The sequence below is a fragment of the Anoxybacillus sp. FSL W8-0382 genome (assembly GCF_038003845.1).
GTDB lineage: Bacteria > Bacillota > Bacilli > Bacillales > Anoxybacillaceae > Anoxybacillus > Anoxybacillus flavithermus_G.
Genome location: NZ_JBBOPX010000001.1, coordinates 853,700 through 969,042, shown reverse-complemented (window position 1 = coordinate 969,042; position 115,343 = coordinate 853,700). Strand labels below are relative to the sequence as shown.

Annotated in this window: 121 protein-coding genes, 1 tRNA gene, 4 pseudogenes and 2 CRISPR repeat arrays (2 of these 128 running past the window's edge); of the genes and pseudogenes, 26 read left to right on the top strand and 100 right to left on the bottom strand. The window is 40.8% G+C overall.

Features of this window, described 5'->3' with window-relative positions; genetic code table 11:
- The 5 genes from NSS60_RS05070 to NSS60_RS05050 form a co-directional block, all read right to left on the bottom strand.
- Positions 1–909, bottom strand: partial view of an L-lactate dehydrogenase gene (locus tag NSS60_RS05070; RefSeq protein ID WP_004889519.1) — the 5' portion only. 42 nt of this gene lie to the left of the window's left edge; the window shows 909 of its 951 coding nt (coding positions 1–909); the start codon lies at positions 907–909; its stop codon lies beyond the left edge, outside the window.
- Between the two features lie 160 nt (positions 910–1,069).
- The gene (locus NSS60_RS05065) at positions 1,070–1,639 is read right to left on the bottom strand and encodes a 5-formyltetrahydrofolate cyclo-ligase (protein WP_004889518.1); all 570 of its coding nucleotides are present in this window, start codon (positions 1,637–1,639) and stop codon (positions 1,070–1,072) included.
- 54 nt (positions 1,640–1,693) lie between these two features.
- Positions 1,694–1,843, bottom strand: coding sequence for a 50S ribosomal protein L33 (gene rpmG / locus NSS60_RS05060; protein ID WP_004889517.1), 150 nt, complete (start codon positions 1,841–1,843; stop codon positions 1,694–1,696).
- An 80-nt stretch (positions 1,844–1,923) separates the two neighbouring features.
- Positions 1,924–3,264: a hypothetical protein gene (locus NSS60_RS05055; protein WP_231106994.1), complete on the bottom strand. Its 1,341-nt coding sequence runs from the start codon at positions 3,262–3,264 to the stop codon at positions 1,924–1,926.
- Positions 3,265–3,392: 128 nt separating this feature from the next.
- A complete protein-coding gene (locus tag NSS60_RS05050; protein ID WP_230456169.1) occupies positions 3,393–4,304 on the bottom strand; it encodes a sugar phosphate nucleotidyltransferase in 912 nt (303 codons plus the stop codon).
- A gap of 145 nt (positions 4,305–4,449) precedes the next feature.
- On the opposite strand from NSS60_RS05050, the gene NSS60_RS05045 reads away from it, so the two are divergent.
- The 3 genes from NSS60_RS05045 to NSS60_RS05035 are packed head-to-tail and all read left to right on the top strand — an operon-like array spanning position 4,450 to position 5,178.
- Complete coding sequence (locus tag NSS60_RS05045) at positions 4,450–4,767, top strand: hypothetical protein (protein WP_035018537.1); 318 nt, start codon at positions 4,450–4,452, stop codon at positions 4,765–4,767.
- Complete coding sequence (locus NSS60_RS05040; RefSeq protein ID WP_340720692.1) at positions 4,764–4,943, top strand: hypothetical protein; 180 nt, start codon at positions 4,764–4,766, stop codon at positions 4,941–4,943. The genes NSS60_RS05045 and NSS60_RS05040 overlap by 4 nt, the downstream gene beginning before the upstream one ends.
- Entirely contained in the window at positions 4,888–5,178 is a 291-nt protein-coding gene (locus NSS60_RS05035) for an endolytic transglycosylase MltG (RefSeq protein ID WP_340720691.1), read from the top strand. The genes NSS60_RS05040 and NSS60_RS05035 overlap by 56 nt, the downstream gene beginning before the upstream one ends.
- A gap of 29 nt (positions 5,179–5,207) precedes the next feature.
- Here the strand turns inward: NSS60_RS05035 and phoU are convergent, their stop codons facing one another.
- The 9 genes from phoU to NSS60_RS04990 all read right to left on the bottom strand — a co-directional run bounded on the left by phoU (position 5,208) and on the right by NSS60_RS04990 (position 14,127).
- Entirely contained in the window at positions 5,208–5,867 is a 660-nt protein-coding gene (phoU, locus tag NSS60_RS05030; RefSeq protein ID WP_340720690.1) for a phosphate signaling complex protein PhoU, read from the bottom strand.
- Positions 5,868–5,925: 58 nt separating this feature from the next.
- Complete coding sequence (gene pstB, locus NSS60_RS05025) at positions 5,926–6,738, bottom strand: phosphate ABC transporter ATP-binding protein PstB (protein WP_004889513.1); 813 nt, start codon at positions 6,736–6,738, stop codon at positions 5,926–5,928.
- A 26-nt stretch (positions 6,739–6,764) separates the two neighbouring features.
- Positions 6,765–7,646, bottom strand: a complete 882-nt coding sequence (pstA, locus tag NSS60_RS05020) for a phosphate ABC transporter permease PstA (RefSeq protein ID WP_004889512.1) — start codon at positions 7,644–7,646, stop codon at positions 6,765–6,767.
- A 2-nt stretch (positions 7,647–7,648) separates the two neighbouring features.
- A complete protein-coding gene (gene pstC, locus NSS60_RS05015) occupies positions 7,649–8,599 on the bottom strand; it encodes a phosphate ABC transporter permease subunit PstC (protein ID WP_004889511.1) in 951 nt (316 codons plus the stop codon).
- Positions 8,600–8,674: 75 nt separating this feature from the next.
- The gene (locus tag NSS60_RS05010; RefSeq protein ID WP_004889510.1) at positions 8,675–9,637 is read right to left on the bottom strand and encodes a PstS family phosphate ABC transporter substrate-binding protein; all 963 of its coding nucleotides are present in this window, start codon (positions 9,635–9,637) and stop codon (positions 8,675–8,677) included.
- A gap of 114 nt (positions 9,638–9,751) precedes the next feature.
- Complete coding sequence (locus NSS60_RS05005) at positions 9,752–11,905, bottom strand: peptidoglycan D,D-transpeptidase FtsI family protein (protein WP_004889509.1); 2,154 nt, start codon at positions 11,903–11,905, stop codon at positions 9,752–9,754.
- A gap of 61 nt (positions 11,906–11,966) precedes the next feature.
- Complete coding sequence (locus tag NSS60_RS05000) at positions 11,967–13,181, bottom strand: MFS transporter (protein WP_004889508.1); 1,215 nt, start codon at positions 13,179–13,181, stop codon at positions 11,967–11,969.
- A gap of 92 nt (positions 13,182–13,273) precedes the next feature.
- Positions 13,274–13,882, bottom strand: a complete 609-nt coding sequence (gene sodA / locus NSS60_RS04995; RefSeq protein WP_004889507.1) for a superoxide dismutase SodA — start codon at positions 13,880–13,882, stop codon at positions 13,274–13,276.
- Between the two features lie 171 nt (positions 13,883–14,053).
- Positions 14,054–14,127, bottom strand: a tRNA-Ile gene (locus NSS60_RS04990).
- 95 nt (positions 14,128–14,222) lie between these two features.
- Here NSS60_RS04990 and NSS60_RS04985 point away from each other — a divergent pair.
- The 4 genes from NSS60_RS04985 to ispG all read left to right on the top strand — a co-directional run bounded on the left by NSS60_RS04985 (position 14,223) and on the right by ispG (position 16,655).
- Positions 14,223–14,507 carry a DUF1189 family protein gene (locus tag NSS60_RS04985; protein WP_340720689.1) on the top strand — a complete coding sequence of 95 codons (285 nt, stop codon included), beginning with the start codon at positions 14,223–14,225 and terminating at the stop codon, positions 14,505–14,507.
- 16 nt (positions 14,508–14,523) lie between these two features.
- Positions 14,524–15,027 (top strand): DUF1189 domain-containing protein, encoded by a 504-nt coding sequence (locus tag NSS60_RS04980; RefSeq protein WP_232467190.1) that lies wholly within the window; start codon positions 14,524–14,526, stop codon positions 15,025–15,027.
- A gap of 142 nt (positions 15,028–15,169) precedes the next feature.
- Positions 15,170–15,481, top strand: coding sequence for a type IV pilus assembly protein FimV (locus NSS60_RS04975; protein WP_004889503.1), 312 nt, complete (start codon positions 15,170–15,172; stop codon positions 15,479–15,481).
- Positions 15,482–15,560: 79 nt separating this feature from the next.
- On the top strand, positions 15,561–16,655 hold the full coding sequence (gene ispG, locus NSS60_RS04970; RefSeq protein ID WP_004889502.1) for a flavodoxin-dependent (E)-4-hydroxy-3-methylbut-2-enyl-diphosphate synthase: 1,095 nt from the start codon (positions 15,561–15,563) through the stop codon (positions 16,653–16,655).
- Positions 16,656–16,676: 21 nt separating this feature from the next.
- Here the strand turns inward: ispG and NSS60_RS04965 are convergent, their stop codons facing one another.
- Positions 16,677–17,009, bottom strand: a complete 333-nt coding sequence (locus NSS60_RS04965; RefSeq protein ID WP_004889501.1) for a hypothetical protein — start codon at positions 17,007–17,009, stop codon at positions 16,677–16,679.
- 130 nt (positions 17,010–17,139) lie between these two features.
- Here NSS60_RS04965 and NSS60_RS04960 point away from each other — a divergent pair, with 130 nt between their 5' ends.
- Positions 17,140–17,715, top strand: coding sequence for a 5' nucleotidase, NT5C type (locus NSS60_RS04960; protein WP_004889499.1), 576 nt, complete (start codon positions 17,140–17,142; stop codon positions 17,713–17,715).
- 2 nt (positions 17,716–17,717) lie between these two features.
- Here the strand turns inward: NSS60_RS04960 and NSS60_RS04955 are convergent, their stop codons facing one another.
- The 4 genes from NSS60_RS04955 to NSS60_RS04940 are packed head-to-tail and all read right to left on the bottom strand — an operon-like array spanning position 17,718 to position 20,705.
- Entirely contained in the window at positions 17,718–18,143 is a 426-nt protein-coding gene (locus NSS60_RS04955) for a Fur family transcriptional regulator (RefSeq protein WP_004889498.1), read from the bottom strand.
- Between the two features lie 6 nt (positions 18,144–18,149).
- Complete coding sequence (locus tag NSS60_RS04950) at positions 18,150–18,983, bottom strand: metal ABC transporter permease (RefSeq protein WP_004889497.1); 834 nt, start codon at positions 18,981–18,983, stop codon at positions 18,150–18,152.
- A gap of 14 nt (positions 18,984–18,997) precedes the next feature.
- Entirely contained in the window at positions 18,998–19,753 is a 756-nt protein-coding gene (locus NSS60_RS04945) for a metal ABC transporter ATP-binding protein (protein ID WP_004889496.1), read from the bottom strand.
- Positions 19,754–19,811: 58 nt separating this feature from the next.
- Positions 19,812–20,705 (bottom strand): YitT family protein, encoded by an 894-nt coding sequence (locus NSS60_RS04940; protein WP_035018536.1) that lies wholly within the window; start codon positions 20,703–20,705, stop codon positions 19,812–19,814.
- A gap of 67 nt (positions 20,706–20,772) precedes the next feature.
- On the opposite strand from NSS60_RS04940, the gene NSS60_RS04935 reads away from it, so the two are divergent.
- Positions 20,773–21,027: a DUF2624 domain-containing protein gene (locus tag NSS60_RS04935; RefSeq protein ID WP_004889494.1), complete on the top strand. Its 255-nt coding sequence runs from the start codon at positions 20,773–20,775 to the stop codon at positions 21,025–21,027.
- A gap of 22 nt (positions 21,028–21,049) precedes the next feature.
- Here NSS60_RS04935 and NSS60_RS04930 read toward each other — a convergent pair whose 3' ends face one another.
- Together NSS60_RS04930 and NSS60_RS04925 are read right to left on the bottom strand one after the other, a co-directional pair.
- The gene (locus NSS60_RS04930; protein ID WP_004889493.1) at positions 21,050–21,937 is read right to left on the bottom strand and encodes a deoxyribonuclease IV; all 888 of its coding nucleotides are present in this window, start codon (positions 21,935–21,937) and stop codon (positions 21,050–21,052) included.
- Between the two features lie 13 nt (positions 21,938–21,950).
- The gene (locus tag NSS60_RS04925; RefSeq protein WP_340720688.1) at positions 21,951–23,231 is read right to left on the bottom strand and encodes a DEAD/DEAH box helicase; all 1,281 of its coding nucleotides are present in this window, start codon (positions 23,229–23,231) and stop codon (positions 21,951–21,953) included.
- Positions 23,232–23,381: 150 nt separating this feature from the next.
- On the opposite strand from NSS60_RS04925, the gene vrrA reads away from it, so the two are divergent.
- Both vrrA and NSS60_RS04915 read left to right on the top strand, forming a co-directional pair.
- Entirely contained in the window at positions 23,382–23,843 is a 462-nt protein-coding gene (vrrA, locus tag NSS60_RS04920) for a VrrA/YqfQ family protein (RefSeq protein WP_340720687.1), read from the top strand.
- Between the two features lie 67 nt (positions 23,844–23,910).
- Positions 23,911–24,858, top strand: a complete 948-nt coding sequence (locus tag NSS60_RS04915) for a 4-hydroxy-3-methylbut-2-enyl diphosphate reductase (protein ID WP_004889489.1) — start codon at positions 23,911–23,913, stop codon at positions 24,856–24,858.
- 9 nt (positions 24,859–24,867) lie between these two features.
- On the opposite strand, the gene NSS60_RS04910 is transcribed toward NSS60_RS04915, so the two are convergent.
- From NSS60_RS04910 to gpr, 33 genes are all read right to left on the bottom strand, one after another.
- Positions 24,868–25,986: a Nif3-like dinuclear metal center hexameric protein gene (locus NSS60_RS04910; RefSeq protein ID WP_004889488.1), complete on the bottom strand. Its 1,119-nt coding sequence runs from the start codon at positions 25,984–25,986 to the stop codon at positions 24,868–24,870.
- Positions 25,983–26,687, bottom strand: coding sequence for a tRNA (adenine(22)-N(1))-methyltransferase (locus tag NSS60_RS04905; protein WP_004889487.1), 705 nt, complete (start codon positions 26,685–26,687; stop codon positions 25,983–25,985). Before NSS60_RS04905 ends, NSS60_RS04910 begins: the two co-directional genes overlap by 4 nt.
- A 91-nt stretch (positions 26,688–26,778) precedes the next feature.
- Positions 26,779–27,141 (bottom strand): cytochrome c550, encoded by a 363-nt coding sequence (cccA, locus tag NSS60_RS04900; protein ID WP_004889486.1) that lies wholly within the window; start codon positions 27,139–27,141, stop codon positions 26,779–26,781.
- Positions 27,142–27,250: 109 nt separating this feature from the next.
- On the bottom strand, positions 27,251–27,784 hold the full coding sequence (locus NSS60_RS04895; protein WP_004889485.1) for a hypothetical protein: 534 nt from the start codon (positions 27,782–27,784) through the stop codon (positions 27,251–27,253).
- A gap of 74 nt (positions 27,785–27,858) precedes the next feature.
- Complete coding sequence (gene rpoD / locus NSS60_RS04890; protein ID WP_004889483.1) at positions 27,859–28,977, bottom strand: RNA polymerase sigma factor RpoD; 1,119 nt, start codon at positions 28,975–28,977, stop codon at positions 27,859–27,861.
- The gene (dnaG, locus tag NSS60_RS04885; RefSeq protein ID WP_004889482.1) at positions 28,970–30,784 is read right to left on the bottom strand and encodes a DNA primase; all 1,815 of its coding nucleotides are present in this window, start codon (positions 30,782–30,784) and stop codon (positions 28,970–28,972) included. The genes rpoD and dnaG overlap by 8 nt, the downstream gene beginning before the upstream one ends.
- Positions 30,785–31,079: 295 nt before the next feature.
- A complete protein-coding gene (locus tag NSS60_RS04880; protein WP_004889481.1) occupies positions 31,080–31,886 on the bottom strand; it encodes a pyruvate, water dikinase regulatory protein in 807 nt (268 codons plus the stop codon).
- A gap of 12 nt (positions 31,887–31,898) precedes the next feature.
- Positions 31,899–32,528: a helix-turn-helix transcriptional regulator gene (locus tag NSS60_RS04875; RefSeq protein WP_192949096.1), complete on the bottom strand. Its 630-nt coding sequence runs from the start codon at positions 32,526–32,528 to the stop codon at positions 31,899–31,901.
- A gap of 91 nt (positions 32,529–32,619) precedes the next feature.
- On the bottom strand, positions 32,620–33,381 hold the full coding sequence (gene recO, locus NSS60_RS04870) for a DNA repair protein RecO (RefSeq protein WP_004889478.1): 762 nt from the start codon (positions 33,379–33,381) through the stop codon (positions 32,620–32,622).
- Between the two features lie 19 nt (positions 33,382–33,400).
- Positions 33,401–33,544 carry a YqzL family protein gene (locus NSS60_RS04865; RefSeq protein WP_004889477.1) on the bottom strand — a complete coding sequence of 48 codons (144 nt, stop codon included), beginning with the start codon at positions 33,542–33,544 and terminating at the stop codon, positions 33,401–33,403.
- A gap of 99 nt (positions 33,545–33,643) precedes the next feature.
- Positions 33,644–34,552 (bottom strand): GTPase Era, encoded by a 909-nt coding sequence (gene era / locus NSS60_RS04860; protein ID WP_004889476.1) that lies wholly within the window; start codon positions 34,550–34,552, stop codon positions 33,644–33,646.
- Between the two features lie 67 nt (positions 34,553–34,619).
- The gene (locus NSS60_RS04855) at positions 34,620–35,006 is read right to left on the bottom strand and encodes a diacylglycerol kinase family protein (RefSeq protein WP_004889475.1); all 387 of its coding nucleotides are present in this window, start codon (positions 35,004–35,006) and stop codon (positions 34,620–34,622) included.
- 6 nt (positions 35,007–35,012) lie between these two features.
- A complete protein-coding gene (ybeY, locus tag NSS60_RS04850; protein ID WP_004889474.1) occupies positions 35,013–35,480 on the bottom strand; it encodes an rRNA maturation RNase YbeY in 468 nt (155 codons plus the stop codon).
- Positions 35,481–35,536: 56 nt separating this feature from the next.
- Positions 35,537–36,499: a PhoH family protein gene (locus NSS60_RS04845; protein WP_004889471.1), complete on the bottom strand. Its 963-nt coding sequence runs from the start codon at positions 36,497–36,499 to the stop codon at positions 35,537–35,539.
- Between the two features lie 3 nt (positions 36,500–36,502).
- Complete coding sequence (gene yqfD, locus NSS60_RS04840) at positions 36,503–37,687, bottom strand: sporulation protein YqfD (protein ID WP_004889470.1); 1,185 nt, start codon at positions 37,685–37,687, stop codon at positions 36,503–36,505.
- Between the two features lie 11 nt (positions 37,688–37,698).
- A complete protein-coding gene (yqfC, locus tag NSS60_RS04835; RefSeq protein ID WP_004889469.1) occupies positions 37,699–37,983 on the bottom strand; it encodes a sporulation protein YqfC in 285 nt (94 codons plus the stop codon).
- A gap of 53 nt (positions 37,984–38,036) precedes the next feature.
- The gene (locus tag NSS60_RS04830; RefSeq protein ID WP_004889468.1) at positions 38,037–38,375 is read right to left on the bottom strand and encodes a hypothetical protein; all 339 of its coding nucleotides are present in this window, start codon (positions 38,373–38,375) and stop codon (positions 38,037–38,039) included.
- A 7-nt stretch (positions 38,376–38,382) separates the two neighbouring features.
- Positions 38,383–39,372 (bottom strand): flotillin-like protein FloA, encoded by a 990-nt coding sequence (floA, locus tag NSS60_RS04825; RefSeq protein WP_004889466.1) that lies wholly within the window; start codon positions 39,370–39,372, stop codon positions 38,383–38,385.
- Complete coding sequence (locus NSS60_RS04820) at positions 39,369–40,031, bottom strand: NfeD family protein (protein WP_128356577.1); 663 nt, start codon at positions 40,029–40,031, stop codon at positions 39,369–39,371. The genes floA and NSS60_RS04820 overlap by 4 nt, the downstream gene beginning before the upstream one ends.
- 87 nt (positions 40,032–40,118) lie before the next feature.
- Positions 40,119–40,562 (bottom strand): GatB/YqeY domain-containing protein, encoded by a 444-nt coding sequence (locus NSS60_RS04815; protein WP_004889461.1) that lies wholly within the window; start codon positions 40,560–40,562, stop codon positions 40,119–40,121.
- A gap of 14 nt (positions 40,563–40,576) precedes the next feature.
- On the bottom strand, positions 40,577–40,750 hold the full coding sequence (gene rpsU / locus NSS60_RS04810) for a 30S ribosomal protein S21 (RefSeq protein WP_003393897.1): 174 nt from the start codon (positions 40,748–40,750) through the stop codon (positions 40,577–40,579).
- A 100-nt stretch (positions 40,751–40,850) separates the two neighbouring features.
- Positions 40,851–42,203 carry a tRNA (N(6)-L-threonylcarbamoyladenosine(37)-C(2))-methylthiotransferase MtaB gene (gene mtaB / locus NSS60_RS04805; protein WP_004889459.1) on the bottom strand — a complete coding sequence of 451 codons (1,353 nt, stop codon included), beginning with the start codon at positions 42,201–42,203 and terminating at the stop codon, positions 40,851–40,853.
- A gap of 10 nt (positions 42,204–42,213) precedes the next feature.
- Positions 42,214–42,963 (bottom strand): 16S rRNA (uracil(1498)-N(3))-methyltransferase, encoded by a 750-nt coding sequence (locus NSS60_RS04800; protein WP_035018535.1) that lies wholly within the window; start codon positions 42,961–42,963, stop codon positions 42,214–42,216.
- 14 nt (positions 42,964–42,977) lie between these two features.
- Positions 42,978–43,916 (bottom strand): 50S ribosomal protein L11 methyltransferase, encoded by a 939-nt coding sequence (gene prmA / locus NSS60_RS04795; RefSeq protein WP_004889457.1) that lies wholly within the window; start codon positions 43,914–43,916, stop codon positions 42,978–42,980.
- Between the two features lie 23 nt (positions 43,917–43,939).
- A complete protein-coding gene (gene dnaJ, locus NSS60_RS04790; RefSeq protein ID WP_004889456.1) occupies positions 43,940–45,061 on the bottom strand; it encodes a molecular chaperone DnaJ in 1,122 nt (373 codons plus the stop codon).
- Positions 45,062–45,193: 132 nt separating this feature from the next.
- Positions 45,194–47,011, bottom strand: coding sequence for a molecular chaperone DnaK (dnaK, locus tag NSS60_RS04785; protein ID WP_004889455.1), 1,818 nt, complete (start codon positions 47,009–47,011; stop codon positions 45,194–45,196).
- A gap of 14 nt (positions 47,012–47,025) precedes the next feature.
- Positions 47,026–47,607, bottom strand: coding sequence for a nucleotide exchange factor GrpE (grpE, locus tag NSS60_RS04780; protein ID WP_004889454.1), 582 nt, complete (start codon positions 47,605–47,607; stop codon positions 47,026–47,028).
- 66 nt (positions 47,608–47,673) lie between these two features.
- Positions 47,674–48,708 (bottom strand): heat-inducible transcriptional repressor HrcA, encoded by a 1,035-nt coding sequence (gene hrcA / locus NSS60_RS04775; protein ID WP_064214128.1) that lies wholly within the window; start codon positions 48,706–48,708, stop codon positions 47,674–47,676.
- Between the two features lie 77 nt (positions 48,709–48,785).
- Positions 48,786–49,928 carry a radical SAM family heme chaperone HemW gene (gene hemW, locus NSS60_RS04770; RefSeq protein WP_004889451.1) on the bottom strand — a complete coding sequence of 381 codons (1,143 nt, stop codon included), beginning with the start codon at positions 49,926–49,928 and terminating at the stop codon, positions 48,786–48,788.
- A 47-nt stretch (positions 49,929–49,975) separates the two neighbouring features.
- On the bottom strand, positions 49,976–51,802 hold the full coding sequence (gene lepA / locus NSS60_RS04765; RefSeq protein WP_004889450.1) for a translation elongation factor 4: 1,827 nt from the start codon (positions 51,800–51,802) through the stop codon (positions 49,976–49,978).
- A 93-nt stretch (positions 51,803–51,895) separates the two neighbouring features.
- Positions 51,896–52,201, bottom strand: coding sequence for a YqxA family protein (locus NSS60_RS04760; protein WP_004889449.1), 306 nt, complete (start codon positions 52,199–52,201; stop codon positions 51,896–51,898).
- Between the two features lie 9 nt (positions 52,202–52,210).
- Positions 52,211–53,371, bottom strand: coding sequence for a stage II sporulation protein P (gene spoIIP / locus NSS60_RS04755; protein ID WP_192948284.1), 1,161 nt, complete (start codon positions 53,369–53,371; stop codon positions 52,211–52,213).
- Between the two features lie 74 nt (positions 53,372–53,445).
- Positions 53,446–54,549 carry a GPR endopeptidase gene (gene gpr / locus NSS60_RS04750; protein WP_004889446.1) on the bottom strand — a complete coding sequence of 368 codons (1,104 nt, stop codon included), beginning with the start codon at positions 54,547–54,549 and terminating at the stop codon, positions 53,446–53,448.
- Between the two features lie 191 nt (positions 54,550–54,740).
- Between gpr and rpsT the strand changes: the two genes are divergently transcribed.
- The gene (rpsT, locus tag NSS60_RS04745) at positions 54,741–55,007 is read left to right on the top strand and encodes a 30S ribosomal protein S20 (RefSeq protein ID WP_004889444.1); all 267 of its coding nucleotides are present in this window, start codon (positions 54,741–54,743) and stop codon (positions 55,005–55,007) included.
- A 56-nt stretch (positions 55,008–55,063) separates the two neighbouring features.
- Positions 55,064–55,255, top strand: a complete 192-nt coding sequence (locus NSS60_RS04740) for a cyclic nucleotide-binding domain-containing protein (protein WP_035018533.1) — start codon at positions 55,064–55,066, stop codon at positions 55,253–55,255.
- Between the two features lie 9 nt (positions 55,256–55,264).
- Here the strand turns inward: NSS60_RS04740 and holA are convergent, their stop codons facing one another.
- Complete coding sequence (gene holA, locus NSS60_RS04735; protein WP_004889442.1) at positions 55,265–56,245, bottom strand: DNA polymerase III subunit delta; 981 nt, start codon at positions 56,243–56,245, stop codon at positions 55,265–55,267.
- Between the two features lie 239 nt (positions 56,246–56,484).
- Here holA and NSS60_RS04730 point away from each other — a divergent pair, with 239 nt between their 5' ends.
- On the top strand, positions 56,485–56,619 hold the full coding sequence (locus NSS60_RS04730; RefSeq protein ID WP_003393868.1) for a YqzM family protein: 135 nt from the start codon (positions 56,485–56,487) through the stop codon (positions 56,617–56,619).
- Between the two features lie 48 nt (positions 56,620–56,667).
- Here NSS60_RS04730 and NSS60_RS04725 read toward each other — a convergent pair whose 3' ends face one another.
- Genes NSS60_RS04725 through NSS60_RS04715 form a run of 3 tightly spaced genes read right to left on the bottom strand, consistent with a single transcriptional unit; the run spans position 56,668 to position 60,027 of the window.
- Complete coding sequence (locus NSS60_RS04725; protein ID WP_332455416.1) at positions 56,668–58,881, bottom strand: DNA internalization-related competence protein ComEC/Rec2; 2,214 nt, start codon at positions 58,879–58,881, stop codon at positions 56,668–56,670.
- Positions 58,882–58,926: 45 nt separating this feature from the next.
- Entirely contained in the window at positions 58,927–59,394 is a 468-nt protein-coding gene (locus NSS60_RS04720; protein WP_004889439.1) for a ComE operon protein 2, read from the bottom strand.
- A 45-nt stretch (positions 59,395–59,439) separates the two neighbouring features.
- A complete protein-coding gene (locus NSS60_RS04715; protein WP_088223194.1) occupies positions 59,440–60,027 on the bottom strand; it encodes a helix-hairpin-helix domain-containing protein in 588 nt (195 codons plus the stop codon).
- 76 nt (positions 60,028–60,103) lie between these two features.
- Between NSS60_RS04715 and comER the strand changes: the two genes are divergently transcribed.
- A complete protein-coding gene (gene comER, locus NSS60_RS04710; RefSeq protein WP_064221258.1) occupies positions 60,104–60,934 on the top strand; it encodes a late competence protein ComER in 831 nt (276 codons plus the stop codon).
- A gap of 60 nt (positions 60,935–60,994) precedes the next feature.
- On the opposite strand, the gene NSS60_RS04705 is transcribed toward comER, so the two are convergent.
- Genes NSS60_RS04705 through NSS60_RS04670 form a run of 8 tightly spaced genes read right to left on the bottom strand, consistent with a single transcriptional unit; the run spans position 60,995 to position 65,979 of the window.
- Positions 60,995–61,735: a class I SAM-dependent DNA methyltransferase gene (locus tag NSS60_RS04705; protein ID WP_004889434.1), complete on the bottom strand. Its 741-nt coding sequence runs from the start codon at positions 61,733–61,735 to the stop codon at positions 60,995–60,997.
- Positions 61,732–62,088 (bottom strand): ribosome silencing factor, encoded by a 357-nt coding sequence (gene rsfS / locus NSS60_RS04700; protein ID WP_064214131.1) that lies wholly within the window; start codon positions 62,086–62,088, stop codon positions 61,732–61,734. The genes NSS60_RS04705 and rsfS overlap by 4 nt, the downstream gene beginning before the upstream one ends.
- On the bottom strand, positions 62,085–62,660 hold the full coding sequence (gene yqeK / locus NSS60_RS04695) for a bis(5'-nucleosyl)-tetraphosphatase (symmetrical) YqeK (RefSeq protein WP_064214132.1): 576 nt from the start codon (positions 62,658–62,660) through the stop codon (positions 62,085–62,087). The genes rsfS and yqeK overlap by 4 nt, the downstream gene beginning before the upstream one ends.
- Positions 62,650–63,216, bottom strand: coding sequence for a nicotinate-nucleotide adenylyltransferase (locus NSS60_RS04690; RefSeq protein WP_064214133.1), 567 nt, complete (start codon positions 63,214–63,216; stop codon positions 62,650–62,652). The genes yqeK and NSS60_RS04690 overlap by 11 nt, the downstream gene beginning before the upstream one ends.
- A 10-nt stretch (positions 63,217–63,226) precedes the next feature.
- Positions 63,227–63,520 carry a ribosome assembly RNA-binding protein YhbY gene (gene yhbY, locus NSS60_RS04685; RefSeq protein WP_064214134.1) on the bottom strand — a complete coding sequence of 98 codons (294 nt, stop codon included), beginning with the start codon at positions 63,518–63,520 and terminating at the stop codon, positions 63,227–63,229.
- Positions 63,514–64,341: a shikimate dehydrogenase gene (gene aroE, locus NSS60_RS04680; RefSeq protein ID WP_064214135.1), complete on the bottom strand. Its 828-nt coding sequence runs from the start codon at positions 64,339–64,341 to the stop codon at positions 63,514–63,516. Before aroE ends, yhbY begins: the two co-directional genes overlap by 7 nt.
- 16 nt (positions 64,342–64,357) lie before the next feature.
- A complete protein-coding gene (yqeH, locus tag NSS60_RS04675) occupies positions 64,358–65,461 on the bottom strand; it encodes a ribosome biogenesis GTPase YqeH (protein WP_004889426.1) in 1,104 nt (367 codons plus the stop codon).
- A 5-nt stretch (positions 65,462–65,466) separates the two neighbouring features.
- Entirely contained in the window at positions 65,467–65,979 is a 513-nt protein-coding gene (locus tag NSS60_RS04670; RefSeq protein WP_004889424.1) for a YqeG family HAD IIIA-type phosphatase, read from the bottom strand.
- Between the two features lie 281 nt (positions 65,980–66,260).
- Between NSS60_RS04670 and NSS60_RS04665 the strand changes: the two genes are divergently transcribed.
- Complete coding sequence (locus tag NSS60_RS04665; RefSeq protein ID WP_035018531.1) at positions 66,261–66,401, top strand: sporulation histidine kinase inhibitor Sda; 141 nt, start codon at positions 66,261–66,263, stop codon at positions 66,399–66,401.
- A 10-nt stretch (positions 66,402–66,411) separates the two neighbouring features.
- On the opposite strand, the gene NSS60_RS04660 is transcribed toward NSS60_RS04665, so the two are convergent.
- Entirely contained in the window at positions 66,412–67,209 is a 798-nt protein-coding gene (locus NSS60_RS04660; RefSeq protein WP_004889420.1) for a phosphatidylserine decarboxylase, read from the bottom strand.
- A gap of 124 nt (positions 67,210–67,333) precedes the next feature.
- On the opposite strand from NSS60_RS04660, the gene pssA reads away from it, so the two are divergent.
- The 5 genes and pseudogenes from pssA to NSS60_RS04635 form a co-directional block, all read left to right on the top strand.
- Positions 67,334–67,873, top strand: coding sequence for a CDP-diacylglycerol--serine O-phosphatidyltransferase (gene pssA / locus NSS60_RS04655; RefSeq protein WP_004889418.1), 540 nt, complete (start codon positions 67,334–67,336; stop codon positions 67,871–67,873).
- A 116-nt stretch (positions 67,874–67,989) separates the two neighbouring features.
- Positions 67,990–68,790, top strand: coding sequence for a flagellar motor stator protein MotA (motA, locus tag NSS60_RS04650; RefSeq protein ID WP_004889417.1), 801 nt, complete (start codon positions 67,990–67,992; stop codon positions 68,788–68,790).
- Positions 68,774–69,112 (top strand): annotated as a pseudogene (locus tag NSS60_RS04645) (flagellar motor protein MotB); the annotation flags it as partial. The gene motA and the pseudogene NSS60_RS04645, both read left to right, overlap by 17 nt.
- Before the next feature lie 91 nt (positions 69,113–69,203).
- Positions 69,204–70,652 (top strand): IS66 family transposase, encoded by a 1,449-nt coding sequence (tnpC, locus tag NSS60_RS04640; protein WP_088223283.1) that lies wholly within the window; start codon positions 69,204–69,206, stop codon positions 70,650–70,652.
- A 72-nt stretch (positions 70,653–70,724) separates the two neighbouring features.
- Positions 70,725–71,150: pseudogene (locus tag NSS60_RS04635) on the top strand (OmpA family protein); the annotation flags it as partial.
- A 28-nt stretch (positions 71,151–71,178) separates the two neighbouring features.
- Here the strand turns inward: NSS60_RS04635 and NSS60_RS04630 are convergent.
- Positions 71,179–72,495, bottom strand: a complete 1,317-nt coding sequence (locus NSS60_RS04630) for a TrkH family potassium uptake protein (RefSeq protein WP_340720948.1) — start codon at positions 72,493–72,495, stop codon at positions 71,179–71,181.
- Between the two features lie 175 nt (positions 72,496–72,670).
- Between NSS60_RS04630 and sigK (NSS60_RS04625) the strand changes: the two genes are divergently transcribed.
- Entirely contained in the window at positions 72,671–73,384 is a 714-nt protein-coding gene (gene sigK, locus NSS60_RS04625) for an RNA polymerase sporulation sigma factor SigK (protein ID WP_004889414.1), read from the top strand.
- Between the two features lie 35 nt (positions 73,385–73,419).
- Here sigK (NSS60_RS04625) and NSS60_RS04620 read toward each other — a convergent pair whose 3' ends face one another.
- The 4 genes from NSS60_RS04620 to NSS60_RS04605 form a co-directional block, all read right to left on the bottom strand.
- Positions 73,420–73,674: a hypothetical protein gene (locus NSS60_RS04620; protein WP_230456167.1), complete on the bottom strand. Its 255-nt coding sequence runs from the start codon at positions 73,672–73,674 to the stop codon at positions 73,420–73,422.
- Positions 73,643–74,041 (bottom strand): hypothetical protein, encoded by a 399-nt coding sequence (locus NSS60_RS04615; protein ID WP_230456166.1) that lies wholly within the window; start codon positions 74,039–74,041, stop codon positions 73,643–73,645. Before NSS60_RS04615 ends, NSS60_RS04620 begins: the two co-directional genes overlap by 32 nt.
- Positions 74,042–74,141: 100 nt before the next feature.
- Complete coding sequence (locus tag NSS60_RS04610) at positions 74,142–74,753, bottom strand: lecithin retinol acyltransferase family protein (protein WP_004889411.1); 612 nt, start codon at positions 74,751–74,753, stop codon at positions 74,142–74,144.
- A gap of 232 nt (positions 74,754–74,985) precedes the next feature.
- Positions 74,986–76,359 (bottom strand): IS1380 family transposase, encoded by a 1,374-nt coding sequence (locus NSS60_RS04605; protein WP_340720684.1) that lies wholly within the window; start codon positions 76,357–76,359, stop codon positions 74,986–74,988.
- Positions 76,360–77,040: 681 nt separating this feature from the next.
- Between NSS60_RS04605 and NSS60_RS04600 the strand changes: the two genes are divergently transcribed.
- Together NSS60_RS04600 and sigK (NSS60_RS04595) are read left to right on the top strand one after the other, a co-directional pair.
- Complete coding sequence (locus NSS60_RS04600) at positions 77,041–77,415, top strand: hypothetical protein (RefSeq protein ID WP_051035046.1); 375 nt, start codon at positions 77,041–77,043, stop codon at positions 77,413–77,415.
- A gap of 208 nt (positions 77,416–77,623) precedes the next feature.
- A pseudogene (gene sigK / locus NSS60_RS04595) lies at positions 77,624–78,160 on the top strand (RNA polymerase sporulation sigma factor SigK).
- Between the two features lie 183 nt (positions 78,161–78,343).
- Here the strand turns inward: sigK (NSS60_RS04595) and NSS60_RS04590 are convergent.
- Positions 78,344–78,448, bottom strand: a complete 105-nt coding sequence (locus NSS60_RS04590; RefSeq protein WP_035018529.1) for a putative holin-like toxin — start codon at positions 78,446–78,448, stop codon at positions 78,344–78,346.
- A 239-nt stretch (positions 78,449–78,687) separates the two neighbouring features.
- Positions 78,688–79,137 carry an Lrp/AsnC family transcriptional regulator gene (locus NSS60_RS04585; protein WP_340720683.1) on the bottom strand — a complete coding sequence of 150 codons (450 nt, stop codon included), beginning with the start codon at positions 79,135–79,137 and terminating at the stop codon, positions 78,688–78,690.
- 164 nt (positions 79,138–79,301) lie between these two features.
- Here NSS60_RS04585 and NSS60_RS04580 point away from each other — a divergent pair, with 164 nt between their 5' ends.
- Positions 79,302–79,937, top strand: coding sequence for a YitT family protein (locus NSS60_RS04580; protein WP_035018528.1), 636 nt, complete (start codon positions 79,302–79,304; stop codon positions 79,935–79,937).
- Positions 79,938–80,717: 780 nt separating this feature from the next.
- Here NSS60_RS04580 and NSS60_RS04575 read toward each other — a convergent pair.
- The 3 genes and pseudogenes from NSS60_RS04575 to NSS60_RS04565 all read right to left on the bottom strand — a co-directional run.
- Positions 80,718–81,779: an IS4 family transposase gene (locus NSS60_RS04575; RefSeq protein WP_445290608.1), complete on the bottom strand. Its 1,062-nt coding sequence runs from the start codon at positions 81,777–81,779 to the stop codon at positions 80,718–80,720.
- A 137-nt stretch (positions 81,780–81,916) separates the two neighbouring features.
- Positions 81,917–83,290 carry an IS1380 family transposase gene (locus tag NSS60_RS04570; RefSeq protein ID WP_088223330.1) on the bottom strand — a complete coding sequence of 458 codons (1,374 nt, stop codon included), beginning with the start codon at positions 83,288–83,290 and terminating at the stop codon, positions 81,917–81,919.
- Positions 83,291–83,383: 93 nt separating this feature from the next.
- A pseudogene (locus NSS60_RS04565) lies at positions 83,384–83,515 on the bottom strand (DUF4372 domain-containing protein); the annotation flags it as partial.
- Positions 83,516–83,869: 354 nt separating this feature from the next.
- Here NSS60_RS04565 and NSS60_RS04560 point away from each other — a divergent pair.
- Entirely contained in the window at positions 83,870–84,646 is a 777-nt protein-coding gene (locus NSS60_RS04560; RefSeq protein ID WP_004889397.1) for a restriction endonuclease, read from the top strand.
- A 44-nt stretch (positions 84,647–84,690) separates the two neighbouring features.
- Here the strand turns inward: NSS60_RS04560 and NSS60_RS04555 are convergent, their stop codons facing one another.
- From NSS60_RS04555 to NSS60_RS04445, 23 genes are all read right to left on the bottom strand, one after another.
- Positions 84,691–84,963 (bottom strand): hypothetical protein, encoded by a 273-nt coding sequence (locus NSS60_RS04555; protein ID WP_004889395.1) that lies wholly within the window; start codon positions 84,961–84,963, stop codon positions 84,691–84,693.
- 61 nt (positions 84,964–85,024) lie between these two features.
- The gene (locus tag NSS60_RS04550) at positions 85,025–87,988 is read right to left on the bottom strand and encodes a type I restriction endonuclease subunit R (RefSeq protein WP_340720682.1); all 2,964 of its coding nucleotides are present in this window, start codon (positions 87,986–87,988) and stop codon (positions 85,025–85,027) included.
- A gap of 12 nt (positions 87,989–88,000) precedes the next feature.
- Entirely contained in the window at positions 88,001–89,332 is a 1,332-nt protein-coding gene (locus NSS60_RS04545) for a restriction endonuclease subunit S (RefSeq protein ID WP_340720681.1), read from the bottom strand.
- On the bottom strand, positions 89,329–91,344 hold the full coding sequence (locus tag NSS60_RS04540) for a type I restriction-modification system subunit M (protein WP_340720680.1): 2,016 nt from the start codon (positions 91,342–91,344) through the stop codon (positions 89,329–89,331). The genes NSS60_RS04545 and NSS60_RS04540 overlap by 4 nt, the downstream gene beginning before the upstream one ends.
- Before the next feature lie 287 nt (positions 91,345–91,631).
- Positions 91,632–92,407: direct repeats of the CRISPR family, unit length 30 nt; unit sequence GTTTCAATTCCTCATAGGTACGATACAAAC.
- A gap of 182 nt (positions 92,408–92,589) precedes the next feature.
- A complete protein-coding gene (gene cas6 / locus NSS60_RS04535) occupies positions 92,590–93,339 on the bottom strand; it encodes a CRISPR-associated endoribonuclease Cas6 (protein WP_004889388.1) in 750 nt (249 codons plus the stop codon).
- 14 nt (positions 93,340–93,353) lie between these two features.
- Positions 93,354–93,617, bottom strand: a complete 264-nt coding sequence (gene cas2 / locus NSS60_RS04530; protein ID WP_035019157.1) for a CRISPR-associated endonuclease Cas2 — start codon at positions 93,615–93,617, stop codon at positions 93,354–93,356.
- Positions 93,618–93,626: 9 nt separating this feature from the next.
- A complete protein-coding gene (gene cas1b / locus NSS60_RS04525) occupies positions 93,627–94,628 on the bottom strand; it encodes a type I-B CRISPR-associated endonuclease Cas1b (RefSeq protein WP_004889384.1) in 1,002 nt (333 codons plus the stop codon).
- 1 nt (position 94,629) lies between these two features.
- Positions 94,630–95,127, bottom strand: a complete 498-nt coding sequence (gene cas4 / locus NSS60_RS04520; protein WP_004889383.1) for a CRISPR-associated protein Cas4 — start codon at positions 95,125–95,127, stop codon at positions 94,630–94,632.
- Positions 95,128–95,157: 30 nt separating this feature from the next.
- Complete coding sequence (gene cas3 / locus NSS60_RS04515; protein ID WP_004889381.1) at positions 95,158–97,497, bottom strand: CRISPR-associated helicase Cas3'; 2,340 nt, start codon at positions 97,495–97,497, stop codon at positions 95,158–95,160.
- Positions 97,485–98,171 carry a CRISPR-associated protein Cas5 gene (gene cas5 / locus NSS60_RS04510; protein ID WP_035018527.1) on the bottom strand — a complete coding sequence of 229 codons (687 nt, stop codon included), beginning with the start codon at positions 98,169–98,171 and terminating at the stop codon, positions 97,485–97,487. The genes cas3 and cas5 overlap by 13 nt, the downstream gene beginning before the upstream one ends.
- A gap of 13 nt (positions 98,172–98,184) precedes the next feature.
- The gene (locus tag NSS60_RS04505) at positions 98,185–99,156 is read right to left on the bottom strand and encodes a CRISPR-associated protein (protein ID WP_004889379.1); all 972 of its coding nucleotides are present in this window, start codon (positions 99,154–99,156) and stop codon (positions 98,185–98,187) included.
- Positions 99,157–99,168: 12 nt separating this feature from the next.
- Entirely contained in the window at positions 99,169–101,184 is a 2,016-nt protein-coding gene (locus NSS60_RS04500; protein WP_004889377.1) for a hypothetical protein, read from the bottom strand.
- A 212-nt stretch (positions 101,185–101,396) separates the two neighbouring features.
- Positions 101,397–103,522: direct repeats of the CRISPR family, unit length 30 nt; unit sequence GTTTCAATTCCTCATAGGTACGATACAAAC.
- Positions 103,523–103,719: 197 nt separating this feature from the next.
- Positions 103,720–104,232: a hypothetical protein gene (locus tag NSS60_RS04495; protein WP_064214009.1), complete on the bottom strand. Its 513-nt coding sequence runs from the start codon at positions 104,230–104,232 to the stop codon at positions 103,720–103,722.
- Positions 104,195–105,499 (bottom strand): tetratricopeptide repeat protein, encoded by a 1,305-nt coding sequence (locus NSS60_RS04490; protein ID WP_004889364.1) that lies wholly within the window; start codon positions 105,497–105,499, stop codon positions 104,195–104,197. The genes NSS60_RS04495 and NSS60_RS04490 overlap by 38 nt, the downstream gene beginning before the upstream one ends.
- Before the next feature lie 26 nt (positions 105,500–105,525).
- A complete protein-coding gene (dprA, locus tag NSS60_RS04485; RefSeq protein ID WP_004889362.1) occupies positions 105,526–106,509 on the bottom strand; it encodes a DNA-processing protein DprA in 984 nt (327 codons plus the stop codon).
- A 21-nt stretch (positions 106,510–106,530) separates the two neighbouring features.
- Positions 106,531–108,021, bottom strand: a complete 1,491-nt coding sequence (locus tag NSS60_RS04480; protein ID WP_004889361.1) for an HAD-IA family hydrolase — start codon at positions 108,019–108,021, stop codon at positions 106,531–106,533.
- A gap of 104 nt (positions 108,022–108,125) precedes the next feature.
- Positions 108,126–109,268, bottom strand: a complete 1,143-nt coding sequence (gene cmr6 / locus NSS60_RS04475; protein ID WP_004889359.1) for a type III-B CRISPR module RAMP protein Cmr6 — start codon at positions 109,266–109,268, stop codon at positions 108,126–108,128.
- A 4-nt stretch (positions 109,269–109,272) separates the two neighbouring features.
- On the bottom strand, positions 109,273–109,653 hold the full coding sequence (cmr5, locus tag NSS60_RS04470) for a type III-B CRISPR module-associated protein Cmr5 (protein WP_004889358.1): 381 nt from the start codon (positions 109,651–109,653) through the stop codon (positions 109,273–109,275).
- Positions 109,654–109,658: 5 nt separating this feature from the next.
- A complete protein-coding gene (gene cmr4 / locus NSS60_RS04465; RefSeq protein ID WP_004889356.1) occupies positions 109,659–110,546 on the bottom strand; it encodes a type III-B CRISPR module RAMP protein Cmr4 in 888 nt (295 codons plus the stop codon).
- 1 nt (position 110,547) lies between these two features.
- Positions 110,548–111,672 (bottom strand): type III-B CRISPR module-associated protein Cmr3, encoded by a 1,125-nt coding sequence (gene cmr3, locus NSS60_RS04460; RefSeq protein WP_035018521.1) that lies wholly within the window; start codon positions 111,670–111,672, stop codon positions 110,548–110,550.
- On the bottom strand, positions 111,669–113,273 hold the full coding sequence (gene cas10, locus NSS60_RS04455; protein WP_004889353.1) for a type III-B CRISPR-associated protein Cas10/Cmr2: 1,605 nt from the start codon (positions 113,271–113,273) through the stop codon (positions 111,669–111,671). The genes cmr3 and cas10 overlap by 4 nt, the downstream gene beginning before the upstream one ends.
- Entirely contained in the window at positions 113,270–114,172 is a 903-nt protein-coding gene (gene cmr1 / locus NSS60_RS04450; protein ID WP_340720679.1) for a type III-B CRISPR module RAMP protein Cmr1, read from the bottom strand. The genes cas10 and cmr1 overlap by 4 nt, the downstream gene beginning before the upstream one ends.
- Positions 114,173–114,183: 11 nt before the next feature.
- On the bottom strand, positions 114,184–115,343 hold the 3' portion of the coding sequence (locus NSS60_RS04445) for a CRISPR-associated protein (RefSeq protein ID WP_445290615.1). Its footprint extends 52 nt past the window's final position; only the last 1,160 of its 1,212 coding nucleotides appear in the window; its start codon lies off the right edge, out of view; its stop codon occupies positions 114,184–114,186.

Genomic DNA, 115,343 nt, shown 5'->3' with positions numbered 1-115,343 from the left:
TGCAGAATGAGTAAATTTTTCTTTTTCCTCCTCGTTCAATTGTAGTTCAACAACTTCACGAATACCGTTGCGATTTACGATTGCTGGTACGCCAATGTACATATCATTTTGGCCATATTGGCCTTCTAAGTAAGCTGAAACAGTAAGAACGCTGTTTTCATTTTGTAAAATCGCTTTTGTTAAACGAACAAGTCCCATGGCAATGCCGTAATATGTTGCACCTTTTCGCTCAATAATTTGATACGCTGCATCGCGTACATTCACAAAAATGTTATCTAAATCTTCTTGTTTATATTGTGGCTTTTCTTTCATCATATCGGCAATTGGACGGCAACCGATGAATGCATGGCTCCAAACAGGCAACTCCGTATCACCATGTTCCCCAATAATATAAGCATGTACGTTGCGCGTATCCACATCGAAATATTCACCTAACAAATAGCGGAAGCGAGCTGTGTCTAAAATCGTTCCTGAACCGATCACGCGCTCTTTTGGCAATCCTGAAAACTTCCATGTAGCGTATGTTAAAATGTCAACCGGATTTGTGGCGACGAGAAAAATACCGTTAAATCCGCTTGCCATCACTTGATCGATAATATTTTTGAAAATTTTCGTGTTTTTCTCAACCAAATCTAATCGTGTTTCTCCTGGTTTTTGATTCGCTCCCGCAGTTAACACAACGAGATCAGCATCTTTGCAATCTTCGTAATTGCCAAACCAAATTTTCATTGGGGATGGCGCAAACGGCATGCCGTGATTTAAGTCCATCGCGTCTCCTTCCGATTTTTCTTTATTAATATCAATCAAAACGAGCTCTTCTGTCACCCCTTGATTTAAAAGCGCAAACGCATAACTTGAACCAACAAAACCTGTTCCAACTAAAACAACACGTTTTACTTTATCTGACATATTTCTTCCACCTTTCGTATATATCATTTTACAATCTGTGCGTTGTTTATCTGTTTCACACTTACATTGTACACTGTTTCACAAAGTTTATAAAGCATGAATTATTAACATTTTGTTATTTTTTTCTCCTGTACAACATGAAAGCGCTCATGCTGTTTTATTATTCGTTTTCACAAACAACAATTCCTTCGTTTGTAATAATCATTTGGACAGGGATGTCATGCTGTTCAACCGGCAACGTAGAGACGATTTGACAATCATATGCAAGGGAAATTGTGTCGTTTGGAAAATCAACTAAATATCGATCATAATATCCCCCACCATAGCCAAGGCGATATCCTTTACGAACAAAAGCAAGACCTGGAACAAATAGGAGCTCGATTTCATCTTTTTGCACTTCTCTCGTTTCTTCCACAATCGGTTCATATAAATCGAAAAAAGAGCGTCCCGTTTCTTGAAACGAACGAATTTCGCGAAACGTCATTTGTTTTGTTGTTACATCGCATTTTGGAATGGCAACTTTTTTCCCTTCTTGCCATGCTCGTTCAATGATACATTTTGTATCGATTTCGATTTGTCGTGAGATCGTAATACCGATCACTTGTGCCGTTTGCCAAAGATGTTGCTGAAATAATATGTCGTGAATGATTGTTTCTTTTTTCTTGCGTTCTTCTTTTGTCATATGTAAGAGACGTTGTTTTATTTGTTGCCGCAATTGTTTCTTATTCATTAACCTTCCCCCTCTTTCATAAAAAAATAAGCAGCAGGAAAAAAATCCTACTGCTTACTTCGTTTCACGATGAACTGTTGCTTTTTTGTCTCGTGGGCAATATTTTTTCAATTCGAGGCGCTCTGGGTTATTGCGCTTATTTTTTGTTGAAATATAGTTGCGTTCGCCGCATTCTGTGCATGCTAACGTAATATTTACACGCATCGTTCTTTCCCTCCAAACAAAAGTATTGTAATCATACCTTTCCATCATATCATTTTTCTTAAACAATTTCCATATGAATTTTATACGTTTTGATATTGCCGAATTTTCTTTATATAGTATTTCGTATATTCTTTTGCTTTTTGAGCATTTGCTGCTTGTGAATAAATCGTTAACGTTGGTTCATCTACTTTCGGTAAAATGAGTGTCCATGCTCCATCTTCATGATATACTTTCATGCCATCTGTAAAATCTACATGCTTGTCATACGATTCTTCTAACAATTTACGCATAACAGCCGCCCGTTCATCCCATGGGCAATGAACATCACGGCATGATAAATGAATAGTCGGAATAGACGACACAATGGTACGAAGGGAACAACGTTCAATCGCTAACAAGTGTAATAGTTGTATGCACGCGTATAATCCATCCAAATAAAAATGAAACGGTTCATGATGAGCAAGAAGCAAGTCTCGTCTCGTATCTTTGACATAAATCATTTCGCCATGCAAACGTTCTGCTAGCGTATGCAAAACGGACGGCGCCCAAGAAGGAACGGCTACTTTTTTCGTTTCGCTAAATAAAAGAGATGTGAGCACATGCAACGAGATCATTTCTTCTTTCGTCAACACAACTCCTTGCCCATCAAACATTCGAAAACGTTCCCCTGAATAGTCAAACACGATAGCAAATTGGGCTTGTTCTTGCTCGATTAGTTTCCGAATGTGTTCATCATCACGCTCTTTTGTCCAAACAACATCTACAGCGAACAACAGAAGTGTGCGTTCAATGATATGCTTCAATAAAGGAGAACTAGCGACGACAACTTTCCATCGCTCCGATGAAGAAAAAGAAATCGCTTGACGCAATGCTCGAATATACATTTCATCGTTCTCTTTTTGTTTCATTGCTTCACCCATTTGCATCGCTGACATATGATGTTCATGTTCCATTCGTTGTTCAATCGCGCGTTCCATCGTGCAATCAATGGGAAATCCTTGTTCATCGTGTATGTCAATAACTACTTCATCATGTTCGTTCAACGTCACAAATACGCCACCACGATATTGTTTATGAGAAAGAATATAACGAAAAGCAGGCAAATATCCCCCCTCATATACATTTGTGTGCATACCGTACATATGCAAACATTGAGTAAACAACGATCCAAGCGCCTGGGACAACGGGTGATTGTCAAAGCCAATTAATATGTGACTTCCTTTTTCATGTAGACTGCTATATGCTGAAGCCAACTGTGTAATAAATATCGGATGAGCATCAACATGAGCGCGCATGCTGATCCCATTTTGGCGAAACAATACGTTTGGGCGTTGTTCACCCCATACAATTGAACCTTTCACTTTCGTTTTTTCTGCAATTGTTTTATTCGGCCAAATTTTAGCCGCATGTTGCACTTTCACTTTATTTTTTAATTTGCATTTTGCCCCAATGACCGCATAATCAAATATTTCATTTTTTTACCGATATACACATCATTTGCTACAACTGCTCCCCGTAATTCACTATGTTCATCAATATAAACATTGGATCAAACAATCGATCGCTTTAACGATGCGTATTTACTAATAACTGAACGTGAGCCAACCACCGTATATGGTCCGAGTGTTGCATAGGCATCAATGCGCACATCGTCCCCAATAAGAATCGGTCCTTCTAACTTTACCTCTTGTGCAATGTTCACTCGCTCACCGATCCATACATCAGGAGCTATTTCTTTGTAATGAGAAGAAACGAGACGTTGATTTAGTAAATCAACATGTGTTTGATGATATTGTTCAATGATACCAATATCAGACCAATATCCATCCGCCTCATATCCGTATATTGGGTACTCTTGTTGAATGAGATGTGAAAAAATATGTTGACTAAAATCGTAAGGTGGATGTTCAGGCATATAATTAAAAATCGCTGGATCGCAAATGTAAATGCCTGTATTGACTAAATCGCTACACACTTCATTCCATTTTGGTTTTTCTACAAAATGAATCACTTTTCCGTTTCGATCTGTCACAATTCCACCGTATGAAAGAGGAGTCGCTTCGTGGTGCATAAGAACGGTAACTAATGCTTGTTTGGAAAAATGGAAATTGATTGCCTGCTGCAAATGAATTGTCGTCAACGTATCTGCACTAATAACAACAAACGTATCGTCTAAAAAAGACTGAGCATGTTTTACGCTCCCTGCCGTTCCAAGGGGCGTCGTCTCTTCAAAGTAATGAAGATGTACACCGAATCGACGTCCATCACCAAAATATTCAATAATTTCATCACTTAAATATTGAACGGTTACAGCAATATCCGTAATTCCGTGATGTTTTAACCATTCAATACTATACTCCATCACAGGTTTATTCATAATCGGTACGATCGGTTTCGGAACATGACAAGTTAACGGACGTAACCGTGTTCCTCTTCCCCCTGCCATAATGACCGCTTTCACAACATATCCCCCCCCAAGTGAAAGCACACTTTGTTCCATCATATCATGACAATACTATGCGGACAATATACGAAAATTGTCGATTTGACATGAAAATGATGCATGATCGCTACATTCCTATGTATAATAAAGTGGGGTGACAAACATGATCGAATATACATTGATTGGACTCATTTCTTTTGCAATCATACTATTGCTTATTTCTTTCTTTCAAAAAGATCGTGTAAAAGAGGTAGAAGAACAAGTAGAGCAACTCACATTATCGACGATGCAACAATTGTACGAAATAAAAAAGCGAGTTAAAGCGCTTGAAGAAGAGCTGCTTGTCGGAATGGAGTTGTTTTCAACTGAAGAACAAATATGGCATCTACATAAGCAAGGTTGGACAAAAGAACAAATTGCCCGCAAACTCAACATGCCGATAGATGAAGTAAATATTGTGATCGCGAGGAATGAACGATGAAAAGAACAACACGTGCATTTGCGGCTGGAATGTTGTTTGCCACAACGATACTTGCTATCGTTCATTACACGAATGACAAGCAGTATACTACCATCAGCGAACAGCAGTATGAACAAATCGTTGCTGAACGAAATGAACTCGCTGAAAAACTCGAAAAACAAAAAAAAAGAAATTGAAAAAACAACACCATCTCAAAAAGAAAAAGTGTACATTTATACGTTAACAATTGCCAAAGGAGAGGCAAGTCGCGACGTTGCTAACCGACTTGAACAAGCGCACATTATTGATGATGCTCAATCATTTTTAACATACCTCGATACCCACCAATTAACGCGTGCGCTACGCCCTGGAACGTATGTTGTTACAAGTGACATGTCATATGAACAAATCACAAAAAAAATCACAAAATAAGGATGTCCGCTGTTGGACATCCTTTTCATTTAGTCGTTTAAATCGTAATGTTTTCCCTTTACTAAATAAAATACGTTCTCAGCGATGTTTGTCGCGTGATCTGCAATGCGTTCAATGTAGCGAGCCGTAAATGATAGTTGCGTAATTTGTGACATCGCATCTGGATGTGCTTTTGTGCGCTCGAGCAATTCCCGAATCGTTTCGCCGTACAAACGATCAACTTCATCGTCCATGTCAGCCACTTTTTTCGCCGTAACGACATCTTCTTCATAATATGCCTTTAATGTTAATGAAAGCATATTTACAGCAATTTCATGCATTTTTTCTAACTTATTTAACGAGATGACAAACGGCTGTTCACCGATTCGAATGGCTGATTTTGCAATATTGACTGCAAAGTCCGCCATGCGCTCGACATCTGTTGCGATTTTAATTGCGACAATAATTCGGCGTAAATCAATTGCGACCGGTTGTTGCTTCGCAATTAATAAAATGGCAAAGTCGTTAATCTCTTCGTCAAGCAAATCTATTTTTGCATCATTTTCAAGCACTTGTAATGCTAAATCGTTATTTTTTGTTTTTAACGCTTCAAATGATTGAGTTAACGCGATTTCTGCAAGACTTCCGAGCTGCAATAATTGGTCGCGCAACGTTTGTAAATCGTAATCAAATTTTTCACGTACAGCCATATTCACTCCCCCTTTTTATCATTTTGAAAAAATCGTGCGAGCGTACCCGCACGATTTTTTATCCGAATCGACCTGTAATGTAATCTTCTGTTCGTTTATCGTCTGGATTGGAGAATAACTTATCTGTATCGCTATACTCGATCACTTCACCGTTTAAGAAAAAGGCTGTTTTATCAGAAATACGAGCAGCTTGTTGCATGTTATGTGTAACGATAATAATGCTGTAATTTTTCTTTAACTCCTGTACAAGTTCTTCTACTTTTAATGTAGAAATTGGGTCAAGCGCAGATGTTGGTTCATCCATTAAAATGACATCTGGTTCAATCGCTAAACAGCGCGCAATACATAAACGTTGTTGTTGTCCGCCCGATAATCCGTATGCGTTCGTATGCAAACGATCCTTTACTTCGTCCCAAATCGCTGCACCGCGCAAACTTTTTTCAACGATTTCATCTAAAATTTTCTTGTCGCGAATGCCGTGAATGCGCGGGCCGTATGCAACGTTGTCATAAATCGATTTCGGGAACGGATTCGGCTTTTGGAATACCATGCCGACTTGTGTACGCAATTCTTCCACACGATACGATTTATCAAAAATATTGCGACCGCGATACGTAATTTCTCCAGATGTACATACATTCGGTACAAGTTCAATCATTCGGTTTAACGTTTTAATATATGTCGATTTTCCACAACCTGACGGACCGATAATTGCTGTTACTTCATTTTCATAAATATCTAAGTCAATATTTTTTAACGCATGATGTTCGCCGTACCATAAGTTTAAGTTTTTTGTCCGATACACAACATTTCTTTCTCTTTGTTCTTCAGACTGTTTATTTTTACGTTCTTTCACAACTGTTAGTTCCATTAATAAGTTCCCCTTTCAACGCGCAATTAATAACGTTTTTGAAACTTGTTGCGAATGAAAATAGCAATCGAGTTCATAAAGATTAACACAACGAGCAATACAACGATTCCAGCTGCTGCTACATGTTGAAAGTCAGCTTGTGGGCGTGACGTCCAGTTGTAAATTTGCATCGGCATAACAGTAAATGTATCAAGAATACCACGTGGCAAATGAGCTAAAAACGTCGGAATACCTAAAACGACAAGCGGTGCTGTTTCACCGATTGCACGGGATAAAGCTAAAATGCTGCCTGTCAAAATACCAGGAATCGCAGCTGGGAGAACGATGCGATAAATCGTTTGCCATTTTGTTGCTCCCATACCATACGATGCTTCCCGCAATTGATTTGGCACGGCGCGAATCGCCTCTTGTGCCGCAACGACGATGACAGGTAAAACGAGCAAGCTCATCGTTAATCCTGCAGCCATAATGCTACGACCCAAATTAAGTTCACGAACGAAAATCGTCAAACCGAGCAAACCGAATACGATAGATGGAACACCAGCTAAGTTCGAGATGTTCGTTTGAATAAAATCTGTAAAGCGATTTTTTTTCGCATATTCCTCTAAATAAATTGCTGTTCCGACTCCAAGAATGAGCGAAACAGGCGCAACGATGACCATAAGCCATAATGAGCCGACCAATCCCGCTTTAATTCCTGCGTTTTCTGGCCGACGAGATGGAAAGTTATTTAAAAAGTCGATATTTAGCCAGCCAATTGCTTGAGTGAATATCCGATATAGAAGGACGACGAGAACAATTAATCCAAATAACGTAGCTAGAAAAAATAAAAATTTTAACACGTTGTTGCGCAACAGGCGACCGTTCATATGTTGAACGACACGTTGTTTATCAATTAATTTTTCCATGATTAATACTCCTCCCTAAAGCGACGAGAAATGTATTGCGCGAGTAAGTTCATGGCTAATGTGAACACGAATAACGTCATCCCGACCGCATAAATGCTGTAATAAACTGTTGTTCCATATCCAGCATCTCCCGTTGTCACTTGAACAATGTATGCTGTTAACGTTTGAATCGATTTTGTCACATCAAACGTAAGGACTGGAGACGAACCACCCGCTACTGCTACAATCATCGTCTCACCGACAGCACGAGAAATCGCCAGCATAAACGATGCCGCAATACCTGACGTCGCTGCGGGAAGGACGACTTTTAATGCCACTTCTAACTTTGTTGATCCGAGACCGAGCGCTCCTTCACGAATGGAGTTTGGTACGGAACTCATTGCATCTTCAGATAAAGAAGCAACCATTGGAATAATCATAATTCCCATGACAATTCCTGGGCTTAACGCGTTAAAAATCCCGAGATCTGGAATGATCTTTTGTAAAAGAGGTGTGACGAACGTTAATGCGAAAAATCCGTACACAATCGTTGGAATTCCCGCCAACACTTCTAATGTCGGTTTTAATACTTTTCTTGTTTTTTCAGACGCATACTCACTCAAGTAAATCGCTGAAGCTAAACCGATTGGAATCGCAACAATCATCGCAATCGCTGTTGTTAACAGCGTTCCTGTAACAAGTGGTGCAATACCAAACGAGCCCGTTTTTTCATCCCACGGAAGCCATTCTTTGCTCGTTAAAAATTCAACAATAGACACTCGTTCAAAGAAAATAAACGTTTCAAATAACAATGTAAATAAAATACCGATTGTCGTTAAAATAGAAATTGTTGCTGTCAATAGTAACAATTTTGGCATTAACCATTCAACAAACTGTTGTCCGCTTTGTTTTTTCTTATTTTCTTTAATCATTTCACGGACGGAATATGAACGATTCCCATCTGTCATCGCCATAATGTGAAAACCCCTTTCCAAATTCATGGCAAGATGAGAAGCGACTGTGGTGTCGCTTCTCATCTTTACGTTTCGTTATTTCAATCCTTCAAGCTTTTTCAATTGCTCATCATATTTTTCTTGTGGAAGCGCTACATATCCAACTTCTTCAGCAAACTCCGCACCGTTCTCTAATAAAAATTTCGCAAAATCATATACGTGAGATTTTTCTTTTAATGATTTTGTATTCGCATAGACAAATAACGGGCGAGAAAGTGGTGCATATTCGCCACTTTGAATTGTTTCATGCGTCGGTTCTACTGGACCGTTTCCGTTATCAATTGGTACAGCTCTCAACTTATCTTTATTTTCAGTGTAGTATGCAAATCCGAAGTAACCGAGAGCGTTTTTGTCGCCCGCAATTCCTTGAACAAGGACGTTATCATCTTCAGATAATTGCGCTGTTTTGTTTAACGGTTGTCCATCTAAAATGACTTCATCGAAATAATCAAATGTACCAGAGTCATGTCCTGGCGAGAACAATTTAATTTCTTCATTTGGCCACTCTGGGCGAATGTCTGACCATTTTACTTTGTCATCACCGCTTACTGCACCTGATGTGAAAATTTTCTTTAGCTCATCGACTGTTAAATAATCGACCCAGTCGTTATCTTTATGCACTAAAATAGAAAGTCCATCGAATGCAATTTTGAACTCTTCAAATTGAATGCCGTTTTGTTCAGCAGCTTTCTTTTCTTCATCTTTAATTGGACGAGAAGCGCTTGAAAAGTCTGTTTCCCCTTTTGTAAACTTTTCAAATCCGCCACCTGTTCCGGACAAACCAACAGATACTTGTACATCTGGTTTTTCACCCGCATACGCTTCAGCGGCTGCTTCTAAAATTGGGTAAACTGTCGATGATCCATCAACAACAACGTTACCGCTTGATGCTTCTCCACCATTTTCGCCGCCTTGTTGAGCGCCACCGCCACAAGCAGTTGTAAATGCTAATACAGCGCTTGTCATTCCTGCGAGTGCAAACCATTTGTTTTTCTTCATCTTTTGATTTCCCCCTACTTTTTTCATTAATTTTTGTCCCACGAGTTATAGAATAATGGAAACGTATTAAATTCGTTTTAAACGAATGTTAAGCTTTTGTAAATTCGCTTTCTTCTATCTTTCCATTGTTTGTTCATCATTATTCAACGGTTCAGTAGGGGACTGCTCATTTGATTGACGCTGCGCTTTTAAGTCGAAATATGCATCTAAAATTTTTCTTCCGATGTAGTTATTAATCGGATAATGGTTTCGCGGATTTTGATATACCCACGGCACGACGACAGCAAATGCAACTTCTGGGTTGTTGTAAGGTGCGAAACCAACTAGCGTCAAATTGGTCGTTTGTGTCATTCGTTTCGATTTGATTGGTCCATCATAAAATGCCTGTGCTGTTCCTGTTTTTCCTGCTGGATCATACGGAGCATTCGCAAAAAATGCCCGCGCTGTTCCGTGCGAACCGTGCATGACGCGATAAAATCCTTCTCGTACACGCTCAATATACTCTGTTTTCATATCAATCCGATTTAACACTTTCGGCTCAAACGAATAAATAACGTTTCCGATTTGATTTTTTTCGCTAATTGGTTCACGAATTTCTTTTACGACATGTGGCTGAATGCGATATCCCCCGTTGGCAATCGTTGAAACGTATTGCGCCATTTGGATTGGCGTATATACGTCAAACTGTCCAATCGCTAAATCAAGCAAGTGACCAGGAAGCGTACTTTGTCCAGGCCACCCGATAATTTCCCCTGGCAAATCAATCCCTGTTTTCACACCTAAACCGAACTGATTAAAATATCGCCGCATAATCGAAAACGCTTCTTTTTTAATCGGCAACGGTTGATGCGGACGATATGTAGAACCTGCGATCGCAATAGCTGTCTTAAACATATAAACGTTTGACGACATTTCAAGCGCTTTTAAATCGTTCATCGGTCCCGGACGAATACCGCTATGCGATTTTTTCGGTTTAGTATCCTTAATATATAGCGGTTCATCAATAAGCACTGTACCAGGTCGAATGACGCCGGTTTGAAAACCGGTTAAAACAGTAGCACCTTTCACTGCTGATCCCATCGCATAAGCAGATGTGATTGTTCCAAGGGCATAATCTTTGAACACTGCTTTCCCATTCTCATCACGTGTATACAGTCTCCCTGCTAACGATAAAATTTCTCCCGTATTCGGGTCCATCATGACAACGAAAGCACGATCGAGCAACTCGGTTCCACCGCGCCGTTTCATTGCCGTCAATTCTTCTTCAATAATTTGCTCGACACGTTTTTGTAATTCCATATCGATCGTTAGCACAATATCTTTGCCGCGCTGTCCTTGCGATATTTCAATCGTTTCAATAATGTTGCCTGCTTTATCGGTCACATTTTTTATTTTTGCTTTTTGTCCGCGCAACACATCTTCATATTGCGCTTCAATGTAGCTTTTTCCGACGCGGTCATTTCGGCTGTAATCGCGCGCTAAATAGTAGTCAAGCTTTTCGCGCGGTAACCCTTCTTCCGATGATGTAATATTTCCCAGCACGGTACGAAACGTATCACCAAATGCATAATGACGATCCCAATCTGTCGTTACATCTACCCCTGGCAATTCTTCTAAATGCTCGCTAACAACTGCATATTCTTTATTCGTTACCCCTTCATTTTTAATCATTTGTGGCGTCAACGCGTATCCACTATTCATTTCCCGAAAAATAGCGACAACTTCAAGCTCCTTTTCTTTAACTGCTTTTACATCTTCTTCTGTAATGCGCTCAAGTTGCAGTCGATAAATATCTTTATCTCCCAACTTTTTAGCGCGAAACTGTTTCCATTCTTCTTCTGTAATTTTTTCTTTCGCTTTTTCTTCATTAGTCAAAATCCAATAGTCTTTTATATCTCGTTCTGTCACCCGATCTGCCGGCTTTTCAATGTATGTTGCTAACTTTTTCGCTATCGCAATCATTTCTGACGGCTTGGTTGTTTGCGTACGTGTATACGTGATCGCATGAAGCGGTTCGTTATCGACGACAACTTGATAGTTTCGGTCATAAATTTTCCCGCGCGGTGCTGGCGTGTTGACTGTTACGTTTTCTGTCCGCTCAACTTCTTTTCGATATTGTTCACCGTAAACAATTTGAATGACACCCAATCGTAAAATAAGCGCAGAAAACAGTAAAAACACAACAAAAAACAATACGTTTAGTCGAAATGGCAACTGCATTCTTTTTTTCTTTTTCTTTACATTTTTAGCTTGTTGTATTTGCTTCAAAACAGGCGAGCACCTCCTTTACTTGCTCCTTCCCCATTGTAAAAGAAACGCTCGCAAATTTCTACATTGAAAGTCGAATACGCCGCACAAAAAAATAAATGATGAAATGACCAGATCCAACAATTAACATTAATAATGGAATCGCCTCTTTTGCATCAAATAACGTAATGGCTAACAAAAACAATAAAATAGACGTTGCACGGCCACCGTTCAAAAATAATTCCCTCAACACAATATATTCAATGCGCCACTCCTTTGCATGATTGCTTTGTCCAATGACGTCAAATGTAAGCGACAAATATGGGACAAGCAAAATCGGATAACCAACAGCAATAAGCGCACCGTATACGATCAGTTTGAAGTAGGATAAATCGAACACGAGCAAAAATACAGAAGCATACAATAGCACGCCACCAAATAAAATGGCATGCAGTCGCCAGCGTTGCTTTATATATTTAGAGGCAAGCGAATACGTAATAAACGAAACGACCGCATTGACGAAACCAAATACGCCAAGTGCTTTTTCTGTTCCTGTTGCCATAAATAAGAAAATAGAAACGATAAACACAAACGTTCCTTCCCGAAATCCTTGAAAAAAGTGAGCGTTTGTAATCATTCTCCAATTTTTATTTTTCTTTCGTTCGGCATACGCACGTTGTAACATGAAACGGCCTGCAGATTGCCTCCGATGTACAAAAAAGCTACATACAACAGCTGCAATAAATAAACATAAAGAGGATAAAAAAATCGCCATATACCCCGTAAACTTCTCACTTGAAGCGATGACCCATCCAGCAATTGGGGGACCGATCATTCCTGCCACAGATGTCATTGCTCCAAGCAATCCATTAAATAAATCGCGCGTATTTGGCTCAGTAATTTCAAATGTTAAGACGTTAAATGCAAGCCAATAGAAACCATAACCAACACCAAGCAAACCACCAAGGAAAAACAAATGATCCATCGCTCGATTTCCACTGAATAATACGACTAAAAAAAAGAGTGCCAAAAACGTAACACCCATTCGTAAAACGATGACGCGATCAATTTTTTTGGCGATTTTCCCAGCAACGATAAATGCAAGCGGCTGCCATGTGACAATCGCTAAATTGTACACACCTAGGGCATGAAAACTGTTCACTTTTTTCCAAACATATACGTTTACAAACGTATTGGACAAAGCGATGCTAAGAGAATACAATCCGCCGATTGCTAGTAAAAGAAACAATTGGCGATGTGTGTGAATGTACGCAATGATTCGTTTCCATCTGTTCATAGGCAAACTCCCTTTCTTGACAAGTAGTTTGCCTACTCTTTTGTAGCGATATGCAAAAAGAGCTCGACAAAAATTTGCCGAGCTCTTCCTCATTATTTTGCTGCTGCGTAACGTTTCGCAACTTCGTCCCAGTTGACAACATTCCAAAACGCTGAAATATAATCTGGACGACGGTTTTGGTATTTTAAGTAGTATGCATGCTCCCATACATCTAATCCTAAAATTGGTGTTTTACCTTCCATTAATGGTGTATCTTGGTTTGGTGTACTTGTTACCTCAAGCTGACCGTTGTGCACAACAAGCCATGCCCAACCAGACCCAAAACGTGTTGCAGCCGCCTTTGAAAATTCTTCTTTAAACTTTTCAAAGCTGCCGAATGTATTGTTAATTGCTTCAGCTAATTCACCTGTAGGCTCACCGCCACCATTTGGTGAAAGAATTGTCCAAAAGAGCGAATGATTTGCATGCCCTCCTCCGTTGTTACGAACGGCTGTACGGATGTTTTCTGGTACTTCGTTTAAATTAGCCATTAGCTCTTCGATTGTTTTGCTTTGTAATTCTGGATGACCTTCAAGCGCTGCGTTTAAGTTTGTTACATATGCGTTATGATGTTTCGTGTGATGAATGTTCATCGTTTCCTTATCAATGTGTGGTTCTAACGCATCGTAAGCATAAGGCAATTGTGGTAATTCAAATGCCATACTTCATTCCTCCCCATTTATTATGTAATTGGTCACAAATGAAACCGATAAATGATATTTAGAAACAGAAAAGTTTCATAAGTGAACCTACTTTAAGAGAAGAGTACCAAAATAAAACGAATGTTTCAAATTATTTGCAAAAAAACTCGCTAATTCACTTAGCGAGGAAAATGGACCCTGCAGGACTCGAACCTGCGACCAGACGGTTATGAGCCGTCCGCTCTAACCAGCTGAGCTAAGGGTCCGTCATATTCGATGGTAATTTTAGCAAAAATGATGAAAGGCGTCAATATGAGACAAAATGGTTGTGTAGCGAATAGAAAAAGAAGTAGAATGAAAAATGATGATGCCAAAGGATGTAAAGGATGTGATGATGATGTGGAAACGGTTGTTACAAAGTCTTTATTCGCCTGTACATATTGCCCGCTTTCGCTTTCATCCGATTGGAAAAGCGATTGGCTACGTATTCTTTTTATCGCTTATTGCAACGTTGCCGATTGCCATTTATTTTATAATAAGTATAAACAAAACGATCGACTCAACGCGCGAACTATTGGGCGAGGAGCTTCCCCCATTTGAAGTTGTCGATGGCATATTGATATCGGACGAAAAAAAAAACAATTGAGCTCATACATCCTGATGTGACTATTTTATTAGATAGCACAGGTACATTAACTACCGATGACGTAGCGCGCTACACAAATGCAGTGGCGTTTTTAAAAGAAGACTTTTCGCTCGTTGTAAATGGCCACGTTCAATCGTATCCGTATGCCGTCATGCAAGTAGATCGCTTTACAAACAAAGACGTATATGAATTTACACGCACGTTGCAATCATTACTTCCTATCGTCATTTCACTATCATTTTTTGTTTTATACTTTTTCACATGTACAAGCAAATTCCTTTACGTTACCGTTCTCGCATTCATCGGTCTTATTTTCCGTGAAACATTAAATAAGCGCGGGACGTACCGTCATATGTGGAGCATTTCCGCCTACTCCATCACGCTAGCAACAGTCTTTTTTACCATTATGGAGGCATTACAGATTGTCGTTCCATACGCTGTCGCGTTAGATTGGTTCGTTTCTATTACCATTTTGTTCGTGTCTATTAAAGAACTTCCTTCCGTCAAAGAAGCAGGCTGATACGCCTGCTTCTTATAGTTCAAATGATGAATGGGATGTTAAACAAATGTGAAGTGATGTAAAAGAAGTGTAATTTTTGTGCATATATGATAAGGACAAGCCATATACATGAAGAAAGAAGAACGACAGGTGGGGAAATAGGATGAAAAAAGTAGTTACCCTTCTTATCTTCATTGCTATATGTGCGATTGCTTACCATGATGTAACAGACGGAACGATTCATACGATTCGTGCGGAAAAAACGAACAAACGGACGAACGAATTACCTTATCGCGAAATAACCGTCCAACGTGGCGATACGCTCCTCTCCATTATCGAACGTGAAATGAACGGTAAATTGCCCGTACCCATCGATCAACTCATTACTGATTTTCAAGCGCTCAATCCACATGTAAATGCGCATTCCCTTCAAGCTGGCAAAACGTATCGTATTCCACTCTATAAACAGAAATAGCAAAAACATTGTCAACAAATAAGAAACATTGCTACAATAAAAAATGATTTGATTAATACGTTAAAGGAGCGATTGACGCGTGAGTGAAATCATTCATCGTTCGAAAACCCGCCCTGTTCGTGTTGGAAACATTACAATTGGCGGGAATAATGAGGTTGTCATTCAAAGCATGACGACAACAAAAACGCATGACGTCGATGCGACTGTTGCCCAAATTCATCGACTTGAAGAAGCTGGATGCCAAATTGTTCGCGTCGCTTGCCCAGATGAAAGAGCAGCAGATGCGATTGCTGAAATAAAAAAGCGCATTAATATTCCACTCGTTGTCGATATTCATTTTGATTATCGCCTTGCTTTAAAAGCGATTGAAAACGGGGCGGATAAAATTCGCATTAATCCAGGAAATATCGGGAAACGCGAAAAAGTTGAAGCGGTCGTTAAAGCAGCGAAAGAACGTGGCGTACCGATTCGCATCGGGGTCAACGCTGGTTCACTTGAAAAGCGCATTTTAGAAAAATACGGCTATCCTACTGCAGATGGGATGGTCGAAAGCGCTCTGCATCATATTCGCATTTTAGAAGACCTCGATTTTCAAGACATTATCGTGTCATTAAAAGCTTCCGACGTTCGTTTAGCGATTGAAGCATACGAAAAAGCCGCTCGTGCATTTGACTATCCGCTACACCTTGGGATTACGGAATCGGGTACGTTATTCGCAGGAACGGTAAAAAGTGCTGCGGGACTTGGTGCGATTTTAAGTAAAGGAATTGGTAACACCGTACGTGTATCCCTTAGCGCCGATCCTGTCGAAGAAGTAAAAGTGGCTCGCGAGTTGTTAAAAGCATTCGGTCTTGCGGCGAACGCCGCAACGTTAATTTCTTGTCCGACGTGCGGGCGAATCGAAATTGATTTAATTAGCATTGCAAATGAAATTGAAGAGTATATTGCCCAAATTAAAGCGCCGATTAAAGTAGCGGTTCTCGGCTGCGCAGTAAACGGGCCCGGAGAAGCGCGCGAAGCTGACATCGGCATCGCAGGGGCACGTGGAGAAGGATTATTGTTCCGCCACGGGAAAATCGTTCGTAAAGTACCTGAAGAGACGATGGTGGAAGAGCTGAAAAAAGAAATCGATAAATTAGCGGAAGAATATGCCTCGAAAGGGAAACAAAAATAAGAGGGGACATTCCCCTCTTATTTACAAAAATCGGACGAAAAAGCTTAAAATGATGGAGACAGCACCAATTCCAATCGCCCACGCCCCTAACGTTTCCGCTCCTCGACGGCGAGCGATAAATCCGAAAATAATGCCGGCCGCTCCCATAATGACTGGCATAAGAAAAAGAGAAACAATCGATAAAGCAAGTGCAAGCCAGCCAACGCCACGACCGTCTTCTCCACGCTCTACTTCTCGATCAGAAAATCGAATCGGCTCAGCAATTTCACCTGCTGTTTCTTCCATAAAATCTTGCTCAATGTTTGGAACCGTATCTATTCGTGCGTTGTCATACGCTTGACGCTCATTGTCCATAACAATTCCCTCGCTTTCGTAAAATGAGGAGCACTATTATTATGCAATAAGCGATACGTCATTATAGATGTTACTTTATGTCAATGTTATAATGGGCAAGAAGCACCCGACATGAAAGGATGAGCAAACAATGATCAAGCGACGATTTGGAATCGATATTGATGGAACAGTCACATGTCCAAGTGCGTTTATTCCATATTTAAACAAATCATTCCGAAAAAATTTAACGCTCGATGATATTACTGACTACGATTTAGTTCCTTTTTTAGATACGACAGAAGAAGAACTGAACGAATGGATGGAACGATATGAGCCGATCATTTATAGCGAAGCTCCTCTTGCGAACGGAGCACTAGAGGTCATTAATAGCTGGAAAGATGAATATGAGCTATATTACATTAGTGCACGAGGTCGTCACTTATATGAAATAACAGAAAAATGGTTTCAACAACAAGGCGTTCATTATCATCATATTGAGCTTATCGGTTCGCACAATAAAATTGAGGCTGTGAAAAAATACAACATCGACATTTTTTTTGAAGATAAATACGATAACGCATGCGACATTGCGGAACAATGTATGATCCCTGTCATTTTATTTGATACTCCTTACAATCGTGGTCCGCTACCAAAAGGAGTCATTCGTGTGTACAATTGGCATGAGGCAAAACAACAAGTAGAAAAGTTGCTTACAACAACAAGCTGACATTACACGTCAGCTTGTTGTTTACACATCGGACACGTGCCGTACACTTCAAATTTATGTCCTGAAATGGCGTATCCTTGCAAGTCTTCCGCTAATTCATTCATCGGACACGTAACAAGTTCTTTCGTTTTGCCGCACGTCATGCAAATAAAATGGTGGTGGTGATGGCTCATGTTGCATGTAAACCGAAAATGCTTTTCTCCAGATAGCTCAGTCATTTCTAAAATACCGAGCTCAACGAATAGTGCCAGGTTGCGATAAACGGTATCAAAACTAAGTCCAGGATACCGATCTTTCATCACATCAAGCACATCTTTTGCAGTTAAATATTTATCTGTTTTCGCAAACAATTCAAGCATTTCCTCGCGCTTCCCTGTATACTTAAATCCCTTTTCTTTCATTAATCGTAGCGCTTCAGAAACGTTCACGCTTCTTCATCCTCTCTTCCATTTTTTCCACATGATTGATCCAATTAATATGCAAACCGCTAGCAAAACAATTGTTCCACCGGGAGCTAAGTTTAAATAATAGGAAAGAAATAGCCCAACAATGACCGCAAATTCACCGAACAAAACGGAAAACCATAACGCCTGTTTAAATCCTTTCGCTATTCGAATACTTGCGGCAACAGGAAGCGTCATGAGTGACGAAACAAGCAAAATGCCGACAATTCGCATCGACGCAGCAATGACAAGAGCGACTAGCACAATGAAAACAAAATGGAGCGACTTTACTTTTACTCCCGATGCTTGTGCATATTCTTCGTCAAATGACAAAATAAACCATTCTTTATAAAACAGAAAAATGACGGTAAGCACAATGAAAAAAATGACGCTAATCGTCCATACGTCCGTTCGGCTTACTGCGCTTACACTTCCGAATAAATATGAGAACAAATCTGTATTAAAGCCATCCGCAAGCGAAATGAAAATAACGCTTAAACCGATCCCTCCTGATAAAATGATCGGAATCGCTAATTCTTGATAATGTTTATATACCGTACGCAGTTTTTCAATAAATAACGAACCGACAACAGAAAAGGCCATGCCAATATAAATCGGGTTTAATGTTGCAAACGTAAAAAATTTTTTTTGCACAAGTAAGCTTGCTGCAATTCCTGCTAGTGTAACATGGCTTAACGCATCAGCAATAAGCGATAACCTTCTGACGACAATGAACACACCTAAAAGTGGGGCGATAAATCCGATCAATATACCGACAACAAACGCGTTTTGTAAAAACTCATATTGAAATAAAGCTTCTAACATACACACCCCCCTTTCTACGCATGGTCGTGAGCAAGCAAATGAAGATGATGTCCATAAAAAGATGCGACATCTTCTGTTTTTAACTGTGCAAACTGCTGCACACTACCATGAAAATGTAAACGTTTGTTTAAACATGCAACATGCGTCACCTTTTCCGTAATTGTTCCGACATCGTGAGTAACAAGAAGCAACGTCATATGCTGTTGTTTATTTAATCGGTCAAGCATATCGTAAAAACTTCGCACATGATGTACATCAACCCCGACAGTCGGTTCATCTAAAATTAAAAACTCTGGTTGCGATACGATGGCCCGAGCGATAAATACACGTTGTTGTTGACCGCCCGACAGTTCACCGATATTGCGTCGGATAAATGGGCTCATGCCAACTGCATCAATCGCTTCATATACCGCTTTTTCGTCCTTTTTACTTAACCGACGAAATAAACCGAGCTTTCCTGTTAAACCGCTTGCGACAACTTCATATACGGTTGCAGGAAATCCAGTATTAAAACTGTTTGCTTTTTGAGATACAAAACCGATTTTATGCCAATCTTTAAACTGCTCAATCGGCGTGCCGAACAAAAAAATTCTCCCCGTTTGTGGTTTTAACAATCGTAAAACACATTTTAACAATGTCGATTTCCCTGACCCATTCGGACCAACTAAACCGACGAACGCGCCTTTTGGAATGCGAAAATTAATATGTTGCAATACATCTTCATCATCATACCGAAACGAAACATCTTCAACACGCAAAATATCGTCCATCGTTTGACCACCTTAATTCAAAATGATTCCGATTCATAGTATATCGCATTTATTTTCATTAATGAATAGCAGACTTAAATTTCGCCCCACGTACTTCTTGTGTGTTCATAATGGTAATAAAAGCATTTTCGTCAATTTCGTATACAATCGACTTCAGCTTCGTCACTTCTAAACGTGTCACGACCGCATAAATGACTTCTTTTTGCTCGTCTGTATATCCGCCTTTTCCCATCAACTTTGTCGTCCCGCGTCCGAGTCGATTTAAAATGGCGTCCGACACTTCTTCATAACGGTCTGATACGATCAAAACTGCCTTTGTTTCATCTAACCCTTGAATAACCGTATCAATCGTCTTAAAAGCGATATAATAAGTTAAAACAGAGTACATCGCTTGCTTCGGTCCGAATACAAACGCAGCCCATGTAAAAATAAAAATGTTTGTAAACATAACAAACTCACCGACAGAAAACGGCAATTTTTTCGTCATTAAAATACCTAAAATTTCTGTTCCATCTAACGAACCTCCATGACGAATAACAAGTCCTACACCCGCACCGAGAATCGCTCCGCCAAACACTGTCGCTAAAATGGAATCTGTTGTAAATGGAGATACATGGTGAAACAATCGTTCCATCACAGCTAACATAACGATAGAATAGAGTGAGGAAAGCATGAACGTTTTTCCGATCTGTTTATAACCAAAATACATAAATGGTGTATTCAACAAAACGACAAGTGTCGCAAAGTTCAACCATGCGTAATTTGGAAGAATGCGATCAAGAATAAGGGAAATACCGATTACCCCACCGTCAATAATTTCATTTGGCACTAAAAACAGCTCGATGGATACCGCTGCAAGCGTGGCACCAATCGTCATCATCACAAGACGATACAACAAATGGCTAATCGTCTCTTTTTTATGTTGTCTTTTCACTCCAATCTCCCCTTTCATCTATATTCATTATATCATTGCACACCTTCCTTTTCCCGCTCATATCGTAAACAAGGAGGGATGTTACGTGAATGTATATCATAAAATCGTCCAACATAAAATGAAATCCATTACCGCAAATGAGTTGATGATGTATGCAAAAGAATATAACGTTTCGCTTTCACCGAAAGATGCGGAAACGATTGTTCAAATGATGCGCGAGAAAACGATTGATGTGTTTAACGAACAAGCGAGAAAAAATTGGATTCGCGAACTCGCCCATCGCACATCACCACAACTCGCCAAGCAAGCCAATGAGTTCATTCGTCAATTTATACAGTAAGAAGGCTGCCGGTGACAGCCTTCTACTCAACAATTTTTTCACGAACATTTGGATCGAATTGTTGTGCACGCAACATAGCAATTTCGAATTTATATGGCGGCTTCGCAGACGTTTTCTCACCGACATATGGCGTTTCTAAAATTTTTGGCACGTGCGTAAGCTGTGGGTGATGCACTATATAATTGAGCGCATCGAAACCGATATAACCAAAGCCGATATTTTCATGACGGTCTTTACGGCTTCCACAAGCATTTTTACTATCATTAATGTGCAATACTTTGAGACGGTCAAGCCCAATAATGCGATCGAATTCATCTAATACTCCATCAAAATCATGAACAATATCGTACCCGGCATCGTGCGTGTGGCACGTGTCAAAGCAGACAGACAATTTGTCGTTATGTGTCACACCGTCAATGATTTTCGCTAACTCTTCAAAACGACTTCCACATTCTGACCCTTTTCCCGCCATCGTTTCTAAAGCAATTTGTACTTGTTGGTCAGTTGTAATTACTTCGTTTAATCCTTCAATAATTTTTTCAATTCCTGCTTCAATACCTGCGCCAACGTGCGCTCCCGGATGAAGAACAAGCTGCTTGGCGCCAATTGCTTCCGTTCGTTCAATTTCTGAACGTAAAAAAGAAACACCTAAAGAAAATGTATCGGCATTAGTCGTATTACCGATATTAATAATGTACGGGGCATGTACAACAATTTCATCAATCCCATGTTCTTTCATATGGGCAAGTCCTTTTTCAATGTTTAGCTGTTCGATTGGTTTCCGTCTCGTGTTTTGTGGCGCTCCGGTATAAATCATAAACGTATTTGCCCCATACGATACCGCCTCTTTACTCGCGGCTAGCAACATCTCTTTTCCGCTCATTGATACGTGCGAACCAATTTTTAACACGTTCTTCTCTCCCTTATTTCTTTTTCGCTCTTTGTTTTTTTAACTGCTCTCGCAATTTTTTCTTATATCCTGGTTTTACTTTCTTTTGTTTTTTCGCTATTTTTTCAACGAGTTGTTCCACTTCATCGACTTTTTTCTCTTTTTTCCGTCCGTTCCATGCATCAAGCTCGATCCATTCACCTTGACGCAAATCACGATGGAGAAAATGAATCCCTTTCTTTTCTAACTTAACTAACGCATGTTGATCGGATGCTTCATAAATCGTTGCAGCAATCCCCTCATAACCGGCACGTCCTGTTCGCCCAGCGCGATGAACGTAAAAATCTAGGTCTGACGGCAATTCATAGTTAATGACGTGACTGACGCCTTCAATGTCAATTCCGCGCGCCGCTAAATCAGTTGCAACAATATATTGAAATTGTAAATCACGAATCGCTTTCATCATTTTTTTCCGTTCACGTGGTGATAAATCTCCGTGTAACACACCTACTTTTAATCCTTTATCAATTAAGCCGTTCGCCACCTCGTCAGCTGTTTTTCTTGTATTGACAAACACAAGCGCTAAATATGGGTTGTAGCTCACTAACACGTCATGTAAAAGTTGTAAACGGTCGCGATGACGCAACGGAATTAAAATATGTTCAATCGTTGGTGCTGCGATCTGTTTTGGGGTGATATGAATATGAGTCGGATTCTCCATATACTTTTTCAAAAACGGCTTCAACCTCTCTGGAACAGTAGCAGAAAAGACGAGCATTTGTAAATTTTCAGGCATACGACCCGCGATGCGATCGACATCTGCAATAAACCCCATATCAAGCATCACATCTGCTTCGTCAACGACGAGCATGCGGGCAGTATGAACAAATAACGCTTGTTCGCGAACAAGATCATCAATGCGCCCCGGTGTACCAATGACAAGATGAGGTTGTGTTTTCAGCTTTTCAATCGAACGCAACTTATCTGTTCCACCAACAAAACAACGGGCTGTAATGCGGTGATCATTCGGACAAAACTTTGTGATTTTTAACACTTCATGATAAATTTGCGTTGCCAATTCACGCGTCGGTGCAGTAATGACCGCCTGTACTTCTGCTACACGCGGATCGATGCGCTGAATGATCGGCAATAAATAAGCGTGCGTCTTTCCTGTTCCCGTCTGCGACTGGCCGATGACGCTTTCACCACGCAACACAGCTGGAATGACACGCTCTTGAATCGGTGTCGGTTTATGGAATTTTAAATGTTGAATCGCCTCTATAATAAACGGATGAAACGGAAAACGCTCAAACATCGTTTCTCATCCCCTTTCTCAGTTCAATAAAAAAATAGACCAATTACATATTATATACGAACATCAATCGTTCATTCAACTATATGAGCTTTCTTGCATATCGTAATATAGATGAAATAAGCACAACACATAAAGAGAGGAGGAACTTCATTGCGACGTCCATTTATGTTTCCACCTTCACATCCACCGATGCCATCTATGTGGCAACAACCAATGATGCGGCAAGCACAAGGAGGCATGTTTTCACGATTGTTCGGCAGCCAACTGCCTACACAAGCTTTCGGTGCTCAAGGAGCATTACCGAGCATTGATTCGATGTTAACAAATGTACAAAAAATGTTAAACATGGTCCAAACGATTACCCCGATGGTGCAACAATACGGTCCACTCATTAAAAGCGTACCATCGATGATGCGAATTTTTCGCGAATTGAAACAATCTGACAACATAAACGAAACAACTGAAACAGCCAATGCAACAAGTGCAGCAACAACAGAGAGGCAAATGGGGCAAAAAATACCGAGAAAACAACGCCCCGTTCCAACAATAAAGGAACGAAAACAACAACAAACGGATGAAAAAGGGAAATCTGTTCCAAAACTATATATTTAACTTTTGTATGTTCGCTTCTTCTTTTATATAATGAAGACGACAAACACGCCAAGAAGGAGCGATCCATATGGAAGTCATTAAAATTACGCCACGCGGATATTGTTACGGAGTCGTTGATGCGATGGTCATCGCCCGCAACGCTGCGCTCGATCCGACGTTGCCAAGACCGATCTACATTTTAGGTATGATCGTTCATAATAAACATGTAACGGACGCGTTTGAAGAAGAAGGAATTATTACACTTGACGGGCCAAATCGACTTGAAATTTTAGAAAACATCGATCATGGCACAGTCATTTTCACTGCCCACGGCGTTTCACCTGAAGTAAAACAACGAGCGAGAGAAAAAGGACTTGTCACCATTGATGCTACATGCCCAGATGTCACAAAGACGCATAATTTGATTCGCGAAAAGGTCGCTAACGGGTATGAAGTCATTTATATCGGTAAAAAGGGACACCCTGAGCCTGAAGGGGCAATTGGCGTTGCTCCACATGCTGTCCATTTAATTGAAACGCCTGAAGATGTAGAACAACTGGATATTCAATCGAAACGCATTATCGTGACAAACCAAACGACAATGAGCCAATGGGACGTGGCACATATTATGGAAAAAGTAAAAGAAAAATATCCTCATGTCGAGATGCATCGTGAAATTTGTTTAGCGACGCAAGTACGGCAAGAGGCGGTCGCTGAACAAGCGAAAGAAGCGGATGTGACGATCGTTGTCGGTGACCCAAGAAGCAATAACTCGAATCGACTCGCACAAGTATCGGAACAGATTGCCGGAACGAAAGCGTATCGTGTTGCAGATGTAACCGAAATCGACATTGAATGGATTAAAGATGCAAAAAAAGTAGCGGTTACTGCCGGAGCATCTACACCAACACCAATTACAAAAGAAGTTATCGACTTTTTGGAGCAATTCGATCCAAACAATCCTGAAACATGGAAACGCGAGCGAAAAGTACCGCTAACAAAAATTTTACCGAAAGTGAAAAAAAGAGGCGAATAAGCCTCTTTTTTATATGAACGTAAACGGCTCTGTATTGGCTTGCGATACGTATATATCGATATCAAACTTTTGTTGTACACACATCGTTTTTAATACGTTTGCAACTCCTTCTTTCATCACCTTTTCGACGTGATGCCCAGGATCAACGACGTTTAAACCGAGCATTAACGCATCATGTGCGACATGATAATATAAGTCACCTGTTACATACACATCAGCACCGCTCATTTTTGCTTGATGAATATATTTATTTCCGTCTCCACCGATAACAGCTACTTTCCGAACGCGATTTGTTAACTCCCCAACGACACGAACTGTCGGCACGCGCAACGATGTTTTCACATGTTGTGCAAATTGCTGTAACGTCATCTCTTCACTTAATGTCCCAATTCGACCAAGTCCATATGTCGTTCCTTTATTGTCAAGCGGATATACGTCGTACGCTACTTCTTCATACGGATGAACTTGTAACATCGCTTGAATGACTTTTCGTTGCAAACGTGCAGGAACAATCGTTTCGATGCGTACTTCTTCTACCGTTTCTAACTTCCCTTGTTGACCAATAAACGGATTTGCTCCCTCTTCTGGTAAAAACGTGCCTATTCCTTCGCTATTGAATGTACAATGGCTATAATTTCCGATATGTCCAGCACCGGCATCGCCAATTGCTTTGCGCACCGCATCTGCATGTGTGCGTGGCACATATACGACGAGTTTTTTTAGCGGCTCTTCATATGTTGGAACGAGCACATCTACGTTTTGTAATTGCAATGCTTCAGCGAGCCAATCGTTCACACCACCTTTGGCAATATCTAAATTTGTATGCGCAGCATAAATAGCAATATTATGTTTAATACACTTTTCAATCATACGTCCATACGGCTGATCGGTCACAATATGTTTTAACGGGCGAAAAATCGGTGGATGATGCGCAATAATTAAATCAATGTGCTGTTCAATCGCTTCATCCACTACATGTTCTAATACATCTAACGTAATCATGATGCGGCGAATCGGCTTGTTTAACGTACCGATTTGTAATCCGATTTTATCGCCTTCCATCGCTAAATGTTTTGGAGCAAACTGCTCAAACAACTGGATGATTTCATATCCGTTTGGCGTTTTCATCGTTTTAAAGCCTCCTCTACCATCTGCAATGTTTCGAGAAATTGTTGCTTCTTTTTGATCGCCTCGTCCGTTTTCGCATACTTCAATTGCTCGATGACATTCTGCCAATGTTTCATTTCCATATCCCATTTTTTCCTAAACGCTTCATTTCGCTCTTTCAATAAAAACGGACCGAGCAACAGCTCCACATGAAGTTGGGTGTACGGACGATAAGGATCACCACGTTCTGCAACAAGCACTTCGTATATTTGCCCATCCTCTTCCAAGATGCGCTCATCAATTAATTCCCATTCGTTATTTAGTAGCCATTGTCTTACGATATGTGCACCGACATTTGGCTGTAAAATAAGACGTTTTACAGCTTCTAACTTCTCTTTTCCATTTTCTAAAATGTTCGAGATGAGCGTTCCACCCATCCCGGCAATCGTTACACAATCCACTTCGTTTGGCGCTACAACTTGTAGGCCGTCTCCTTTACGAACGGAAATGACGTGAGAAAGTCCGCTCTTTTCGACTTGTTGTTTTGCAGAACGAAACGGTCCATCTGCCACTTCTCCAGCAATGGCTTTTGTTATGTATCCGTGCAAATACGCATAACACGGCAAATATGCATGGTCTGATCCGATATCCGCCAGTACGCTCCCTTTTGGAATAAATGACGCGACCGTTTGTAACCGTTTAGATAGCTGTAATTCGTTCACAAACATCACCCACACTTTTTTCTTCAGTTTATCATGTTTTGCAAAAAACGAAAAATCCCTTCACCGAAGTAAAGGGACTTTTTCGCTTCGTTTATTTTAATTCAGAAAGCCATTTTGCCATTGCGTCCGCTTGGTCTGCAGGAACTAATCCACCTGGCATGCTTCCGCGACCGTTTGTGATGACTTCTTTAATTTGGTCAACAGATAAACGATCCCCGACACCTTTTAATGATGGACCAACGCCACCTTCATAGTTAGCACCGTGACATGCTACACAGCTTTTTTTGTAAATATCTTCTGGACCTGCAGCAGCTGTCTCTTCTGTCTTTGCGCCGCCTTCTTTCTCTTTCGCAACCTCTTTCATATCTCCGAGGCCTTTCACAGACAGAAAGAAAATGAGTCCAATTCCCATCACCATAATAAGTACAAATGGGATTAATGGATTACGATTCATACTTTACCCTCCCTTATGTAATAAAGCATGTTTTTCAAAATGAAAACGTTACAAACAATTTTATTGTACTTTAAATTCCCATAAAGGAAAAGCCCTGTATGTAATTTTTTTAAACGAAAAATGAAGAAAAAAGAAGAATGATGCCAACAACGCCCGAAATGACAAAATACATGAGCGAAAAACGCCAACCGATCAACAACCAAACAAAACAATTACATATGACTGTGATCGCTAACGCACTCGTGCTTTCAGAAAAGAAAATATCTGATACGCGAATCGAAAGAAGAAGAAGCGACAAAGCACCCACAATGAGAGCGATATGGGTGAGCATTTTATGTTGTACAAAAAAACGAACGATCATAAAACAAATTATGACAAAAAGTGACAAAATGAGCGTTTGCAAAACGAACGACAATTCAGTAAAATAAATGACAAGAAGGGCAAACGGCAAAAAGACACCGATCATTATCATCGTCACTCGAATAGCCCATGCCGGAACTTGCTTCGTTGGCTGTTCAACATCGTCGCGATTCCCTTCCGTATACAACGCAAGCAAAAAGTCGCAATATTGTTCCGGTAGCAATCGCGTTTGTTTCCAATATTTAATTTCATTAATAATGATTTCTTTTCGTTTTTGTTCCATTGAATACGCATTCCTTCCTAAATAAAGAAATAGCTTACTTCCATTGTAAGAAGTAAACTATTTCTTGTAAACGGTTATTCTAAAAAGTCTTTTAAACGTTTGCTTCGGCTTGGATGACGCAGTTTCCGCAACGCTTTTGCTTCAATTTGACGAATGCGTTCGCGCGTGACGCCAAACACTTTTCCGACTTCTTCGAGCGTTCGCGTACGTCCGTCATCAAGACCAAAGCGAAGACGAAGCACATTCTCTTCCCGATCTGTTAGCGTATCTAATACGTCTTCAAGCTGTTCTTTCAATAGTTCATACGCGGCGTGTTCGGATGGAGATGTCGCATCTTGGTCTTCAATAAAATCGCCTAAATGTGAATCATCTTCTTCACCAATTGGCGTTTCAAGCGACACAGGTTCCTGAGCAATTTTTAAAATCTCGCGCACCTTTTCTGGCGTTAAATCCATCTCTTCTGCAATTTCTTCTGGAGATGGCTCGCGTCCTAAGTCTTGTAAAAGCTGGCGCTGAACGCGAATAAGCTTATTAATTGTCTCAACCATATGAACAGGAATACGGATCGTGCGTGCTTGGTCAGCAATCGCCCGCGTAATTGCTTGGCGAATCCACCATGTTGCATATGTGCTGAATTTATATCCTTTGCGGTAATCAAATTTTTCGACCGCTTTAATTAAACCCATATTCCCTTCTTGAATTAAGTCAAGAAAGAGCATACCGCGACCGACATAACGTTTTGCAATGCTCACAACAAGGCGAAGGTTTGCTTCAGCTAGGCGACGTTTGGCTTCTTCGTCACCTTGCTCAATGCGTTTTGCTAACTCAATTTCTTCCTCTGCCGACAATAACGGAACGCGACCAATTTCTTTTAAATACATACGAACAGGGTCATTAATTTTTACACCAGGCGGAACGCTTAAATCGTTTAAATCGAACTCTTCGTCTTTTAAATCATCGAAGTCCGGGTCATCTAAATCCGTATCATCTAGATCAGATTCACCGACAACTTCGATCCCTTGCTCATTTAAATACTCATAATATTCATCCATTTGATCGGAATCGAGATCAAACGGGGATAATCGCTCGGCAATTTCTTCATAGGTAAGAACACCACGTTTTTTACCTAGTTCAACTAATTGTTCTTTTACTTGTTCTAACGTTAAATCGGAATGTGTTGACTTTTCAGCCATTTATTCCCCTCCTTCCAAAATACAAAGACTTTCGCATCGCAATCATTTCGCTAGCAATACGTTTCGCGCGCTCATAATCTTTTTGACGTTCAGCTTCACGCAGTTCTGCTTCTTTTTGTTTAAGCAACTGCTCTTTCGGATAATTGAGCACGCATTGGAGGTAATCTTGTAACTCAGCCGATGAAATATTTTCGTTAATTGGCATCATCGACAATTCCGTGACAATGCGTTTTAGCTGCGAATCATGAATGCGTTCAAGCAACGAGCTCACATCGGGTTCGTGTCCTTCTTCGTAAAACGCATATACATAAGCAGCAATAGCGCGATGCTCCTCGATGTTGAACGCGCCTTCGATCGCCTCTTGTACCGTAAATGCGATCGATTTGTCGCGCAACATATGGGCAATTAACATTCGCTCCGCTTTTTGAAAAGCTGGTAGCAATTTCGCCTTCGCAGGTAAGATGACTGTTTCACGGCGCTCTTGTTTACGTTCTATTTGCTGTTTCTTTCCATGAATCATCATTTGTTCCCGTAACGCATCGAGAGAGATCGAAAACTCATCCGCTAGTTGTCGCAAATAATAATCGGCTTCGACAGCATTAGATAAGCGACTAATTTCTCTGACTGCTTCTTCAATATAACGAAGCCGTTCACTTTCATTTTGCAAATGACGTCCGCGCTTCAAATATTCTAGCTTAAATGCGGTAAGCGATAAGCTCGCGTCAAGCACATGATGACGAAAGCGGTCAGCACCATATTTGCGCACGTACTCATCAGGATCGAGCCCGTCTGGTATCATCGCTACCTTAACATAACAACCAGCTTCCGTAAGCGTCTCGGAAGCCCGAAGCGCAGCATCTATTCCAGCTCGATCACCATCGTAGCACACAATGACAGATGAAGCATTGCGCCGAAGCATGCGTGCCTGTTCTTCTGATAAGGCTGTTCCCATCGTTGCTACCGCATGGGAAATGCCAGCTTGCACAGCAGCAATGACATCCGCAAATCCTTCAAATAACACCACTTGCTGCTTTTGGCGCATCGGTAACCGTGCCTCATGGAAGTGATATAAGATGTTGCGTTTGTTGAAAATAAGTGTTTCAGGACTGTTTAAGTATTTCGGCTCTTCGTTTCCGATCGCCCTTCCTGAGAAAGCAACCGTCTCTCCGTGATGATTGTGAATCGGAAACATAATGCGGTGTCGAAAACGATCAAAGTATGAGTCCTCGCCTGACTTTTTTACAATTAACCCTGCCCTTTCCATAAGGGGAAGCGAAAAACCTTTATTTGTTAAAAATGTGACAGCCGCATTCCAAGCTGGCAAAGCGTAGCCAATCTCAAACTGTTCAATGATTTCGCGGGTAAAGCCTCTTTGAAGCAAATAATTTAATGCTTCTTCTCCTTCATTTGTATGCATAAGCAAATGATGATAAAACTTTTTTAGCAACTCGTGCGCAGCAATCATCGTAGCTGTTTCTGTTCGCTCAGTTGGCAAATGATCATCAACGACGTGCGACAAATCAACATTTGCTCGTGGTGCTAGCCGTTTGACAGCTTCGATAAAAGAAACCCCTTCAATTTCCATCAAAAATGAAAACACATTTCCACCTGCCCCACAACCGAAACAATGGTAAATTTGCTTTTCAGGTGAAACGGAAAAAGAAGGTGTTTTCTCTCCGTGGAAAGGACATAACCCAAAGTAGTTGCGCCCTTGCTTTTTTAGTGAGACATACTGTTGAACGATGTCTACAATATCGACTGAGCGACGGATGTGCTCAACCGTTTCTTCAGGAATGCGTTGTCCCATATTTCAACAACTCCAAACATATTTCGACAAAACGTGTGGCTTTGTCCCAACGGTTTTGTATGTTTTTATTCTCCATCGCGCGAAACAATCCTTCTTTTTAAGAAAAAATATTGTCGAAAATCCCGATGCATTGTCACTTGACAATTAGCTATAAATAGTTTATTCGTCCTATGTTCAGTCTAAACCTGTTTTATCACAATTTTTTATTATAATATAAAAAACGTTAGTTGGCTATACAAATGTTTTTATAAAAAGGAAAAGCACATATCACACGTTGTGACTGTGCTTCACTTGTTTATTTTTCTCTTTTGCGCATAATATTTATAATGACATTCGCTGTTTCTTCAACGGCTTTGTTTGTTACATCGATAACTTCACAACCAATTTTCTTTACAATTTCATCAAAATATTGCAACTCTTCTTTAATTCGGTCAATGTTTGCGTAAATGGCACGATCATCTAATCCAAGTGATTTCAAACGCTCTCGGCGAATTTCATTTAACTTTTCTGGACTAATTTTTAGACCGAAACATTTTTTAGGCGAAACTTGAAATAGTTCTTCAGGCGGATCGACTTCTGGAACGATCGGCACGTTCGCGACTTTAAAACGTTTATGGGCTAAATATTGCGATAGTGGTGTTTTCGAGGTGCGCGATACCCCAATTAAAACGATATCAGCTCGCAAAATGCCACGAGGATCACGTCCATCATCATATTTTACCGCAAATTCGATCGCTTCAATTTTTCGGAAATAGTCTTCATCTAATACACGAACAGGACCTGGTTCACAACGTGGTGCCATTTGAAATAGTTGTTCCATTTGTTCAATGAGCGGTCCAATAATATCGTATACAGGAACTCCTTCACGTGCTGCCTCCGCTAATAAAAATTGACGCATCTCGGGTATAACTAATGTAAAGACGATAATTCCTCGGTTCATTTTTGCTAAAGCGACAACCTCTGATAGCGTTCCAACATCTTCTACGTACGGAACACGACGAAATTGAACGAGCGCTCCTTGAAACTGGCTCGCTGCTGCTTTCACAACGAGTTCGGCCGTCTCCCCTGCTGAATCGGATACGACATATACGATTTGACTCATATTTTTCCCCCTTTAAAGCACGTCTTCTTTTGCTAACGCGACAAGCACCTTTGTCATGTTTGTTTTTGTAATACGTCCAATGACTTCATACCCTTTGTCGACTTTTTTAACGACTGGCATCGCATCAATTTGTTTTTCAATTAGTTTTTGGGCAACATCAATCAATAAATCATCTTTTCCACAAAATGTAATATTCGGCATTCGCGTCATAATGATATTGACAGGAATAGACGTCAACTCTTGTTTTCCGATGCTGGCGCGCAGCAAATCTTTTCGGGATAGCACACCGACAAGCAGCGACTCTTCATCCACAACAAACAACGTTCCGACATCTTCTAAAAACATCGTAACAATCGCATCATAAACGCTCATGTTTTCATGAATGACAACCGGAATGGATTGATAGTCGCTCACCTTCATTTTCTTAATTTTATCAGCAAGCAACTGTGTCCCTGTTTTTCCTGTATAAAAATAGCCAACACGAGGTCTCGCTTCTAAATACCCTGCCATCGTTAAAATCGCTAAATCCGGACGTAACGTCGCACGTGTTAAGTTGAGCTTTTCAGCGATATGCTCCCCAGTAATTGGGCCGTGATCTTTGACGATTTGCAAAATTTGTTCTTGACGTTTATTGAGTTCGATTGTCGCTCACCACCTTACAATAGGCTACATTATAACATCATATTATAATTCATCTTCGTATTTTGCAAACAAAAGTGGGAAGCGGACAACGTTATATTTGTCCGCTTTTACCGTCCAACGTATGTAGTTGCTGTAAAAAACGTTTCGTCTTCAGCGAAAGGCCCGAATATTCGTCGTAATAAGCTGAAATAATCGTTTTTATTTGTTGTTTCGTTTCCGATTTGACAGCGATTTGACCGATGCGAGACAAATCAACGTAGTAAAAAAGGCGAAGTAATTTTAAAACCGATGGGGTCATCGGAATGCGGTGTGGATCGTGCTCAAAACAGCGGTGACACAAAAATCCTCCTTGTGCAATCGAAAAAGCAAACGTCCCTTCTTTTTCTCCGCAAATGGCACAGCCGTCTAACTTCGGATATAGCCCGAATGCCGGAAGCAGCTTCATCTCGTATATATACGTCAACACTTCCGCATCGAGTCCTTCGTTCATATATGTGAGCGTTTGTAAAAGAAGTTCAAATAAATATGGATTCGGGCGTCTTTCTTCCGTTGCTTTATCCGTCAATTCGACAATGTATGAAGCGTATGCTGTTAAAAAAATATCTTCACGTATATAGCGCATCGTTGAAAGCAATTCCCCTTGATGCAAGCTTCCAACCCCGCGACTTTTTTGAATTAAAAATATACCGTATGTAAATATTTGCGTGACAGAAGAAAGGCGGCTGCTCGGCTTTTTTGCTCCACGTGCCATCGCAGCAACCTTCCCCCATTCGCGCGTAAATATTGTGACGATTTTATTCGTCTCTCCATAGTCAATTGTTCGAATGACAATTCCTTCGCATTTTTCAAACATACAACATAACCTTCCAAAGTTACAGGACGTGGTAATCTCGTTCACTTAAATGATACGTAGAATCGCTCGCCTGCTCTTTCGTTTCGCGTTCTAGCTCCTTAAACAAAAGATACGTGTCAATATTTCCTGTTTGACTAAATAGCTTCCACGTAAAATCGAGCATCGAACCACACCTTTCTCTCGTTAGTTGACGGTGATTGAGCAGCTCACTTGTAGTTTGTCCGTTTGTCGCTGTCACAATGTTATTTAAAATTTTACAGCATTAATATTCATCTTCACGATAGCCAAGGTCTCGCAAATGTGCCATTTTATTACGCCAATCTTTTTGTACCTTCACCCACAACTCTAAAAACACTTTCGAACCGAGTAGCGCTTCGATATCAGCACGTGCACGTTGACCGATTTCCTTTAACATTTGACCGCGTTTGCCAATAATAATTCCCTTTTGCGAATCACGTTCAACGATAATTGTCGCCGCCACATATACGGTATCGCTATTTTCCCGACGTTCAATCGAATCGATGACAACTGCAATGGAATGTGGTACTTCTTCGCGCGTTAAATGGAGCGCTTTTTCACGAATAAATTCGGCGATAATAAATCGCTCCGGGTGATCTGTCACTTGATGCGCAGGATAATACTGCGGTCCTTCAGGTAAGTAGTTTTTAATTTGCTGCAACAACGTTTCTACGTTATTTCCTTGCAACGCTGAAATAGGAATGACTTCGGCAAACGAATGGAGTGAGCGATATTGCTCAATCAGCGGTAATAGATCATCAGGATGCACTTCATCAATTTTATTAATGACTAAAAACACTGGCGTTTGTACTTGTTTTAAACGTTCAATAATAAACTCGTCACCGCGGCCGATCCCTTCTACAGCATTCACCATAAATAAAATTAAATCAACTTCTTGCAACGCGCTTTGCGCTACTTTCACCATAAAGTCGCCAAGCTTATGTTTCGGCTTATGAATGCCTGGCGTATCAATGAAAATGATTTGTGCGTCATCTGTTGTGTATACACCTTGAATTTTATTGCGCGTCGTTTGCGGTTTATCGCTCATAATCGCAATTTTTTGCCCGATGACGCGATTTAAAAATGTAGATTTCCCTACATTTGGTCGTCCGATAATTGCTACGAATCCTGATTTATATCCTTCCTGAATCATAAAAACCTCCATCGCATAAAGTTATGCTTGATTTTTATTTTACCAAAATATGAGCGCGATTTCACTACTATTTATGAAAATGTAAAGAATTTTTAAAAAATACATGCAAATAAGGCAAAAAAATGGAAATGCCAATGATGATAGAAAGAAAAGCAAAGACAAGTACGGCACCAGCTGCTAAGTCTTTTGCTTCCTTTGCCAATGGTCGATACTCATCCGTCACTAAATCGACCGCCCGTTCTATTGCGCTATTGACAATTTCCAGGCTGATAACGATACCGATCGTTATCAGCAACACAAGCCATTCCATTTTCGAAACGCGAAATACCGCTGCAGCGACGATCACGATAATCGCGGCTACGAGATGAATGCGCATATTTCGCTCATAACAAACCGCAAGACGAACCCCATTTAAAGCATACCATACGCTAGTGACAAATCGTTTCCAACGCACAATCGATCATCTCGTTAAGCCGAACTGTTGTAATAATTGCTCTTGTTTTGCAAACATTACTTTCTCTTCTTCTTCCGTTTCATGATCGTAACCGAGTAAATGTAAAAAACCGTGTACAGCTAGAAAACCGAGTTCGCGCATAAACGAATGACCGTATTGTTCTGCCTGCTCACGCGCTTTTGGAACGGAAATAATAATATCTCCAAGCACAGGTGGTACATCTATACCGACAATTTCAATTTCTTCTTCACCCATCTCCTCAAGGGCGAACGAAATAACATCGGTCGGCTGATCTTTTCCGCGATAATCGCGATTAATTTCGCGAATTTTTTCATTATCCACAAATGTGACGCTTACTTCTGCCCCATCTGGCACATGTTCTTCCTTTGCAGCATGTTGTAATAACTGTTCAATAAGCTCGATTTGTTGTTCTGTTATTTCATTCGTTTCATCCATAAAGTCAATAATTAACATATTCTTCCCTCTCTCCGTTAAAGTGCAAAAAGGACCCACATGAGTGCGGGTCGCATTTACATTCCTGCATCTTCATATGCGGCGATAATTTTGCCGACAAGCGGATGGCGTACAACATCAGCTTGCTCCAAAAAGACGAATGAAATTCCGTTTACATTCGTTAAGATATCTTTTGCAATCATAAGCCCAGAACGAACACCTTTTGGTAAATCGACTTGCGAAATATCGCCGGTAATGACCATTTTCGAACCAAAACCAAGACGTGTTAAAAACATTTTCATTTGCGAAGGTGTTGTATTTTGCGCCTCGTCTAAAATGACGAACGCATCATCTAACGTTCTACCGCGCATATAGGCAAGCGGAGCAATTTCAATGGCACCGCGTTCAATTAATCGTTGTGTATGCTCATGACCGAGCACGTCATGAAGCGCATCGTAAAGCGGACGTAAATACGGATCCACTTTTTCTTTTAAATCTCCCGGCAAAAAGCCTAAATTTTCGCCCGCTTCCACAGCCGGACGCGTCAAAATAATGCGTTTGACTTGTCCGTTTTTCAATGCCTGTACAGCCATCACAACCGCTAAATACGTCTTTCCTGTTCCTGCTGGTCCGATGCCAAAAATTAAGTCGTGGCGCTGGATAGCTGATACGTATTGACGCTGACCGAGCGTTTTGACACGAATCGCTTTTCCTTTCGCGTTTTTTCCAATTTCTTCGTTGTACAGTTCAACGAAGTAAGAAATTGTTCCGTTTTTCGCCATTTGTAGTGCATAAAGCACATCTCGCTCGCTAATCACAATACCTTTACGAATAACAAGTAACAAATGGCGAAGCAATTCATCAACAAGCTCAACATGTTGCTTGCTTCCTGACACGCTTATCGCTTCTCCGCGCGTCACAATTGAAACACCGAGCTCCTGCTCAATGCGCTTTAAATGAACATCGTGCGTACCAAATAAAGCAAGCGCTTCATCTGTATTTTGTACGTTAGGGTAAATCGTGACAAACTGTTCCGACATTCCTCAATCTCCTTGAATAATTGGTTGTGGTGTCGCAATGTTTTCAATGACTTGGTAATGCATTTCTACTTTTACTTTACCATTCTCCTTCGTCACATGCAAAACTTTTTCACCTTGAATGGTCGCATCCGAAGGCAGCTGTCGCTTTAACTGTTCACGCGCGATTTGTTTCGCCACTTTCCTTGCTTGATCGTATGAATATTCACGAACAGCGATTTCTTTTTCGTGCCACACTACTTTTTCATAGCGAATCGGTAACGTCCATGTCAAGAAACGAAACGTTTTTTCATCGACTTGTTTTTCAAATGTTGAAAATTTCTCTTTATGATTCCAAAAAAACGGGATTTTCCACGACCAAAAATGAACGTAATGTGTTTCGCGTTTTTTCCCTGTCAACATATAAAGTTCTGTTTTCATCGGAACGACGACTGTAGACTTGTACCACGTCTCACCTAAAATTTGACCGCGCGCTGGCACGATCTTTGTTTGTCCTTCTTTCCCAATAAATCCAGAAACGAGTAGTTGTCCCGGAACGACATGATCATTTATTTCTACAACTGCTTGCCCTTGCTCAACAAACATATACGTAATAACCGCTTTTTTCTTTGCAACAAGATGTTGGGGGGGATTCGATTTCGTTTCTGTCGGTTGCTTTTTTTCAACGACTCGGCAATATAGCGTTGTTCCACGCCATTCAACACCAATCCATGTTACCGCGTCCATATTCATTAACGTACGCTGGATCGTTTCGGGACTCGGAATCACGAACTGTAGCGCACCACGTTCAACCCCCATCTTTTTTAATTGTTGCCTCACCGTATGTTCTACTTCTGGATTTGCTCCTGTGATTTCAATGCGCCAAATCATATTAGACAATAAAAAAATGATGCATATAAAAGCAACTAGTCCGACAACGATACCGCTATTTTTCCATGACGCTTTCAACCAAAACGGTGCCCCATGCCGTTCAAGCACATATAGCTTACAACCACTTTTACGCATCACTACTCGCACGTGGCGAATATCGCGAAGAAGTATATAACACGTGAGCGAATGTTCCCCCTCTCGCCTCACGTTCCATACGTATATCCCTCGGCGTGTAAATTCATTTAATAACCGTTCTAATCCTTTTCCAACAATACGTATGCGCAAGTTGCCTGACATTCGATACATCCACTCGTTTTTCACACCCGCCCCCCCTATTCTTCTAAATATAATACTTGACTAATTTTCCCTTCGAGCAAAATTTCTTCTGGCAAAATCGTTTTAATGCTAAACGATTCCCCTTTAACAAGTAGCTGACCATTTTTTAACAACAAGCGTAATTCGCGATCTGTAAACAGAAGTAAACCGCGATGGTTTTCTATGTAAATATGAATATGCCCAATCATCGTAATGCGGGGGAGGTCAGCGACAACGTCCGCAGGCAGCTCCATTTGATTTGTTAACCATTGTCGCATTTTGTTTTTCCATTTTCCGATCATAAACAAAACCCCCTTTCATCTCATATGTATGAGCGAAATGGGGGTTATAGCACTTATTTTCTACCGTACGGACGCTTTGCGCGCGGCGGACCGAGTACCTCTGAAAAGATCACACCTTGCACGAGCGGATGTGTCGGCAATTGTTTCGTCTTTTTATGTTGCTCTTCTGCTGGCTGTGATACAGTCATTTGCTCTTGCACCTTCTTAACTGGACGCGTCGTCACTTTCGGTTCTACTTCTGTCACAACGACCGTTGTTTTTTGTTCTTGCTGTTGTGTTCGTTCAACTGTTTCCTCCACAGTTTTGATGCGTTTTCCAATCCAAGAAATAAACGCTCCTAAAATAAACACGACAAATATGTTATCAAGAAGCCAATCGATGAGCGTCATCATTTATTCCTCACCTTTTTTCCTCATCTGGGTTTTGTGTAAGTTTCCCAATCGAATCACGCATATTCGTGTCCGCCATAATGTTTTTTAAGTTCATGTAATCCATGACACCAAGCTTACCCGAACGGAGTGCTTCTGCCATCGCAAGCGGCACTTGCGCTTCGGCTTCCACGACTTTCGCCTGCATTTCTTGCACGCGTGCTTTCATTTCTTGTTCAAGTGCAACTGCCATCGCCCGACGCTCTTCCGCTTTCGCTTGTGCAATCTTTTTGTCCGCTTCCGCTTGGTCTGTTTGCAATTCTGCACCAATATTTTTCCCAATATCAATATCTGCAATATCGATCGATAAAATCTCAAACGCCGTTCCTGAGTCTAACCCTTTTGCTAAAACAGTTTGTGAAATCATATCTGGATTTTCAAGCACTTTTTTATGGTCATGTTGGGACCCGATCGTTGATACAATACCTTCCCCGACGCGAGCAATAATCGTCTCTTCCCCTGCGCCACCGACTAACCGATCAATATTAGCTCTCACGGTAATACGTGCTTTCGCCTTCACTTCAATGCCGTCCATCGCCACGCCAGAAATAAACGGCGTTTCAATGACTTTTGGATTGACGCTCATTTGTACCGCTTCTAATACATTTCGTCCTGCTAAATCGATTGCCGCACAACGTTCAAACGTTAAATTAATATTCGCTCGCTGTGCAGCGATTAAAGCGTTAACGACACGGTCAACATTTCCTCCGGCTAAATAGTGGCTTTCTAACTGGTTAGTCGTGACATCAAGCCCTGCTTTTTTTGCCTTAATTAGTGGATTAATGACACGTGATGGAATGACGCGGCGTAAACGCATCCCAATAAGCGTAAAAATACTAATAGGCACACCAGAAGCAAGCGCGGAAATCCAAAGCATAACTGGAACGAACGAAAAGAATACAGCTAATAACACAAGCCCTAAAGCAATAGCGATAATAAATAAAAATTGATCTGGTGTCATACGACTTCCTCCTCTTTTTTACATTCTCGAACGACGACTTTTAACCCATCTACATGAATAACTTCAATTGGTCGATGTCGTTCAATATATTCTCCTTCTGTGACAACATCTACACGTTCGCCATCAATGAGCGCTGTTCCTGCTGGCCGCAATACAGTGATGGCCACTCCGCGTTTCCCGACTAAATCCATACGTGCCTCATGGGACACATATCCTTCTTCATTCCGCTGTTCGTCGGTCAGCACTATTTTTTCAAAAAGCGCCATCTTCTTTTTGCTTACTCGGCTAAGCCATAATCCCATCATAAGCGCACCCACAATGGCTACTGCTAACGACATCGTAACAAATGGGGAATGTTTTGCTGCCAAAAATAAACTCCACACGAGCGTACCGAGCCCGAGAAAACCAATGACGCCACCTGGCACAAACAGCTCAATGACTAACAAAATAAGACCAATAGTAAATAACATGATCGCTCCGAAAGTTGTTAAACCAGCCGCTAAATGCGATGAGAAAAAAAGCAAAAAGCAAATGAGGCTTACAGTTCCTTTCCATCCCCAACGTGCATCGTATAGTTGCCAAACAAACAACACGCTGCCGGCGATGAGTAAAAGCGCAGCAAGAAACGGATGCGTAAAAGCAATAATGAAACCGGCCATCCTTTTTCCTCCCTTCATTTTTAGTACGGATGAAAAGAAAAAAAGTTTCAAAAATGAAAAAACACCTTACGAACTCGTAAGGTGTTTTTAGCTTAAATGTTGTTGAACAAGTTTGTTCACGAGCGAGCCGTCAGCTTTTCCTTTCACTTTCGGCATGATCGCTCCCATCACTTTACCTATATCCGCTTTTGAGGAAGCACCGACTTCGGCAATCGTTTCTTTTACGATTTGCACAAGCTCTTCTTCGCTCAACTGCTTCGGCATGTAAAGTTCAAGAACCGTAATTTCTTCCTTGACTTTATCAACAAGGTCTGTGCGACCAGCTTTTTCAAATTCTTGGAGGGAGTCTTTACGCTGTTTTAATTCGCGAGAAAGTACGGTTAATTCTTCATCCTCGGTCAACGTTTTGCCAAGTTTAATCGCTTCATTTTGTAAAGCGGATTTCACCATGCGAATGACCGATAATTTGTCCTTCTCTTTGTTTTTCATCGCTTGCTTCATATCATTGTTCAAACGTTCGAGAAGACTCATAAATACACCCTCTTTTAATATTTGCGCTTTCTAGCCGCTTCAGACTTTTTCTTACGTCTTACGCTTGGCTTTTCATAGAATTCGCGCTTTCTTGCTTCTTGCAACGTACCTGTTTTTGAAACCGCACGTTTGAAGCGACGAAGAGCATCTTCAAGCGACTCGTTTTTACGAACGATCGTTTTTGACATCCTACTTCCCTCCCTCCGAACAAAACCGCTAATCCTTGGTACATGTTAAAACATGTACTTTCAAAGTATAATATAACCAAGCTCATAAGTCAACTTCTTTTTATGAGCTTAGCCGAATGGCTTCATGAGCATCGTCAATGACACGAACAAATTCCCCTTCGTTATATGGATAGCCTGCTTTTGTAATTTTCACTTTCACGAGTTGACCGACCATTTCTTCTGTTGCTGGGAATTTCACTTTTAAATAGTTATCCGTATAACCGACATATAATCCGCTCGTTGGATCTTCTTTATAAAGCTCTTCTGGAATGACTTCAAGCACTTGTCCTTCAAACTTTGATGCGTACTCTTTCGCTAGCTGATCGGAAAGTGCAATTAAACGATGCACGCGCTCGTTTTTCACTTCTTCATCGACTTGATCTGGCATTCTTGCGGCTGGTGTGCCTGTCCGTTTTGAGTATGGAAAGACATGCAGTTCGGAGAAGCGTTGCTCGCGAATAAATTCATATGTTTCCATAAATTCTTCTTCCGTCTCCCCAGGGAAACCGACGATTACATCTGATGTTACAGCTAAGTCTGGAAATACTTCACGTAAACGAGCTAGTCTCTCCGCAAAAAATTCAGTTGTATATTTGCGGCGCATTCGCTTTAACACCGCGTTTGAACCAGATTGCAACGGAATGTGTAAATGACGGACGATTTTATCCGATTGTCTCAATACGTCGATCACTTCATCTGTAATTTGGCTCGCTTCAATCGATGAAATGCGCAAACGTTTTAATCCTTTTACTTGCTCATCAATATCGCGCAACAACATGGCGAAATTGTAATCTTTCATATCTTCTCCATATCCGCCTGTATGAATGCCCGTCAATACAATTTCTTTATATCCCGCGTCAACGAGTTGTTGCGCCTGACGAATAACTTCTTTCGGATCGCGCGAGCGCATTAAACCGCGCGCCCATGGAATAATGCAAAACGTACAAAAGTTATTGCACCCTTCTTGAATTTTTAGCGACGCCCGCGTTCGATCGGTAAATGCAGGCACATCAAGCTCTTCATATACACGCGTTTTCATAATATTGCGCACACCGTTAATCGGCTGGCGTTGTTGTTTAAACTGCTCAATGTACTCTAAAATTTTGCTGCGATCTTGTGTCCCGATGACGATATCGACACCAGGAATCGCCATAACTTCCGCTGGAGACGTTTGCGCATAACAGCCCGTTACACAAACGACTGCATCAGGATTGCGGCGCACCGCGCGACGAATGACTTGACGGCTTTTTTTATCGCCTGTATTCGTTACTGTACACGTATTAATAACGTATACATCGGCGTGGCTTTCAAAGTCTTTTCGCTCGTATCCTGCTTGTTTAAATAACTGCCAAATCGCTTCTGTTTCGTAATGATTCACTTTGCATCCTAACGTATGAAATGCAACCGTTGGCATGTAGATCACCTCACCTAAGTTCCCATTCATAAGATACAGCGGATAATGCATATAATGGCGCTGTCTCTGCCCGTAAAATACGTGGCCCAAGACTGCATGCGACGAATCCATGTTCTTTTAATAACGCCACCTCTTGTTCAGAGAGGCCTCCTTCTGGTCCAAAAACGATGAGGAGAGAGTCCTCCTTGCTCATCGTTTGAAGAAGATGAGCAAACGAACGGTGACGTCCTTCTTTCGCCTCTTCTTCATACGCAATATATTTATAATTGATGTCGCGCGCCCATGCAATAAGTTCACGAATCGTCATCGGAGCACAAACAGATGGCATGTAAGCTCTGTGCGACTGTTCAGCCGCTTCTTTCACGATTTTTTGCCAACGTTCCACTTTTTTATCCCCTTTTTTCTCGTCCCATTTCACGATCGAACGAGAGGTGATAAGCGGAAGAAACCCTTTTGCTCCAAGCTCTGTTCCTTTTTGTAAAACGAGTTCGTATTTATCTCCTTTTAGCAATCCGCTTGCGACATATACGTGTACAGGAAGTTCAACGTTTGCCTCTATCCATTGTATAATACGGCAGCGAACAAAATCATTGGAAATTTGTTCGATCTCACAAAGCATCGTTTCACTACGTTCATTACAACAAAGAAAGCGATCCCCTTCATTCATGCGCATCACCCGTCCGATATGATGGACGTCATCGCCAGAAATCATGACGTGATCGCCAACGATTTGCTCGTTACGTACAAAATACCGTTGCAACACGAACACCCTTTTTATTGTTTTTTCGCAATAAACGCAACCCAGTCTTCCATAGTTAACGTTTCTTCAATGGTAAAACCAGCACGAAGAAGCCCTTCCTTCACTTCTTGTTTTTTCGTTCGAATGATACCTGATGTAATAAACACACCATCTGAACGCAACAGACGATACGCATCGTCGACAAAACGAAGAATAATTTCAGCTAAAATGTTTGCTACGATAACATCTGCTTGTTCATCGATTCGATCAAGTAAATTGTTTTGCGAAACGGTGACAACATCGTGCACTTTATTTAACTTCACGTTCAATTTTGCACTTTCTACCGCAACTGGATCTAAATCGAGCGCATGGACACGCTTTGCCCCTAACATCGCAGCCGCAATGCTTAAAATGCCTGATCCCGTACCGACATCAACCACTACATCCCCTTTTTTCACTGTTTTTTCAAGCGCTTGAATACACATGACTGTTGTCGGATGCGTGCCTGTACCGAACGCCATGCCCGGATCTAATTCAATAATTAATTCATCGCTTGAAACCGGTTCATACGTTTCCCATGTCGGAACGATCGTAAATCGCTCAGAAATTTTGACCGGATTGTAATACTTTTTCCACGCTGTTGCCCATTCCTCTTCATTCACTTCGCTAATTGTAATTTTATTTCGTCCAATATCGATGTTATATAACATTAAGTTATTAATCGCTTGTTTAATTTCTTCGACCGTTTCACCTAAAAAACTATTCACCGGTAAATATGCTTTAATAATGACGCCTTCTTCGGGGTAATCGTCAGGATTGAGTTGGTAGATTTCCCCGTAAGTCGTTTCTCGTTCTTTCGTTAGTTCAAACGGATCTTCAATGACGACACCACCAGCACCCGCTTCGTGTAAAATATTCGAAATTGCCTCAACCGCTTCGTGTGTTGTATGAATGCTTATTTCTGACCATTTCATGATCTACCAACTCCTCCTTCACGTTACTCCCCTTTAAATGCTCGCTTCACTTTCGCAAAAAAGCTGTCTTCTTGGCCATTCCCTTGACTGAGTTGTTCAAATTCACGCAACAATTGTTTTTGACGTTCCGTTAATTTCGTTGGTGTGACAACACGAACGCGAATGTGTTGATCTCCTTTTCCGTACCCATGCACATTCGGTACTCCTTTTCCTTTCAAACGGAATTTTGTACCTGTTTGCGTACCAGCTGGAATTTTCAACTTCACTTTACCGTACAACGTTGGCACTTCAATATCCGCTCCGAGCGCGGCTTGTGTAAACGTAATTGGCATTTCGCAATAAATGTCATCGCCATCCCGTTCGAAAAACTCATGTGGTTCAACGTGGAAAACGATGTACAAGTCTCCTGATGGTCCACCGTTTATTCCTGGCTCACCTTGACCTGCTAAACGCAATTGTTGGCCATCATCGACACCAGCTGGAATTTTGACATGAATTTTTTTTCGTTTTTTCACACGACCTGTTCCATGGCACGTTGTACATTTTTCTTTAATAAACTGTCCTGTACCGCCACAATAATGACAAACGCGGCGGTTTACGATGCGACCAAACGGCGTCGCTTGTTCAATCGTTAATTGTCCTGTACCGTGACAATGTGCGCACGTTTCTTTTTTCGTTCCTGGTTTCGCCCCAGAACCGTGGCACGTATCGCACGTTTCTTCACGTGGAATTTCAATATTTGTTTCCTTTCCAAAAACTGCTTCTTCAAACTTCAAACGCATCGTATATTGCAAATCTGCCCCTGCACGTGGCGCGTTCGGATCACGTCGGCGCCCTCCACCAAAAAAGCTACTAAAAATATCTTCAAAGCCACCGAATCCACCAAAGTCAAAATCAGCGCCACCAAATCCGCCAAACTGTTGGTTCGGATCGGTATGGCCGAACTGATCGTAGTGCGCGCGCTTTTGGTCATCGCTTAACACTTCGTATGCTTCTTTTATTTCTTTGAACTTTTCTGCTGCATCGGGCGCTTTATTAATATCTGGATGATACTGTTTCGATAACTTTCGATATGCTTTTTTAATTTCTTCCTTTGTTGCGTTTTTACTCACACCGAGCACTTCATAGTAGTCTCGTTTACTCATGATCACCCACTCCCGACTCGTTCACATGAACGTAATTTTATCATTGTCTCATCTTATTGCGCAATATATTTCATGTTTCCATAGCAAAAAAGCCAAAGCCAAGGCAGGCCTGACTTTGACTTTTTCGTTTGTTTACTTATCTTCTTTCACTTCTTCAAATTCTGCATCGACGACGTTATCGTCTTTTTTGCCTTCGCTTTGTTGAGCTTGCGCTTGTTTAGCTGCTTGCTCGTATAGCTTAATTGAAAGCTGTTGGACAACTTCTTGTAGCGCATTTTTCTTCGCACGAATGTCTTCAATATCTTTTCCTTCAAGCGCTGCTTTTAACGCATCTTTTGCTTCTTGCGCTTTCTTCACATCCGCTTCGTCTACTTTTCCTTCCAATTCTTTTAATGTTTTTTCTGTTGTGAAAATGAGATGATCTGCTTCATTGCGAAGTTCCACTTCTTCTTTCCGCTTCCGGTCTGCTTCTGCATTTTCTTCTGCTTCTTTAATCATGCGTTGAATTTCTTCTTCAGATAAGCCAGAAGAAGATTTAATTGTAATCGATTGTTCTTTATTTGTACCTAAATCTTTCGCACGCACGTGTACAATACCGTTTGCATCAATGTCAAACGTTACTTCAATTTGCGGCACACCGCGCGGAGCTGGTGGAATGTCTGTCAATTGGAAGCGACCGAGCGTTTTGTTGTCGGCAGCCATTGGGCGTTCACCTTGTAAAACGTGAATGTCTACCGCTGTTTGATTGTCCGCTGCCGTTGTGAAAATTTGCGATTTGCTTGTTGGAATTGTCGTGTTACGTTCAATTAATTTTGTAAAGACGCCACCCATCGTTTCGATACCGAGTGAAAGTGGTGTCACGTCTAACAACACAACGTCTTTCACGTCACCAGCAATGACGCCACCTTGGATCGCTGCACCAATCGCAACGACTTCATCTGGGTTTACGCCTTTATGCGGCTCTTTTCCGATTTCTTTTTTAATTGCTTCTTGAACAGCTGGAATGCGCGTTGAACCACCGACAAGAATAACTTTATCGATGTCCGCAGGCGTCAATCCAGCGTCTTTTAGCGCTTGACGAACAGGACCCATCGTGCGTTCAACTAAGTGTGCAGATAATTCTTCAAATTTTGCGCGCGTCAACGTCATTTCTAAGTGAAGTGGACCGTTTTCGTTTGCGCTAATAAAAGGCAATGAAATTTGCGTTTGCATCACGCCAGAAAGTTCTTTTTTCGCTTTTTCCGCTGCATCTTTTAAGCGCTGCAATGCCATTTTGTCTTTCGATAAATCGATGCCGTGTTCTTTTTTAAATTCTTCAACTAAATAGTCGATGATAACTTGGTCAAAATCGTCACCACCAAGATGGTTGTCACCAGCAGTAGCTTTTACTTCGAATACACCGTCACCTAGCTCAAGAATGGAGACGTCAAACGTACCGCCACCAAGGTCGTATACGAGAATCGTTTGATCTTCATCCATTTTATCTAATCCGTACGCTAATGCTGCCGCTGTCGGCTCGTTAATGATACGCTCGACTTCTAAGCCTGCGATGCGGCCCGCATCTTTTGTTGCTTGACGTTGCGCATCGTTAAAATAAGCCGGAACAGTAATAACGGCACGTGTAACCGGTTCACCTAAATACGCTTCTGCGTATGATTTTAAGTATTGTAAAATCATCGCAGAAATTTGTTGTGGCGTATATTCTTTTCCTTCGATTTGCACTTTATAATCTGTACCCATATGTCGTTTAATTGAAATGATTGTATTTGGGTTTGTAATCGCTTGACGCTTTGCGACTTCACCAACTAAACGCTCACCGTTTTTAAACGCAACGACAGATGGTGTCGTACGACCTCCCTCTGGGTTTGGAATAACTTTTGGTTCACCGCCTTCTAATACAGCAACGCAAGAGTTTGTTGTACCTAAGTCAATACCGATAATTTTGCTCATCACATAATCCCTCCTTATTGATTTACTTTGACCATTGCTGGACGAATAACACGATCTTTTAGTTTGTAACCTTTTTGAAACTCTTCCACAACTGTGTTTGGTTCATAGTTTTGATCGTCGACTTGCATCACCGCTTGGTGCACATGCGGATCGAACGGTTTTCCAACCGATTCAATCGCTTCGACGCCTTCTTTTTTCAGCGCTTCGATTAACGAACGATAAACCATTTCCATTCCTTGCAGTAACGATTTTGCTTTTTCATCTTCGACTTGCACTTGTAATGCGCGTTCAAAGTTGTCTAAAATCGGCAACAAATCAGAAACTAAGCTTTGCGCGCGATATTTTTCAGCCGCTTCCATATCTAAACGCACACGGCGACGATAGTTGTCAAAATCAGCATGTAAACGAAGGAAACGATTTTCTGTTTCTGCCAACTTCGCTTCGAGTTGCGCAATTTTTTCATAAGCAAGCGCTAACTCATCTTTTTCTTCTTGTTGTGTTTCTTCATTTTCCACTTGCTCTTCTGATGCTTGCTCGCTTTGTGCATCCTCATGTTGTTCAATCGTTTCATCATATGTACGCTGTTCTTTCTCCATCTTCTCACCTCCCTTAAACACTCGAAAAGCGGATGGGGAAATTCCCCATCCATAATATTGACATCGCTAATATTTTTGATACCACATCGTTAACGCCTTCGACAAATCCGTTGCAACAAGGTTTAGCAGCGAAATGACGCGCGAATATTCCATACGGGTTGGGCCAAGCACAGCGATTGTGCCAAGTTTCTCCCCACCGACGGAATATGTCGCTGTAATTAAACTGCAGTTTTCCATCCCTTCGACATCGTTTTCGGTACCGATTTTCACCTGGATACCTTGTTGGTTATGCTTTCTTAGTAAACGATAAAACTCTTTTTCTTGTTCAATGATGTTAAATAAAGCACGAAGTTTGTCGATGTCGCTAAATTCCGGCTGACGAAGCATGTTCATCTTTCCGCTTAAAAACATTTGCGCGGGCGCATTTAAATCTAAAGAAAACGAAATCATGCGCAACATGTGGTCATAGCTTTGGATGTGTTCGCGAAGAACGCGCGCAACTTCCGTTTGAATTTTATCTGTCAAATCTTCTAAAGGGACACCCGTCAACCGTTCATTTAAAATGTTTACCATCTTTTCAACATCTGATGGTGGAATAGATGGCGGGAGCGTCACAACATGTTTTTCAACATAACCTGTATCGGTCACAATAATCGCGACAGCCGTTTCCGCATTGAGCGGAATAATTTGAATCGTTTTTAACTTATGTTCTTTTACTGAAGGACCGAGCACAACCGTCGTATAGTTCGTTAAGTCTGATAAAATTTGCGCCGACTTTTGAATAAGCTTTTCTAATTCGTATATTTGTTCATGAAAAATCGACTGAATCGTTTGCACATCCTTTTGTGTTAACCGAACTGGCGGCAATAAATGGTCAACATAATAACGATATCCTTTTTGAGACGGGACGCGACCAGAGGAGATATGTGTTTTTTCAATAAACCCAAGCTCCTCTAAATCCGCCATTTCATTGCGAATCGTCGCCGAGCTAAACGTAATATCCTCCTTCTTCGATAACGTTCGCGAACCAACAGGATGCCCTGAACGAATAAACTCATCAACAATCACTTTTAAAATTAGCAATTGGCGATCGGATAGCAATGCTCATCACCTCTGTTAGCACTCTAATAAAGCGAGTGCTAAATCTACTATTAAGGTATCAAATTGAGCTTGTCGTGTCAAGATGAAACGCCGAGAAACGACTGAAATACTTCGTTTCCAAGCAATTTGCCACGATGCGTCAAAACAATCGCTTCTTCTGTCTCTTCAAGCAATCCGTTTCGTTTTTGTAAAGCAATCGCTTCATCAAAGACGTCATGCACCGTTTTTCCATATCGTCGAAAAAATTCATCTTTATTTACTCCTTCGCTTTTTCGTAACCCGAGAAACATATGCTCTTCCATTTGTTCCTCTTTTGACACAACATGTGTATTGATATAAGGAAATTGACCTCGTTCAATGAGTTGGATATATTTTTTAATCGGTCCGGCGTTTACGTACCTTACGCCGTTCATATAACTATGCGCTCCCGCACCAAATCCGTAGTAGTACTCGTTATTCCAATATGTCATATTATGGCGGCTGTTAAATCCGTTTTGGGCATAATTGCTTAGTTCGTACTGTTTATATCCGCGTTGTTCCATTTGTTCCATAATGATTTCATACATCTGTGCTTCTTCTTCTTGACTCGGCAATCGTAACGCCTGCTTTTTCATTAAGTTATAAAAAACCGTTTTCGGCTCAATAATTAACGAGTAGGCAGAAACGTGTTGAATGGGTAATGAAAACGTTATGTGTAACGTTTCTTTCAGTTGGTCGATGGTTTGTGTCGGTAATCCGTACATTAAATCGATATTTATATTATGAAAACCGAGTTCGTTCGCCCGTTCAATTGTTTCGATTGCTGTTTCCTTCGTATGTGTACGTCCAATGTGTCGTAGCAGTTCATTATCAAACGTTTGTACCCCGAAGCTAAGGCGATTGACTCCCCATTGCTTGAGCACATACAACTGTTCATCGCTTACTCCATCCGGATTCGCCTCTACGGTAAACTCAACATTCGAAGCGAGCGGAACTGTGCGATGAATGGCGCTCAATAATCGATCAAGTTGTTTAGCAGTAAGCGACGTCGGTGTACCACCACCGATAAACACCGTTTGTAATTGCGAGGTCGGAAAACGTTCAAACGTCCGCTCCATTTCGATGATTAATGCTTCAATGTACGCATCGACCGGTTGCTGGTGTAAAAACACTTTATTGAAATCACAATAATGACAAATGTGCGTACAAAACGGAATATGAATATATGCTGCTTGAATCACTCGTTTCACCCTTTTCTATACAAAAAACCGCAGAATGGTTCTGCGGTTTATTTTTGATCGTCCATCTTTAGTACAGCCATAAATGCTTCTTGCGGCACTTCAACAGAGCCAACTTGCTTCATGCGCTTTTTACCTTCTTTTTGCTTTTCAAGCAACTTACGCTTACGAGAAATGTCCCCACCGTAACATTTCGCTAATACATTTTTACGCAACGCCTTAATCGTTGAACGTGCAATAATTTTATTGCCGATCGCTGCCTGAACAGGAACTTCAAACTGTTGGCGTGGAATTAAGTCTTTTAATTTTTCAACAATCACTTTTCCACGGTCGTATGCTGAATCGCGATGAACGATAAACGACAAGGCGTCAACTTTTTCACCGTTTAATAAAATATCCATCTTCACTAGCTTAGACGGCTTATAACCGATCAATTCATAGTCAAACGATGCGTATCCTTTTGTGCTCGATTTTAAAATATCGAAGAAATCGTATACGATTTCAGCAAGTGGTAATTCGTACGTCAACGTCACACGTCGCTCGTCTAAATATTGCATATCACCGAAAATACCGCGTTTCTTTTGACATAGTTCCATAACAGGACCGACGTAATCGTTTGGCACCATAATTGTCGCACGTACATACGGTTCTTCCACACGTTCAATTTTTTGTGGATCTGGCATGTTGGATGGATTATCGACGGCGAGTTCTGTTCCATCTGTCAAATATACTTTATATACAACGCTTGGCGCTGTTGCAATAATGTCAATGTTAAATTCACGTTCTAAACGCTCTTGAATAATTTCCATATGCAAAAGTCCTAAGAAACCGCAACGGAAACCGAAGCCAAGCGCTTGTGACGTTTCCGGCTCAAACTGCAACGCCGCATCGTTTAATTGCAGCTTTTCTAACGCCTCACGCAAATCGTTATAGCGCGCTGTATCGATTGGATACAAACCGCAAAACACCATCGGATTTAAACGGCGATACCCCGGAAGCGGCTCGCTTGCTGGATTGTCTGCGTGCGTAATCGTATCCCCGACGCGCGTATCGCTTACGTTTTTAATCGATGCGGTTAAATATCCAACATCACCAACGGTCAACTCGTCAACGACTTTCGCTTTCGGCGTAAATACGCCCACTTCAACGACTTCAAACTCTTTTCCTGTCGCCATCATTTTAATTTTTTGACCAGCTTTTACTGTTCCTTCGACTACGCGAATGTATGCGACAACCCCTCGATACGGATCGTAAAGCGAGTCGAAAATAAGTGCTTTAAGCGGTGCATCTGGATCTCCGGATGGAGCAGGAATTTTTTGAACGATTTGCTCTAAAATTTCGTCGATCCCGATGCCGACTTTGGCTGATGCCAACACAGCTTCGGATGCGTCAAGACCGATGACATCTTCAATTTCTTGACGAACACGTTCAGGATCGGCACTTGGTAAATCAATTTTATTAATAACAGGTAAAATTTCCAAGTTATTGTCGATCGCCAAATATACGTTCGCAAGCGTTTGCGCCTCAATGCCTTGCGCTGCGTCAACGACTAAAATTGCCCCTTCACACGCCGCTAAACTACGAGATACTTCGTACGTAAAGTCGACGTGTCCCGGTGTGTCAATTAAATGTAGAATGTAATCGTTACCATCTTTCGCTTTGTAATGAAGCTGGACGGCATTTAATTTAATCGTAATGCCGCGCTCGCGCTCTAACTCCATCGAATCGAGCGCTTGCTCTTTCATCTCGCGCTCAGATAGTGCACCTGTCTTCTCGAGAATGCGGTCAGCAAGTGTCGATTTGCCGTGATCGATATGCGCAATAATGGAAAAGTTGCGAATACGATCTCGTCTTTTTAGTCTTTCTTCACGATTCATCTATGTTCCACTCCTATAATTTCCGAAATACGCTAGCTTTGATTATAGCAACAACGTTCGCAATATTCAACGTAAAAAAGAAAAGGCGGATCGTTATCCGGCCTTTTGCGCAAATGAAAGCATATGTTCAACGAGCGAATGAACGAAAGTGGCAAGCTGTTGTCCCGCTTTTGAAAACATGTTAAATGCCTCAATTTGTTGCAGTTTTTCTTTTTTCTCTTCGATGGATTGACCGAGCACGATCGTTTCATCTTTTGATACATGTACAACTTGCTCGAGGGAAGGATCGTTATACCCTTTCATTTTTCGCATTCCTTCGTTCGCTTGCTGCATGCCGAGCAATACCCCGACTAAAAAAATGACGGCGATGAGTAAACTTTGCATCATAAATTTCACCATCTTACTCACCTACTTTTTTTCTGCTGGTTGTGTTGCGTTCACCTTCTCCGCTTGCCAGTAATATTCGCTAAATACGTCCGCTACAGCTGCTGCTGTTCGATACAATTCTTGAAATGTATTATCCACACCGCCAAACTCAATTAAAATGGCGTTTTCCGATAAATCTTGATTGAACTTTCCGTTTGTACCGACTCCTTTTTTCTCAAACGTGCCACGGCTCAAGCCCGGATATTTTTTTTCTAGCAGTTCATGCAATTTTGTTACCAGCTGTAAATTTTTTTTATATTTTGCATTTTCTCCACCGATAATAAACGATACTCGCGCATAATGCACTCCGTTAATCGTCACCGTCGTATCGTTACGGCGTCGAGAATCGCGGTGAATGTCAATCAAATATTGCACGTCACGATTGTTTGCCATCGCTTCAACGACCGTTTTACGCGACATATCATACGCTTGATAATATTCCATGTTATTTTTCAACAACTTCCCTATAAAATCGGTCGTATCAACAACCGTTCCAATGCCGCGCTTTTCTAGCTCTTCTCCTAATTTTTTGCCGACTTTTGTCACATTCACAGTCGGATGATGCGCAAAGTTTGGATTTGTGACCCCTTTTAATGCTGGTAAATACGATTCTTGTGTATGCGTATGATAAATGTAAGCAACTTTCTTCCCTCCTGTCGTTTGCGACGGCGCAGGAGCAGGTGGTGTTTCTTCCTCCTGAAACTGTTCTTGCGCAGCTTCACGCTCCGCAAGCAACACTTCTAAAGGAGGCGGCGATTCATATGGAATGTTTGTAAAGTCCGTTCCCTCGCCCGCTAAAATAATTTCACTATCATACAACGAAAAACCAGGAAGCTCCCGTCCGAGCAAGCTGCGTGGATCGTTCAAATTAACGCTTGTCGTCATTTGAAAAAAATATTGAGAATACGGTAATTGTTGTTTATCTTTCGGCAACGTTTGACTAAAGTACACATTTTCAAAAGAAAGCAAATGCACGAGCGATTCCGTTGAAAAATGATTCGCCACTTCATGAACAGACGAAGAAGAGAGGCGATATGTCGATGTCGCTGTCATCGTGGCGACAACTGTCAACGTTCCCATAAATGTAAACAAAATAAATACAAGCCACTTTTTTATACTCGTTCCGTGAACGGTCACCATCATGTTCATCACTTCACCCTTTCAAAGCTTGTCTACTCTATCAATATGACAACGCTTTGAAAGATAGAACGAAAAAACTAATGCGTATATGCCCCAACGTTTTCTTGATCAATCCGATGGTGCAAAGCAGCATTCAGCCCGCTCGCCAATATGTTCGCCATCTCTTCAATAAATACGTCGACTTCTTTTGGTGTAACCATTAAATTATGACCGATCGGGGCAAGCACTTCATAAATTAACCGTCGCTTTTCTTCGTCATCCAATAGACCGACCATTCCTAAAAAAGCTGAACGATCTGCCTCGCCCGGTAAATCTTCTTCCGTTAACTTTTTTTTCTTTCCAAATACAAGACTTGCTGGCGCAAGCGCACGAGCTGCTCGATTGCCTTCCTTCATCTCGCGACCGAGATGCTTTAGCAACAAATCAATCGTATCGCTTGCAATCGATACAGCATCAACAACCGTCGGTACACCAATCGCAATCACGGGAATACCTAGCGTTTGTTTACTTAACTCTTTTCTTTTATTCCCAACGCCTGCCCCAGGATGAATGCCTGTATCAGAAATTTGAATCGTCGCGTTGACTCGTTCGATTGAACGCGCCGCTAACGCATCAATCGCAATAATAAAATCTGGTTGAGTTTTTTCGACAATCCCTGCAATCACGTCGCTCGTTTCAATTCCGGTCATCCCCATTACTCCTGGGGCGAGCGCACTCACCGAGCGAAATCCGTCTTGAACACTTTCGGGTTGCAACTGAAATAAATGCCGCGTCACTAATAAGTTCGATACAGCTAGTGGACCGAGCGCATCGGGAGTTACTTCCGCATTCCCTAATCCAACAACAAGACAACTTGCCTCTCGTGAGATGCCCAGTTGCTGTAAAAAAGCATAAAAATGTTTAGCAAAAAGCTTTTCTACTTTTTGCTGTAAGTCGGTATCCTGTGTACGAATACCTTGAGCTTCAATTGTTAAATACTTTCCTGCTTTTTTTCCTAACGTTTTTGCCCCTTCTTCCGTCACTTCTACAAATGAAAAATGAACACCATCTTCTTCCCAGTCACGAATCAATACCCCCTCAAGCGAAGTTTCCTGCTTGTTTTGTAGTCGTTCTTCAATCGCTATTTCATGCGCTTCAATCGCTAAATCCGTTCGTACACTATATGGTCGTAAATCGATCATACCGCTTCCTCCATGTATTTTTTATCATTTGTTTTATCCATTTTCCTCCTTTTTCATACAATCGTACTTTTCGTCTTTGCCCTATTGCATAATTAAGAGCAGTTTGGTAGAATATCACTTGTTCTTATTGTTCATCGAACTGTCGCGTATTGAACGTATATATTTGCGATCGGTTAATGGAGGTGAAAAAAATGGCAAACATTAAATCTGCAATTAAACGTGCAAAAACAAGCGAAAAGCGCCGCGCTCATAACGCATCTATGAAATCTGCAATGCGCACAGCAATCAAAAAATTTGAGGCGCTTGTTGAGTTAAAAGACGTGGAAAAAGCAAAAGAAGCTTTCGCATTTGCGACAAAAAAAATCGACAAAGCGGCTAGCAAAGGCTTAATCCACAAAAACGCTGCAAATCGCTATAAATCACGCTTAGCGAAAAAATTAAACAGCATTACAGCATAATGAAAAAACAGCTTGTCATACACGGCAAGCTGTTTTTCTGTTTGGGAGGGGAACATATGCATTGGGTGAAAGAACAGTTAAAAACCATTTCGTTATTTTCTCAACTATCTGATGAAGAATTAGATGCGATTGTACATATTGCAACCGTCCGCACATGCAAACCGAAAACGATCGTCTTTATGCAAGGAGATCCGCTCGATCGTGTTTTTTTCATGATTAATGTCGAGGCGCTACAACAAAAGCGGTAGATTGTCTCTCTACCGCTGTAACTTTAAGAAAAACAACTGCAACAACAACTGTTTGTCTGTTGCACTACTTTTTAGCGCATAATCTGTTTCCGCTAAATCATATAAAATGTGCATTAACTGCTGTTCCGAAAATCCGCCGGCATAACTTGCCGCCATTTTTACACGAAACGGATGAACACCTAACATCGAGGCGATTTGTTGTTGACCGTATCCTGTTTTCATCAATTCTTTCACTTCATAAATGAGCCGAAATTGGCTAGCCAACAATGCGACAAGCTTAATCGGCTCTTCATTTTGACGTAATAAATCTTGAAGCGTTTGCAACGCATCTGTGATGTTCCGCTTGGCAATCTGTTCAACGAGAACGAAGACGTTTTGTTCAAGTGTACGCGATACAAGCAACCGAACATCGTCAGCTGTAATGGAACGCCCTTCAGCAAAAAGCATCAACTTCTCAATTTCGTTTGCTAATGTCGCTAAATCGGTGCCTGCCAATGCAAGCAACACGTCAATCGCGTCATCATCAATTTGACATTGCCCTTTCACCCATTGTTTTAACTCTTTTTCGTTCAACGGCTTAGCAACGATGACATGCGCTTTTTTTAATAACGCTTTCGTCACTTTTTTTCGTTCATCAAGTTTTTCATACGAACCGACAAACATGACACTTGAAAACGGAGCAGGTTTGTCAATATAGGCTTCTAGCCGTTTCACATCGTGCTCTACTTTTTCTTTTCCTTTTTCCGCTGTCAAAAAATACGGCTGCTTGACGATGACGATTTTCCTCTCCCCAAAAAACGGAAGCGTTTCCGCATCTTCAAGCGCCACTTCAATAGGCGTTTCTTCGCAATCATATGTACTAACATTCCATTCACGTTCTTCGTCTGACAATGCCCGACGAATGATTTGTTCATACGCTTGTTTCATTAAAAAATGCTCCGTACCATATATGACATATAGTTGTTCCATGTTCTCTTCCCCATTCTTCATGACTTTCTTTAAAGAACATACAACGTTTCGGAGCATTTTACAAGGGAGTTAGCAGATGAGAATCGCCAACTCCCATTTATTTAAACGTTGGAAAACAAGCCCTAGGAACTCGTTTATCCAACGGATATCCTTATCTTTTCCGATCTGACGCGAACTATTTGTGACAACTGTTGTCAACGATGTAGATTTTCTTTCTTTTTTCCCTTATACTAATGGGTGAGAAAATAGGAGGGATGGTCATGAACGAATTTGAAAAAAACGTTCAATGTACGCGCAACGACGCCGTTGACTCAGCTGTTGGCTTCATCGTATCATTCGGCTTTTTCGCCACGATGTTCATTATCGCCACACTTGTAAAATTTTTCGGTGCGTAATGGACACCTAAAAGAGATTGCGTGTTGCAGTCTCTTTTTTCTTGTATATTATGGCAAGAACGTCTGAATGGTGCTTATCCGCTTATGAAAACGAATGACGACCGCACCGTGTTCATCGGTGCGAAATATGCGCACGTGATCGTGACGTAAACGTTCGATGACTTCCCGATGCGGATGACCATATCGGTTGCGGCGGCCAGCTGAAATGAGCGCCACTTTGGGACGAATATGTTGTAAAAATGGTTCAGACGTTGACGTTTTGCTTCCGTGATGACCGACTTTTAATATGTCGACTGGCAACGACGGGTACGTTCTCATAATTTGTTGTTCCCCTTTTTCTTCTAAGTCACCTGTAAATAGCCAATATGCTCCTCCCATCCATGCATACAACACAATCGAACCGTCGTTTGTCGTCTCTTCATTTCCAAATGGAGAGAGAATGTAAAATTGCGCTTTCCCAACCGCCCAACGATCGCCACTTTTCACTATTTGCACACGAGCGCCTTTTTTGCTCGCTTGCTCAATTAACGTTTGTTCCAAATCGTTTCGTTGTTGTTGCATACCAACCATCAATTTCCGGACACGAACTGCTTCGAATACATCGCCCGCATCTCCAATATGATCAAAATCTCCATGTGTTGCAATAAGCGCATCGATCGTACGCACACCTTTGGCCTTTAAGAACGGAACGAGCACATCTTCTCCGACACGAAATGACTGCTTTCGCTTTTTCCACAATTCATCGGCAAACGACATCGTTCCCCCGGTATCAATGATATAAATCGCCTTTCGATATGGAAGTTCAATGTATATACTATCTCCTTGTCCAACGTCTAGCATAACCACTTCCCCGCTCGGACGAAAAAACGGTGAAATGAAATGGATAATAATCACAAAAATAAACGAAAAACGAAAAAGATGCGCTCGCTTTTGTTGTTCAAATGAAAGGAACAAAAGACAGATGGAGAGAACATAAGCAACGATCAACAACGCTGGTGGACGACCGAGCGTAAGCATCAACGTATCGGAAAGTGAAGTCACAAGTTCATTCGAATGAGCGATGACTGCCGCCAATCCATATATGATTAACGGGCTAAGAAACGGGATACATATATGGACAAATAACGCTACAAACGAAAGCGGCAAAATAATAAACGAATAAAGCGGAACAAAGATGACATTTAACGGGATCGATAAAAGAGACACTTCGTAAAAATGATAAAGCAAAAGCGGCAATGTACTCATTTGTGCAATAAACGATGTCGCAAACAACTGTCGAATAACAGAGCGTTGATTTTGAATGAATGAGGAACAAATGATTAGCGCAAAACAAACGAGGAAAGATAATTGGAAGCCAAGATGAAACATCGTATACGGGTCTTTTGCTAATAAAACGAGGCAAGCGATGCTTAATGAATCGATTGTGCGCAGACGAGAAGAAGCGAGAAAAAAGCAACTCGTCATAATTGCAGCACGCATGACTGACGGTGCAGCTCCTGCTAAAATGACGTACAGCGGAATGCATCCAAGCAATATCATCGTCGCTCGTTCCCTTGTTATACCGAGACGAATGAATAAATAAAAACAACCACCGACAAGCAACGTCATATGCAAGCCCGAAATCGCAAGCAGATGAATAAGCCCTAACTTTTGATAACTAGCGAGTACCGTTGGCTCTATATCGCTTCGTTCACCATAAATGAGCGCTTGCATGAACGCACCAGCATCGTGAGGAAAATGGTTTTGAATGTAGCGAATACCGTCTTGACGAATCGTCTGAAGCCGTTCCATCCATGTGATGTTGGCGCGCATACAACGTTCGAGTGAAGTCGGACGAACAATCCAATGTATGCGTTGGTGAAATAAATAGCGGCGATAATTGAAGGCATACGGATTAGTCGGCAAAGAAGGCCGCTCAAGCATCCCTTGGAGTGAACACGTTGTCCCTATTTGCAGTTCGTCCCATTGTCGCTTTTCTTCTTCTGTACGGAGACGATAAATCAGTTGCAGCCGTTCATTTTGCCATTGAACGACCGTCTTAACTCGATCGCCGTCAATATAAATCGGAGCAATGAATCGCACAAAAAAAGTTGTCTCATTCCCCGAAAGTTTCGTCACATTATGCGCATCTACCCATTTGCTCCATAACGAGAAAAACAAATAACAGCACACGCAAGCGAAAAATAACGCTCGCTTTCGCCAGAGTAAAAAGAAACTATACACAAATGACAACACAAAACAAACAGTTGATTTTGTTAGCATAGACAAGACGGCCAAAATGGCCGCCATCGCCACGTAAACGATATCTCATCTCCCCTTTGCGTGCAAAAATGTCGGAATGGATTCCATATCAAACGGGACGTGCTTGACCGTTACGCCAGCTTGTTCGAACAACTGCAAAGCGAACGGGTGGTTTTTATAATCGTTCGCATAATAAACAGCTTTTATCCCGCTTTGAATGATCGCCTTACAACATTGTAAACACGGAAAATGAGTGACGTATATTTCCGCCCCTTCTGTTGGCACACCAAACTTTGCACATTGTAAGATAGCGTTCATTTCTGCATGAATCGTGCGCACACAATGATTGTCGATGACATAACATCCTTCATCAATACAATGCGCCCCGCCTGCGATCGAACCGTTATATCCCCCAGCAATAATGCGCTTATCGCGCACAATGGTTGCCCCGACGGCTAGCCTTGTGCACGTGCTACGTAACGCTAACAAATGGCTTTGGGCCATAAAATATTGATCCCATGTAATTCGCTCCATCTACTTCTCCCCCTTGTCCATTATGTCTTTAGTTTATCGTCAATTTTAGCGAACGACAATTTGTTCTTTTATTTTTTCAAGCGATTTCGAACCGATTCCACTCACATTCAACAAATCTTCGACTTTTTGAAACGATCCATGTTCCTCACGATATGCAATAATGGCGGCTGCTTTCGCAGGTCCAATTCCTTGTAACGTTTGTAGCTGTTCAATCGTTGCTGTGTTAATGTTGATTTTTCCACTTGAACTGCCCGTTTGACTCGTTGTTTCCACGATGATGTCTTCGCCTTTTTTCGGCACGTAAATGACCATTTCATCATGCACTTTCATCGCCAAATTTACTTTCGTTTCATCTGCTTCGTCTGTTAATCCTCCTGCCAGTTGAATGACATCGTGAATGCGGCTTTCCGGTGCCACTTCATATACTCCCGCTCGTTTGACGGCTCCTTTCACATCGACAATAACGGGAGCTTGTTCCTCCATTTGTTGTTCTTGCTGTTCTTCTTGTTCTACCTGCTCTAAAGGGAGCGGTTGTACGGGGGTGTCCTCTTGTTGTTGAATGATCCAAATGGCCGCTCCAATGACAATTAAGCCTACATATATCCAACGTTCATATGTTTTTATCCACTTCATGCTTTCACCCTTTCATAAAAAGCATTATTCGTGCATACATATGACGTATAGTGGTGACGGATAAGGGGGGATACCGTTGAATATAGGGTTCATTGGAACTGGAAATATGGGAACAATTTTAATTGAATCGCTTATTAACGGAAAAGCTGTAAAACAAGAACAACTATTCATTACGAATCGCACGCTTGAAAAAGCGTACAATATACAAAAACGCTACCCAAACATCCATGTGATGCCGACGAATGAAGAAGTCGTAAAACACGCAACGATTGTTTTTATTTGCACGAAACCGTTGCATATGCCCGATGTTCTAAAGCAACTTCGCCCGCATTTGACCGATCATCATTGTATCGTATCGATTACGAGCCCCATTTCTGTGCAACAACTTGAATCGCTCGTGCCATGTAGCGTCGCTCGCGTCATTCCGAGCATTACAAATCGTGCACTCGCTGGAAGTACGTTAATTACGGTAAGTGAACGTTGCACAGAGGCGGATCGGACAACGATTGAACATTTATTTCGTTCCATTTCTCGTCCAATATACATAGACGAGCCTATTACGCGCATCGCTTCTGATTTAACGAGCTGTGGTCCTGCTTTTTTCAGCTACTTAATTCAAAAGTTTATCGATGCAGCCGTTCAACAAACGTCCATTACGAAAGAACAAGCAACGACGTTAACGACGCATATGATCATCGGGTTAGGTGCATTGCTTGAACAACAATTGTATACGCTACCGACATTACAAGAAAAAGTATGCGTCAAAGGCGGCATTACTGGAGCAGGCATTGAGGTGTTAGAGAAAGAAGTCGGGGATTTGTTCGTTCACCTCTTTCAAAAAACGCATGAAAAATTTTATGAAGAAACAGAAAAGGTGCGCCAACAAATCGACAATATTCGTGATTAACAAAAAAAATCCTGCTTATTTGTTGAAGAAAAATCCCAAAAGTGAGGCACTTTTGGGATTTTATTTTTGCGCAATGAAAAAAATGCGCTCGCTTTCTTTTGTTGGTTGTTGCTCTGTGAAATCCGCCCATACATGCAATACATGAAACCCTGCTTGTTTTAACCACATGACATATTGATCGACATCGTATGTTCGCTGTACGTGCATTTCATCGACTCGTTCATATACACCTTCTTGTAATTGAACAAAAAACGTGAGTTCGTGTTCGACGCTATGTGGCCATGGTCCTTCGTAACAGTTCCATATGTAGCTCACTTGGTCATCATTGCTCGCAAACGTCCCATGATGCAAAAAAACGTTTTCTATTTTAAACAAAGAATGCACATCAAATAAAAACAATCCGCCAGGTCGCAATTGTTCATATACACGCATAAACGTAGCGATAACGTCTTCTTCCTGTAATAAATAATTGAGTGAATCACAAAAAATGACGATTGTATCAAACGGCTCGAACGGGCCAAATTCGCGCATATCTTGCTGAAAAAACGAGAGGTTTACCCCCCGCTCCTCTGCTTTCATCTGCGCAATAGTCAACATTTGTTCCGACAAATCGACACCGGTGACGTCAAACCCTTTTTCCGCTAACCGAATCGCAAGTTCCCCTGTACCGCATCCGAGATCAAGCAGTCGTTTTCCATTGTGATACGAAGTGACCGTTCGTTCAACGAGGGCACACCACGCATCATATGGAGCATCGCTCATTAATTGATCATACCAACTCGCAAATCGTTCGTACGTCATGCTCCAAGATCACTCTCGATCCGCTCAAGCGGTGCGTCGCCCCATAAGCGTTCAAGATTGTAATATTCGCGGTCTTCTTTATGAAACACGTGAACGACAACATCCCCTAAATCAACTAAAATCCAACGCGCCTCGTCAAATCCTTCAACACGTTTGACTACAACACCATGCTCTTCTGCTTTTTCTTTAATTTCACGCGCGATCGCTTGTACTTGTTTATCGGAATGACCGTGACAAATCATAAAGTAGTCAGCGACAAGCGAAATGCCTTTCATATTTAACGCTACGATGTTTTCGGCTTTTTTGTCATCCGCTGCTTGTACTGCAATACGTAAAATATCTCGTTCTGTCATGAAGAAACCTCCTTCAATTTTTTAGCTATATCATTATACGTATGGAACGTATCTGGGTAAATCGGTTCGCGTTTGTCCATTAAAAATTGGATCGTATTTTGAAGCGCTCGAAACAGCGCACGATCTAGATGTTCTCGCGCCAACACACGCACTTCGTCAACACCAGGAAACGAACGATTCGGCTCAATATAATCCGCAATATATACAATTTTCTCAAGCAGCGTCATATTTGGACGTCCTGATGTATGATAACGTATCGCTTGTAAAATGTCTTCATCTTGAATGCCGACTTCCGTTTGGACTAAATATGCCCCAACAGGCGCATGCCATAACTCTGGGCTATATGCTAACAAATCTTGGGGCATATGTTGTTCGATAATGATGCGCTTCATTTCTTCTTTTGTGCGGAATTTTGCATAGTCGTGAAAAATTGCCGCCAATTCCGCTTTTTGCACATCAGCTCCGTACAATTTCGCCAGTTCAATGGCTGTTTCCATCACGCCTAATGTATGAATATACCGTTGCTCTTTTAATTGTGTGCGCACGATCGCTAACGCTTCTTCACGTTTCATACAACCGATTCTCCTTTATATATAATTGAACCGCTTCCGGCAACAAATACGTGACACTTTTCCCACTTTGAATCCGCTCACGAATAAGCGAAGAAGAAACCGCAAACGTCGGCACATCCACTTCGATGATCGGATACGGTGTACGAAGAGAATAGCCAGGCCGTTTCACCCCGACAAATTGCACAAGCTGAACAAGTTCGTCAATTCGATACCAATTCGGTAAATATTCAACCATATCTCCACCGATAATAAAGTAAAACATCGTATCCGGATATCTTTGCTTCAACAAAACGATCGTATCGTACGTATATGATCGCTCTTTTCGTTCAAGCTCAATCGTTTCAACGCGAAAGTGCGGTTGATTCGCAATCGCCGCCCGCAACATATGAACGCGATGCACGTGATCCGTCACCTGTTTATCTTTATGAGGTGGAATGTAATTTGGCATAAACCATATTTCATCGAGCTGTAACTCCGTTCGTACATCATCCGCAATTAATAAATGTCCGTAATGAGGCGGATCAAACGTCCCACCTAAAATGCCCACTCTTTTCACTTCGTCTCTCCTATGTTGGTAATACAATTTGTTTATGTTCACGTGATTCTTTATACAACACGATCGTATGCCCAATCAGTTGGACGACTTCCGCCCCTGCACCTTCCGCTAATTGCTCTGCCACTACTTCTTTTTCTTCTTCGCAATTTTTTAATACACTCACTTTAATCAGCTCTCTTGCTTCAAGCGCATCGGCAATTTGCTTAATCATATTGTCATTGACGCCACCTTTTCCCACTTGGAAAATCGGTGTTAAATGATGAGCTAAAGAACGTAAAAATCGTTTTTGTTTTCCTGTTAACATGTTTTTCCTCCTAACTGTTGTATCACAAGTTGTTCCATTCGTTTCGTATTTGGAAAGATCCCTGTCCACTTTTCGAACGCTAGTGCACCTTGATAGACGAACATGCCTACACCGTTTTGCACGCGCGCCCCTTTTTCTTTTGCTTCTTGCAGCCATTTCGTCATGAGTGGATTGTAAATAATGTCGCTTACGATCGTATCTTTTTTTACATGCCGAAGGGACAGCGGCGTCGCATCGACATGCGGATACATGCCGACAGACGTCGTGTTAATAATAATATCGTACTCCCCTACCCGCTCTTCTGCTTCTTCAAGCGAATATACAGATGATTGTTTGACAACAAACGCCTCTGCTTTTTTGACTGTTCGATTACATACATCGACAGCGGCGACACGATGTTTAAGAAGAGAGAAATAAATGCCGCGCGCTGCTCCACCTGCACCGATAATCAATATGCGTGCGCCAGATAATTCAATGTTCATTTGCTCGCATAACGCTCGGACAAATCCTTCACCATCTGTATTATAGCCAACCCATTTTCCATTTTCATTAACGACTGTGTTTACTGCCCCCATTTGCTTAGCCGTTTCATCAAGCTCATCCATATATTCCATCACAGCTGTCTTATGCGGGATCGTCACATTAAACCCAGCGCATTGTAACGCTTTTAAGCCTTCTACCGCCTCTTTTAACATATGCGGTTCGACGTGAAACGCATGATAATGCGCATCAATATGTAACGATTGAAACGCATCGTTATGCATAAGCGGCGACAACGAATGATGAACAGGACAGCCGATCAGCCCAAACAATTTCAACATCCTCTCCCCCTTTGTGTTAAATGAGCGACTTCCGCAACATGACACCAACGCCTTTTGGCGCATATGCGATGACTTGTGCCCCAGGCTCGTGACACGTCACCCAGCCAAGCCCTGAAAAAACGATATCTGTTTTTGGTTCTTTTAACGTAAAATGATGGGCGACAAGCGGTGGCAATTGCTCGCAATAGCTTTTGCGCGGCGGCTGCAACAATTCACCAAGATGTCTTTCATACAATTCATCGGCATGTTCACGTTTCGTTCGATGAATAAATAATTCATTCGACATATAACATACAAATGGACGTCTCCCACCACTTACATAATCTAATCGAGCAAGCCCACCAAAAAACAACGTCTGTTGTTCGTTCAATTGATATACTTTCGGCTTAATTTCTTTTTTCGGTGTAATGACTTTTAAATCTTTCTTGTCAACGAAATGCGCCATTTGATGATGGTTTATAATTCCCGGTGTATCATAAAGCGCTGAGCCATCATCGAGTGGAATTTCAATCATATCAAGCGTTGTCCCTGGAAAATATGATGTCGTAATGACATTTCCTTTACCCGTCGCTTCTTTAATAATACGGTTAATAAACGTTGATTTTCCAACGTTCGTACAACCGACAACATATACGTCTTTTCCGTTGCGATACTCGTCAATCGCCGTCATGACTTCCTTCATACCATATCCTTTATGTGCACTAACTAAAAAAACGTCACGCGGCTGTAAGCCAAGTTCTCGTGCAGTTTGTTTCATCCAACGCGTGACCTTTTCATGTTTGACGGACTTTGGCAACAAATCCACTTTATTGCCGACAAGTAACACATCTTTTTTTCCGACAAACCGATGCAACCCTGGCAACCAGCTTCCATTGAAATCGAAAATATCAACGATTTTCACGACAAGCCCATCTGCTTGTCCGATGCCGTGCAAAATGTTTAAAAAGTCGTCATCTGTTAATGATACGTCTTGCACTTCGTTGTAATGTTTTAACCGAAAACAACGTTGACAAATAATCGGATCGCGTTCAAGCGCTGAAGGAGGCGCATATCCAATTTTTTTTTCATCTTCTGTTTGAATCGTTACTCCACATCCAATACAAATGACTTGTTCACTCATTTCGATCACTCCCAATGAATCATACCTTTTTTTCGCATGACATTTAAAATTCTTCGTTCAATATTTCGATTCACACGCGTAAAAAAGCCGTCTGTTTGTGCAACAGGGACAACTAAAATCGTATGTAATCCGATCCGATTGCCGCCGAATACATCGGTAAGAAGCTGGTCACCGATGACGACAACCTCTTCTTTTTTCAGCTTCATATCGTGCAACGCTTGTTGAAACGCTCGCGTTAACGGCTTGCGCGCTTCGAAAATGAACGGAATGCCGAGCGGCTTCGCGAACGCTTCCACTCTTTTTTTATTGTTGTTTGACACGATTGTCACTTGAATGCCGCTTTGTTTCATTTGTTCAAACCAACTGACAACTTCCGGCGTCGCAAGCGGACGATCCCATTCAATTAACGTATTGTCTAAATCGGTAATAATCCCTTTTATTCCTTTTTGTTTCAAATGTTCTGGCGTAATCTCAAAAATACTTTTCGCATGTTCGTTTGGCAAAAAATATTTTAACATACTTCCTCCATCCTCCCCTGTTTTTTACATAAATAAACAAATTGTAAAATTTTTCGACAAAATCCAACATTTTTCACATCCTGTGGATAACTTTATACACATCATCCACACGCATTTTTCAACATTCCATCACCTTTATAAACAATAAATCCACAACTTATCCACCATCACATGTGGATAATCAGAACGATTGTTCTTATTTTCGATTTATGGTAAAGTGAAGATGAACCTACCATTATATGTATACCTTCATTCATGTATACGTTAAGGAGGCGAAAAAAATGAAATGTTTACCTGACGACTTATTAATTGAATCATACTACAAAGCGAAAGAATTGCAACTGAGCCCAGAGTTTATTCAACTGATCGAACGAGAAATTGTCTGCCGTCGTCTTCACCATAAGCTAAAGCAGTCATCATAAGTTCGGGCTCTCACTCGCTTTTTTCTTTTAGACCGAGGAGCCCGAGCCGTTGTCCCACTTTAACTTCTACCGGCGGAACAATTTGCTCATCTAACGTGAATACTCCTTTTTCGAACAACAATACGACCGTTGAGCCGAACGAAAAATATCCAATTTCTTCTCCTTTTTTGACGTAATCATGTTCGTGCGTCAGCTCAATGCTATTTACAAACATCGCTCCGACTTTCACAATTGCCGTATGCATACCATTTGTACACAGTTCGGTAATTCTTCTGTAATTTTTAGAAAGTGGAGCCTTGCCATATTTCAATCCAAGGCGGTTTACAGGGTATGACTTCCCACCGAGCTCCCACTGCTTCACTACCTCTCCACATATTGGACTATGAATACGATGATAGTGACTCGGACTTAAATACAAAATAATAAACGTACCGTGCAAATACTTTTCAGCGATGCGATCATCGCCAAGCATTTCACGTATAGAGTACGTTTTTCCTTTGACGATGATTTCTTTTTGATCCGTAATGATGCCAACATCTTCAACAACTGCGTCCACAGGGCTGACGACGCTATTCGGATGTTCATCAATTGGGCGAAGTCCTTCTTTCAGCGTACGGGTGAACAGTTGTTGTAGCGTTTCATATTCATGCAGCTTTTTTTCCATTTCTTCTTTATTAATTTTGTATACTTTCGCATAAGATGAAATGAATAACCGACTCCATTTCGATCGTGTGAACGAAGCGAGACATTTCGATGTCCATGCATGATTTGTCAATTCAATAAATAGTTGATATAACCATTTAACCAACGATTTCCCCCCCACAAGTAAAGAATATCCTTTACTAGTTTGCTTATTATCAATAAAATATTAGTAACCGAGTGATATTTTTGGCAAGTGGGTCAGCACGATTTCAATAAAGGAGTGAACTTATATGTTTTTATCCGACTATATTGATCATACCATTAAAAAACTTAAAGCGCATACGGCAAACGTATTGACGTTAACAAACTTAAGCTTAGGCGGTTTCGCGATTTTATTTGCGGTAAAAGGCCAGCTGAACGTCTCTGTATTATTTATCTTTTTAGCTGCACTTGCCGATCGTTTTGACGGAACAGTCGCTCGGAAGATGAATATCGAATCGGATCTAGGCAAACAATTGGACTCAATGAGTGATATTATATCATTTGGAGTGGCACCTGCACTATTGCTTTATCAAGGTTTATTGCACGAATTTGGCGCACCTGGTTCGTTCTTTACAATTTTTTATATCGGTTGTGGAGCATTTCGCCTTGCAAGATTTAATGTTACCGAAAGCAACGGGTATTTTATCGGCTTGCCGATTACAGCAGCAGGATGTTTATTGACGCTAAGCTACTTGACGATTCATTACTTCCCACCTTACGTCTTTATTTTTATTATTTTCACGCTTTCTCTTTTGATGGTTGGCTCATTTAGGCTAAGGAAAATTTAACCCTTGAAGGTTTCCTCTTCAAGGGTTTTTTCGTACAAATTTCCCTTTTCAAACATTCGGATAAATTATATGATAAACTTGGATTTATTTTTCATTCTACAACTAGAGGTGATACCATGGACCGTACGTCCTTAATCGGGCTCATTCTTGGCATTGTCGCTGTCGGTGCCGGAATGGTGTTTAAAGGAGTTAGCCCAGCTGTGCTCATTAACCCTGCGGCGATTTTAATCATTTTATTAGGGACAGCGGCCGCAGTGACAATCGCCTTTCCAACGAAAGAAATTTCGAAAGTGCCGAAATTATTTGGGGTTATTTTTAAAGAGTCAAAAACGCCAAAAATTGAAGAATTGATCCCACTTTTCGTTGAGTGGGCGAACATCGCTCGCCGCGAAGGATTGTTAGCGTTAGAAGCAAAAGTGGCTGAAATTGATGATCCGTTTTTGCGCAACGGATTAAGTTTAGCCATTGACGGACAGTCACAAGAATTTATTCGCGATGTCATGACGGAAGAAATCGAAGCGATGGAAGAACGTCATTTAGCGAATGCGACGATTTTTACACAAGCAGGAACGTATGCTCCTACACTTGGGGTACTTGGGGCCGTCGTTGGGTTAATCGCTGCCTTACAAGATATGTCTGATATTGAACGTCTCGGTCATGCGATTAGTGCGGCGTTCGTTGCGACACTTATGGGGATTTTCACCGGATACGTCCTTTGGCATCCATTTGCGAACAAATTAAAACGCAAATCGAAAGAAGAAATTAAAGTGCGGCAAGTAATGATCGAAGGGGTACTTTCCATTATTGAAGGACAAGCACCGCGGGCGATCGAACAAAAACTAGCTTCTTACTTGCCGATGAGCGAGCGTCAAAAACTTTTAGGGCAAGGAGCTCAAAATAATGGCGAAAAAGCATAAAAAACATCATCATGAAGAACATGTCGATGAGAGCTGGTTAATTCCGTACGCCGATTTATTGACGTTATTGCTTGCATTATTTATCGTATTATTTGCGAGCAGTCAAATTGACTCGAAAAAGTTTATGGAAATTGCGCGCGCCTTCAATAGCGTATTTACAGGCGGTACAGGAGCGTTGCAATATTTAAGCCCTATTGAGCGGGAAGAAATGGACTCTGTCATTAAAGACTCGCCAAATCAAAAACCGTACGTTAAAATTTCAAAAGAAGAATACGAGGAATTAAAAAAGATTCAAAGTAAATTTAACGAATACGTGAAAACGGTAACTATTCAGCCACATCATAAAGTGAGCTGAATATTTTTTGCTTTTCCTGTCTATGATGTGAATATTGATAGACAAGGAGGTGAATCGCATGTTGACGGTACAACAAGCTGTATTTACAGTTGAAAGCTTAATCAGCAAAGTCCAACAACAAAAGCAGCTCATTACTCACCAACAACAAGTCATTGAGCAACTGTTGAAAGAAAACAAACAGCTACGCAAAGAAAATGAACAACTGAAGTACCGTGTTCAAGAGCTGGAAGCACGCACGAAAAAAAACAGCTCCAATAGCCATTTGCCCCCATCTTCTGACCGTTTTGCCAACACACGTTCTTCTCGTCAACCATCTGGCAACAAGCCAGGCGGACAAGAAGGACATCAAGGAACGACGCTCCGTCAAGTGGAACATCCACATCATCGTGTCGTCCACCGTGTGCATACGTGTCAAGGATGTGGGGTTTCTTTGCGTGACGTCAAACCGTTCAAAGTCGATATCCGTCAAGTGTTTGATGTCCCTCCTGTGGCGATCGAGGTGACACAACATGAACGTGAAGTGAAATCGTGTCCGCATTGTCGATGCGTGCAACAAGCCGAATTCCCATCCCATGTCACGAATCATGTGCAATACGGTCCACGCCTTACTGCGCTCGTTGTTTATTTACATCATATCCAATTGATCCCGTACAAGCGTTTAAGTGATACAATCGAAGCGTTATATCAACACTCGATTAGTACAGGAACCCTTGCCAATATGGTGAAACGAGGACGCGAAGCGCTGGAATCAAATATGGACATCATCGAAGACGCCTTACTTGAATCCAACATCCTGCATGTCGATGAAACGAGTTTGCGCATCAATGGGAAACTCGCATGGGTGCATGTCGCGTGTACATCGAGATATACATACTTGGCTTCTCACGCTTCTCGTGGAAAGAAAGCAACGGATGAGATCGGGATTCTTCCACAATACAAAGGGACGATGATGCACGATGGGTTCGGTACGTATCCGAAATACACACATGCCACCCATGCCCTTTGTCATGCCCACCATTTGCGTGAGTTAAAAGGATTCATCGAACAAGGGCATACGTGGGCGATGCGCATGACCACGTTTCTGTTAGCCGCCAAGCAAGCCGTCGAAGCCCATCACGGTGCACTTTCCGAAGAAGAAGCGAGACGGTGGGAACGAGTGTATGATCGCATCCTAGAAAGAGCACAACATCGATTGGAAACGATGACACCTCTTCCGAAAAAAGCACTCGCTTTTGTTCGACGGCTTCAGAAACGAAAGGAAGAAGCGTTGCGTTTCTTACGTGAAGTACATGTTCCCTTTGACAACAACCAAGCCGAACGCGATCTTCGCATGGTTAAAGTCAAAGAGAACATTTCGGGTACGTTTCGCGTAGAAACATTCGCCCAGTCTTTTTGTATCACAAGAAGCATCGTTTCCACACTGACGAAACACGAAAAAAACGTGTGGGATTCGTTATGTCTTCTGTTGACGGGTGACACGCTTGATCGCGTTCTTTCTACCACTTAGGGCATTTTCTATTACGGGGATGCCCTATTTGTGTTGCGCTTCTTTACATACTACTATCGGAGTGAATAGTTACTGAAAACGAGTCAATTAAGCGGTAAATTGTCTGTCGCCATGACTGAAGAAGGGCTGCTTGTCACCATCGCTAACGACGTATTGTTCGACTCAGGAAGTGCCGATATTAAACCGCAATATCGCGATGTCGCCAAAAAAATATCAAACTTGCTTGTCATGAATCCACCGCGCAACATCGTCATTAGCGGACATACGGACAACGTACCGATCAACAATGCGAAGTTTGCTTCAAACTGGGAATTAAGCGTCATGCGCGCCGTTAACTTTATGAAACTATTGCTTGAAAATACAAAATTAGACCCGCAACTATTTAGCGCAAAAGGATACGGTGAATTTAAACCGATCGCATCTAACGCAACAGCTGAAGGACGAGCGAAAAACCGACGGGTAGAAATTTTAATTATGCCGCAAGAACCGGCACAATAAAAGCGAGGGGATGCTCCCTCGCTTTTGTTCATCCTGTCAATATATCGCCATTCGGGTAACGAATATTTGTTTTTTTCGGCTTCGCAATCGAATAAACAAGCGTCAACGGGCCTAATTTTCCAAACAACATGACGCCGATGATCAGCATTTTTCCTACTGCTGACAAATGCGGAGTCATATTCATCGAAAGCCCAACGGTCCCAAATGCAGATACAACTTCAAATAAAAGAACTAAAAATGGAGCATCTTCGGTAAGCGTTAAAATCATCGTGACAAGGAAAATAAACAACATGCTCATCGATGCAATCGCTAACGCACGCAAAATGATTGTATGACGAATAGTACGCTGCCAAATGACCGTTTCTTCTTTCCCTTTTAAAAAGCTCACCACCGCAAAAACGATCACCGCAAATGTCGTCAGTTTAATTCCTCCACCTGTCGATGTACTTCCTGCCCCAACAAACATAAGGAAAATCATAAGCATCGCTGTCGGTTGTTCTAGTGAGCCAATATCAATCGTATTAAATCCTGCCGTTCTTGGTGTAATGCCTTGAAAGTACGCTGCCCATAGTTGTTCGCGAAACGAAAGCGAACCGAGCGTTTTCGGGTTATTATGTTCAAATAAAAAGATCGCAACAATCGCTAGAACGTTTACAATAAGCGTCATCACTAACATCAGCTTCGTATGGAGGGATAACTTTCTCCAACGGCGTTGGTACAATACATCAAATACGACTGTAAAACCGAGTCCCCCAACGATGATTAATAAAGTGATCGTCACGTTGACAATGGGATTGCCGACAAAGCGTGATAAATTGTCAGGCCATAACGCAAATCCAGCGTTATTGAACGCGGCGATCGTATGAAAAAGGCTGTAATATAGCCCTTTCGCCCATCCCATTTTCGGTACCCAATCAATAGCTAGCAAAATCACTCCAATACATTCCATAAACAAAGAAAATAACAGTAAATTGCGCGCCAAACGAATGACACCGCCAAGCGATGGCTGATTTAACGCTTCTTGCATCAACATGCGTTGCTTCATTCCGATTTTTTTTCCAAGCACAATGACGACGAGCACCGCAAACGTCATAATCCCAAGCCCACCAACTTGAATGAGCACCATTAAAACAATTTCTCCAAATAAGGTAAATGTAGATCCTGGATCAATCGGTGCTAATCCGGTTACCGTTGCGGCAGATGTCGATAAAAAGAACGCATCAAGCCAGCTAATGTCCTTCTCTGTTGCAATCGGCAACTTTAATAACACCCCACCGACAACAACGAGAAAAAGAAACATAATTGCTAACAACTGCGGTGGGTTGAGTTTTAACGGTTTTGTCATTCCTTTTTGCACGACTCATCCTTCCTTCACATCATGTTTTTATATTTCACGATTATATATCATTTTCTTCATTAAACAAAGAAGGAAAAAGAAAATAAAGTGTCCAAACACGAACAAGTTTTCTAATGCATATACATACATAAGCAACAAATGACCACCTGTGAGGTGAACGAACATGGGCACGATTTTTTCTGCGCTTGCTTTGTTTGTAAAAGAGCTCGTCTTTTTAGTTTCTTATGTAAAAAATAATGCCTTTCCACAACCGCTTGATGCAAAAGAGGAAGCGATGTATTTGAAACAGATGGCGGAAGGAGATGAACATGCTCGAAATAAGCTGATCGAACATAATTTACGTCTCGTCGCTCACATCGTGAAAAAGTTTGAAAACACAGGAGAAGATCCAGAAGATTTAATTTCAATTGGCACGATCGGGTTAATTAAAGCGATCGAAAGCTACTCAACCGGAAAAGGAACAAAGCTTGCCACGTATGCTGCCCGTTGTATCGAGAATGAGATTTTGATGCATCTTCGTTCGCTAAAAAAGACGAGAAAAGACGTTTCATTACATGACCCGATCGGGCAAGATCGCGATGGAAACGAAATTAGTTTATTGGATGTATTAAAATCGGAAGATGAAGATATTATCGATATGATCGAAAAAAGTAATGAGCTCGAAAACATCGCCCAACACTTACATGTACTTGACGATCGCGAACGCCAAGTGATTATTAGCCGCTTCGGTCTAAACATGCAACCGGAACGCACCCAGCGCGAAATCGCAAAAGAACTCGGCATCTCCCGCAGCTACGTTTCACGCATTGAAAAACGGGCGTTAATGAAGCTATATCACGAATGTTATAAACACGAGAAAGGGAAAAAAGAATCATAATAAAACAGGTGTCCTGCCAACCCAGGACACCTGTTTTATACACGAACTTGTCGTTTATGACGCATTCGTTTTTCGATGTAGTAAACTGGAACAATCACAACCGCCCAAAATGTGAAGTGTCCCAAAATAACAAACAACGGATGGCTGTTTCCATGCCGTTCTTTATATGGAAACTCTCCTTCACGAAACTTTTCAGGTGGTGGAAATGTTTCGCTCGCTTGTGCTACCTTTTGCTCAAACTTCGGCTTAAACGCCTCATTAGGCTTTACATTGGTTGCTAGCCACTGCATACTTCCTATAAATAACGCAAGAATAAGGACAGAAGTCACAATCGCCTTTTTGTTCCAATTTCCTTCTTTTGTTTTCAACATTTTCCGAAACACGCCCATAATCCATTGCCAAGGCGTCATTGTTAGAATGACTGCCCTCATTTACTAAAAATCGGTTCAAAGAGATTTTAAAAGTGATTTCTACCCTGTCTCTAAAAACAACGATTTTGTCAATTACTGTACTTAACATCATCTTCTTTTTTTCCACTGATGCCTTTTCAAATACTTCTCTCCACACAGGAATGTATCTCTGCAATTCCTCCATTTCAGACAGTTCTACCTTCTTGGATTCTAAATCTAATTTTGCTTTATTGATCGATTCTTCCAACTCCCCTAAAACATAAAATAAAAGCCATCCCCGAAAGAATGGCTTTCACCTAATCTTATTATGCAGTATCATCCAAGCTCTATTTTGAACAAAAAATTCCTTATATACTGTCCGTCATCTTACCACCACTTCTGCACCAGTTTACAAAATGTTCACAATTATTAAAAACCAAATTATATCTTTTTTCACCTAACCTAGAATATGCTCTACTGATAATCTCTTCTTTAGAGTAGGTAGCCACGCTATCAACAACTCCCATTTCACAATCTTTTTTAAAATCTTCTAAGCTATCTATCCTTACTTCACCTTCTGAATAATGGATTACCTGATTGTTACCAATATACAGACCGTGATGAGTATAACCTATTCGTTTACCTATTCGTTTAGCTATTAAGTGGTCAGCCAACTCTAACTCAGAATCTCTTTTTAATTCTTTCCATTCTTTTGATTCTCGAAGTATAGATTTCATATCGGGCACTATTGTATTTTTTGGTTCGAAGATAATAGGATTGGACTTTATAACGTTACCAATAGCTTGAGAAAGTCTGTCTGCTCCTTCAATCGCTTTACCCATAGTAGGATTATGTTCTTTTACAATATCTTTCATGTCTGTTCTAAATTCCTTCACGTCTTGTCTTACACCAGACACAAATTCTTTATTTGCCTCATGCATTTCTTCAAAAAACCACTTAATATTTTTAAAAAACTCCATGAATTGTCCCCCTCCCAAACTTACTACCTGAATCCGTGATGGATTGACATCGACTTTGACTTTTTTGCTGGTTTTATGGATGCGTGATCCACCATTCCCTTTTTATGTTTAAAACAGATGTCATCTTCACTCTCAGAAATGAAATAAATATCTTTTTTAGGTATATAAACCAAAGAAAAAACAAAAAAGGACAGAGGGTTAGGATGAGTACAGAATTGCGAACAATCGTTCGTTATGCTCCTTCTCTCCATTTTATGTAAATGTTCAGAAGGGGCTCGCTATAGCCACTCCTTCGCGTCAGTTTCATCCAGATCTGTCGTGATCGGCGGACGAGTCGACCTGCCATCGTGATCACCGTCTGAATGATCGTCTTGATGCGGCGGCGTTTCACTTTATGATGTAATGGATGTCTCGGATCGCTTAATAGATCTTGTCCAATCAGGCGAAGAAGGTTGTACACGAATGCTCCCATGACTAACACGAGCGCATTCGTTTTCATCTTCCCTGATGGAAGTCGCTCTAAATCTAAGTCGCTTTTCAGTTCGCTATGAAACTGTTCGCATGTCGCATGATCATGATACAATGCGAGCACATCACTCATTCGAACATGCTCGTATCCTTCGAGGCGCACCCAGTAGCTTTCGACTTCGTAATTAGGAACGAGCATCAGCTGTCCATTTCGTTCCATCGTTCGTTCCGTCACTTGGGTGACTTGAACGTACGTATACGTGTGTCCATCGATTGCTGCGGTCTGTGGAAGGCATAACTCATACGTTTGTACTCCTTCGGTTTGTCCATCATCGATGCGTCTGCCCTTTTGCGAAGCGATCTGGAACCAAAGCGCTTTCGATTCTCGGCGTAAGTTTCGCTTGATGACAAAGTCCACGTCTTCCTTTAGACATACGTGCACATTCGCTTCCGCATCGTTTCCTGCATCCATGCGGACAAGCAGACGAGACGAGGTCAGCGGACGAGCTCGACGGATGGCGGTAGTTAAAAACGAAGGCATGTTGTCTTGTACATGTTGTTTCCCTGGACGCAGCTCGGCATGAACGATATACCCTTCCTTCCCTGCGTACGCAAACAACGGCGTAAAACCGTCAAATCCTTTATACGTTCGACTCACTCCTTCTTTCTTCGTATCGGAGTTGTCAAATGGGGAAGCATCTATATCAAGGGGAAGCCATGTCGTTTTCCCTTTCGCCCAACAAGGGGACAAGGTAGCGTGTTGTCGAACCAACAGACGCATCGATTCCTCCCAAATGATGGTTTCGATCATCGGAAGACAAGCGAGCTGATCGAGACGCTGTCGCAACGTTGGGGAGGAAGGTACGTGCCGAATGCCCATTGATGTCGAAAAGATATCGTCCTGACGATACGCTTCGATATGATCAAAATCCGTTTTTCCTGTGGCAAGCAAGCCAATCATCGAGCGAATGACATCGCTATGGGAAATGTGCACATCTCGACGAACCGTTGGGAGCCGAAGGGCGTTTACTCGTTTATCCAGCTTCGTTTGGTGCAGTAAGTAGCCCACGAGAGCAAGCCCAGCACTTGGAGTAATCGCTTCATCTGTCAATACAAACCGAATCGGGAAATCTTTCATCACATTCACCTACTTGATGAAGAATCGTTAACGTCGTTTTCCCTTATCGTATCAACGGTTTGCGACCATTGTAAAGATGTTTTGTCACGGATTCAGGTTTTTCATTTATTTCCTTCTCTTTTCTCCCTTTTTCTTTCAAAAACAAATTGTCGTCGATCCCCCGGGATTTCTGCACGATTGGAGGTCGACGACAAAAACTTGTATATCATTGAGATAGAAGCTTTAGAAGGAGAAGGTAAACAAAATCAGCATTCTCGATGAGCATGAAAAAAGTGATTATCAGACGGTTTGACCTTGATTTGCAGCGGGAAATCGCCAAAGAACTTGGCATTTCAAAGAAGCTACGTCTAACTGATTGAAAAGCGAGCATTGATAAAAATGTTTCTGAGTTTTATCGAAACGAAAAAGAAAAGCGGAATAAAAACAACTATGTAAAATAAGGAAACAATCGTTCACAGTGATTACTCATTTTTTTGTTTAACCAGCCGTCATCAAAATTAACCTTAATTTTGGTACTCTTATAAAGAAAAAAATCCATATTTAATACGTTGCAACTATTAATAACCGTATATGTTTAAATATGATGTCAATCTGAAAATTTGCTAAACCGCAACTGCATCTAAATGTGCTATACTTTAGAAAGCGAGAGAAATGATTCCATAAAATAGGGAGGGGATATCTATGAAAATAACCAGAGAAATGATCGAAAAAAGTTATGATTACGCAAAAGAAGTCTACCATAAAAAAATCGATAAAACATCTGCTGCTAATAGTCTCTATAGAGAAATTGGAATGCACCAAGGCAGTGCTTATCATTATATTGAAGCATTTTGTTCGATGATGCAAGGCAAAAAATATACTCGAACGATTAATACCGAAGCTACTCGTTACTATTTAGAGAATATACATAAAGATTACGGTGTGGATCAATTACGAATAGCTTTGAAAGCAGTCGAGCAACATACAGATTATTATGGAAAACTAGGTAGAGGAAATTTAAGAAGTATTGAAAAACTGGTAAACGAATATAAAACACAGTTAGGTAAAATGTCTTAAAAAAGAAATTCCCTGATTCAAGTAACGGAATTCGATTGTTCAATAAGCATAACAGTCTATAGAACTTTATTGATAGTTGACTAAGTACAAAAACAGTCACCTTATGATAAGATAGCTGTTTTTTGGGGTGAAAAATCAACAGCCAACGATAACAGAACCTCTTCAAAAGCTGTTACATTTTTCTTCGAGTAAAAGCCTTGCTGAATAGATAAATAATTTTACGCTGTACTTTGCTTACAATATCAAAACATTTGAAAACACCGGAGAAGATACGGAAGATTTAATTTTCATCAGTACGATTGGCCTTATTAAGACGATTGAAAACTATTAACAAAACTTTCCACCTATGTGCGGCCCGATGTATGGAAAACGAAATACTGATGCATCTTCGTTCGCTAAAAAAACGAAAAAAGATGTATCCCTGCATGAACCGATCGGGCAAGACCGCGACGGAAACGAAATCAGCCTGATTGACGTGCTCAAATCAGAAGGAGAAGATGTGGCGGATGAAATTCATTTAAATATGGAAATCGAGCAAGTGCGAAAGTATATCGAAGTGCTCGATGAGCGGGAAAAAGAAGTGATTATTAGCCGGTTTGGGCTTGATTTGCAAAAAGAAAAAACGCAGCGCGAAATCGCCAAAGAACTCGGCATCTCCAGAAGCTACGTCTCCCGCATCGAAAAGCGGGCATTGATGAAAATTTTTCATGAGTTTTACCGGAATGAAAAAGAGAAGAAGCGGTAGTTATGTCCACAAATTCCGTTGAATATGCACCTTGCTTTGTGTATAATGGTGCTAAGAAAAGCATAAAACAAAAAAGACCGGGTGTTACAAACACCCGGTCAGCGCAACTACATGCCGCAAGAAGAGCGGCCAGCCTTTAAGTGCGATTGAAATAACCGTCACACCTTTGGCCTAGGGGGACGGTTATTTCTTTTTTATATACACGACCATCGTGATAATCATTGTTAGCGTTCCTATTAGCACTAAACTAAATTGAGCAACTAAGCTTAATGCTTCATACGTCGTCATTTTTTCCACCTCCCTCCATCGGGAAGTGGCCAACCGCCCACCCTGCTTATGTAGCTGCTTACCGTGGTTGTATCATGTTCGAACAAATATTTCTACGAAATGCAAAAACGAAAGCTGATCACTTCTTCCAGTGATTAGTTTTTATTGCATCAATCTTCGATAAAATTCGGGAAAGGACAGCACACATCCCAATCACGTTACCCATCATCCGCTTCCTCTCATTGACAAAGCATAAAAGCCTATACCTGCGTTTCTGATTTAGGCAGGATGGGGCGAAAGGTAACAGGAGAGGTTAAAACGACTGAAGTATGTACATTGCCATAAGGGATCAGTCGATCTACAAGCAAACGCAACCCCTCTATTCCTTGTACAGCTGCCTTAATGAAATAGCTGATGTGGCCTGTCACACGATGGCATTCAATAATATCCGAATCTTCGACAATTATTTTTTCAAACTCGGATACAGGTACTTTAAGGTCGCTGATTTGGATGATTAAAAGCGTATCTCTTCCTACTGCCGCTGGTGATACTCGAGCAGTGAATCCTTCGATGACTCCTCTTTCTTGGAGTCGAAGCAATCGTTCGGTAATGCTCGGACGGCTCAACGATAATTGTTTAGAAAGTTCACTAATAGGCACGCGACCATTTTCTTGTAAAAAACGAAGCAAACTAACATCGATTGGATCCATTTTTACACACCTCTCATAATGAAGGATATTTCCACAAAATATATTCAATATGCAAATTTATATAACATAAAATATTTATTTTTGCATACAAAACTTACAATATAGATTGTATCATAATAATCACAGATTAGCATATGTTGAAATTGTTCAGTAAGGTGAAAGGTATGAAGAGATCATTTTATATCGTGTTAGGATGCTTTCTTACAAGTGTTGGGGCGAGTATTTTACATCATTCGCATGTTTTAACCGGAGGAACGGCGGGACTTTCTTTAATTATGAGCTATCTTTCTAACCTCCCTTTTGGAGTCGTGTTTTTCCTTATTAACATTCCTTTTTATGTGCTTTCAGTTAGGAACATGGGCTGGAATTTTACATTGTCCACGATTTTTTCTGTCACATTATTATCTGCCATGACAGTAGGAATGGATTGGATTCTCCCTTCTTTTTCCATACCGATGTCTATAGGTGCTGTGACAGGTGGGGTTATTATCGGGTTTGGACTGTCGACATTATTTATGAATCGCGCTTCGCTTGGGGGATTTAATATTCTTGCTCTGATCCTTCAAAAAAGACGGAATTGGAATCCTGGAATCATCAATTTCATCCTCGATTTTGTTGTCGTGTCCTTAGGGTTTTATTCCATAGGGTTTTGGCAAGGCTTGCTATCTATTTTGTCCATTGCTATTACCTCGAGTATCATTAGCTACTTTAAAAATAAAATTGCCATTAGCAACAAATCTGCTACAAGTAATAGCCATGTCAACCGATACCCGGTCAAGACGACCATAGGAATGAACTAACACTCTACTGCAACAAACATTCTTATTCAGGCAGAGAACGACAAAACTTAACAGAAATAATGTGCTCATTTGCCCTTGTACCACTCCACACATGGAAACCACCTAATCGATGTGCACAAACGACAAAAGCGGCCCCTTTTTAGAGGCCGCTCTTATTATGCTTCTACGCTCACTTCTGCGCTAATAATTAATGCAATTGATACTGTAATAACAATCCCCATCACCATTGCGAACATCCCAAATTCCTCCCTCTTGCCGGTTCTTTATCTTTATTTTACATGGAAAAAAGCTCAACTCTGGCGGGAGGTTTTGAACAATTTGTGAATTTCAAAACGTGAATAATTAAAGGTTTCTATATACCTCGTCAAAAAGCTTCTCCCACTATGTTCAGATAAAACGTTGCTAATCCAAAGAACATCAAGAAGCATGTATTCTTTACATCCCGCTCCGTTCAGATAATACCCCTGGCTCAACATGTTGTCATATCATCAATCTCCCAAAATCATTGATATGATAATCATCTACACGTTGCAGTAAAGTACTCGTCGTATTTTCCTTCTACGTTAAGAATATTGCATCTTTTATTGATATATCAAGCGTTTTCAATCATTTTTTAATTATAGATTCACTGCCACTAGTGTTGCATAAATATTGTCGTAATTTTCAGTTTTATTATTTTTCCTGTTTAGGGCCAAAAAGGTGAATACCCAATTAAAGGTGACTCCATCCATTTGGAAATTTATTGACAATTAGACCTGTGCGACGACGACAATTTACTTATTAAGGGATGGCTTTTCCTTCAATTTTTCGAAGCCAGATATGCGCTGGTTTCCACAATGCAGCCCTTAAATAACGGCTAATTTGTAAGGTTTTTCGCGTACTATTTGTTTCAATTTGTGCCAGAACATGTAGGCAAAAAACAATAAGTGCGATAAATACTTGATTTTGAATCGCCCATTCACTTTGACCATAGAATTTTTTGATGCTGAGATGTTGTTTGATCCATTTAAAAAACAGTTCAATAGCCCATCGTGATTTGTACATCTCGGAAATTTCTTCGGCGCTTAAATCAAAACGATTTGTGATTAAATGGAGTTCATTTCCTTTTGAATCCATCACTTTTAGAAGGCGAAAGTAATTTTCAGCACGGTTTTGAGTTGTTCCAATCAATACCATTTGATCTGACAAAACACTCGTATCTTCGGGTAGTTTAAAATCATAAACTTCCCGTATAACAGCGTTTTTCCGTAGTCTGGAAAGAAAGAAGTAGCCGTCATCCGTCATACGATCAAAGCGCTCATAGTCTAGGTAGCCACGGTCAAACACATACATGCATTCCTTGTCATCCACCATGATTTCAAGCTGTCCACGGTCATGTTCTCTTGCCGTTGTCATCAAAGCTTTTTCAGGATAGGATATCCCCTTTTCCATAAACACAAGGCGCAAATGTAGCTTTACACCCGCCTTTGTTTTGCGAAACTTCGCCCATTTATGGTTGGTCAAATTAAGTGGCAATGTGCTTGAATCAATGATTTTTAAAGGCATGACCCGTTTTGTGTGTTGTGTTTTGGCATGAATTTTTGCGACTAAATCAAGAAAAAGCTTTTGAAATAGATCTGGGTTTATACCATTTAATCGCCGTGACAACTGTGAAATACTGATAGAATGAAGGCCGACCCCTTTTTGAAGCTGGTCATCAAAAAGGCAATCGCTTAGCGCATGGAGACTTTCGATTTCTTCCAATTGCGCAAAAAGCAGTAATTTTAGAAATGACCTGAATCCGTGATGGATTGACATCGACTTTGACTTTTTTGCTGGTTTTATGGATGTGTGATCCACCATTCCCTTTTTATGTTTAAAACAGATGTCATCTTCACTCTCAGAAATGAAATAAATATCTTTTTTAGGTATATAAACCAAAGAAAAAACAAAAAAGGACAGAGGGTTAGGATGAGTACAGAATTGCGAACAATCGTTCGTTATGCTCCTTCTCTCCATTTTATGTAAATGTTCAGTAGGGGCTCGCTATAGCCACTCCTTCGCGTCAGTTTCATCCAGATCTGTCGTGATCGGCGGACGAGTCGACCTGCCATCGTGATCACCGTCTGAATGATCGTCTTGATGCGGCGGCGTTTCACTTTATGATGTAATGGATGTCTCGGATCGCTTAATAGATCTTGTCCAATCAGGCGAAGAAGGTTGTACACGAATGCTCCCATGACTAACACGAGCGCATTCGTTTTCATCTTCCCTGATGGAAGTCGCTCTAAATCTAAGTCGCTTTTCAGTTCGCTATGAAACTGTTCGCATGTCGCATGATCGTGATACAATGCGAGCACATCACTCATTCGAACATGCTCGTATCCTTCGAGGCGCACCCAGTAGCTTTCGACTTCGTAATCAGGAACGAGCATCAGCTGTCCATTTCGTTCCATCGTTCGTTCCGTCACTTGGGTGACTTGAACGTACGTATACGTGTGTCCATCGATTGCTGCTGTCTGTGGAAGGCATAACTCATACGTTTGTACTCCTTCTGTTTGTCCATCATCGACGCGTCTGCCCTTTTGCGAAGCGATCTGGAACCAAAGCGCTTTCGATTCTCGGCGTAAGTTTCGCTTGATGACAAAGTCCACGTCTTCCTTTAGACATACGTGCACATTCGCTTCCGCATCGTTTCCTGCATCCATGCGGACAAGCAGACGAGACGAGGTCAGCGGACGAGCTCGACGGATAGCGGTAGTTAAAAACGAAGGCATGTTGTCTTGTACATGTTGTTTCCCTGGACGCAGCTCGGCATGAACGATATACCCTTCCTTCCCTGCGTACGCAAACAACGGCGTAAAACCGTCAAATCCTTTATACGTTCGACTCACTCCTTCTTTCTTCGTATCGGAGTTGTCAAATGGGGAAGCATCTATATCAAGGGGAAGCCATGTCGTTTTCCCTTTCGCCCAACAAGGGGACAAGGTAGCGTGTTGTCGAACCAACAGACGCATCGATTCCTCCCAAATGATTGCTTCGGTCATCGGAAGACAAGCGAGCTGATCGAGACGCTGTCGCAACGTTGGGGAGGAAGGCACGTGCTGAATCCCCATCGATGCCGAAAAGATATCGTCCTGACGATACGCTTCGATATGATCGAAATCCGTTTTTCCTGTGGCAAGCAAGCCAATCATCGAGCGAATGACATCGCTATGGGAAATGTGCACATCTCGACGAACCGTTGGGAGCCGAAGGGCGTTTACTCGTTTATCCAGCTTCGTTTGGTGCAGTAAGTAGCCCACGAGAGCAAGCCCAGCACTTGGAGTAATCGCTTCATCTGTCAATACAAACCGAATCGGGAAATCTTTCATCACATTCACCTACTTGATGAAGAATCGTCAACGTCGTTTTCCCTTATCGTATCAACGGTTTGCGACCATTGTAAAGATGTTTTGTCACGGATTCAGGAATGACTCTGTCGTTAATTTTTTCGTATAGTAATCTAATTTCATCGTTTTCACCTGTTCTTCAAATAATTGAAGATTTATTGGCGAAAACCATTGTCCAAATGAAGTTTTTCGTGTAATCTTGTCCATGAGTTTGGTCCTTTTTAGTGGATTTGGACGGGTTACCACCTGACTTATCCATTATAAAGGACTTTTTCTTTTCACAAAATAAAATAAGTGAAGATTGTGAGTCTTTTTAATATTAAAATTAAATTAATACAACACTAGTGATTCACTGCAAATATTTCAGGAAATAGCTCATCAATGTTTTTTGCTTAGCAGAATACTTTATCTATAAGGTAAAGGAACCGTTCGAAATTCCACAAATTTCCTTTATTACATCTCTTATGAATCCTGTTTTTCGCCACATACCATACAAAAATCTGGATGCAATAGCAAAAAGGGTATTGTAAAATTTATGTATAAGCCTTTTGAAAGGGGGATATGGGATTGACGAAACAAACAAGAAAACAAAGAAAAGATACTGTGTTTGGAGCGGTGAGCGGTCTTGTCTTTTTATGCGGATTTAGCATATGGTGGCAGTTTCATCTCAGTTTTTATTTCTTAATAGCTGTTATTTTTATGTCTGTAGCTTTAGGAGCCAAAGCCGCATCTTATGTGCCTGACATGCGCAAAAAAGAAAACAAAAATAAAAATCCGTATACAGGACTTCCGCAAAAAAAGAGTATGAAAAAAACTGACAAACTACCTTCATCTAGGCAGCGAACAGGCGAAACAACTCCCTCTTCTTCAAATAATCGAACACGAAAATACAACATTCGTTCGGATGAGATAATTTTGCAGTTACCACTGGAGGATTTATCTGGTTTTGAGTTCGAACAACTCGTATTCCTTTATTTTAAAGCAATCGGTTACAAACCAGTGAAAACACCGGAAACAAAAGACGGCGGTGTCGATATGATTTTAACGAATAAATCTGATGGGATAAAGATTGCTGTTCAAGTAAAGCATCGTTATAAATCCAAAAATCAAGTAACTGTGAAAGAAATTAGAGAGCTTGATAGCGCTAAAAAGAACCATCGCTGTGTTTCGACTTGGTTTATTACCTCAGGCACATTTACAAATGATGCGCTGCGTCAGGCAGATGTTTATCGCATGAAAACATCTGATGTTACATACGTGGAAAGAAAAATTATTCCTTGGAAAGAGCGTGAAGCGGCTAGGAGGAAAGTTGCGGCACGCCAGATGGTGGAAACATGATTACCATCGGAGAAGACGAGGAAAAAGCACGTAACCATCTTTGGTTATGTGCTTCTTTTTAATGCTTGATATTTGTCTGCCACAATGCTTCTTAACGCTTCTTCATCGATATAATCATTACAATCTTTTCTTTGCAGCGGGTCTGGCTCGTACCAACCACATGCTTCTGAAATATCATCAAATGCGTCTATGTACTGCTCATCTATGCTCCCTTCATAAATCTGAAATCTGTATATAGCAGGAAAATCGTAAGAAAATTGTTCTGCCGATAATTTGCCGGTAAGATATTCTTCAATACAACGCAGTAGCTCGTCCATGCCTTTCCTCCGTTTCATAATGAATAGCCCTAGCATTTCCAAAGCTAGGGCTTTATCAAATTTATTCCTCTATTTCGATGCTTCGCGCCGCTTCATACACCTCATTTAAGAACGCATGCAGTACCGTTTCTTGAAAGTCCTTGTCTGTAAATAGCCGCTTAAATAGCTGTTCGTTAGAGTTTTTGGTTGCTAGGAAGCTTTTTAATGCCTGCGGGGTTTTTGAGCGAATAAAGTTTTCCCGCGAGCTGTTTTTCGCTTGGTGAATCGTGATTTCATCATGAAGCATTTCTTCTTTTGCTTGTTCAAAAAAGACGCGGTCGCTCGGTTTAAAGTCTGTGCCAAAACGCTGATTGATTAATTCGAGAATGGCGCTTAATCGGTCTTTCTTCTCCTCTATCGTTCCAACTCCGTCTGTTAATCCTTTTAATTCTTTCGCTTCGCCTTCTGATAAATCAATCGATCCTTCAAACGTTTTCTCTAACCGATAATACGTTAACTGCACCTCATCATCTAATTGAAGAGCACCTGTATTTGTATTTGGCAGCTTTTTCACAAGCATTTGCACATAAACGAACAGCTTGTGCAGGTTGGCATCGGTAAACGGTGCAATTTGACTAATATACGAATACGAACGAACAAACTTATTTAGGGCGTTTTTACATTCTGCTTGTTCTTCTTCCGGCAACTTGTTATACCGAACAACTGCCTGATCGACGATGCGATGCAGTTCTGATAATTCCCCTTTGCGCTGGCGGCTTTGCGGACGGAAAAACACTTCTGCATACGCGTCAACTTCCCGTTGCTCAAAAATTTGATAACCAAATACACGGTTTTTCAAATCATACATTACGTTTAAGTCTGTTGTTTCCGCCAATTTTGTCGCCTCATAGTACGGTTTAAATGCTTCGTAAATATGTTCCGCTTCGTTCACAAAGTCAAGAACAAACGTATCTTGCTTTGCTCGATGTGTCCGGTTTAAGCGAGAAAGCGTCTGCACTGCCTGTATGCCGGAAAGTTTTTTATCGACGTACATCGTATGCAGTAATGGTTCATTGAAACCCGTTTGATATTTATCGGCGACAATTAAAAACTGGTATTTGTCCGTTTTAAACTTTTTTGGTAACTCACTTTCCGCAAATCCATTGATTTGAGCTTCCGTTACTTCTTCTCTCGTTACGTCATCATAAAGCGTACCAGAAAAGGCGACCAACACCCCGTATGGATATCCTTTTTCCTTCATGTAACGTTGCATCGCTCGGTAATAGAGAAGCGCTTGTTGGCGGCTTCCGGTAACAATCATTGCTTTTGCTTGTCCAGCGATTTTATGGCGTACAGCCGTTTTAAAGTGCTCTACGATAATTTCTACTTTTTGCGCAACGTTATATGGATGAAGCGCCATATATTTTGCCAACGCTTTTTTCGCTTTCTTTTGGTCTAGTTCAGGGTCATCTTCAATCGCTTTGGAAAGTTTGTAATACGTTTTGTACGTCATATAGTTCGCCAATACGTCTAAAATAAATCCTTCTTCAATTGCTTGGCGCATCGTGTATAGATGGAAAGGGCGCGGCACTTCTCCGTCGTACGTTCCGAACATTTCAAGCGTTTTTGCTTTTGGTGTTGCGGTAAAGGCGAAAAAGCTAATATTAGAAGGGCGACCACGCTTGGACACTTCTTTAATTAATTCCGCTTCACTATCTGTTGTCGCTTCGGCAAGCTCCGCCTCTATTTCTTCCCTTTCGCTGACCGTATAATCGCGCAACGCTTCACGTACTTTTTGCGCTGTTTCGCCTGTTTGGGAAGAATGGGCTTCGTCCATAATAATGGCAAAGCGTTTCCCCTGTTGCTGTTCGATTTTATCAAGAATGAAAGGGAATTTTTGCAGCGTTGTAATAATAATTTTCTTTCCAGCTTGAATCGCTTCGGCTAGTTGTGCTGAGTTTTTGTCGATTTTTTGCACAACGCCTAACGTTTGTTCAAACTGGGCAATCGTCCCCTGAAGCTGCCGGTCAAGGACGACACGGTCGGTAATGACAATGGTAGAGTGAAAAACTGGTTCGTTATTTTTATGAAGACCGCTTAAACGGTGGGCAAGCCAAGCGATTGTGTTGGACTTTCCTGAGCCAGCGGAGTGTTGGATTAAATACGACTCTCCTGCTCCTTTCTCTTTCACGTCGGCGATGATCTTCCGAACGGCATCCAGTTGATGATAACGCGGAAAAATCATCGTAACTTTTTTCTTCCCGTCTTTTTCGTCTACTTCTAAGTGCATAAAGCGCTGCAAAATTTCTAACAAAGAATCGGGAACGAGAACTTCTTTCCATAAATATTCTGTTTGAAATCCAGCAGAAGGAGGATTTCCCGCCCCACCGTTATATCCTTTGTTAAAAGGAAGAAAATACGTCGATTCTCCAGCAAGCTTAGTCGTCATATACACAAGATCGTGGTCAACGGCAAAATGGACAAGCGTCCGAGTTGGATGTTTGGTGAACTTAAACATCGTTTCCCTTGGATCACGGTCTTGTTTATATTGCCGTTTCGCATGGTTGACGTTTTGCCCGGTGGGACGGTTTTTCAGCTCCATCGTAACGATTGGAATGCCGTTTACTCCTAACACCATGTCTAGCGATTTTTGGTGTTGGTTAGAGTAGTGTACTTGCCGTGACACGGTAAATCGGTTCGCTTCATAGCGAACCAATGCTTGTTCGGACAGTTCATGCTCCGGTTTAAAATAAACGAGCTTAATTTGTTGCCCAAATAAGTCGATTCCTTTTCTTAACACTTCTAACGTCCCACGAAGCTCCAATTCTTTCACTAATCTCGCGATAATTTGATTGGCTGTATCCGATTTAAAATGTTTTTCGAGCTTTTGCCATACGGCAGGCTGTGATGTTTGGATGAATGTCATTAACGTGTCATGGTCTAAACACGTATCGCGGTTGTAGCCTAGCCCACGTACATACCCGGCTTCTAATAAATCAGCTTCAATCGCTGTTTCAAGCGCTTTTTCTGAACGATCCACTGCCATCCTCATCGCCCCTTACAAAATCGTCTCTAGCTCCTCCTCCGCCTCTTTCCAATCCGAAACATCTATCTGCCCCGTCACCGCTGCGGTAATAAGCGAAGAGCGGTATTCGTCTAGCAACATAATTTGACTTTCCGCTTTTTTTATAACTTCATTTACATCATTCGTTAATTTATCAAGAAACTCTATAATTGCTGCTTGTTCTTTGAGCGGTGGAACAAAAATTTTAAAACTGGAAATTGTTTCTTGAGTCAAGGTAGGCATTACACCACCTCCAGCGAATAGACGAACTTGATTCTGAATTAAATTCGAAACAAGGGAGTAATAGAAATATTTAGTTATCAATTTTATATCTGTAAATATTACTAATTGAGGATTGATAGTTGCAGCATCCTCTAAGCCATCTATCAGAGCTACTTTTCCTATCGATGAACCAGTTTTACAAAATATAATGTCATTATTTTTTATTTGAATTTCAGGGGATTCATAGTATTTTTCCCAAGAAAGATATGTTAAGTTATCTAACGATAAACACTGATCTTTTATATTCGAAGGGCTAAATGTTATTGCTCCTTCTTTTTCACCAACTATGTCTTCTGAGCTATAACCTCTAAATCCAATTCTTCCGTTTATAGAGCAAATGTTTTTAATTCTTTGTACGATCCAATGCTCCGGCACTTCCCCTAGCCATTCAATCCCGGAATCTTTCATTGGAACGTTTGGATCGAGTCCTTTTGTGACGGCTTGGGTAATCAAGGAAGAGCGGTAGTCCTTTAATTTATTAATTTTTTCTTCTAATATCTTTTTTAACTTAGCTATAGCATTAGTTTTATCATCCAGAAATCGAGCAATACGTTTCTGCTCATTGATGGACGGAAAAGGTATTTGTATTTGGCTCATTCGATCTTTTTGTGTAGACCATAGATCGTCTACAATTCCAGTGCCCCATCTGTAGTACTCATCACAAAATGGCACACTTTTGAAAAGATAGTGGATATACTTCCCTTCAAGTTCCACTCTTGGTTCTAGCACATGATTAATAAGCGAACAAGACCCATTCAACATCGACAAGCCGCTTGAACCTCGTCTATCGGAACGGCTATTAATCACAATGTCGCCCTTTAATACTTTTTTTCGGTTTTCATTATGTATGGTTTTGGCGACATTTTCGAGCTGGGGAACCACTCCATCTTTTGTTACAGATAAGGGCATATATTCCTCATCGCTTACTTTTTCATTTCTAAACTTAAATAGTTGACCTATTCTTCTTAGTTCCCAATGAGTCGGAATTTTTTCTATCCATTCGACACCGCTTTCTTTTAATGAATGATATTTTTTCACATTCATACGAATAACTCCCCCATTAGCTTCTGTATTTCCTCATGCAGTTCTTTAATTTCGCCGGCAATTTTTTCAGGGGGTTCTACTTTAGAAAATTCATAGAAAGTACGTGTAAACGGAATTTCATACCCCACCACTGTCTTGTCATGGTCAATCCATGCGTCTGGAACAAATGGTTTGACTTCGCGTTCGAAGTATTGTTCTACATCTTCTTTCAACGGGACGTTTTCGTAGTCGCGCAGTTCTGGATTAGGCTCTAAATTGCCCTTGTTGTCTTTGCAAGGCTCTGCGTCCTCATCATGTTCACCAAAGACGGAGATAATCGCTTTTACAATAGCTGTGCTCAACTTAATGTCTTGTTCTTGGGCAGCCTTTTTTAGTTGTTTTAGGAACGTATCCCGGCTCATAAAAATTTGCCCTTCAAACGAAAGAAGGAGAGTTTTAATTTGTTGCTGCAGACGTTCCCCTTCTTCTATTTCCGCCTTCGCCGCTTCCCCTTTTTTCTTTGACTTTGCTAAGTTAGAAAAAGCACTTTCTTCTTCCAAAGCAGCTAGCTTTTCTTTCGTAACCGTTATTTTTAATTTTAATGGTCGTTCTACTGTAATGCGTCTATATCCAAAATCTTCGTTATCAAAAATTTTGACATACTTTCCTTCCGTAAAATCACCGTATAACCGTGTAATCTCGTCAATATGCTCATCTAACAGCTCGTTTCGCTTTTCACCTAAAGGTTTGCGCATTTTTTGGAACAAATGCGTCGCTTGGATTAACTGGATTTTTCCTTTTCGTTTTTCTTCTTTTTTGTTCGTTAATACCCAGATGTACGTCGAAATGCCTGTATTGTAAAAAAGTTGGTCAGGCAACGCGACAATTGCCTCTAATAAGTCGTTTTCAATAATCCATTTCCGAATTTCCGACTCTCCGCTTCCAGCACCTCCAGTAAATAAAGGAGAGCCGTTAAATACGATCGCAATTCGAGAGCCGCCTTCGTACGCTGGCTTCATTTTTGATATCATATGTTGCAAAAATAGTAGCGAACCGTCCGACACACGCGGCAAACCTGCGCCAAAACGCCCTTCAAAACCAAGTGTTTCATGTTCTGCTTTAATGACATCTTGTACTTTTTTCCAGTCCACTCCAAATGGCGGATTAGATAACATGTAATCAAACTTCTCGTTGGCAAGCTGATCTTCTGAAAACGAATTCCCAAGTTTAATATTTTGCGGGTTATCGTTTTTTAAAAGCATGTCGGCTTTACAAATCGCATATGACTCAGGGTTCAGTTCTTGTCCAAATGTAATCAGTTCTGCCCGTTCATTTAGCTTGCGAATATATTCTGAAGCAACCGATAGCATCCCGCCTGTCCCGCAGGCTGGGTCATAAATCGAACGGATAACCCCAGGCTTTGTGAGTTCATCCGTACCATTGATAAAAAGCAAATTCACCATTAACTTAATGACCTCACGCGGTGTAAAATGTTCCCCTGCCGTCTCATTCGATTGCTCCGAAAAGCGCCGGATCAATTCTTCAAATATGTACCCCATTTCTACGTTTGACACACGATCTGGATGCAAGTCAAAGGTTGCAAAATTTTGAATAAGCAAATAAAGCAGGTTTGCCTTAGCTAAACGGCTAATTTGTTTATCAAAGTCAAAATGCTCGATAATATCTCGTACATTTTGCGAAAATCCAAATAAATAGTCTCTAAAGTTGTCTTCAATATGTTGCGGGTCGTCCAATAACTTTTTAAGCGTAAAATTCGACGTATTGTAAAAAGGCTGCTCCGCTGCTTGTTGAAGTAAAAAATCCCCGTCTTCAATCGTCATTCCCATCGTTTTTAATTCTTCCAATTGGGAAAGAACCGCTTCCTTCGTAGGCTCTAGCACCGCATCAATGCGCCGAATCACCGTTAAAGGTAGAATCACTTTTCCGTATTCCGATTGCTTATAATCTCCGCGCAATAAATCTGCATTTGTCCATATAAACGACACTTTATCTTGAAATTGGATAGAATCCATGGTGTTACCTCCTGCAGCTTCTATCTTTCCTTTATTTTACTACCATATAACTTTCTTGTGAACAAATTCGACAAAATTCACTATCACGTTTTTAAATATCTAAAAAAATAAAAGTGAAAAAGGATTATCTATCTATCATTGTCAATAAAGGAAATAATCGTGTAAATACATTATAACAAATGTTCATACACTGATGTATAGCCGAACGAAAAGCACGCCAACAAAAGAAAGGTCTTTGGAACGTATAAACAACATAAAAGCTGTTCCGAACAACACTTCGGAACAGCTTTTTTAATCCTTATAGGTACGATAAAAACATCAAAATGTTTTTTGGCTAACATTTTTTATTGATATTTCAATTCCTCATAGGTACGATACAGACAGATCATCGGAATCAGCGAAATGCACGTGAAGCGTGCACGTTTCAATTCCTCATAGGTACGATACAAACCCAAAATAACAAGCCCAGAAAGAGCGTATGAATACTGTTTCAATTCCTCATAGGTACGATACAAACTCGCCATCATAACCGCACATGTTTTCACCTCTTTTTCTGGTTTCAATTCCTCATAGGTACGATACAAACCGTTTGGATACGATATAGATCGAGCGACCGATACACTCGGTTTCAATTCCTCATAGGTACGATACAAACAGTGCAAAATTAATCGAAATCCGTGAAGATGAAAAAGGTTTCAATTCCTCATAGGTACGATACAAACTTGCTGGAGGTGATTGGAATATTGTATGGAATTTAATTAAGTTTCAATTCCTCATAGGTACGATACAAACCTCACAAAACGAAGTATCCAACGAACACCGTACCAGAGTTTCAATTCCTCATAGGTACGATACAAACGTCGAAAAACGATAGACCCATTTTTGTAAATCAGGCGAAGTTTCAATTCCTCATAGGTACGATACAAACCCGAGCAAGTGGGGGGGACACTTGCTCGGCATTTGAGTTTCAATTCCTCATAGGTACGATACAAACTGGGACCCTGCTCCCCCTGCAACCCCCAGCATTGACCGGGTTTCAATTCCTCATAGGTACGATACAAACCCCAAAAAAGCGTTGATAAATCAACATATGGAAAAGCTATACAACTCTATTATATATCCATCCGAAAATTCAGTCAATACTCTGTATTTATTGATATCACTAAAAAATTCGCATAAAATAAACTGTCGTCGATCCCCCGGGGTTTTTGCACGATTGGAGGTCGACGACAGCTGTGAAATGTTTCACTTTTCTTTTATGATGCGGAACATGCCGAATCCTTGTGAGTTTCGTCCACCGATACCTACACGGTACAAAAACGTTAAATTTTCCGGAGAAGAAATGAGCTTATACCGCCCTTTCCACGCTGTAATGTAAAAGCCTTTAAAGCTCGTTACGACCCGATCGCATTTTCGAACATCGACAGGTTCGATGAGTAGCCGATCGCTTGGTGGAACACCGTAATATGCTTCATATTTGTTATAAAAATTCCGTTCTATTAAATGTGAAAACACTTCGTCGTCCGGATCAAAAAACTGTGTTTTTTTCTTTCCATCCAACGTCTCGTACGTGCTATATACCGTCATCGGTGACAACATATCTATTTCAATTTCACTCTGTTCAATCGTTCGCTTTTCCGTTTCAACTCGCTCAATGATGACACGTTGATCACCGATGTTTACATATGGCTGAAGCAACAAATACTCCCCTAACTGTTGCGTCAGTTCAGGAAGCACAGTGCCAATGTGCCATTGAAATGAATCAATAAATGTGATCATTTTCGTACGATGTTCAATATGATGATCACCAAACAGGCGACTAAAAGTGAACAACTTAAACGATCGTTTTTCTTTCTGAAATCCATGATCATGTAAAAAATGAGCAAATGCTTTATCACTTAGTGACTGATATATTAACCCTTGTAAATATTGCTGGTAATGAAGCGGAAGGGATACCGTTCCATCTGTTCCTCGCAATGTAATCGTTAATCGCATTCGTTTCTTCCCCTCTACAAAATAAATTCCTCTCCGCCTTTTTTCAAACCAAACTCTTCACGCTTCGAATATTTTTGTGTACGAAACGTGTAAAAAATAACAGAGTCCTCATTCGGATGCATAATGGCTTGTAGTTCAATTTTTAGCTTCTTATAATTTGCTTCTGATAGCTCCCCTTCAAACACAGAATTTTGTACCCAATGAAGATATTTACGGGCAATTTTTAACGCTTTCGCTACGCGCTTCTCATTAAAATCATAAACTAAAATAACAAACAAATCCATCACCTACCATTTTGCTGCGTACGGTTCGTACTCTTTTTCCCCTAACAAATGTTTCTGAATTTTATACAACTCAAGACGGATGAGTCGTCGATACGATACAGATTTTCCTAAATGACGATGTTGTACCGTCGTTTGCATCTTCTTTTCTAACTCGCTCACAAATATTTTTCTTCCTTCTTCTGACAATAATATACCGTCCGTTAGCTTATCGAAATGCTTTTTTACTAGCATTTTTTTGTTAATTAATGAAAAAATGAGACGATCAACAATAATAGGCTTAAATATTTCGGCAACATCTAGATGAAGTGAAAACCGCCGAAAATTCGTACTATGCAAAAAACCAATGCGGGGATCTAAGTACGTTTTGTATATTTCACTCAAACACATCGTATACACGATGGAATTTCCAAAGCTAATGAGTGCATTCAAGCGATTATGCGGTGGGCGCTTTGTTCTCTTTTCAAATACGAAATCAGGGTGACGAATAATCGTATCAAACGTACTATAATATTTTTCACGCACATGCCCTTCCAATGCCATCAATTGCTCGACCGATTGAGCGTCAGAAAGCAAAAGTGACTCCTTTTCGAAATCATGTAGTACGTTATCAAAAACATCCTTCGCCTCTAAACGAGAACGGTAATATTTTAGCACGCGACCCATTTGCTGGATCGATCCCTCAATAAATCGGCGCGCCAAATTTAAACGCTTCCTCCCATCCAAATAGTGCTCCGCTTGTTTTAAAATTACATGCCCCGCGTTCAAATGTTCGCGCGGATAAAACGAACCAACATAATAACCATAATGGTTAAAATAATGAACGATAATTTGCTTTTGTGAAGCAAACTCAAGAAAGCGCTTCGATACATCGACTTCTCCAAAAATGTATATATCACTTGTATTTTCAACAGGAATATACTTTTTTCGCCCTTCTGTTTCGAAATACAAGCTATGATCTTTGCGACGCAACTCACCATTTTGAAAGATGTACAATGTTCGTTTCATTTCATTCCTCCGCCCAACAATATTCTCGATACGCACATTTTGCACAAAATTGGATTTTCTTTGGTTTCGGTGGTACTGGCATACGCAAGATGCGCTGAATTTCCTTAACCGCCCGCTCTAGCTCCACCCTTGCTTCCTCCGTCCATTCAACCACTTCTTTTTTCCGTTCTTCTGGAAAAAGCAGCTCCCCCCTTGCCTCAATTCCCATTCGACGTAAGTAATCCAAGTAGTACAAAAGCTGCATAGTTGCACTTTTCATATATCGCGACGATTTTTTTACTTCTCCCACAACAAGTTGTCCATCTTCTTGACGAACGCGATCAATCACAATATTTCCAAATGATAACTCTTTTTTATTTCTCCGATAGTATATTTCCGAAATAAAACGCCCAAGATCAAGTGATTCATCTTCCTGATCAGGTGCGATTTGATGTTTCATCAACCAAACTTCACGATGACAAATGTAGTAATACCATATGTCTGTCCCAGTTACAGGCATGTTGTAGTCTTCCATATACACTCTCCTTTCTCAAATAATGCAATCAAATTGTTCATCGAAAGGAAAAGTTAGACCGAGCTTCGGATGGTATGCTTCTGTATCTTCTAGAAGCGGGATTTTTTTTTGTAAAAATTGTTCTTTGCTTGCAACTTTTAAAGCATATTTAATTGGAACATTAACAACAAACGCATGCACAAGAATCATAAAACGTTTTCTTTCTTCAAGCGATAAATGTTTTAGCCATGTTTGGTCTTGAAATCTTTCGTACAATTCCATGGGACAATGAACACCGTAATGCTTCATTAACCTCATAACATCCAGCGATACATGCTGTATGTACTCATCCCAATCCCAGTTTACAAATAGGGATAGCTTTAAATAACCTTTTCCGAAAGGTTCATACTCGCTAAGCTTGTTCCAATTCCCTTCATATGCTTCTTGGATCATTCTTTTTGTCGCCTCATAAGTGTTGTAAGTAAACATTTTTTCGTAATATTTTTGAACGACTGAAGTAAGCTCAAACTCCGTCCATATTTCTTTTTCCATTAAAATTTCATCCGTTATACTTGTTAAAAAACGATCGTAAATTGGATGTCGCGTATCCTTCTCTCCTTCACGATAAAATGGCATTATCCAAAATAATCCTTTTTCTTTTTCTAAGTGTCGATTAACCCGCCCCGCTGCCTGAACAATAGAAGGTAAAATCGCATTCGCTCGAACAACTGTTTCAAAACTCACGTCTACACCAGCTTCAATAATTTGCGTGGATATAACTGTTGTCGGCAATTGCTCTAGTAAACGAGACTGGATTTGTTTAATGACTGCTTGTTTATGAATCGGAATCATGAGTCCATGAAGAAGATAAACATTTGTTTCTAACGATTTGAGCTCTTTATAAACTCGATATGCATCTTCAATCGTATTCAAAATCATCGCCTTTGATTGACTACTGCATTTTGTTAAAAACATGGCAGCTTGTTTTTCATCCATTTTTTCTGTTCGCTTCACTACGTAACGATTATGCGCCTCAACTGCTTGCACAGTTAATGAAACCGGTGGCTTTGACAGTCCGTACTGAAAAGGTGGCATCGTAGCCGATAGGAAAATAACACGCAAATCATAACGTTCTGCCATCGCCTCCAATCCCAACAAAAACACATTCCAGCCCTCTGGTTGAAATATTTGCGGTTCATCAATAATGATGACGCTTTTCTCTAAAAAGCTTCGACGCAATGTATGTTGAGCTCTTTTTGGAAACATTGCCCTCGTCCACTGTTGAAAGCTTGTGCATACAATTCCATTAGCCCACGATTCAATTGCGAGTGAGAGCCGATCTTCATCATCTGCTAGTGAAAGTCGTTTTTTATCCTCTTTCAGCATAGATAGCGAATGATGTTCCAATACATTTTGATTTAATGCTTCCTCTATCGTTTTAGCTGTTTGTTCAATAATAGATAAATACGGTGCTATATAAATTATTTTTTTATAATCGTACGTTTTGAGCATTTCAAGTGCCAAATGTAAGGAAGCAATTGTCTTACCGTAACCAGTAGGCATATTTACCGTGTAAAAACGAGAAGAATGATTACGTCGCCACTCATCAATAATTTTTTCCTTCGCTTGTTGACGCGCAGATGACATAGGATGTGAAGTTTTTTTGGCACAATATTTTTGTAAATGAACGAACGATTCATCACGTTGCCAAACAGGTATAATTGTTGGGCAGATGCTTTTTACATCGAACCGATCTCCTGAAATGAGTGCTGTCGTATAATGTCGCCATCGTTGTATTTCGCTCATCCAGTACCGGTAATGACTCTCTTGGTAAGATGTGTCTAATTGTTGTAAAACTTCTTCAACAATCTCATCGACTCTCCAAACCCATTCAGACAATTGTTCCTTTTGAACATATAAATGTGGAATATACTTGTTCAAAAAAGCAACATATCCATCTACATCGATTTTTTCCCACTCGTATTGTTTTACCCAATTTATGTAACTTAAAGTATGAAGATCGCTATGGTGGTCAGCGATGTCACGCAATAGCCAAAGCCATTCACGGCAATACTTCTCCCAAACTTTCTCTTTTTCTAAATACTGATAAGCTAAATAAGAAAAGAGAAAGGCGCTGCTCGGAGCATGAGCAGGCCCTTTTGTACCAATTCCTCTAATGTAAGTTTGCCAGTCAATATGTGCTTTTGTCATATCGTGACATAATCCTGCTAAAATGAGCAATACTTTAATATGCGGATCATCTGCCCAATTCTTCATCCATTCACAAACGTTTGTTAAATGACTTTCTAACGTATACTTCCTGTTTTGATCATCAGGACGAGCAATACATTCTGAAAATGGGATTAAATAAGACATACATATCCCCCTAAGTGAGAAATCAATGAAAATCCATCTTCTTTATAATCCTTTTTCACTTGTATCGTCATTGGTTTCCCATTTTTTTCATATAAAAAACTTAAAGAATGGGAAAATGTACGCTTGCCTTGATAGTACCGCAAAAATCCTCCTGCACGACACAAATGTTTTTCATTTTCAAACTCAATATGCTCGACAATGGAAGTAGGCACGACAGATAGTATGTCAATCATTTCTGTTGTTAGGACAGCTTCATTGACAGTAAAAACTTCTACGTTAAATGGTTTTGTCAAAGCATACGCCACACCTAAATAAGTATGATACGTGCAGTGATCTGCCTTTAACTTCTCCGCGAGCGCATCCACATATTCCTCTCCTGCGTAAAAAATACGATAATGCGGAGAAACAATGAGCTCAATCGTTGTCGGTCGATTAAATTGCTTCCCATCTTCTTTACCAAACATAGATAGCTGTTGAGAAATGGTACGAACCGGCGACATGATTTGAATGCCAATTTGATCGTTTGTTTGGAAATCTTCTACTCCAATAATTGCTCCAATTAACCCTTTAGCAGCAGTAATAGACATAAAAGGATACGTTAAATGCGTAGCTGTCGTATCTGGTCTGCGGAAATGGGCAACATGGCCTTTTACTTCGAATGAAACTACTTTCATTTTGTTCACCGCTTTACCATAAAGGTTGCTCGTAAGCTGACGTATTTCCTATTACATGTAAACGATCATCTCTCCATATGCGAACATTGTGTATTTTATGATTGTACTTTTCAATAACATGTAAGAGATTGCTGACATCAAGTTGAACTTCTTTTAATGAAGAAGGACGCTTTCCATCTTTTCTCCATACATCTCCTTCTGGCAAGAGAGTAATATAATCTTCTAAGTAACCAATTCGGAAAAAAGGGTCGTTGTACTCGATATGAACGAGAAAAAGAGGTTGTTGCTGTCCTCGTCCACGTGCTTGACGATGCAACGTCCCGCGCCATAATGCTCTCAGTAACAACTCTTGGTCTTCTGGTGTCATATGAGAATGTTCTGCGTTTTTGGCGTTAATCACCCCTGACATTGCAAAAACAGCAAATGGAACAATGTACGATGTCCAAATCGTCCCTTGCGTTTTTCCTTGTTCCTCGTTTCCTTTTGCATCTACCTTCTCATCAGAACTAGGCATGACGACCGTTCCTTGAACATACTGACTATCGACAGGATGAAGCGAATGAGCCCATCCAAACTGAACAGGACCTGTTAAATGAAACTTCGGTGTAACAGAGTATACGATTCCAAACGTCCTCGCATCAAAACTATGCTCGAGCAAAACAGATTTCATATCTTGTTTCGCCTCTTTTTCCTTACCAACTTGACCTACAATCCATTGCGCAAGACTTTGTCGGCCTAATAATTTTCCTTTTTCATTCATTCTTTCCTGCACAAAAATGTAGTTACGCTTCGATGATCCGCCGTCTTTTTCTTCCTCCAGCACATAATCGCGAACATCACGTTTTATACTCACATCACTTAACGAAATTCGTCCATCTTCTTCTGGGAATATTCGTCGCACATCACTGTCTTGAAGTGGATCACGATTAGGAATTCCGTCTTTTACAGATTTAACAAATAAAATTTCTCCATTACGAATGCTCATATTTGGATCCTCCTATTCTTTTGCTACTTGATCATACATTAAATATCCAGACCAAAAAGCTGTCATCATGTGTTCTTTTTTATTGGCTAGCCATCCTTCCTCCTTCGCACGAAGAAACCCAATCAATACATACGCCAATGTTGTTCGAAAGTTTTCTTTGATTCCTAAATCCCATTGCCTTGCCAACTCTTCACAACGAATCAACCCATTTTTCCAAATCATTTCTGGATTTAACTTACTACCAAATTTCATCACTCGGTGGTTTATAAAATCCTTTTTCGTTTTTGCTCCGTATGACCTTGAAAATTGTCGCAACGCTAGCCCAGATACAAACCCTAACGATTCTGGTGATGTTAAATCGTTAGCCGTTATCGTTCCTTCATGATATTTTGTAGCTAGCACAAGAAAATCTTGCAACGTTATCCCCTCCCTTTGATCGTTTAACACAATTTGATAATAAACGTCTAAAAAATACATAAAGCTATAATAAAAGACAAGCTCTTGACGCATAGAAAATATTTGCTGTTTATTTGCTAATTCCGTTAACTTTCGAGCAACCACCTGACAAATGCGCTCCATTCGAATCGGTTGTCGATGAAATACAGATTGCATACTACTCCAAACGTACCCCGGACCATATGCGTTCGCTAGCATCGCTGGCAAAGAAGAGAGTCGAACATCTTCTTTGTTCTCGTCCCGATCTAGTCCAAACAACTCACGTATCGAAAATAGTTCCGAACGGTTCAACCTTTTTAAAATTTGTTGCACTTTACTTGCGACACTAGGGATAACGTCATCAATAACTGCGCGAATATGCACATCCCCTCTCGATAAATCCCCAGAATAATATAAAAGCATGAGACGATAGTCATCCGTACTTTCTGGAACGATAATCCCATCTAATGCTGCCAACAGTTTCATATGTAGCGCTTCTCTGCTATGCTCCTCTTTTTTTAGAATCCGCCTATATTTTTTGAATAACTGTTTAACTTCACCATCATGTAAAGGAAGTATGAGGGGAACACCAAAAATTTTTTCAAAACTAGATGACTTCATTTTCTTTTTCGCTTCTACGTTTGTATGAGGGGAAAATATCTCTTTTAACGTCGCGTTGGATAACGATACAGTTAGTTGTTTTAAAAGCTGAGCACCATATAAAAATGCTTCGTATGAGTGGCGATCCACCTTAATTCCTCTCGTCCACTCTTTATCCCCCCAATAAATCGACTTCGGTGCTTCCCATGTCGAAGATAACCATAACCATGATTTGTTATAAATCGATACAACTTCTGTTTCTATTTTGTTTGTAAACGTTGAAACTTGATTTATGTCTCTTCCCAGTGTTTTTGCCTCATCTAAACGTGCCGAGATAATTGCTTCTATCAACATTTTCCCATCCAAATACACAGACTTGTCCGTCTCAATACGACTATCTCCGATTTTTATATATCGTTGCGGATCTAGCTGTTGGGAGGCGTATTGATAAGCAGGAAATAAAGGATTTACAATCATGAGGATTCCTAGCTGCTTCTCCTCATAAACAAACGTTGCTACTTGTCGTGACAATAAATCAGCAATTTTCTTCGCATAGGAAAACTTCTGCTCATTATCCATATGTCGCATACAAAGTGTTCTTTCAAAACGAGGAAAAAGCATTTCTTTTGCAAATTCACCGCTGTTTTTAAGCATTTTTATGTGGCGATCATACATTAAGTAACATGGCAGCGCATATGAGCCTTGGGCATTTAGCGGATTCCCACCATTAGGATAAATGATAGGAAAGGCAACGTTTTTAGCTCTATCAACAACAAACGTTTCTTTTTTACCTTCCTTCACCTTTTCTCCTATTCTCATCAAACGAACGTTCACTTGTTCCTCTATGCATTCCACAACCCAGACGTGCTCAAAAAAATTCTTGCAAGCTTCATTATCTACATCCGTTAACAAACGAATACGCTCCGTTAAAGGTAAATCACTACTCACAAGCGACTCGCCTACTCGAACAACTGCTTCTGCTAGCAAAATCACACCTCGTTTCTAAATAAACTAACCTACCATAAAATACGACATAAAAGGAATATATTCCTTCTAAATTAATATAACTCTTTGAAATAAGTAACATAAAAACAGAGGTTGAGGATAGCTGACCAGCGCTCTAAAAAATAAAAAGGATTAGTAGGAAATTAAGGAAACTACCCCTAACACAAAACATTACAAAGTAAATATAAAACTGATCACAATGGCAAACTCCTCATAGGTACGATACAAACTTGTAAATATGGTATGAAAAAGTTGAACAAATGTCGTGTTTCAATTCCTCATAGGTACGATACAAACTGAATTGTATAGGTTTTATAAATGGTCGAAGATGTTGTTTCAATTCCTCATAGGTACGATACAAACCGGCAAGACAGGCTTGTCTAGCCTCCCGCTTCGACTGGTTTCAATTCCTCATAGGTACGATACAAACTCAAGTGGAGCCAATTGCGTCTCTCGAAATCAAAGGCTTGTTTCAATTCCTCATAGGTACGATACAAACCTAAATTCAACTTATCAGATGTCATCAACGGGGCGCCGTTTCAATTCCTCATAGGTACGATACAAACCAGGCACAAAACAAAACCGGGCGCGTCAATAACTGAGTGGTTTCAATTCCTCATAGGTACGATACAAACGCCAGTATTATTACATGCTAAAAGCTCATGAACTCCTGTTTCAATTCCTCATAGGTACGATACAAACGGTGTGGATCCGTTTGCGTTTGTGCGTTGGCACTATGAGTTTCAATTCCTCATAGGTACGATACAAACTTTAACGGTCATTGGCTCTGTTTTGGCTGGGATTGGTGGTTTCAATTCCTCATAGGTACGATACAAACTCCTCAACCGTATCTTGATCCACTTGATACCCTTCTGGTTTCAATTCCTCATAGGTACGATACAAACCAGTTGGAACATGATATACCCCCCATTTTTTTAAAAGTTTCAATTCCTCATAGGTACGATACAAACTCTGTTGTTGCATATATTGCTCGATAGCCAAAAAGAGTTTCAATTCCTCATAGGTACGATACAAACTCTCGAACCCGAATGAACAGCAGCAGGAGAAGTCCGTTTCAATTCCTCATAGGTACGATACAAACCAGCAAGCTCCAACTTATAATCTTTCCCGTGTAATCTCCGTTTCAATTCCTCATAGGTACGATACAAACTTTTTGCTACACATAATCATATCAATATGATCGCGAAGTTTCAATTCCTCATAGGTACGATACAAACCGGGAAATTGGTGATACACGACCCGCGATTGTTTAATGGTTTCAATTCCTCATAGGTACGATACAAACCGTTCGCGTGATTTTGTTATTCTTTTTTCGTCTGTTGCGTGTTTCAATTCCTCATAGGTACGATACAAACGGGGCGGGTTTTAAGTATGTTAATGATCCGAAAGACTTGTTTCAATTCCTCATAGGTACGATACAAACCGATTCTTTTTTTACTCTCACTTTTGCGCGGAAGGAGAAGTTTCAATTCCTCATAGGTACGATACAAACAGATAAGGAATCCTGGACAGTACTCCAAGCAATATCTTGTTTCAATTCCTCATAGGTACGATACAAACTCATGTGTATGGTGTGGAGTTACTTCATGCATTCACGTTTCAATTCCTCATAGGTACGATACAAACACTGAACAAGTTTATATCACTTCAGGTAATTTAGAATGTTTCAATTCCTCATAGGTACGATACAAACGATCGTTTTTCTATGGTCTGAATCAAACGCAATAAATGAGTTTCAATTCCTCATAGGTACGATACAAACAAACGGACTATCAGGAAGCCACCCGATCGCCAGCGCAGCGTTTCAATTCCTCATAGGTACGATACAAACGCGCCAGCACCTTCGCCAACAACAACCTTTCCATCTTTGTTTCAATTCCTCATAGGTACGATACAAACTCTACACGTTCCCAAGTTTTTGACTGTGGATTCCACGGTTTCAATTCCTCATAGGTACGATACAAACATTGTGTGCTTGCTTTAGAGAATAGGGAAATTTCTAGTGTTTCAATTCCTCATAGGTACGATACAAACTGTTGACATGTAGACACATGTGTGTTATTCTATACTGTTTCAATTCCTCATAGGTACGATACAAACTCGCTCCACGCCGCGCGCATGGGGACCCCAAAACCCCAGTTTCAATTCCTCATAGGTACGATACAAACCCACACCCCCCTTCCGCTCGCCGCTAGGGCGAGCCGAGGTTTCAATTCCTCATAGGTACGATACAAACGTACCAATCAAAGTTTAAAACCTTGTGAACCGTTTGGAAGTTTCAATTCCTCATAGGTACGATACAAACCCAAAAAAGCGTTGATAAATCAACATATGGAAAAGCTATACAACTCTATTATATATCCATCCGAAAATTCAGTCAATACTCTGTATTTATTGATATCACTAAAAAATTCGCATAAAATAAACTGTCGTCGATCCCCCGGGGTTTTTGCACGATTGGAGGTCGACGACAGTTGTGAATAAATTCACAATAAGTAGATTTTACAGTACTTTACTTATGATACGTTCAAATTCAATATAAATATGGTACACTTCGTCAAATAAATTCAAATCACCTTGTACATATGTGCATGAATTCTTATTTTTGTTTTCTATATTTACCCAAACAAGACGATCTCTAGAGCGAATTTCATAGCATATTCTTACATAATCACGATGAATAATATGAACTCCAAAATGGTAGTTAATGATTAAATAGCGAGCAAATTCATCGACTTGATTGTCCTTTATTTTTTTCATCGGAAACAAGCGGACAAGTAAAGGATAAATGTCATCCATAGCATCAATCATCTCCACAGATGTACAACAGAAAAATTTATTGTAATGGCACTTTATTCCACCAACTTTTCTCTCTTTCGTCCCGATCTCTAATATAAAATGATATGGGTGATCTTTTCTGGAATATATAACTAAATCGTAAGCGTGCAACTTCTTTTCAATTTCATGAAACAAATCATCAGGACATTGAGGGGCTTTTGGGATGATATCGCTCATCTTTCACCTCACAAACGTATTGTGCAATTTGGGAACGCTGTTTTTTCGCAAAATCAAATGACTCTTCGATAAAAAACGTTACCTTTTTTCCCTCTTGCACAAGTTTCTTCGGAAAACGTACATCAGATGTTTTAAAATAAATTTTTTGCTTATTGCCATATTCAATAAACCCTGCTTTTCCATTCGGAAGAAGCTTGCAAATCGTTCCTTCGTGTCGTGGTATCATTCGCTCAATGAGATGAAGCCAAAACTGCTCTAGCGTTCGACGAATATTTGTTGGTAGCTCATATTTCGTGCACATGCACTCATACAGTTTTTTTGTTTTTTCATCCATATGGAAATTATTTTTATTATATATTTCCGCGATGTAAGCAATGTGTGTAAACGCCATATACTCCTCACTTTCAACAAGCCATTCATACATCATTGCATATAACTTTCCACATTTCGTCGGTTCAGCATCACGACTTAAGCAGGCTTTCGCTCCATAATACAATGCTTTCTGTCGCTCTCCTATGTTTTCATAACACTCCGCTATTTCCCGATACATAAACCATGTTGGATGTTTAAGTAACAATTCTTCATATATGCGAACCGCATCGGTCATTTCTCCAAGAAAGCACAAAGAACGCGCTTTTAATCGTAAAAGCCAAACGTCGTTATGATAATGCCAAGAAACCTTTTCTTTTAAAGCCTCGTCTACGATTTTTATACATTGTGTATATTCCTTTAATTCAAACTGAAGCTTTGCTGTTTTCATGACCCACTTTTCGTATGGGGATGGAAACGACTGTTCTCCATTTTTATAAGCATCTTTGCTTAACGAAAATCCTTGAAGACGCTGTAAATAAGCTGAGGCTATCTCCTTATTTGCGTTTTGTTTTGCTAGTAAATAGTCCACGTGTTGCAAATAAATATAACTGTATTCCCCGCGATTCATCTCCTCTAATATACGATCAATGTATCTGATTGTCGCTATATATTTTTCTTCTGGAATATGTTTTTCATTGTAAAAGCGACGAATAATATGCTTATATACTTTAGGAACGAGACTCCGAATAAGATATGCATTTTTCGGAAAGTACTCTAACCCTTTTTTTAGCACGCTCATGCATTCCAAGTGGTATTCACGTTCTGATAAATGTTTTGACAGTTTCAAATAATCATATTTGCTCAATGAACTAGCTTTTTCACAAAACTGTTTTTTTGCTTCCTGTAAATTTCCAGAATCAATGAGTTTCATCATCTCATCAAGTTGACTGACCATACAAAAAACATACCCTTTCTGAAAAATTAATCAAACAAGTTTAATTGCTCAACTATCTTGGAACTAAGTATCGGCTTACTACTTTGTTTATTATCTTCAAGTAGCTCACACTTTTTGTTTTCAATGTTTTGTATAATATAAGGCAGATCACTTGAAGTCTTTAAAGGGATAGCATCTTCTTCTAATAGTTTAAAAATTCCACGAGTTGCTGGAACATCCTCAGTTGGAACAGGACAAAACAATAAGCGATTTTGTTTGCGAGCAAATTGAATCGTGTTTTGTGTTCCCCCTTTGATATCTGTCTGTACTGGACAAACAGCTAAAGACAATCCACTTTGAATACGGTCTCTTTGTACAAATGCGGCTCGAAATGCTGGGGATCCAATTGCTTGCTCAGATATAAGTACCCCCCCATTTTCAATAATTCGGTGTGCTAAATTGGTATTTTCTTTTGGGAAAATTGAATGAAGACCACCTGCTAAAACAGCAATTGTTTTACCTTTTGCATCTAATGCGCCGATATGAGCTTCTGTATCAATTCCTACGGCTAGTCCACTAACAATTCCGTACCCGTTGTCAACAAATATTTCCGCAATCCTTCGTGCAAACTTTTTCCCGATTTCCGTTGGATGGCGTGTGCCTACGATGGCAATATGATTAGATATCCGTAATAAATCAATATTTCCTTTGCAGTAAAGAGCAATCGGAGGATCACCTAGCTTTTTCAATAATTTTGGGTAATACTTGTCTCCAATTGTAATGACGTGTATATCTTGCTTTTGATGATTCCGTATTACTTCTTGTGCTTGCTTTATATATTCTTTCATTATTTTTTCATGAAATAAAACATCTAAAATATCTTTATTTTTAATCACTTTCATTAATATATGCTTTTGTTCATCATCATAAAAATAATTTTCCGTTAACTGTGGTATCGTATCATATATATTCTTTATTCTCTTTGCTCCAAGACCCCGAACAAATGTGAAAGCTAACCATAATGTTTGCATGACGTTCCCCTTTTCTTATCTTCATTTCGTTTTTCCGAGTGCAAGTTTTGTCACATATAAGGCACCTGCTTCAAGAAGTAACTGTTCCCCTGCCCGAAGGGAACTTCCTGATGTTGTAACATCATCTAAAAGGAGTACATGCTTTCCCACAATTTTTTCTCGCTGAAAAACTTTCATCGTTTGCACATGTGACTGTATATTTCTTTCTCCACCATAAGAACTTTTCTCACGGCTTTTCCATCTAACAAGACAATCCGTGCCATCTATCCCTTTCTCTTGTGCAATAAATTGAGCAATTTTACGTATGCCTGTCAAAATATTACGATGATCCGAAGAAGGAAAGCAACATATTACGATTTCGTCTGAAACAAGAGGAGATATGCGCTCGGAAAAATAAGCAATATCCGCCTGCTTTCGCCCCTTTACACCTAATATACGCATAGAGTATTCATCTTCATATTTTTCGTTTGAAAGGTAATTGCATATAAAAAAATTTTCATTTCCTTTGTCATAGTAAAAATGCTGCTTTAGATCATTTTCGAATTGTACAATTTTTTCTACTTGATTTAAAAGAGGGATAGCTTTACCAGTTTTTTCACTACACATTTTTAACCAATGATGAGCAATATGCAATTTCATTCGTGAAAACGGAGTTCGTAATTTCATCTTTGCAAAAAAATATTGTGCTGGGGCGTAATCCATATGAGCAGCAACACGATAAAAATGTTTTGCTTTCTCCCATTTATTTTCCTGCTCAAACAATTGACCAAGTTCAAAAACAGCCTCTGGTATCATCTTCATCACAGCACCATATAACAAATCACGTATATTTTTCCCTTCATAAAGGAGATGAGGGTTTTTACGTAACACCTTCGCAAGATAATATTGTGCAAGTCCATGTCCGTGGTCGCTCGCCTCGTTAAGATATCGGAAATATCCCCAACTATTTCCCTTTTGTTTTTCTTCTAATGCCTGCTCAAAACATTCTCGAGCTATTTTCTGCATATGTTTCTCCTCAGTTAATGTATATTGTAAATCCGAAAAATTTTTAATGATTAAATGAGGCATATAAACAAGTAATTGCTCGACTTCACTATATGTATTCGCATATGCCACAGATGTACAGCCTGCTGCTTTCGCTGCTGCAATATCAGTCGGTTCATTTCCAACGTATATGCAATGTTCAATATGAACATTCATATGTTGAGCACAACGAAATAAAGGGTCTGGATATGGTTTATTTTTCTGATTTTTTTCATAGGAAATAAGTGCATCATAACGAATACCGTGATGTTTTAAAAGCGGCTCAGCATATATGTATGGAGCATTTGTAACAATTCCAATTTTTTTATTTTGAATGCTTTGTAATAACAGATGCACATGAGGATTAACACGAGTAAGGTGAAAATGTCTTATGCACTCGTGCCATGATCTTTTTTCCCTCCATGTCTCTATGGCAGAGGTATCTACTAATGTACCATCAAGATCAAACATCAATGCTTCGTATCCCATAAACATATCCCCTTAAAAAATCCCCATCACTAGGGAATCATATTACATAAATCTGCAAAATTGCCACCGCATCTCTATAAGAGAGCGATGGCATGTCATGATAACTATTCTAGCAATGCACGAACGGCTTGCACCTTCTCGTATTGCCTTTTTCGTTTCGGTTTTACGTTCCATTCGCCAATTTTTTCCCAATATGCTTGTAATGCTCGGGCAGCTTCTTTATTTTTTGTTTCAATGACTTGTTTATATAACTCGGATTTACTTTTTTGCTGGTCTTGTTCGTTTGTTGTTAATCGTTCAATTTCTTTCACTAATCGTTCTTCCGGCGACAAAGAAGCGAGGTACTGTTCTTCTTTTTGTTGCTGTTGTTTTTGCATCTCGCTTTCGATTTGCTCTTTCGCTTGCTTCATAAGCGGAAGAAACTCTTGTTCTGTCACGTCGCGTACGTTACGAAAATAGCCATATCCTGACGATGTTTTTGAACCAATCCCTAATTCCTCAAGTGCTCGCATCGTCCACTCCGTTGCTTTTTTTAATAGCTTCTCTGCCTGTTGATGCTCACGATGTAAACAAGATAAATAAATGTCGACGTCTGTCACTTTCACTGTAAAAAACGAAACAGGTGTCGGAGATTGATCATCTGTCGGCATACCTTTTGTTTCATAGTACTTCTTCATATGCACCGTCATTACTTCTGGAACGAGTTGCAACCCATTCACTAAGTAAACGTCGTAAAACTGCACGCAACCTCGTCGTTGCTGTGTACCGAAAATCGCTGTTGCTTCATTAGACTGTTCGATTGCGGCTTCTTTTCCTTCCCCGTACGCTTCGATCCACCATTGCCGCACGACACCTTTTAAACTTGACGCTGGAATGTATGGAATCCCGTACGTTGGATGAATCGTTAGCGACGTTTCGCGAACGTGACCGGCACCGAGCCCGTGAACCATTTTTCCGACAGGCGTAGCTTTGAGCTTCCGAACAGATGCGATATGCGCAAAAGAAACAAACGAACGCTCACGATGAAGAAGTGCTTGTTTCGCCACTTGTTGAACGTCTGGATGGATGGATACGACAGGAAGACGTTTCGCTACTTTATAGCAACCTTTTTTCTCATCAAACTCATGAGATAGCCCATAATGTAAACGATAAGCTAAATGAGTTAGTTGCTGATCGTTTGCAGCGCGAAAAATCGCATGCGTGTCTTTCGGAAGAAAATATTTTTCTTCTGTGTGACGCTTGTTCATAAGTTCACTCTCCTTGCTTTGCCATGCCGTCTGCAAACTTACGCATCCAGTTTAACAACGCTAATGCTTCCATCGTCCATGCGCGATATTCAGCACTTGATAAACTAATCACTACCTCGACAAACTCTTTATCTTTGAATTTGTCTTTATACTTTTCTTTTAACCAATCTCGCAATGTGCTATAAATCGCATCATATTCTTTCCCTTTTTGAAAACAAAAAGCAAGCGCTTGTCCAAAGCCGTTCACTTGAATAAGCGAAGGCATTTTTTTCACATAAGACCGATACGCCTTAAAATCTTTCACTCCGCCTTCTTTCGCTTTTTTTACTGCCTCAAACGCAAATGTAGCACGGCCATTTTCAATTCCAACACGTGTCGTTTTCATCCCTCTCACACCCCTAGCCAAATCGTTCTCATCATTCCGCGTCCTAATGTGCTATTTCCACCTAATTGAAATACTTCTGGGAACTTACGCTCACCTACTAAGTACGTATAAATTTGTTTGTCATCTTTTAAGTGCTCATCTTTTTTACGTGGATTACCAACATATAAAAAACTATAAAAAATTGTTTCTGGGGGCACGTTTTCTTCGTACCAAAGCGCCCCTTCGTCCACTGTTCCTGTTTCGTCATTAATTTTAATGCGCGCATTGACTTCTGTTGACAATTGAACAAAGTCAGCAAAATCATCATCGGACAACACAACGAGGCGATCGACAATAGGAATGCATACATGCACCCCGAGCCATTGTTCAATTCGTTGAGCGATCGCTTTTGTATTTTCATCCACTTGAACAGAAAACGTATATTCTTCGAGCACGAGTTCACTTTTTCCAACAAGCAGTTTCGTTGTGCTGCACGTATTTTCTTTCGGAACAGGGAGAGCAAGGGCGTCTTTTTTATGCATACTCATCTCATAGTTCCAACGTTGAATCACTTGTGGGCATGTCACCCAAGCGAAAACACCGCGCATCGATTTGACAGGGAAAAGAAGGATGCGTGCATCACTTAACGCGGTAGCACTTGCAACTGTATTATTGTCGTCACCTTTTTCTCCACCGAAAATGAGTTCTAGTTTTTTTTCTTCATCTTTGTTTCCATTTGCAGAAAGCTTCATATGGTAACGAAGCGCTCCTTTCAACGAAGAACTTTCGATTTTCGGAAATCCTGTATGTTTTTCGCGTTGGATCGGTAAGTCGACTAACCCAATTTCACTTCCGCTTCCTGCATGAACAGATGTAACTGCGTGCAATAAAAATGGTTGTACAATTGAATACATGTTATAACTCCTCCTTGCTTTCATTTGCGCTTGTAATCGTAGCGAAACCGAATCCTTCGTGTGCGTTTTCATCCGTAAAATGCATACCGTTTGCTAGTTCCATAAGATGCGGAATATGTTCTTCACTGTCGATTTCCACGTAGATGACAGAACCTGCTGGAATCATCGGCATGCGCTCTTTCGGACGGTGACGAACGATATCCCAGCCACCGTAAAGCTCTGAACGTCCGATTGCGCCTGCTAGCCACTTCACCTTGAGTCCATTCGGTAACGTTACATATTCTCCGTCAAATTGGCGCGGGCGAGTGCCACCTGCGAAAATTGCAGGGGAAAGAAATACGATTTTCGCTTTTTTCGTTTGACGAATGCGACTTGCTATTTTTTCTTTTTCCTTTTCATTCCACAATGAGAACGAATCATTTTGTTGCTGCACGACCCATGGACGATTTTCTCCACCGATGCGCGCAAACGAAACGTTTGAAAAATCAGGGGCGTTCTCAACATATGCCGCAAGCTCCCATCCATCGTGAAAACGGTAATGCGTCGCACGATATAGTTGGCCTTTCTCTGTTATCCGAGCATACGTGTTAAGCTGGATGCCCACTTTTTCTTCCGGAATAACGATGGAAGATAACGAGATAATGTCTGTCATTTCTCTTCCATCTAGCAACGCTTGTTTCCAATGTGTCATGCTTACACAATGATGTTTCGCGTCTTTCGTCTTCGCTCGTTTTGTCGCAATTAAACGCCACGGATTTGAAACGGATGATAGCCCGTTATCTTTTGATAGTTGAAGAGAGTGAGCTGATAGTTTACCATCTTCTTCGATCAATTGATAATCAAGCGGTAGCGGCAAAAACGGCTCATTTCGGTATAGCGTGCAATATTGGAGACGAAACTCTCCGTAATTCTCTGGTGTCCCCATCCACAGACGCACCTGTTCATTCGTCCCTTGTGCAAATTCGTCAAACGACGCATGAGCATGAATGTACGCTGCGCGCAACGCACCGTAAACGGTGCTTGGACGCGGTGGAAACATCGATTCCATCACCGTATGCTCCCCTGCTTCTGTCACGTGATGTGTTTTGAAAAAAAACGTGTCAATTGGTTGTAACGACAATCTCACTTTTTCTCCCCCTCCTTCCTTCTAAAAAACGTCAACATCTTTAACAAATATAAAAAGTCATATCCTGTTTTTGCTACGTCGTGCAATTTCATTAAATCTTCGACGTATGGACGAACATCGACATGTTTAGCTCCTTCACGCTTCGAGCGGTGTAATAAACGATAAAGCTCGAGACGAAGCATATCGTTTTCCTTCCACTTTCCTCCTTGCTCTAATAACGGGGAAAATGCCTCTAAAAAGCGATAAATAAACGTCGATGATAATGTCGTATGAAGCAAGTCGACGAATTTTAGTAATAATTGCGACGTTGTTTCATGTTCAATTTTCCATGGCAACACCGTTTCTAAAATCTCTCCTGCTCCCATATAAATCGAAAGAGCGAGCGCATCTTTTTCTTTTCGGTAGCTTTTCGCCTTTTTCTCTAATTTGCGCACCCCATCAAGCAACATATGTAGTGGTGCTTTTTTATGCCCGATAATCACGCCAAACGAAGCGGTTGCTTCCTTGCCAAGTCCCTTTTCTTGATCGCTAAACGCAAAGCGTAACTGTTCTGCGATTATTAACGCTTTGTCAACAGGGACAAACGCAAGCACATCATCTCCGCCCGCATAAACGAGCTTGCCATCATGTTTTTCGACAATATGCGGAACATGTTGTTGCGCAAAACGCGCAAGTTTTTCACTCACTTCACTATACGCACGTTCTTTGTCGCCGCTAAACAATTTTCCCATGTTGTCTCCATCCATCATAATGATGGCATAATAGTTTCCGTGACCGATGTCCAATACAGAAGGGAATGAGCGGAATTTCGCTCCTGCTTGTTTAAACTTCTCCTCAAAATAAGAGCGAGCTGCGCGTTTTCCTAAACAAACGCCACATAAAAACTCTGAATCTTTAATTTTTCCTGTTTGTTTTTCTTCGTTTTCTCTGTACTCGTAAGCGCGTCTACTCCACGTCTTAACTAACTTTTGCTTAATCGTACCGTACCGATCATTCGGATGAATGTCATCAAGACAAAGCGCCTCTCGTTCTTTACAAACCGTGCAAACGAAACTTGTTTGCGGCACATATTCAAACGTTTTTTCGTTTTTTAACGCTCCAAGGCGTTTCTCTGCCTGCTCTCGCACCTTGTTAAATGGTTCATCTCCATACGGTTCAATCACCCAATATATTTCTAAAAATGAGAGAATTTGCTTTTCGGTTAAGCGCTTTAATTTTTCTTTTTCTTCGTCGCTTAAAGAATGAAACACTTCTTCGATCGCTTGAAAACAAAAGTCCGTAAAAATGTTGCGTACGCTTTGTTCCACTTCCTTTAACCGAGCGTATACTTGCTCTGCACTTCCTTGGACGATCGTAGTAAAACGGTTCGGAATGGATGCAATATGAAAGTTTTTTACATTTGGCTTATTTAACTCTTCTTTCGAAACTTTCGGAAATACCATTTCCGTTGTTTCATCCATTTGATACAACACTTTCATCGCTTCCCGTGCTAAATAAGAAAGAATGTAACTTCCGCTCCATAAATCCTCTGTTCTTCGCGCGGAAGCAATAAATGACTGCACAGGACCAATTGTAAAAATCACGACATGGCGGTTCGTCATAATTTCACCCCGACTATTTTCAAAAACTCGTCTCGTTGACGCTCATAGTTTTTATTCGTATATCGTTCATCATTTGCTTTCACTTCTGTAATAATTGGATAGTATAAGTCGCCCATTTTTCTTACGGTGCACCACAACGGAGAAGCCCATTTTTTCGGGAATGACGCCCATTTTTTCCGGCTCACACACCCAAGATCCCCACGACCGTTCGCTTCGTGCGACGCTTTCCCAAACTTGACTAATATACTTTGTGGAGATTTCTCTCCCTTTCCGACCCAAACGGCCGACAATACCGGATAGCTTGTTTTTACATCCCTTTTTCGCTTTACTACACATCCTTCATGGGAAAACGTAAACGCATCACTTACGCGCAACTGTTGAAGAATTTGTTGTAAGCTATGCGAAAATTGAGCAACGCTTTCCCATTGGTGCTCTGCCCATTGCATTGCACCAAATCCGCGCCGCGCCCGCTGTCCCATGCCAGCGAGATGAAGCATATATTGCACATACAAATCATACGTGTGCACGAGCTGTTCGTGTCGGTTGCGCGCTTGCATCGTTATCGTTACAGAGCAGCCGCTCGGAATCGCTGGAACAGCAGTCCCTTGTTTATGCGGAAGAACATTTTCTTTTTTGGCGCTCACCATCTTTTTTTCTAGCACAAAAGCAACAGGTGATTTTTGTTTGTTGATCATCGTTCCGCCAAACAACGTCTCTTCCTTTTTTAGCAACGTTTCATTGTTATTTTCTTCTTGAAGTGTTCGCCACCAATACCGCAACACACCGCGCCATGATGCGATGCGAAATTCCGCCTGTTGCTTCGGATTCGCCCCATGCATGGCGAGGGGGGTAATTAGTTCCATATCATATGACCGTTTGCAAATGGCTGAATGATTCATTATCTTTCCCCTCACTTAATTGTGTTTCCGAGAATAAGATGCGTAACGTCTTGAAATTCATCATATGCTTCGTACAGTCCGACACCTTTCTCTGCTTCCCGTTCGTATTGCTTATGATCAAACCATAAATAGTTAGCATATAACTGATCTTCAGCTTCATCGTACTGATGGGCGAGACGGAATACTTTTCCTGTGATCGATTTATACAAATGAAACTTTACTTTTCTTTGATCAATTTTTTCAAATTCTTTCTCATGTTGTAAGTCTGGAATGATTCTTTCTGCATACTTTAGCTTTTTTACAAGTTCTTTTATTTGATCTATGGAGAACTGTTTATCTTTTTCTATCATTTTTATCACTTGTTTCGTAGCGAAATACTTCGTTTCAAATAAATGTTTATATCTCTCATGTTCTAGCAGAAATTCGCCAAAAGGTGTTAAATATACGTACCCTTCTTCTTGTTGAAAGATGGATGAATACGTTGAAATGACTTGATGTTCTCGATACGACAATTCATCCATATGTATGGCATCTACGCGACATCGTCTTAAAAGATCGATATGTTGCTGAACAAAACGATCATCTAAATGAATAGGGATAGGTGGAATTTCATGAATGATTTGACTATTTTCGTATAAATAAGCTGTCGGGTAGCCTAAAAATGAACCGACGATGTAGCCAAGTGCCGTCATGATTTTGTATCCACCAAGTGGGGCGAAGCATGTCGAAGACGGCTCGCCTTGCGAAAGCTTTTCACTCACTTTTTGCATATATTCCCCTAATATTCGATTCATTTGCTTTGGCTCACTAACGTCAATATCGACGTATGAGGAACCGACAGAGGCAGAAAAATGCTCTTCAAACAACCGTTGCAGCAATTGCTCGACAATATTCCCACCAACCGTATTTGTTAGCACAAGTTCCACACGAGGAAATTTCCCGAGTTTTCCTCGCTTTCTCAGCTCGTACATCATCGAATATTCAGCGCTGACAGAATTCGGTTCTCGTTCCGCTTCCGCAACATACATTTTCGTTTGATCAATCCACTTTGATATAACTTCACGAGTCTCATCATCAATTTGTCGTTTGCTCAACAACTCAGAAAATTCTCTTTTTCCAATACACAATAACTGTAAAAGCTCTGATGTTTTTTTCGCAAATACATTCTTTT

Excerpts from the sequence above, each read along its gene's own strand:
- NSS60_RS05065 (WP_004889518.1), bottom strand. The coding sequence starts at position 1,639 with ATGAATAAGAAACAATTGCGGCAACAAATAAAACAACGTCTCTTACAT.
- rpmG (WP_004889517.1), bottom strand. The coding sequence starts at position 1,843 with ATGCGTGTAAATATTACGTTAGCATGCACAGAATGCGGCGAACGCAAC.
- NSS60_RS05045 (WP_035018537.1), top strand. The coding sequence starts at position 4,450 with ATGATCGAATATACATTGATTGGACTCATTTCTTTTGCAATCATACTA.
- NSS60_RS05040 (WP_340720692.1), top strand. The coding sequence starts at position 4,764 with ATGAAAAGAACAACACGTGCATTTGCGGCTGGAATGTTGTTTGCCACA.
- phoU (WP_340720690.1), bottom strand. The coding sequence starts at position 5,867 with ATGGCTGTACGTGAAAAATTTGATTACGATTTACAAACGTTGCGCGAC.
- pstB (WP_004889513.1), bottom strand. The coding sequence starts at position 6,738 with ATGGAACTAACAGTTGTGAAAGAACGTAAAAATAAACAGTCTGAAGAA.
- pstA (WP_004889512.1), bottom strand. The coding sequence starts at position 7,646 with ATGGAAAAATTAATTGATAAACAACGTGTCGTTCAACATATGAACGGT.
- pstC (WP_004889511.1), bottom strand. The coding sequence starts at position 8,599 with ATGGCGATGACAGATGGGAATCGTTCATATTCCGTCCGTGAAATGATT.
- NSS60_RS05010 (WP_004889510.1), bottom strand. The coding sequence starts at position 9,637 with ATGAAGAAAAACAAATGGTTTGCACTCGCAGGAATGACAAGCGCTGTA.
- NSS60_RS05000 (WP_004889508.1), bottom strand. The coding sequence starts at position 13,181 with ATGAACAGATGGAAACGAATCATTGCGTACATTCACACACATCGCCAA.
- sodA (WP_004889507.1), bottom strand. The coding sequence starts at position 13,882 with ATGGCATTTGAATTACCACAATTGCCTTATGCTTACGATGCGTTAGAA.
- NSS60_RS04985 (WP_340720689.1), top strand. The coding sequence starts at position 14,223 with ATGATGATGCCAAAGGATGTAAAGGATGTGATGATGATGTGGAAACGG.
- NSS60_RS04975 (WP_004889503.1), top strand. The coding sequence starts at position 15,170 with ATGAAAAAAGTAGTTACCCTTCTTATCTTCATTGCTATATGTGCGATT.
- NSS60_RS04965 (WP_004889501.1), bottom strand. The coding sequence starts at position 17,009 with ATGGACAATGAGCGTCAAGCGTATGACAACGCACGAATAGATACGGTT.
- NSS60_RS04960 (WP_004889499.1), top strand. The coding sequence starts at position 17,140 with ATGATCAAGCGACGATTTGGAATCGATATTGATGGAACAGTCACATGT.
- NSS60_RS04950 (WP_004889497.1), bottom strand. The coding sequence starts at position 18,983 with ATGTTAGAAGCTTTATTTCAATATGAGTTTTTACAAAACGCGTTTGTT.
- NSS60_RS04945 (WP_004889496.1), bottom strand. The coding sequence starts at position 19,753 with ATGGACGATATTTTGCGTGTTGAAGATGTTTCGTTTCGGTATGATGAT.
- NSS60_RS04940 (WP_035018536.1), bottom strand. The coding sequence starts at position 20,705 with ATGAAAGGGGAGATTGGAGTGAAAAGACAACATAAAAAAGAGACGATT.
- NSS60_RS04925 (WP_340720688.1), bottom strand. The coding sequence starts at position 23,231 with ATGTTTGAGCGTTTTCCGTTTCATCCGTTTATTATAGAGGCGATTCAA.
- NSS60_RS04915 (WP_004889489.1), top strand. The coding sequence starts at position 23,911 with ATGGAAGTCATTAAAATTACGCCACGCGGATATTGTTACGGAGTCGTT.
- NSS60_RS04910 (WP_004889488.1), bottom strand. The coding sequence starts at position 25,986 with ATGAAAACGCCAAACGGATATGAAATCATCCAGTTGTTTGAGCAGTTT.
- cccA (WP_004889486.1), bottom strand. The coding sequence starts at position 27,141 with ATGAATCGTAATCCATTAATCCCATTTGTACTTATTATGGTGATGGGA.
- NSS60_RS04895 (WP_004889485.1), bottom strand. The coding sequence starts at position 27,784 with ATGGAACAAAAACGAAAAGAAATCATTATTAATGAAATTAAATATTGG.
- rpoD (WP_004889483.1), bottom strand. The coding sequence starts at position 28,977 with ATGGCTGAAAAGTCAACACATTCCGATTTAACGTTAGAACAAGTAAAA.
- dnaG (WP_004889482.1), bottom strand. The coding sequence starts at position 30,784 with ATGGGACAACGCATTCCTGAAGAAACGGTTGAGCACATCCGTCGCTCA.
- NSS60_RS04880 (WP_004889481.1), bottom strand. The coding sequence starts at position 31,886 with ATGAGTCAAATCGTATATGTCGTATCCGATTCAGCAGGGGAGACGGCC.
- recO (WP_004889478.1), bottom strand. The coding sequence starts at position 33,381 with ATGTTTGAAAAATGCGAAGGAATTGTCATTCGAACAATTGACTATGGA.
- NSS60_RS04865 (WP_004889477.1), bottom strand. The coding sequence starts at position 33,544 with ATGCTCGATTTTACGTGGAAGCTATTTAGTCAAACAGGAAATATTGAC.
- era (WP_004889476.1), bottom strand. The coding sequence starts at position 34,552 with ATGATTCAGGAAGGATATAAATCAGGATTCGTAGCAATTATCGGACGA.
- ybeY (WP_004889474.1), bottom strand. The coding sequence starts at position 35,480 with ATGTTAATTATTGACTTTATGGATGAAACGAATGAAATAACAGAACAA.
- NSS60_RS04845 (WP_004889471.1), bottom strand. The coding sequence starts at position 36,499 with ATGTCGGAACAGTTTGTCACGATTTACCCTAACGTACAAAATACAGAT.
- yqfC (WP_004889469.1), bottom strand. The coding sequence starts at position 37,983 with ATGATCGGAAAATGGAAAAACAAAATGCGACAATGGTTAACAAATCAA.
- NSS60_RS04830 (WP_004889468.1), bottom strand. The coding sequence starts at position 38,375 with ATGATGACGCTCATCGATTGGCTTCTTGATAACATATTTGTCGTGTTT.
- floA (WP_004889466.1), bottom strand. The coding sequence starts at position 39,372 with ATGACACCAGATCAATTTTTATTTATTATCGCTATTGCTTTAGGGCTT.
- NSS60_RS04820 (WP_128356577.1), bottom strand. The coding sequence starts at position 40,031 with ATGGCCGGTTTCATTATTGCTTTTACGCATCCGTTTCTTGCTGCGCTT.
- NSS60_RS04815 (WP_004889461.1), bottom strand. The coding sequence starts at position 40,562 with ATGAGTCTTCTCGAACGTTTGAACAATGATATGAAGCAAGCGATGAAA.
- rpsU (WP_003393897.1), bottom strand. The coding sequence starts at position 40,750 with ATGTCAAAAACGATCGTTCGTAAAAACGAGTCGCTTGAAGATGCTCTT.
- mtaB (WP_004889459.1), bottom strand. The coding sequence starts at position 42,203 with ATGCCAACGGTTGCATTTCATACGTTAGGATGCAAAGTGAATCATTAC.
- prmA (WP_004889457.1), bottom strand. The coding sequence starts at position 43,916 with ATGAAATGGTCAGAAATAAGCATTCATACAACACACGAAGCGGTTGAG.
- dnaJ (WP_004889456.1), bottom strand. The coding sequence starts at position 45,061 with ATGAGTAAACGAGACTACTATGAAGTGCTCGGTGTGAGTAAAAACGCA.
- dnaK (WP_004889455.1), bottom strand. The coding sequence starts at position 47,011 with ATGAGCAAAATTATCGGTATTGACTTAGGTACAACAAACTCTTGCGTT.
- grpE (WP_004889454.1), bottom strand. The coding sequence starts at position 47,607 with ATGGAGAAAGAACAGCGTACATATGATGAAACGATTGAACAACATGAG.
- lepA (WP_004889450.1), bottom strand. The coding sequence starts at position 51,802 with ATGAATCGTGAAGAAAGACTAAAAAGACGAGATCGTATTCGCAACTTT.
- NSS60_RS04760 (WP_004889449.1), bottom strand. The coding sequence starts at position 52,201 with ATGGTGAAATTTATGATGCAAAGTTTACTCATCGCCGTCATTTTTTTA.
- spoIIP (WP_192948284.1), bottom strand. The coding sequence starts at position 53,371 with ATGATGGTGACCGTTCACGGAACGAGTATAAAAAAGTGGCTTGTATTT.
- gpr (WP_004889446.1), bottom strand. The coding sequence starts at position 54,549 with ATGATCGATTTACGACCATATAGTGTACGAACGGATTTAGCGATTGAA.
- rpsT (WP_004889444.1), top strand. The coding sequence starts at position 54,741 with ATGGCAAACATTAAATCTGCAATTAAACGTGCAAAAACAAGCGAAAAG.
- NSS60_RS04740 (WP_035018533.1), top strand. The coding sequence starts at position 55,064 with ATGCATTGGGTGAAAGAACAGTTAAAAACCATTTCGTTATTTTCTCAA.
- holA (WP_004889442.1), bottom strand. The coding sequence starts at position 56,245 with ATGAAGAATGGGGAAGAGAACATGGAACAACTATATGTCATATATGGT.
- NSS60_RS04730 (WP_003393868.1), top strand. The coding sequence starts at position 56,485 with ATGAACGAATTTGAAAAAAACGTTCAATGTACGCGCAACGACGCCGTT.
- NSS60_RS04725 (WP_332455416.1), bottom strand. The coding sequence starts at position 58,881 with ATGCTAACAAAATCAACTGTTTGTTTTGTGTTGTCATTTGTGTATAGT.
- NSS60_RS04720 (WP_004889439.1), bottom strand. The coding sequence starts at position 59,394 with ATGGAGCGAATTACATGGGATCAATATTTTATGGCCCAAAGCCATTTG.
- NSS60_RS04715 (WP_088223194.1), bottom strand. The coding sequence starts at position 60,027 with ATGAAGTGGATAAAAACATATGAACGTTGGATATATGTAGGCTTAATT.
- NSS60_RS04705 (WP_004889434.1), bottom strand. The coding sequence starts at position 61,735 with ATGACGTACGAACGATTTGCGAGTTGGTATGATCAATTAATGAGCGAT.
- rsfS (WP_064214131.1), bottom strand. The coding sequence starts at position 62,088 with ATGACAGAACGAGATATTTTACGTATTGCAGTACAAGCAGCGGATGAC.
- yqeK (WP_064214132.1), bottom strand. The coding sequence starts at position 62,660 with ATGAAACGTGAAGAAGCGTTAGCGATCGTGCGCACACAATTAAAAGAG.
- yhbY (WP_064214134.1), bottom strand. The coding sequence starts at position 63,520 with ATGTTAACAGGAAAACAAAAACGATTTTTACGTTCTTTAGCTCATCAT.
- aroE (WP_064214135.1), bottom strand. The coding sequence starts at position 64,341 with ATGTTGAAATTGTTTGGGCTGATCGGCTGTCCTGTTCATCATTCGTTG.
- yqeH (WP_004889426.1), bottom strand. The coding sequence starts at position 65,461 with ATGAGTGAACAAGTCATTTGTATTGGATGTGGAGTAACGATTCAAACA.
- NSS60_RS04670 (WP_004889424.1), bottom strand. The coding sequence starts at position 65,979 with ATGTTAAAATATTTTTTGCCAAACGAACATGCGAAAAGTATTTTTGAG.
- NSS60_RS04665 (WP_035018531.1), top strand. The coding sequence starts at position 66,261 with ATGAAATGTTTACCTGACGACTTATTAATTGAATCATACTACAAAGCG.
- pssA (WP_004889418.1), top strand. The coding sequence starts at position 67,334 with ATGTTTTTATCCGACTATATTGATCATACCATTAAAAAACTTAAAGCG.
- motA (WP_004889417.1), top strand. The coding sequence starts at position 67,990 with ATGGACCGTACGTCCTTAATCGGGCTCATTCTTGGCATTGTCGCTGTC.
- tnpC (WP_088223283.1), top strand. The coding sequence starts at position 69,204 with ATGTTGACGGTACAACAAGCTGTATTTACAGTTGAAAGCTTAATCAGC.
- NSS60_RS04630 (WP_340720948.1), bottom strand. The coding sequence starts at position 72,495 with ATGACAAAACCGTTAAAACTCAACCCACCGCAGTTGTTAGCAATTATG.
- sigK (WP_004889414.1), top strand. The coding sequence starts at position 72,671 with ATGGGCACGATTTTTTCTGCGCTTGCTTTGTTTGTAAAAGAGCTCGTC.
- NSS60_RS04620 (WP_230456167.1), bottom strand. The coding sequence starts at position 73,674 with ATGCAGTGGCTAGCAACCAATGTAAAGCCTAATGAGGCGTTTAAGCCG.
- NSS60_RS04610 (WP_004889411.1), bottom strand. The coding sequence starts at position 74,753 with ATGGAGTTTTTTAAAAATATTAAGTGGTTTTTTGAAGAAATGCATGAG.
- NSS60_RS04605 (WP_340720684.1), bottom strand. The coding sequence starts at position 76,359 with ATGAAAGATTTCCCGATTCGGTTTGTATTGACAGATGAAGCGATTACT.
- NSS60_RS04600 (WP_051035046.1), top strand. The coding sequence starts at position 77,041 with ATGAAAATAACCAGAGAAATGATCGAAAAAAGTTATGATTACGCAAAA.
- NSS60_RS04590 (WP_035018529.1), bottom strand. The coding sequence starts at position 78,448 with ATGACGACGTATGAAGCATTAAGCTTAGTTGCTCAATTTAGTTTAGTG.
- NSS60_RS04585 (WP_340720683.1), bottom strand. The coding sequence starts at position 79,137 with ATGGATCCAATCGATGTTAGTTTGCTTCGTTTTTTACAAGAAAATGGT.
- NSS60_RS04580 (WP_035018528.1), top strand. The coding sequence starts at position 79,302 with ATGAAGAGATCATTTTATATCGTGTTAGGATGCTTTCTTACAAGTGTT.
- NSS60_RS04575 (WP_445290608.1), bottom strand. The coding sequence starts at position 81,779 with ATGGTGGATCACACATCCATAAAACCAGCAAAAAAGTCAAAGTCGATG.
- NSS60_RS04570 (WP_088223330.1), bottom strand. The coding sequence starts at position 83,290 with ATGAAAGATTTCCCGATTCGGTTTGTATTGACAGATGAAGCGATTACT.
- NSS60_RS04560 (WP_004889397.1), top strand. The coding sequence starts at position 83,870 with ATGGGATTGACGAAACAAACAAGAAAACAAAGAAAAGATACTGTGTTT.
- NSS60_RS04555 (WP_004889395.1), bottom strand. The coding sequence starts at position 84,963 with ATGGACGAGCTACTGCGTTGTATTGAAGAATATCTTACCGGCAAATTA.
- NSS60_RS04550 (WP_340720682.1), bottom strand. The coding sequence starts at position 87,988 with ATGGCAGTGGATCGTTCAGAAAAAGCGCTTGAAACAGCGATTGAAGCT.
- NSS60_RS04545 (WP_340720681.1), bottom strand. The coding sequence starts at position 89,332 with ATGAATGTGAAAAAATATCATTCATTAAAAGAAAGCGGTGTCGAATGG.
- NSS60_RS04540 (WP_340720680.1), bottom strand. The coding sequence starts at position 91,344 with ATGGATTCTATCCAATTTCAAGATAAAGTGTCGTTTATATGGACAAAT.
- cas6 (WP_004889388.1), bottom strand. The coding sequence starts at position 93,339 with ATGCGATTAACGATTACATTGCGAGGAACAGATGGAACGGTATCCCTT.
- cas1b (WP_004889384.1), bottom strand. The coding sequence starts at position 94,628 with ATGAAACGAACATTGTACATCTTTCAAAATGGTGAGTTGCGTCGCAAA.
- cas4 (WP_004889383.1), bottom strand. The coding sequence starts at position 95,127 with ATGCCTGTAACTGGGACAGACATATGGTATTACTACATTTGTCATCGT.
- cas3 (WP_004889381.1), bottom strand. The coding sequence starts at position 97,497 with ATGTCTTATTTAATCCCATTTTCAGAATGTATTGCTCGTCCTGATGAT.
- cas5 (WP_035018527.1), bottom strand. The coding sequence starts at position 98,171 with ATGAAAGTAGTTTCATTCGAAGTAAAAGGCCATGTTGCCCATTTCCGC.
- NSS60_RS04505 (WP_004889379.1), bottom strand. The coding sequence starts at position 99,156 with ATGAGCATTCGTAATGGAGAAATTTTATTTGTTAAATCTGTAAAAGAC.
- NSS60_RS04495 (WP_064214009.1), bottom strand. The coding sequence starts at position 104,232 with ATGAGCGATATCATCCCAAAAGCCCCTCAATGTCCTGATGATTTGTTT.
- NSS60_RS04490 (WP_004889364.1), bottom strand. The coding sequence starts at position 105,499 with ATGGTCAGTCAACTTGATGAGATGATGAAACTCATTGATTCTGGAAAT.
- dprA (WP_004889362.1), bottom strand. The coding sequence starts at position 106,509 with ATGCAAACATTATGGTTAGCTTTCACATTTGTTCGGGGTCTTGGAGCA.
- NSS60_RS04480 (WP_004889361.1), bottom strand. The coding sequence starts at position 108,021 with ATGGGATACGAAGCATTGATGTTTGATCTTGATGGTACATTAGTAGAT.
- cmr6 (WP_004889359.1), bottom strand. The coding sequence starts at position 109,268 with ATGAACAAGCGTCACACAGAAGAAAAATATTTTCTTCCGAAAGACACG.
- cmr5 (WP_004889358.1), bottom strand. The coding sequence starts at position 109,653 with ATGAAAACGACACGTGTTGGAATTGAAAATGGCCGTGCTACATTTGCG.
- cmr4 (WP_004889356.1), bottom strand. The coding sequence starts at position 110,546 with ATGTATTCAATTGTACAACCATTTTTATTGCACGCAGTTACATCTGTT.
- cas10 (WP_004889353.1), bottom strand. The coding sequence starts at position 113,273 with ATGACGAACCGCCATGTCGTGATTTTTACAATTGGTCCTGTGCAGTCA.
- cmr1 (WP_340720679.1), bottom strand. The coding sequence starts at position 114,172 with ATGAATCATTCAGCCATTTGCAAACGGTCATATGATATGGAACTAATT.